The sequence below is a fragment of the Piezobacter thermophilus genome (genome assembly GCF_055386745.1).
The window spans coordinates 1,818,177-1,928,906 of the sequence record NZ_AP042380.1 but is presented as its reverse complement, the minus strand read 5'-3'; the positions used below and the strand labels follow the sequence as shown (position 1 = coordinate 1,928,906).

At 67.5% G+C, this 110,730-nt stretch carries 108 protein-coding genes, 3 tRNA genes and 1 pseudogene (2 of these 112 running past the window's edge); 69 read left to right on the top strand and 43 right to left on the bottom strand.

The genetic code is table 11. The features are described from left to right. A protein-coding gene (locus ACZ5CM_RS09415) for a 4Fe-4S binding protein (RefSeq protein ID WP_464637963.1) crosses the window boundary here: on the top strand, positions 1–1,648 show its 3' portion. The gene continues 317 nt to the left of window position 1, outside the view; the window shows 1,648 of its 1,965 coding nt (coding positions 318–1,965); the start codon falls outside the window, past its left edge; it ends in the stop codon at positions 1,646–1,648. On the opposite strand, the gene ACZ5CM_RS09410 is transcribed toward ACZ5CM_RS09415, so the two are convergent. Beyond that, complete coding sequence (locus ACZ5CM_RS09410; protein ID WP_464637961.1) at positions 1,642–2,370, bottom strand: c-type cytochrome; 729 nt, start codon at positions 2,368–2,370, stop codon at positions 1,642–1,644. The genes ACZ5CM_RS09415 and ACZ5CM_RS09410 overlap by 7 nt on opposite strands. A 72-nt stretch (positions 2,371–2,442) precedes the next feature. On the opposite strand from ACZ5CM_RS09410, the gene ACZ5CM_RS09405 reads away from it, so the two are divergent. Genes ACZ5CM_RS09405 through ACZ5CM_RS09390 form a run of 4 tightly spaced genes read left to right on the top strand, consistent with a single transcriptional unit; the run spans position 2,443 to position 4,944 of the window. Beyond that, the gene (locus tag ACZ5CM_RS09405; protein ID WP_464637959.1) at positions 2,443–2,640 is read left to right on the top strand and encodes a DUF6494 family protein; all 198 of its coding nucleotides are present in this window, start codon (positions 2,443–2,445) and stop codon (positions 2,638–2,640) included. Continuing rightward, positions 2,637–3,701: an Mrp/NBP35 family ATP-binding protein gene (locus ACZ5CM_RS09400; RefSeq protein WP_464637957.1), complete on the top strand. Its 1,065-nt coding sequence runs from the start codon at positions 2,637–2,639 to the stop codon at positions 3,699–3,701. The genes ACZ5CM_RS09405 and ACZ5CM_RS09400 overlap by 4 nt, the downstream gene beginning before the upstream one ends. Then, complete coding sequence (locus ACZ5CM_RS09395) at positions 3,698–4,456, top strand: biotin/lipoate--protein ligase family protein (protein ID WP_464637955.1); 759 nt, start codon at positions 3,698–3,700, stop codon at positions 4,454–4,456. Before ACZ5CM_RS09400 ends, ACZ5CM_RS09395 begins: the two co-directional genes overlap by 4 nt. Then, positions 4,453–4,944, top strand: coding sequence for a DUF6505 family protein (locus tag ACZ5CM_RS09390; protein WP_464637953.1), 492 nt, complete (start codon positions 4,453–4,455; stop codon positions 4,942–4,944). Before ACZ5CM_RS09395 ends, ACZ5CM_RS09390 begins: the two co-directional genes overlap by 4 nt. Positions 4,945–5,059: 115 nt before the next feature. Here ACZ5CM_RS09390 and ACZ5CM_RS09385 read toward each other — a convergent pair whose 3' ends face one another. From ACZ5CM_RS09385 to ACZ5CM_RS09350, 8 genes are all read right to left on the bottom strand, one after another. Beyond that, positions 5,060–6,145 (bottom strand): 2'-deoxycytidine 5'-triphosphate deaminase, encoded by a 1,086-nt coding sequence (locus ACZ5CM_RS09385; protein ID WP_464637951.1) that lies wholly within the window; start codon positions 6,143–6,145, stop codon positions 5,060–5,062. A 94-nt stretch (positions 6,146–6,239) separates the two neighbouring features. Further along, positions 6,240–6,316 (bottom strand) — tRNA-Pro (locus ACZ5CM_RS09380). A 62-nt stretch (positions 6,317–6,378) separates the two neighbouring features. After that, a complete protein-coding gene (locus tag ACZ5CM_RS09375; protein WP_464637949.1) occupies positions 6,379–7,002 on the bottom strand; it encodes a MerR family transcriptional regulator in 624 nt (207 codons plus the stop codon). A gap of 15 nt (positions 7,003–7,017) precedes the next feature. Next, positions 7,018–7,323 (bottom strand): integration host factor subunit alpha, encoded by a 306-nt coding sequence (gene ihfA, locus ACZ5CM_RS09370; RefSeq protein WP_464637947.1) that lies wholly within the window; start codon positions 7,321–7,323, stop codon positions 7,018–7,020. An 86-nt stretch (positions 7,324–7,409) separates the two neighbouring features. Further along, on the bottom strand, positions 7,410–8,381 hold the full coding sequence (locus ACZ5CM_RS09365) for a beta-ketoacyl-ACP synthase III (protein WP_464637945.1): 972 nt from the start codon (positions 8,379–8,381) through the stop codon (positions 7,410–7,412). Positions 8,382–8,384: 3 nt separating this feature from the next. Beyond that, positions 8,385–9,515 (bottom strand): phosphate acyltransferase PlsX, encoded by a 1,131-nt coding sequence (gene plsX / locus ACZ5CM_RS09360; RefSeq protein ID WP_464637943.1) that lies wholly within the window; start codon positions 9,513–9,515, stop codon positions 8,385–8,387. Positions 9,516–9,536: 21 nt separating this feature from the next. Beyond that, a complete protein-coding gene (gene rpmF / locus ACZ5CM_RS09355; protein ID WP_464637941.1) occupies positions 9,537–9,743 on the bottom strand; it encodes a 50S ribosomal protein L32 in 207 nt (68 codons plus the stop codon). 197 nt (positions 9,744–9,940) lie between these two features. Then, complete coding sequence (locus tag ACZ5CM_RS09350) at positions 9,941–10,489, bottom strand: YceD family protein (RefSeq protein WP_464637939.1); 549 nt, start codon at positions 10,487–10,489, stop codon at positions 9,941–9,943. An 87-nt stretch (positions 10,490–10,576) separates the two neighbouring features. On the opposite strand from ACZ5CM_RS09350, the gene ACZ5CM_RS09345 reads away from it, so the two are divergent. Both ACZ5CM_RS09345 and ACZ5CM_RS09340 read left to right on the top strand, forming a co-directional pair. Then, a complete protein-coding gene (locus ACZ5CM_RS09345) occupies positions 10,577–11,044 on the top strand; it encodes an outer membrane protein assembly factor BamE (protein ID WP_464637937.1) in 468 nt (155 codons plus the stop codon). A 19-nt stretch (positions 11,045–11,063) separates the two neighbouring features. Then, positions 11,064–11,840, top strand: coding sequence for a GNAT family N-acetyltransferase (locus ACZ5CM_RS09340; protein WP_464637935.1), 777 nt, complete (start codon positions 11,064–11,066; stop codon positions 11,838–11,840). Positions 11,841–11,853: 13 nt separating this feature from the next. Here the strand turns inward: ACZ5CM_RS09340 and gluQRS are convergent, their stop codons facing one another. From gluQRS to ACZ5CM_RS09325, 3 genes are read right to left on the bottom strand one after another with little or no spacing between them, the layout of a single operon-like run. Beyond that, entirely contained in the window at positions 11,854–12,717 is an 864-nt protein-coding gene (gene gluQRS, locus ACZ5CM_RS09335) for a tRNA glutamyl-Q(34) synthetase GluQRS (protein WP_464637933.1), read from the bottom strand. After that, entirely contained in the window at positions 12,714–14,075 is a 1,362-nt protein-coding gene (gene trmFO, locus ACZ5CM_RS09330) for a methylenetetrahydrofolate--tRNA-(uracil(54)-C(5))-methyltransferase (FADH(2)-oxidizing) TrmFO (protein WP_464637931.1), read from the bottom strand. Before trmFO ends, gluQRS begins: the two co-directional genes overlap by 4 nt. A gap of 60 nt (positions 14,076–14,135) precedes the next feature. Continuing rightward, positions 14,136–15,380, bottom strand: coding sequence for an MFS transporter (locus ACZ5CM_RS09325; RefSeq protein ID WP_464637929.1), 1,245 nt, complete (start codon positions 15,378–15,380; stop codon positions 14,136–14,138). A 123-nt stretch (positions 15,381–15,503) separates the two neighbouring features. On the opposite strand from ACZ5CM_RS09325, the gene ACZ5CM_RS09320 reads away from it, so the two are divergent. From ACZ5CM_RS09320 to ACZ5CM_RS09310, 3 genes are all read left to right on the top strand, one after another. Then, on the top strand, positions 15,504–16,136 hold the full coding sequence (locus ACZ5CM_RS09320; protein WP_464637927.1) for a DNA-3-methyladenine glycosylase family protein: 633 nt from the start codon (positions 15,504–15,506) through the stop codon (positions 16,134–16,136). Next, entirely contained in the window at positions 16,133–16,798 is a 666-nt protein-coding gene (locus ACZ5CM_RS09315; protein WP_464637925.1) for an alpha/beta hydrolase, read from the top strand. Before ACZ5CM_RS09320 ends, ACZ5CM_RS09315 begins: the two co-directional genes overlap by 4 nt. A 154-nt stretch (positions 16,799–16,952) precedes the next feature. Then, positions 16,953–17,177, top strand: a complete 225-nt coding sequence (locus ACZ5CM_RS09310) for a hypothetical protein (protein WP_464637923.1) — start codon at positions 16,953–16,955, stop codon at positions 17,175–17,177. A 529-nt stretch (positions 17,178–17,706) separates the two neighbouring features. On the opposite strand, the pseudogene ACZ5CM_RS09305 reads toward ACZ5CM_RS09310, so the two are convergent. After that, positions 17,707–18,501 (bottom strand): annotated as a pseudogene (locus ACZ5CM_RS09305) (enoyl-CoA hydratase); the annotation flags it as partial. Positions 18,502–18,550: 49 nt separating this feature from the next. On the opposite strand from ACZ5CM_RS09305, the gene ACZ5CM_RS09300 reads away from it, so the two are divergent. Next, a complete protein-coding gene (locus tag ACZ5CM_RS09300; protein WP_464637921.1) occupies positions 18,551–18,970 on the top strand; it encodes a PaaI family thioesterase in 420 nt (139 codons plus the stop codon). A gap of 96 nt (positions 18,971–19,066) precedes the next feature. Here the strand turns inward: ACZ5CM_RS09300 and speE are convergent, their stop codons facing one another. After that, entirely contained in the window at positions 19,067–19,930 is an 864-nt protein-coding gene (gene speE, locus ACZ5CM_RS09295; RefSeq protein ID WP_464637919.1) for a polyamine aminopropyltransferase, read from the bottom strand. Beyond that, positions 19,927–20,451, bottom strand: a complete 525-nt coding sequence (gene speD / locus ACZ5CM_RS09290) for an adenosylmethionine decarboxylase (RefSeq protein WP_464637916.1) — start codon at positions 20,449–20,451, stop codon at positions 19,927–19,929. Before speD ends, speE begins: the two co-directional genes overlap by 4 nt. Positions 20,452–20,755: 304 nt before the next feature. On the opposite strand from speD, the gene ACZ5CM_RS09285 reads away from it, so the two are divergent. The 7 genes from ACZ5CM_RS09285 to ACZ5CM_RS09255 all read left to right on the top strand — a co-directional run bounded on the left by ACZ5CM_RS09285 (position 20,756) and on the right by ACZ5CM_RS09255 (position 26,565). Continuing rightward, positions 20,756–21,469 (top strand): ferric reductase-like transmembrane domain-containing protein, encoded by a 714-nt coding sequence (locus ACZ5CM_RS09285; RefSeq protein ID WP_464637914.1) that lies wholly within the window; start codon positions 20,756–20,758, stop codon positions 21,467–21,469. A gap of 185 nt (positions 21,470–21,654) precedes the next feature. After that, positions 21,655–22,113, top strand: a complete 459-nt coding sequence (rplM, locus tag ACZ5CM_RS09280) for a 50S ribosomal protein L13 (RefSeq protein ID WP_464637912.1) — start codon at positions 21,655–21,657, stop codon at positions 22,111–22,113. 6 nt (positions 22,114–22,119) lie between these two features. Then, complete coding sequence (gene rpsI, locus ACZ5CM_RS09275; RefSeq protein ID WP_464637909.1) at positions 22,120–22,605, top strand: 30S ribosomal protein S9; 486 nt, start codon at positions 22,120–22,122, stop codon at positions 22,603–22,605. 122 nt (positions 22,606–22,727) lie between these two features. Next, positions 22,728–24,248 carry a class I adenylate-forming enzyme family protein gene (locus ACZ5CM_RS09270; RefSeq protein WP_464637906.1) on the top strand — a complete coding sequence of 507 codons (1,521 nt, stop codon included), beginning with the start codon at positions 22,728–22,730 and terminating at the stop codon, positions 24,246–24,248. Continuing rightward, positions 24,245–24,895, top strand: coding sequence for a DsbA family oxidoreductase (locus ACZ5CM_RS09265; RefSeq protein WP_464637904.1), 651 nt, complete (start codon positions 24,245–24,247; stop codon positions 24,893–24,895). Before ACZ5CM_RS09270 ends, ACZ5CM_RS09265 begins: the two co-directional genes overlap by 4 nt. Beyond that, on the top strand, positions 24,892–25,278 hold the full coding sequence (locus ACZ5CM_RS09260) for a potassium channel family protein (protein WP_464637902.1): 387 nt from the start codon (positions 24,892–24,894) through the stop codon (positions 25,276–25,278). The genes ACZ5CM_RS09265 and ACZ5CM_RS09260 overlap by 4 nt, the downstream gene beginning before the upstream one ends. 87 nt (positions 25,279–25,365) lie before the next feature. Further along, positions 25,366–26,565, top strand: coding sequence for a multidrug effflux MFS transporter (locus ACZ5CM_RS09255; protein WP_464637900.1), 1,200 nt, complete (start codon positions 25,366–25,368; stop codon positions 26,563–26,565). A 6-nt stretch (positions 26,566–26,571) separates the two neighbouring features. Here ACZ5CM_RS09255 and ACZ5CM_RS09250 read toward each other — a convergent pair whose 3' ends face one another. After that, positions 26,572–28,401, bottom strand: a complete 1,830-nt coding sequence (locus ACZ5CM_RS09250) for an extracellular solute-binding protein (RefSeq protein ID WP_464637898.1) — start codon at positions 28,399–28,401, stop codon at positions 26,572–26,574. A 311-nt stretch (positions 28,402–28,712) separates the two neighbouring features. Between ACZ5CM_RS09250 and ACZ5CM_RS09245 the strand changes: the two genes are divergently transcribed. The 6 genes from ACZ5CM_RS09245 to glmM all read left to right on the top strand — a co-directional run bounded on the left by ACZ5CM_RS09245 (position 28,713) and on the right by glmM (position 36,514). After that, a complete protein-coding gene (locus ACZ5CM_RS09245; protein WP_464637896.1) occupies positions 28,713–29,486 on the top strand; it encodes a 3-hydroxybutyrate dehydrogenase in 774 nt (257 codons plus the stop codon). 153 nt (positions 29,487–29,639) lie between these two features. Beyond that, positions 29,640–32,222 carry a putative PEP-binding protein gene (locus ACZ5CM_RS09240; RefSeq protein WP_464637894.1) on the top strand — a complete coding sequence of 861 codons (2,583 nt, stop codon included), beginning with the start codon at positions 29,640–29,642 and terminating at the stop codon, positions 32,220–32,222. A 186-nt stretch (positions 32,223–32,408) separates the two neighbouring features. Further along, positions 32,409–33,059, top strand: a complete 651-nt coding sequence (locus tag ACZ5CM_RS09235) for a cell wall hydrolase (protein ID WP_464637892.1) — start codon at positions 32,409–32,411, stop codon at positions 33,057–33,059. A 174-nt stretch (positions 33,060–33,233) separates the two neighbouring features. Further along, positions 33,234–34,154 (top strand): dihydroneopterin aldolase, encoded by a 921-nt coding sequence (locus ACZ5CM_RS09230; protein ID WP_464637890.1) that lies wholly within the window; start codon positions 33,234–33,236, stop codon positions 34,152–34,154. Further along, positions 34,151–35,158 carry a dihydropteroate synthase gene (gene folP, locus ACZ5CM_RS09225; RefSeq protein ID WP_464637888.1) on the top strand — a complete coding sequence of 336 codons (1,008 nt, stop codon included), beginning with the start codon at positions 34,151–34,153 and terminating at the stop codon, positions 35,156–35,158. The genes ACZ5CM_RS09230 and folP overlap by 4 nt, the downstream gene beginning before the upstream one ends. Before the next feature lie 12 nt (positions 35,159–35,170). After that, entirely contained in the window at positions 35,171–36,514 is a 1,344-nt protein-coding gene (glmM, locus tag ACZ5CM_RS09220; protein ID WP_464637886.1) for a phosphoglucosamine mutase, read from the top strand. Between the two features lie 13 nt (positions 36,515–36,527). Here the strand turns inward: glmM and ACZ5CM_RS09215 are convergent, their stop codons facing one another. Then, the gene (locus ACZ5CM_RS09215) at positions 36,528–37,373 is read right to left on the bottom strand and encodes an SDH family Clp fold serine proteinase (protein WP_464637884.1); all 846 of its coding nucleotides are present in this window, start codon (positions 37,371–37,373) and stop codon (positions 36,528–36,530) included. Between the two features lie 149 nt (positions 37,374–37,522). Next, the gene (ilvC, locus tag ACZ5CM_RS09210) at positions 37,523–38,545 is read right to left on the bottom strand and encodes a ketol-acid reductoisomerase (protein WP_464637882.1); all 1,023 of its coding nucleotides are present in this window, start codon (positions 38,543–38,545) and stop codon (positions 37,523–37,525) included. 138 nt (positions 38,546–38,683) lie between these two features. On the opposite strand from ilvC, the gene ACZ5CM_RS09205 reads away from it, so the two are divergent. The 3 genes from ACZ5CM_RS09205 (at position 38,684) to ACZ5CM_RS09195 (ending at position 40,894) form a co-directional block, all read left to right on the top strand. After that, positions 38,684–39,139: an Lrp/AsnC family transcriptional regulator gene (locus ACZ5CM_RS09205; RefSeq protein WP_464637880.1), complete on the top strand. Its 456-nt coding sequence runs from the start codon at positions 38,684–38,686 to the stop codon at positions 39,137–39,139. Beyond that, complete coding sequence (locus ACZ5CM_RS09200; RefSeq protein WP_464637878.1) at positions 39,136–39,594, top strand: Lrp/AsnC family transcriptional regulator; 459 nt, start codon at positions 39,136–39,138, stop codon at positions 39,592–39,594. Before ACZ5CM_RS09205 ends, ACZ5CM_RS09200 begins: the two co-directional genes overlap by 4 nt. Before the next feature lie 172 nt (positions 39,595–39,766). Beyond that, on the top strand, positions 39,767–40,894 hold the full coding sequence (locus ACZ5CM_RS09195; protein ID WP_464637876.1) for an aminotransferase class V-fold PLP-dependent enzyme: 1,128 nt from the start codon (positions 39,767–39,769) through the stop codon (positions 40,892–40,894). Here the strand turns inward: ACZ5CM_RS09195 and ACZ5CM_RS09190 are convergent. Beyond that, positions 40,882–41,370, bottom strand: a complete 489-nt coding sequence (locus ACZ5CM_RS09190; protein WP_464637874.1) for a MerR family transcriptional regulator — start codon at positions 41,368–41,370, stop codon at positions 40,882–40,884. The two genes, ACZ5CM_RS09195 and ACZ5CM_RS09190, sit on opposite strands and share 13 nt — an antisense overlap. Before the next feature lie 362 nt (positions 41,371–41,732). On the opposite strand from ACZ5CM_RS09190, the gene ACZ5CM_RS09185 reads away from it, so the two are divergent. The 22 genes from ACZ5CM_RS09185 (at position 41,733) to hypF (ending at position 63,594) form a co-directional block, all read left to right on the top strand. Further along, on the top strand, positions 41,733–42,809 hold the full coding sequence (locus ACZ5CM_RS09185) for a hydrogenase small subunit (protein WP_464637872.1): 1,077 nt from the start codon (positions 41,733–41,735) through the stop codon (positions 42,807–42,809). Beyond that, positions 42,809–44,608: a nickel-dependent hydrogenase large subunit gene (locus ACZ5CM_RS09180; protein WP_464637870.1), complete on the top strand. Its 1,800-nt coding sequence runs from the start codon at positions 42,809–42,811 to the stop codon at positions 44,606–44,608. The genes ACZ5CM_RS09185 and ACZ5CM_RS09180 overlap by 1 nt, the downstream gene beginning before the upstream one ends. A gap of 12 nt (positions 44,609–44,620) precedes the next feature. Next, positions 44,621–45,325: a Ni/Fe-hydrogenase, b-type cytochrome subunit gene (gene cybH, locus ACZ5CM_RS09175; protein WP_464637868.1), complete on the top strand. Its 705-nt coding sequence runs from the start codon at positions 44,621–44,623 to the stop codon at positions 45,323–45,325. 273 nt (positions 45,326–45,598) lie between these two features. Further along, complete coding sequence (locus ACZ5CM_RS09170) at positions 45,599–46,291, top strand: HyaD/HybD family hydrogenase maturation endopeptidase (RefSeq protein WP_464637866.1); 693 nt, start codon at positions 45,599–45,601, stop codon at positions 46,289–46,291. Then, positions 46,291–46,593: a HypC/HybG/HupF family hydrogenase formation chaperone gene (locus tag ACZ5CM_RS09165; protein WP_464637864.1), complete on the top strand. Its 303-nt coding sequence runs from the start codon at positions 46,291–46,293 to the stop codon at positions 46,591–46,593. The genes ACZ5CM_RS09170 and ACZ5CM_RS09165 overlap by 1 nt, the downstream gene beginning before the upstream one ends. A 1-nt stretch (position 46,594) precedes the next feature. Continuing rightward, positions 46,595–47,023 carry a thioredoxin domain-containing protein gene (locus tag ACZ5CM_RS09160; RefSeq protein ID WP_464637862.1) on the top strand — a complete coding sequence of 143 codons (429 nt, stop codon included), beginning with the start codon at positions 46,595–46,597 and terminating at the stop codon, positions 47,021–47,023. A 37-nt stretch (positions 47,024–47,060) separates the two neighbouring features. After that, entirely contained in the window at positions 47,061–47,924 is an 864-nt protein-coding gene (locus ACZ5CM_RS09155; RefSeq protein WP_464637860.1) for a hydrogenase expression/formation protein, read from the top strand. After that, the gene (locus ACZ5CM_RS09150; RefSeq protein WP_464637858.1) at positions 47,917–48,129 is read left to right on the top strand and encodes a rubredoxin; all 213 of its coding nucleotides are present in this window, start codon (positions 47,917–47,919) and stop codon (positions 48,127–48,129) included. The genes ACZ5CM_RS09155 and ACZ5CM_RS09150 overlap by 8 nt, the downstream gene beginning before the upstream one ends. Next, positions 48,129–48,791: a [NiFe]-hydrogenase assembly chaperone HybE gene (gene hybE, locus ACZ5CM_RS09145; RefSeq protein WP_464637856.1), complete on the top strand. Its 663-nt coding sequence runs from the start codon at positions 48,129–48,131 to the stop codon at positions 48,789–48,791. The genes ACZ5CM_RS09150 and hybE overlap by 1 nt, the downstream gene beginning before the upstream one ends. Continuing rightward, entirely contained in the window at positions 48,788–49,801 is a 1,014-nt protein-coding gene (locus ACZ5CM_RS09140; RefSeq protein WP_464637854.1) for a hypothetical protein, read from the top strand. The genes hybE and ACZ5CM_RS09140 overlap by 4 nt, the downstream gene beginning before the upstream one ends. After that, entirely contained in the window at positions 49,801–50,142 is a 342-nt protein-coding gene (hypA, locus tag ACZ5CM_RS09135) for a hydrogenase maturation nickel metallochaperone HypA (protein WP_464637852.1), read from the top strand. The genes ACZ5CM_RS09140 and hypA overlap by 1 nt, the downstream gene beginning before the upstream one ends. Continuing rightward, positions 50,142–50,960 carry a hydrogenase nickel incorporation protein HypB gene (hypB, locus tag ACZ5CM_RS09130; RefSeq protein ID WP_464637850.1) on the top strand — a complete coding sequence of 273 codons (819 nt, stop codon included), beginning with the start codon at positions 50,142–50,144 and terminating at the stop codon, positions 50,958–50,960. Before hypA ends, hypB begins: the two co-directional genes overlap by 1 nt. A 3-nt stretch (positions 50,961–50,963) precedes the next feature. Beyond that, a complete protein-coding gene (locus tag ACZ5CM_RS09125; protein ID WP_464637848.1) occupies positions 50,964–51,206 on the top strand; it encodes a HypC/HybG/HupF family hydrogenase formation chaperone in 243 nt (80 codons plus the stop codon). Then, positions 51,203–52,399 carry a hydrogenase formation protein HypD gene (hypD, locus tag ACZ5CM_RS09120; protein ID WP_464637846.1) on the top strand — a complete coding sequence of 399 codons (1,197 nt, stop codon included), beginning with the start codon at positions 51,203–51,205 and terminating at the stop codon, positions 52,397–52,399. The genes ACZ5CM_RS09125 and hypD overlap by 4 nt, the downstream gene beginning before the upstream one ends. Further along, positions 52,396–53,442, top strand: a complete 1,047-nt coding sequence (hypE, locus tag ACZ5CM_RS09115) for a hydrogenase expression/formation protein HypE (protein WP_464637844.1) — start codon at positions 52,396–52,398, stop codon at positions 53,440–53,442. Before hypD ends, hypE begins: the two co-directional genes overlap by 4 nt. A 13-nt stretch (positions 53,443–53,455) precedes the next feature. Beyond that, positions 53,456–54,178, top strand: a complete 723-nt coding sequence (locus tag ACZ5CM_RS09110) for a sulfite exporter TauE/SafE family protein (protein WP_464637842.1) — start codon at positions 53,456–53,458, stop codon at positions 54,176–54,178. Continuing rightward, positions 54,178–55,890 (top strand): enoyl-CoA hydratase-related protein, encoded by a 1,713-nt coding sequence (locus ACZ5CM_RS09105; protein ID WP_464637840.1) that lies wholly within the window; start codon positions 54,178–54,180, stop codon positions 55,888–55,890. Before ACZ5CM_RS09110 ends, ACZ5CM_RS09105 begins: the two co-directional genes overlap by 1 nt. After that, positions 55,887–57,365, top strand: coding sequence for a sigma-54-dependent transcriptional regulator (locus tag ACZ5CM_RS09100; protein WP_464637838.1), 1,479 nt, complete (start codon positions 55,887–55,889; stop codon positions 57,363–57,365). The genes ACZ5CM_RS09105 and ACZ5CM_RS09100 overlap by 4 nt, the downstream gene beginning before the upstream one ends. Before the next feature lie 11 nt (positions 57,366–57,376). Then, complete coding sequence (locus ACZ5CM_RS09095) at positions 57,377–58,753, top strand: PAS domain-containing sensor histidine kinase (protein ID WP_464637836.1); 1,377 nt, start codon at positions 57,377–57,379, stop codon at positions 58,751–58,753. Continuing rightward, positions 58,750–59,766: an NADH-quinone oxidoreductase subunit B family protein gene (locus ACZ5CM_RS09090; protein ID WP_464637834.1), complete on the top strand. Its 1,017-nt coding sequence runs from the start codon at positions 58,750–58,752 to the stop codon at positions 59,764–59,766. The genes ACZ5CM_RS09095 and ACZ5CM_RS09090 overlap by 4 nt, the downstream gene beginning before the upstream one ends. Continuing rightward, positions 59,763–61,205, top strand: coding sequence for a nickel-dependent hydrogenase large subunit (locus ACZ5CM_RS09085; RefSeq protein WP_464637832.1), 1,443 nt, complete (start codon positions 59,763–59,765; stop codon positions 61,203–61,205). Before ACZ5CM_RS09090 ends, ACZ5CM_RS09085 begins: the two co-directional genes overlap by 4 nt. Before the next feature lie 10 nt (positions 61,206–61,215). Continuing rightward, positions 61,216–63,594, top strand: a complete 2,379-nt coding sequence (gene hypF, locus ACZ5CM_RS09080; protein WP_464637830.1) for a carbamoyltransferase HypF — start codon at positions 61,216–61,218, stop codon at positions 63,592–63,594. A gap of 21 nt (positions 63,595–63,615) precedes the next feature. Here the strand turns inward: hypF and tpiA are convergent, their stop codons facing one another. The 5 genes from tpiA to ACZ5CM_RS09055 all read right to left on the bottom strand — a co-directional run bounded on the left by tpiA (position 63,616) and on the right by ACZ5CM_RS09055 (position 66,539). Beyond that, on the bottom strand, positions 63,616–64,365 hold the full coding sequence (gene tpiA, locus ACZ5CM_RS09075) for a triose-phosphate isomerase (RefSeq protein ID WP_464637828.1): 750 nt from the start codon (positions 64,363–64,365) through the stop codon (positions 63,616–63,618). A gap of 91 nt (positions 64,366–64,456) precedes the next feature. Next, positions 64,457–64,828: a HesB/IscA family protein gene (locus tag ACZ5CM_RS09070; RefSeq protein ID WP_464637826.1), complete on the bottom strand. Its 372-nt coding sequence runs from the start codon at positions 64,826–64,828 to the stop codon at positions 64,457–64,459. 18 nt (positions 64,829–64,846) lie between these two features. Beyond that, the gene (locus tag ACZ5CM_RS09065; RefSeq protein ID WP_464637824.1) at positions 64,847–65,209 is read right to left on the bottom strand and encodes an SUF system Fe-S cluster assembly protein; all 363 of its coding nucleotides are present in this window, start codon (positions 65,207–65,209) and stop codon (positions 64,847–64,849) included. 158 nt (positions 65,210–65,367) lie between these two features. Continuing rightward, a complete protein-coding gene (locus ACZ5CM_RS09060; RefSeq protein ID WP_464637822.1) occupies positions 65,368–65,652 on the bottom strand; it encodes an NfeD family protein in 285 nt (94 codons plus the stop codon). Beyond that, a complete protein-coding gene (locus tag ACZ5CM_RS09055; protein WP_464637820.1) occupies positions 65,649–66,539 on the bottom strand; it encodes an SPFH domain-containing protein in 891 nt (296 codons plus the stop codon). Before ACZ5CM_RS09055 ends, ACZ5CM_RS09060 begins: the two co-directional genes overlap by 4 nt. A gap of 234 nt (positions 66,540–66,773) precedes the next feature. On the opposite strand from ACZ5CM_RS09055, the gene tgt reads away from it, so the two are divergent. The 5 genes from tgt to ACZ5CM_RS09030 all read left to right on the top strand — a co-directional run bounded on the left by tgt (position 66,774) and on the right by ACZ5CM_RS09030 (position 71,991). After that, complete coding sequence (gene tgt, locus ACZ5CM_RS09050) at positions 66,774–67,904, top strand: tRNA guanosine(34) transglycosylase Tgt (RefSeq protein WP_464637818.1); 1,131 nt, start codon at positions 66,774–66,776, stop codon at positions 67,902–67,904. A 222-nt stretch (positions 67,905–68,126) separates the two neighbouring features. Then, entirely contained in the window at positions 68,127–70,535 is a 2,409-nt protein-coding gene (lon, locus tag ACZ5CM_RS09045; RefSeq protein WP_464637816.1) for an endopeptidase La, read from the top strand. Positions 70,536–70,720: 185 nt separating this feature from the next. Next, complete coding sequence (locus ACZ5CM_RS09040) at positions 70,721–71,134, top strand: HU family DNA-binding protein (RefSeq protein WP_464637814.1); 414 nt, start codon at positions 70,721–70,723, stop codon at positions 71,132–71,134. A gap of 19 nt (positions 71,135–71,153) precedes the next feature. Then, a tRNA-Val gene (locus ACZ5CM_RS09035) sits at positions 71,154–71,228 on the top strand. Positions 71,229–71,292: 64 nt separating this feature from the next. Then, the gene (locus tag ACZ5CM_RS09030) at positions 71,293–71,991 is read left to right on the top strand and encodes a hypothetical protein (RefSeq protein ID WP_464637812.1); all 699 of its coding nucleotides are present in this window, start codon (positions 71,293–71,295) and stop codon (positions 71,989–71,991) included. A gap of 7 nt (positions 71,992–71,998) precedes the next feature. Here ACZ5CM_RS09030 and ACZ5CM_RS09025 read toward each other — a convergent pair whose 3' ends face one another. Next, positions 71,999–72,418, bottom strand: coding sequence for a MerR family transcriptional regulator (locus ACZ5CM_RS09025; RefSeq protein WP_464637810.1), 420 nt, complete (start codon positions 72,416–72,418; stop codon positions 71,999–72,001). A 126-nt stretch (positions 72,419–72,544) separates the two neighbouring features. Here ACZ5CM_RS09025 and merA point away from each other — a divergent pair, with 126 nt between their 5' ends. After that, entirely contained in the window at positions 72,545–73,966 is a 1,422-nt protein-coding gene (gene merA, locus ACZ5CM_RS09020; RefSeq protein WP_464637808.1) for a mercury(II) reductase, read from the top strand. Between the two features lie 36 nt (positions 73,967–74,002). On the opposite strand, the gene ACZ5CM_RS09015 is transcribed toward merA, so the two are convergent. Both ACZ5CM_RS09015 and ACZ5CM_RS09010 read right to left on the bottom strand, forming a co-directional pair. Then, positions 74,003–74,686, bottom strand: a complete 684-nt coding sequence (locus ACZ5CM_RS09015) for a DUF1638 domain-containing protein (RefSeq protein WP_464642557.1) — start codon at positions 74,684–74,686, stop codon at positions 74,003–74,005. A 112-nt stretch (positions 74,687–74,798) separates the two neighbouring features. Beyond that, positions 74,799–75,500: a corrinoid protein gene (locus ACZ5CM_RS09010; protein WP_464637806.1), complete on the bottom strand. Its 702-nt coding sequence runs from the start codon at positions 75,498–75,500 to the stop codon at positions 74,799–74,801. 296 nt (positions 75,501–75,796) lie between these two features. On the opposite strand from ACZ5CM_RS09010, the gene ACZ5CM_RS09005 reads away from it, so the two are divergent. Continuing rightward, positions 75,797–76,402 (top strand): SAM-dependent methyltransferase, encoded by a 606-nt coding sequence (locus ACZ5CM_RS09005; RefSeq protein WP_464637804.1) that lies wholly within the window; start codon positions 75,797–75,799, stop codon positions 76,400–76,402. 86 nt (positions 76,403–76,488) lie between these two features. On the opposite strand, the gene gltA is transcribed toward ACZ5CM_RS09005, so the two are convergent. Together gltA and gltX are read right to left on the bottom strand one after the other, a co-directional pair. Next, complete coding sequence (gltA, locus tag ACZ5CM_RS09000; RefSeq protein ID WP_464637802.1) at positions 76,489–77,784, bottom strand: citrate synthase; 1,296 nt, start codon at positions 77,782–77,784, stop codon at positions 76,489–76,491. 113 nt (positions 77,785–77,897) lie between these two features. After that, the gene (gltX, locus tag ACZ5CM_RS08995; RefSeq protein ID WP_464637800.1) at positions 77,898–79,313 is read right to left on the bottom strand and encodes a glutamate--tRNA ligase; all 1,416 of its coding nucleotides are present in this window, start codon (positions 79,311–79,313) and stop codon (positions 77,898–77,900) included. A gap of 91 nt (positions 79,314–79,404) precedes the next feature. On the opposite strand from gltX, the gene ACZ5CM_RS08990 reads away from it, so the two are divergent. After that, on the top strand, positions 79,405–81,483 hold the full coding sequence (locus ACZ5CM_RS08990; protein ID WP_464637797.1) for a ComEC/Rec2 family competence protein: 2,079 nt from the start codon (positions 79,405–79,407) through the stop codon (positions 81,481–81,483). On the opposite strand, the gene lexA is transcribed toward ACZ5CM_RS08990, so the two are convergent. The 7 genes from lexA to ACZ5CM_RS08955 all read right to left on the bottom strand — a co-directional run bounded on the left by lexA (position 81,477) and on the right by ACZ5CM_RS08955 (position 87,026). After that, positions 81,477–82,169 carry a transcriptional repressor LexA gene (gene lexA / locus ACZ5CM_RS08985; protein ID WP_464637795.1) on the bottom strand — a complete coding sequence of 231 codons (693 nt, stop codon included), beginning with the start codon at positions 82,167–82,169 and terminating at the stop codon, positions 81,477–81,479. The two genes, ACZ5CM_RS08990 and lexA, sit on opposite strands and share 7 nt — an antisense overlap. 102 nt (positions 82,170–82,271) lie before the next feature. Continuing rightward, the gene (locus ACZ5CM_RS08980) at positions 82,272–83,444 is read right to left on the bottom strand and encodes a molybdopterin molybdotransferase MoeA (RefSeq protein WP_464637793.1); all 1,173 of its coding nucleotides are present in this window, start codon (positions 83,442–83,444) and stop codon (positions 82,272–82,274) included. After that, positions 83,441–83,914, bottom strand: a complete 474-nt coding sequence (moaC, locus tag ACZ5CM_RS08975; RefSeq protein ID WP_464637790.1) for a cyclic pyranopterin monophosphate synthase MoaC — start codon at positions 83,912–83,914, stop codon at positions 83,441–83,443. The genes ACZ5CM_RS08980 and moaC overlap by 4 nt, the downstream gene beginning before the upstream one ends. Then, positions 83,914–84,726: an indole-3-glycerol phosphate synthase TrpC gene (gene trpC / locus ACZ5CM_RS08970; RefSeq protein ID WP_464637788.1), complete on the bottom strand. Its 813-nt coding sequence runs from the start codon at positions 84,724–84,726 to the stop codon at positions 83,914–83,916. The genes moaC and trpC overlap by 1 nt, the downstream gene beginning before the upstream one ends. A gap of 16 nt (positions 84,727–84,742) precedes the next feature. Further along, positions 84,743–85,417, bottom strand: coding sequence for a uracil-DNA glycosylase (locus ACZ5CM_RS08965; protein WP_464637786.1), 675 nt, complete (start codon positions 85,415–85,417; stop codon positions 84,743–84,745). Between the two features lie 11 nt (positions 85,418–85,428). Beyond that, positions 85,429–86,448, bottom strand: a complete 1,020-nt coding sequence (trpD, locus tag ACZ5CM_RS08960) for an anthranilate phosphoribosyltransferase (RefSeq protein ID WP_464637784.1) — start codon at positions 86,446–86,448, stop codon at positions 85,429–85,431. Continuing rightward, positions 86,445–87,026, bottom strand: coding sequence for an anthranilate synthase component II (locus ACZ5CM_RS08955; protein WP_464637782.1), 582 nt, complete (start codon positions 87,024–87,026; stop codon positions 86,445–86,447). Before ACZ5CM_RS08955 ends, trpD begins: the two co-directional genes overlap by 4 nt. Before the next feature lie 181 nt (positions 87,027–87,207). Here ACZ5CM_RS08955 and ACZ5CM_RS08950 point away from each other — a divergent pair, with 181 nt between their 5' ends. Continuing rightward, entirely contained in the window at positions 87,208–88,923 is a 1,716-nt protein-coding gene (locus ACZ5CM_RS08950) for a divergent polysaccharide deacetylase family protein (RefSeq protein ID WP_464637780.1), read from the top strand. Between the two features lie 116 nt (positions 88,924–89,039). On the opposite strand, the gene trpE is transcribed toward ACZ5CM_RS08950, so the two are convergent. The 4 genes from trpE to fabI form a co-directional block, all read right to left on the bottom strand. After that, on the bottom strand, positions 89,040–90,551 hold the full coding sequence (trpE, locus tag ACZ5CM_RS08945; RefSeq protein ID WP_464637778.1) for an anthranilate synthase component I: 1,512 nt from the start codon (positions 90,549–90,551) through the stop codon (positions 89,040–89,042). Between the two features lie 5 nt (positions 90,552–90,556). Next, the gene (locus ACZ5CM_RS08940; RefSeq protein WP_464637776.1) at positions 90,557–92,401 is read right to left on the bottom strand and encodes a peptidyl-prolyl cis-trans isomerase; all 1,845 of its coding nucleotides are present in this window, start codon (positions 92,399–92,401) and stop codon (positions 90,557–90,559) included. Between the two features lie 125 nt (positions 92,402–92,526). Next, positions 92,527–93,054, bottom strand: a complete 528-nt coding sequence (gene gpt, locus ACZ5CM_RS08935; RefSeq protein WP_464637774.1) for a xanthine phosphoribosyltransferase — start codon at positions 93,052–93,054, stop codon at positions 92,527–92,529. A 5-nt stretch (positions 93,055–93,059) separates the two neighbouring features. Beyond that, positions 93,060–93,872 carry an enoyl-ACP reductase FabI gene (gene fabI / locus ACZ5CM_RS08930; protein ID WP_464637772.1) on the bottom strand — a complete coding sequence of 271 codons (813 nt, stop codon included), beginning with the start codon at positions 93,870–93,872 and terminating at the stop codon, positions 93,060–93,062. A 166-nt stretch (positions 93,873–94,038) separates the two neighbouring features. Between fabI and pdxH the strand changes: the two genes are divergently transcribed. From pdxH to ACZ5CM_RS08900, 6 genes are all read left to right on the top strand, one after another. Beyond that, complete coding sequence (gene pdxH, locus ACZ5CM_RS08925; protein WP_464637770.1) at positions 94,039–94,644, top strand: pyridoxamine 5'-phosphate oxidase; 606 nt, start codon at positions 94,039–94,041, stop codon at positions 94,642–94,644. A gap of 116 nt (positions 94,645–94,760) precedes the next feature. Beyond that, a complete protein-coding gene (locus ACZ5CM_RS08920) occupies positions 94,761–95,297 on the top strand; it encodes a cold-shock protein (protein WP_464637768.1) in 537 nt (178 codons plus the stop codon). Beyond that, a complete protein-coding gene (locus ACZ5CM_RS08915) occupies positions 95,287–95,793 on the top strand; it encodes a DUF192 domain-containing protein (protein ID WP_464642555.1) in 507 nt (168 codons plus the stop codon). Before ACZ5CM_RS08920 ends, ACZ5CM_RS08915 begins: the two co-directional genes overlap by 11 nt. Positions 95,794–95,836: 43 nt before the next feature. Next, positions 95,837–95,913: transfer RNA gene (locus tag ACZ5CM_RS08910), tRNA-Pro, on the top strand. Positions 95,914–96,504: 591 nt separating this feature from the next. Beyond that, positions 96,505–100,140 carry a vitamin B12-dependent ribonucleotide reductase gene (locus tag ACZ5CM_RS08905; protein WP_464637766.1) on the top strand — a complete coding sequence of 1,212 codons (3,636 nt, stop codon included), beginning with the start codon at positions 96,505–96,507 and terminating at the stop codon, positions 100,138–100,140. 400 nt (positions 100,141–100,540) lie between these two features. Next, a complete protein-coding gene (locus ACZ5CM_RS08900; RefSeq protein WP_464637764.1) occupies positions 100,541–101,224 on the top strand; it encodes a DsbA family oxidoreductase in 684 nt (227 codons plus the stop codon). Between the two features lie 151 nt (positions 101,225–101,375). Here the strand turns inward: ACZ5CM_RS08900 and ACZ5CM_RS08895 are convergent, their stop codons facing one another. After that, positions 101,376–102,920, bottom strand: coding sequence for a trimethylamine methyltransferase family protein (locus ACZ5CM_RS08895; RefSeq protein WP_464637762.1), 1,545 nt, complete (start codon positions 102,918–102,920; stop codon positions 101,376–101,378). A gap of 564 nt (positions 102,921–103,484) precedes the next feature. Here ACZ5CM_RS08895 and ACZ5CM_RS08890 point away from each other — a divergent pair. After that, entirely contained in the window at positions 103,485–103,793 is a 309-nt protein-coding gene (locus ACZ5CM_RS08890; protein ID WP_464637760.1) for a hypothetical protein, read from the top strand. A 26-nt stretch (positions 103,794–103,819) separates the two neighbouring features. Here ACZ5CM_RS08890 and ACZ5CM_RS08885 read toward each other — a convergent pair whose 3' ends face one another. Then, complete coding sequence (locus tag ACZ5CM_RS08885; RefSeq protein WP_464637758.1) at positions 103,820–105,013, bottom strand: pyridoxal phosphate-dependent aminotransferase; 1,194 nt, start codon at positions 105,011–105,013, stop codon at positions 103,820–103,822. Positions 105,014–105,304: 291 nt separating this feature from the next. Here ACZ5CM_RS08885 and cysS point away from each other — a divergent pair, with 291 nt between their 5' ends. The 3 genes from cysS (at position 105,305) to ACZ5CM_RS08870 (ending at position 109,306) form a co-directional block, all read left to right on the top strand. After that, positions 105,305–106,741: a cysteine--tRNA ligase gene (gene cysS / locus ACZ5CM_RS08880; protein ID WP_464642553.1), complete on the top strand. Its 1,437-nt coding sequence runs from the start codon at positions 105,305–105,307 to the stop codon at positions 106,739–106,741. Between the two features lie 133 nt (positions 106,742–106,874). Next, positions 106,875–108,503 (top strand): citramalate synthase, encoded by a 1,629-nt coding sequence (cimA, locus tag ACZ5CM_RS08875; protein ID WP_464637756.1) that lies wholly within the window; start codon positions 106,875–106,877, stop codon positions 108,501–108,503. A 20-nt stretch (positions 108,504–108,523) separates the two neighbouring features. Beyond that, positions 108,524–109,306 (top strand): squalene/phytoene synthase family protein, encoded by a 783-nt coding sequence (locus ACZ5CM_RS08870; protein WP_464637754.1) that lies wholly within the window; start codon positions 108,524–108,526, stop codon positions 109,304–109,306. Positions 109,307–109,313: 7 nt separating this feature from the next. Here ACZ5CM_RS08870 and ACZ5CM_RS08865 read toward each other — a convergent pair whose 3' ends face one another. Further along, entirely contained in the window at positions 109,314–110,261 is a 948-nt protein-coding gene (locus tag ACZ5CM_RS08865) for a radical SAM protein (RefSeq protein WP_464637752.1), read from the bottom strand. Between the two features lie 193 nt (positions 110,262–110,454). On the opposite strand from ACZ5CM_RS08865, the gene zwf reads away from it, so the two are divergent. Further along, a protein-coding gene (gene zwf, locus ACZ5CM_RS08860; protein WP_464637750.1) for a glucose-6-phosphate dehydrogenase crosses the window boundary here: on the top strand, positions 110,455–110,730 show its start. It continues 1,197 nt past the right edge of the window; only the first 276 of its 1,473 coding nucleotides appear in the window; its start codon is at positions 110,455–110,457; its stop codon lies beyond the right edge, outside the window.

Here is a 110,730-nt window from a genome sequence, read left to right as displayed (position 1 = left end):
CGAATCGCAACTGCCCGCCCCCGAGACCCCGGCCATGGACGTGACCAGCGCCGGTACCTGCCTGATCGCCGGACCGGGCGAGGTGGTCGAGCCGGTGGCCCGGCAGCTGGCGGGGGCGCTTGCCGTCACGGTGCTGATCACGGACGAGGCCGAGATGCCCCTGAGCCGGGATTTCGACGCCATTCGCGGCCGGCTGGTCCGCGTGACCGGCGCGCTTGGCGGGTTCGAGGTCCGCATCGACGCATTCCGGCAGATCGAACCGGGCGGGCGCGGTCCGTTCCGCCTGACACCGCCGCGGGACGGGGCGCGTTCGTCCTGCGACATCGTGCTGGACCTGACCGGTGAAGCACCGAAGGTGACCGCCCCGGAAAAGCGCGAGGGCTATCTGCGCGCCGACCCCCGCGACTCGCGCGCGGTGGGGGCGGCTGCACTCGAGGCGGTGCAGCTTGTCGGCACCTTCGAGAAACCGCTTTACGTGCGTCTGGAAGAGTCGCTTTGCGCCCATTCCCGGGCCGGGCAGACGGGGTGTTCGCGCTGCCTCGATGCCTGTCCCACCGGTGCCATCACCGTGGCCGGCGATCATGTGGCGATCGACCCGATGATCTGCGCCGGCTGCGGCAGCTGCACGGCGCTGTGCCCCTCAATGGCCGTCAGCTACGAGGCCCCGCCTCTTGCCGATCTGCTGCGCCGTATCGAGGTGCTGGCGCAGACCTTCCGCGCCGCCGGGGGCGCCTCACCGCAGCTGCTGGTGCACGACGCCCATGGGGCCGAGATGATCCGCCTTGCGGCGCGTTTCGGGCGCGGGCTGCCGGCGGCGGTCATTCCGCTGGAGCTGCCGGTGGTCTCGGGCTTCGGCCATGCCGAGATGCTGGCGGCGCTGGCCCATGGCTTTGCGTCCGTTCAGGTGCTTGTCTCGCCTTCGACCGAACGTCATGCGCTGACGCAGGAGCTGGCGCTGGCCGAGGCCATCGCCGGCCCGGGTCGGGTGGCGCTGATCGACGAATCCGACCCCGATGCCCTTGCCGAGCAGCTGTATCGGGCGGACCCGCCGCCCGCCCTTGCCCGCCCGGTCCTGCCCATGGGAGGGCGGCGCCAGGTCGCCCGGCTGGCCGCCGCCGCGCTCAATCCCGGTGCCGAGGCGCCGCTGCCGCTGCCCGCCGGTGCCCCCTATGGTGCGGTCGCGGTGGATGCGGGCGCCTGCACACTGTGCCTGTCCTGCGTGTCGCTCTGCCCGTCGGGGGCGCTTGTGGACAATCCCGAGAAGCCGCAGCTGCGCTTTCAGGAAGATGCCTGCCTGCAATGCGGGATCTGCGCCTCGGCCTGCCCCGAGAAGGCGATCACCCTGGTGCCGTGCCTCGATCTCGGCGACGCGGCGCTGGGACAGGTGGTACTGCACGAGGAAGAGCCCTTCGCCTGCATCGAATGCGGCAAGCCCTTCGGCGTGAAATCCACCGTCGAGCGGATCATGGACAAGCTGGCCGGCACGCATCCGATGTTCGCCACCTCCGAGCAGGCGAAGATGATCCAGATGTGCGATGATTGCCGCGTGGGCGCCCAGTTCCGGCGCGGCGACGATCCCTTTGCCCTGGGCGAACGCCCGCGCCCGCGCACCACCGAGGACTACTACTCGAAGCGCAAGGATCACTGAAATTGCAGCGGGGCGCCCAGATCGGCCGCGGGAACCGAATCGACGAAGGCCAGAAGCGCCTCGAGATCGGCGGGCGTGATCTCCAGCGGCACGATGGGGGGCGGGCGCTCGGGGCCGAAGGGGGTGGTGATCCCCTCGATCTGGATGATCGCCGGGTGGGGGTTGCGCAGATAGAAGGTCTGGAACCGCTCGGCCCAGTCGGACAGGGCCTTGAGCGCCGGGAAGGACGGGGTGGAGCTTATCCCGGCCATGGGGTTCTGCGGCCCGATCACATGGCAGCGGCCGCAGTTCCTGAGCGCCAGCCGCGCGCCGCGCGCCGCATCCCCGGTGAACACCGGGCCGGTTTCGACCCTTTCCGTGGCAATCTGCGCCGAATAGAGCGGCTTTCCGTCCGGTGCAAAGCTTTCGATGGTGCGCTTGCCGATATCCGAAACCATCCATTCGGCAAAGCGGAGCTGCCGCGGGTCGTCCCCGCTGCGCAGGTAGTAAAGGGTATCCGCATCGGCAAAGACCGGTTGTCCGGGCGGCTCGGTGGCCAGAACCATCGGCCCGGCATCGTCCGGCACCACGCGGATGCCGGTTTTCAGCGAGAACCGTGGCAGGATGTATTTCAGCAGGCCGCTGCGCGTCACTGTCTCGGGGGCGGCCAGGCCCAGCGTCTGCTGTCCCGCTGCGGGGCTGGCGATCAGCAGCAGGCTCAGGCAAAAGGACATCAAGCGCATGGCACCCAGCCTAGAAGCGGCGGGCGGCATGCGTCAACAATGACGAATGATGGCGAACGGGAGAGAACGGCCATGAGCGACGATTTCAACATGTCGATACGCAAGTTCCTGAAACAGGTGGGCGTGACCAGCCAGCAGGCCATCGAGGAGGCGTTGCGCAAGGCCGGCGACGCCGCGGGGCGTGAATATGAGGCGAAGATGGTCCTGACCGTCGACGGGCTGGATCTGGAACATGTGGTGACCGGCACGATCAGGAGCGGTGAGGAATGATCACGCGCGAGGCGGTTCTCGAGGAACTGAAGAAGGTCGCCGACCCGCGGGGCGGCGGCGACATCGTGTCCACCGGCCTGGTCCGGGGCATGTCGGTCGAGGACGGGGTGGTGCGCTTCGTGCTCGAAATCGATCCGAAGGATCGCGAGATCATGGAGCCCGCCCGGGCCGAGGCCGAGGCGCTGGTGGCGGCGATGGAGGGGGTGAGCAAGGCCACCGCCATGCTGACGGCGCATGTGGCCGCGCCGCCGGATCTGAAGGGGCAGGCGCGCGCGCAGGCGCAGCGGCAGGGACCGCAGCGGGTGCTGGGGGTGAAGCACATCATCGCCATCGCCTCGGGCAAGGGCGGGGTGGGCAAGTCCACCGTTGCCGCCAACCTCGCCTGTGCGCTGGCTGCCGAGGGTCGGCGCGTGGGACTTCTGGATGCGGATGTCTACGGCCCTTCCCAGCCGCGGATGCTGGGCGTCTCCGGCCGCCCCGCCAGCCCCGACGGCAAGACGGTGCTGCCGCTGCGCAATCATGGGGTCACGCTGATGTCCATGGGGCTGATGGCCAATGACGACCAGGCGGTGATCTGGCGCGGCCCGATGCTGATGGGGGCGCTGCAGCAGATGATGACCCAGGTGCAGTGGGGCGAGCTGGACGTGCTGCTGGTGGATCTGCCGCCGGGGACGGGCGACGTGCAGCTGACTCTGGGGCAGAAATTCGTGATCGACGGGTCGATCATCGTCTCGACCCCGCAGGACGTGGCGCTGATCGACGCGCGCAAGGGCGTGGACATGTTCCGGCGTCTGAACGTGCCGATCCTGGGCATGATCGAGAACATGTCCACCCATGTCTGTTCCAATTGCGGGCACGAGGAACACCTCTTCGGTCATGGCGGCGTGGCGGCCGAGGCCGAGAAGCTGGGCGTGCCGCTGCTGGCCGAGGTGCCGCTGCATCTGGATATCCGCATCGCGGCGGATTCGGGGGCGCCGGTGGTGGTCAGCCACCCCGACAGCCCGCAGGCGGCCGCGTTCCGCAAGGTGGCCCGGGCGCTGATCGAACAGGGGGTGGCATGAGCGGGGCCCAGCCCCCCTCCTTCCCGCCCCTTCTGTGCGGCGAGGCGGTGTCGGGGGCGATCGACCCGTTCGACCGCGCCCGGGCGCTGGCCGCGCTTGGCTGCGACGGCGGGACGGTGGTTCACAATGTCCAGGCCGACCGCCTGCGCGCGGCCTTCGTCTTTGCTCCCGAGGTGGCGCTTGAGGACGCCATGGCCATGCTGCCGGTCTGCGGGGTGGGGTTTCAGAACGCGCTTGGCGCGCTGGCCCCGCCCGAGGTGGCGGTGCATCTGATATGGGAGGGGGGCATCAAGGTGAACGGCGCCGGCTGCGGCCGGCTGCGCGCCTCGGCCTCGACCCGGGCGGCGGGCGAGGTTCCCGACTGGCTGGTGGTGGGGATCGAGATTCCGATCCTGCTGACCGGCGGCGCGGCGGGGCCGGGAAATGGGGCAGGATCGGGCGACGGGGCCGAGCCGGGGCTGACCCCCGAGGCGACCGCGCTGTGGGAAGAGGGATGCGCCGAGGTCGATCCGATGCAGTTGCTCGAGGCCTGGGCCCGGCATGTTCTGGTCTGGGTCAATCGCTGGAGCGAGGAGGGCAACGCCCCGCTGCATGCCGAGTGGATGGGGCTGGTCGAAGGGGTGGGCGAGGCAGTCGTGCGCGCGGGGCTGAGCGGAACCTTCGTCGGGGTGGACGAACGGTTCGGGATGCTCATCCGCGACCGGGAAACGACACATCTGGTGCCGCTGAGCACCCTGTTGGAGGAGGTGCCATGAATCTTGCTCGCGCGGTCCATCTGGATGAAAGCGACATGATGGTTTTCGACCGCCCAGCCCGCAGCGGCGAATGGTGCATCTCGGGCGGGTTCGCCTTTTCCGACTGGACCGAGGACGACCTGACCGGCAAGGCGCGGCAGGCCTTTGCCAATGGCTGGCTGGGGCTGGAGAGCTTCGGCCGGGTGACTTTCGTGGCGATCACGCGGATCGAGCCGGTCGAGATCGCCGCGCTGGAACGCGCGCTTGCGCGGCACTTTGTGGAGAGCTGGGGCGCGCCCTCGGAAGAGGCGGCGCTGCCGGTGGCGCGTGAGGAAATCGCCCATATGATCGATCTGTGCGACGGGCACGCGCCGAACACGCTGCTGAGCGTGGCGCGAGAGCTGGCGCCCGAGGGCGTGCGGGAAAGTTTCACCGTGATCGAGGCGCGCGAGGCCCGGATCGGGCAGTTCGCGGTGCACGGATCGCCCGATCCGGAGGCCGACCCGTAACCGCGGCGCGCCCAGCGGGCGCGGGCCTTGCGGCACTTCGTGCCGCCTCGGGGCTCTGCCCCGAACCCCGGGATATTTCCGGCCAGAAAAAGACCGGGTCGGTGGGTGATGCCCGTCAGGGCGCGCGGAAATGCTTGCTGAGCTTGAGGCCCTGGCCCTGGTAGTTCGAGGCGATGCCGGCGCCGTAAAGCCGGGTTGGCACTTCGCTCATGCGTTCATAGACCAGCCGGCCCACCACCTGCCCGTGCTCGAGGACGAAGGGAGCCTCGTGGCAGCGCACTTCCAGCACCCCGCGCGCGCCGGTGCCGCCGGCGGGGCCATGGCCGAAGCCGGGATCGAAGAAGCCTGCGTAATGGACGCGGAATTCGCCGACCATGGCGAGATAGGGGGCCATTTCGGCGGCGTATTGCGGGGGGATGTGCACCGCTTCGCGACTGACGAGGATGTAGAAGGCGCCCGGGTCGAGAATGATCCGGCCGTCGGTGGTGCGCAGCTCTTCCCAGTAGTCGGCGGGGTCGTAATGGCCAATGCGGTCCAGGTCGATGACCCCGGTATGGGGCTTGGCCCGATAGCCGACCAGGTCGGTATCGGCCGGGCGCAGATCGACCGAAAAGCCCAGGCCGTTCTCGATCACCGCAGGCCCGTCCACCAGCGGGGTGCGGGCGTGCAGGGCGGCCAGTTCCGCATCGCTCAGCACCGCCGATCCGCGGCGAAAGCGGACCTGGTTCAGCCGCATGCCGGGGCGGACGAGGACCGAGAAGCTGCGCGGGCATATCTCGGCGTAGAGCGGTCCGTGATAGCCCGCCGCGATGCGGTCGAACTCGGTCCCCTCATCAGTGATCGTCCGGGTCAGCAGGTCGAGCCGCCCGGTGGAGCTCTTGGCATTGGCCACGGCGGAAAGGTCCTCGGGCAGGGCCAGCCGCTCCATCAGCTCCACCAGATAGACGCAGCCCTTTTCCAGCACCGCGCCCTCGGAGATGTCGATGCGGTGCATCTCGAACTCCGCCAGCCGGTCGCGGACGCGGCTCCCCCGGCCGGCAAGGAACGAGGCGCGGATGCGCCAGGCCACGCGGCTCAGCCGCAGGTCGAGGCTGGCCGGCTGGACCTGCGCCGGCTCGATGGGCGGGTCGGCGGCGATCCGGCCGGTTTCGATCATGGCTTCGATCTGGTGGTCGGGGCATATGCCGGTGGTGCCGGTCACGGGCGTCTCTCCGGTTCGGTCTGTCGCGGAATCGGAGCCGGGGCAGGGGCCGGCGACGGGCGACCGCGGGATTGGAAACTGGGGAACTGGAAACTGGTCGGGCTAGCAGGACTTGAACCTGCGACCTTCCGTCCCCCAGACGGACGCGCTACCAGGCTGCGCCATAGCCCGACCATGAGCTTTTCATAGCGTTTTTCGGGGCGGGGGCAAGGGGAAATCCACGCAATTTCCGTTCAGATCCGGTCGGGTTCGCCCCGCCCGGCCAGGCGTTCCGTCCAGGCGCGCAATTCCCGGGCGACGGGGGCAAGCGCCGCCGCCTGCTTGGCGCTCAGCCGGCCGATCCGGGCAAGCCGCGCGAGCCGGCCTTCGGCGCAGGCGATATCCTCCTCGGCGGGGGGATCGGGCGGAAGCGGCGGCGCGGGGGTGTCGAACTCCATGCCGATCTGCGCCCCGGCGGCCGGCTTGTTCCGGGGGCGGGGCGAGGGGGGCTGCGATTCAGTGCGCGCCTTGAACGGGACAACGGTCGGGTCGGGGGCATCCCTGGGGGAGGGCGGCGAATTGGCGGCCTCGCCCTCGACGAAATCCAGCGGTTGAGACAGCGCCGCCACCTCGGCCACGCCCTTTTCCCGCAGCAGCTTCTGCACGCCCTTGATGGTCATGCCATCTTCGTGGAGCAGCTTGCGGATGCCGCCCAGAAGCAGCATGTCCGCCGGCCGGTAGTAGCGCCGCCCACCGGCGCGCTTGATCGGGCGAACCTGGCTGAACTTGCTTTCCCAGAACCGCAATACATGCGCCGGAACCCCGAGCCATTCGGCAACTTCGCTGATCGTGCGAAAGGCGTCGGGCGATTTGGCCATGTCCTTGCGCCCCGCCTATTTGCCGCGATTTCCGGCGGCGACACGCTCTTTCATGAGGTGCGAGGGGCGGAAGGTCAGCACGCGGCGCGGCTGGATCGGGACTTCTTCGCCGGTCTTGGGATTGCGCCCGATGCGGGCGGATTTCTCGCGCACGGTAAAGGTTCCGAACGAGGAGATCTTCACCTGTTCGCCCCGGACCAGCGCATCTGCCATGTGTTCCAGGACGCTCTCGACCAGCTGCGCGCTTTCGTTGCGCGACAACCCGACTTCGCGAAAAACCGCTTCGCTCAGGTCCATTCGCGTCAGAGTCTTTCGGCCCATACCATTCCCCGTTTTGTCCAAGACAATAGGGGCAGGGCATTTTCCCTGTCAATATCAGGCAATTGCGAAAAGCCGCGGCTTCCCGCCTACCAGCGCAGAACTACCGCGCCCCAGGTCAGGCCGCCGCCGATGGCCTCGGTCACCAGCAGGTCGCCGGGCCGGATCTGGCCGCGCGCCTTGCCCACCGAAAGGGCAAGCGGGATCGAGGCCGCCGAGGTGTTGCCGTGATCCTGCACGGTCACCACCACCTGGTCCATGCTGTGCTTCATCTTCTTGGCGGTGCCGCGGATGATGCGGATATTCGCCTGATGCGGCACGATCCAGTCCACGTCCTCGTCGCGCAGCCCGGCCTTGGCCAAGGCCGCCTCGGCGGTGGCGGCCAGCTTCTCGATGGCATGGCGGAATACCTGGTTGCCCTGCATCCGCACATGGCCGCTGCGGCCGGTGGAGACGCCGCCATCGGCATAGAGAATGTCGCGATACTGCCCGTCGGAGTTGAGATCGACCGCCAGGATGCCGCGATCGGTCTTTTCGCCCGCCTCTTCCGAGGCCTCGAGGATCAGCGCCCCCGCGCCGTCGCCGAACAGCACGCAGGTGGAGCGGTCGCTCCAGTCGAGGATGCGCGAGAAGGTCTCGGCGCCGATCACCATGATACGGCGGGCCTGGCCGGAAAGGATCATGGCATTGGCGGTGGCCAGCGAGTAGATGAAGCCCGCGCAGACCGCCTGAAGATCGAAGGCGAAACCGCGTTTCATACCCAGAGCGGCCTGGACCATGGTCGCGCATGAGGGGAAGGTCAGGTCGGGGGTGGAGGTCGCCAGGATCACCGCATCGAGGTCATCGGCGGTCATGCCCGCATCCTTCAGCGCGGCGCGCGCGGCATGGGTGGCCATGTCCGAGGTGGTCTCGTCAGGGGCCGCGAAATGGCGCCGTTCGATCCCCGACCGCGACCGGATCCATTCATCGCTGGTGTCGAGGGATTTCTCGAATTCGGCGTTCTCGACCACCCGTTCTGGCAGGTAATGGCCGACGCCCCTGACCACTGCGCGCGTAACCATGAATTATGCCTGCCCTCCGCCTTGTTCCGTCCGGTCTTTTTCTGCGTCAGTCCGCTCGCCGTTCCCGGTTCGCATCAGATCGGCGGTCGAAGCGATCCGGGCGCTCAGCCTCTCTCCGAATCCCGATCTTGCGAGGTTATAGGCCAGTTTCACCGCCGCCGCCACGCCGGTGGCATCGGCGCTGCCATGGGACTTGACCACGATCCCGTTGAGCCCCAGGAACACGCCGCCATTGACCCGCCGCGGATCGATCCGCCGCGACAGACGCCGCAGAGAGGTGATGGCCAGGATCGAGGCCAGCCGGGACAGCGGCGAATAGCGGAAGGCCTCGCGCAGCAACTCGCCGATCAGGCTGGCGGTGCCTTCGCCGGTCTTGATCGCCACGTTGCCGGTGAAGCCGTCGGTCACGATCACGTCGGCTCGGTCGCCGGGAATGTCGCTGCCCTCGACGAAGCCGACGAACTCGAAACTGGCCCGCTCGGCGAAATCCGCGATCAGCCCGTGCGCGGCCTTCAGCTCGGCCCGGCCCTTGTGTTCCTCGGTGCCCACGTTCAGCAGGCCGATGCGCGGGCAGGAGATCTTCAGCCCGTTGCGGGCATAGGACGCGCCCATCAGCGCGTATTGCAGCAGGTCGCGTTCGTCGGCGCGCACATCCGCGCCCACGTCCAGCATGACGTTGAAACCCTGGCGGCTGCGCGAGGGCCACAGCACCGCAATCGCCGGGCGATTCACCCCCGGCAGCTTGCGCAGGCGCAGCATCGACAGCGCCATCAGCGCGCCGGTATTGCCGCACGAGACCGCGCCGGCGGCTTCGCCGCTGCGCACCGACTCGAGCGCCGACCACATCGACGTGCCCTTGCCGTTACGCATCACCTGGCTGGGCTTGTCCTGCATGGTGACGACATCGGCCGCGTCGCGAAAGACGACGCGGCCGTCAAGGATGCGACGTTTTTCGACCAGCGGGCGCAGCTCGGCTTCGGGGCCGTGCAGGATGAACCCGGCATCGGGGCACTGGGTCGCGAAATGCGCAAGTCCGGCCACCACGGCGGCAGGGCCGGCATCTCCGCCCATGGCGTCAACCGAGATGGTGATTCGATCCGCAGCCGCGCGGGACTGGTCGGTTCGCGACGTCATTCAGGATGCGCCAGGCCCGGCTCAGGCCGCGTCTTCGTCCAGGTCGATGTCTTCCGTCAGGGCGATCACTTCCCGCTCGGCGTAATGACCGCAGGAGGGGCACACGTGATGCGGACGCTTGAGTTCGCCGCAGTTGGGACATTCGTTGGGATTTGCCGCGACCAGGGCATCATGCGACCGGCGATTGTTGCGGCGCGCTCTCGATACTTTGTTCTGTTGGACAGCCATGTCTCAACCTTTTTCCGATTTGGGGCCGGCGGGCGATCCCGGGCGGCCGGTGTTACGTTGCCGATGTTGCGTTGTCCGATTCAGGCGGCGTGACCGTGCGTTTAGGCCGCAGCCTGCCCGATGTCCAACCCTAATTCCGATGAGCGCGCGAAAATACTGCCTTTGCCCCCCTGTGCAAGCATTTTTTCCATTCGCGTTCAGCCTTCCCCCTTGTCCTTGTCGTTCAGCTTGTCGCGCAGCGAGGCCAGGGCGGCGAAGGGGCGCGCGTCCTCGTCGCGCAGCGGAGCCGTGCCGGGTGCGGCAAAGACCGCTTCGCCCAGCTCCGCCCCCTCCTTGCGGGGATAGAGCGGCAGCGCCAGCGCCAGCGCCTCGACCATGACCGTGGCCGGGTCGATTTCGGGGCCGAGCGGCTCGATCGCGTCATCCTCGGGAATTTCCGTCTCGGGGCCCTGGGCCTGGGGCATCTCGGCCAGGAACAGCCGGGTGACGTCGGTTTCGATCCGCGTCGTCACCGGCTCCAGCGTGACCACGCAGGGCTGGACCACGGTCGCGCCCAGATGCGCCACCAGCCGCCAGTCGCGCGCCCCGTGCGCCGCGATGCGCCCGGCAAAGCGCAGCTTGCGCAGACCCGACAGGCCCAGTTCGTCGGCCAGCTGGCGCATGGTTTCGGAGCCGGGGCGCAGGTCGAATTCCGTCGGGGCGTTCTGCGGCAGGTCCGCGACCCGGAAGGCGGTGGTTTCGGACATGGCGGAGAGACTTTCGTTTCTTGAAGCGGTGGCACAGTTTCGGTAAGCGGGATAGAAGGCGTGCAAGGCCAAGGCAAGAGGGCAGCCATGTTCACCAAGGCAAAGAAGCTGAAACCCGCGCTGCGCGCCGTGGTTGCGGGCACCGTGTTCTTGGTGCTGGCCGGGTGCGCGACGGTCTATCGCAATCACGGCTACGTTCCGACCGAGGACGAGCTGGCCGAGATCGTCGTCGGCGTGGATACCCGCGACAGCGTGGCCGAGACGCTGGGCTCGCCCTCGGCGACCGGTGCGCTCAAGGATGCGGCCTATTACTACGTCGCCTCCCGGATACGCTATTTCGGCGCGACCGAACCGAAGGAGGTGTCCCGCGAGGTGGTCCAGATCACTTTCGACGACAACGGGGTGGTGACGAATATCCGGCAACTGACGCTGGAGGACGGGCAGATCGTCCGCCTCAACCAGCGGGTCACCTCGTCGAACGTCAAGGACAAGACCTTCCTGCGGCAGCTTCTGGGCAATCTCGGCCGGTTCAACCCCAACGCCGTCCTCGAGTGATCTACGGGCCATGCCGCCGGTGCGACGCGAAGAAGCCGAAGGCGGGGGGGCAACAGCATCCACGCCCGATGCGTCGCTGCTTTGCAAGGGCAGATACCGCGCCGAGCTTGCCGCCGGCGGGGCCGCGATTGCCGAAGCCCAGGCGCTGCGGGCCCGCAGCTTCGGCATGCGGGGAAGCGACGGCGACGATTTCGACGACATCTGCACCCATGTTCTGGTGCGCGAGGCCGCCAGCGGCGATCTGGTCTGCTGTTTCCGGCTGTTGATGCTCGCCTCGGGGCGCGATTTGTGGCGCAGCTATTCGGCGCAGTTCTACGATCTTTCCGGGCTGGGCCGCTTTGCCGGGCGCATGGCCGAGATGGGCCGGTTCTGCGTGCGGCCGGGCCGGCGCGATCCCGACATCCTGCGCCTGGCCTGGGGGGCGGCGACCCGGTTGGTTGAGGAGGGCAGGGTCCGGCTTCTGTTCGGCTGCACCTCGTTCGCGGGCACCGATCCGGGGCGCTACCGCGATGCCTTCGCCCTGCTGGGGGCGCGGCACCTTGCGCCCGCGTGCTGGCGCCCGCGCCCCGCCGCCGCCGAGATCGTGCCCTTCACGGGCGGGCCGGCGCCCGAGCCGCGCCGGGCGTTTGCGGCCATGCCGCCGCTTCTGCGCAGCTATCTGGGTCTTGGCGGCTGGGTCAGCGATCACGCGGTGATCGACCGCCAGATGAACACCCTGCATGTCTTTACCGGGGTCGAGATCGCCCGCATCCCGCCTGCGCGCAAGCGCCTGCTGCGGGCCCTGGCCGGGGATTAGCGCGGCAGGGCCGCTACAGCCCGACCAGCGCGCGGATGTCGGCCGGGCTCAGCCCGTCGGCGCGATAGCGGGCGATGGCACGGGCGTCGTCGCGCTTGGCCAGGCGGCGCCCGGCATCGTCGCGGATCAGCCGGTGGTGGTGATACTGCGGCACCGGCAGGCCCAGCAGATGTTGCAGCAGCACATGCAGCGCCGTGGCCTCGAACAGGTCTTCGCCGCGGATCACATGGGTGATGTTCTGTTCGGCGTCATCCACCACCACCGCCAGGTGGTAGGATCCGCCCATGCCGCGCCGCTCCAGCACGATATCTCCGACCTCGCGGATCAGCCGGTCGGGATCCAGCCGGTGGGTGCCGGCATGCGCCGGGCCGGTTTCGGTGAAGGCGGCCCCGGCGGGCAGCAGCTGCACCGCGCGGGCCATGTCGAGGCGGATCACGTCGCCCGGGCCGCGCGCCGATATGGGCCGGTCGCGGCAAGTGCCGGGATAGATGCGCCCGTCGGGGCCGAAGGCGGGGACGCCTTCCTGGGGGGCGCCGGCGGCGGCCTCGATATCGGCGCGGCGGCAGCGGCAGGGATAGGTCAGCCCCATCGCCGTCAGCCGCCCCATCGCCTCGGCATAGGCGGGCAGGCGGGCGCTCTGGCGCATGACGGGGCGGGGCCAGTCAAGACCCAGCCAGGCGAGGTCGTCGAAGATCTGAGCCTCCCACTGCGGGCGGGCGCGGGCGCGGTCGATGTCCTCGATGCGCAGCAGGAACCGCCCCCCCGCCGCGCGCGCCATGTCATGGGCCAGCATCGCCGAATAGGCGTGGCCAAGGTGCAGCGGACCGGTGGGCGAGGGGGCAAAGCGGGTGGTGAAGGGCGCGCCGGATCCGGTCATTGCGCCGCCGCGCGGGGGTGGCCGGCCGCAAGCCAGGCGCGCCAGGCGGCCTTGGCGCGGTCGGTATAGGCCTTGTAGCGCTCGCGCCGCCCGCGCCGGCCGCCGCGCACCCCGTCCAGCGGGCGGAAGAGGCCGAAATTGACGTTCATCGGCTGAAAGGTCTTCGCATCCGCCCCGCCGGTGATGTGATGCACCAGCGCGCCCATGGCGCTGTCGGCGGGCACCTCGGGCAGGTCGTGGCCCAGCGCCTCGGCCGCCGCCAGCCGCCCGGCCAGAAGCCCCATCGCCGCGCTTTCCACGTAGCCCTCGACCCCGGTGATCTGCCCGGCGAAGCGGATGGTGGGGCGCGATTTCAGCCGCAGCCGCGTATCCAGCAGCCGCGGCGAGTTGATGAAGCTGTTGCGGTGGATGCCGCCAAGGCGGGCAAAGCGGGCCTCCTCAAGGCCGGGAATCATCCTGAAAACATCGACTTGCGCGCCATGCTTCATCTTGGTCTGGAAACCCACCATGTTGTAGAGCGTGCCCAGTGCATTGTCGCGGCGCAGCTGCACCACCGCCCAGGGCTTGCGATCCGGCGCATGGGGGTTGGTCAGGCCCACCGGCTTCATCGGCCCGTGGCGCAGCGTCTCGCGCCCGCGCTCGGCCATCACCTCGATGGGCAGGCAGCCGTCGAAATAGGGGGCATCCTCGCCTTCGTGAAACGCGGTCTTCTCGGCGGCGAGGATGGCGTCGATGAAGGCCTCGTATTGCTCCCGGTCCAGCGGGCAGTTGATGTAGGCGGTGCGCTCTTCCTCGGTTTCGCCCTTGTCATAGCGCGACTGGCGCCAGGCCACCGACATGTCGATGCTGTCGGCATGGACGATGGGGGCGATGGCATCGAAGAAGGCCAGCGCATCGGCCCCGGTTTCGCGCCGGATTGCCTCGCCCAGCGCCTGCGAGGTCAGCGGCCCGGTGGCGATGATCCATTGCCCCTCGGCCGGCAGCTCGGTGATTTCCTCGGTGGAGACCGACACGTTGGGATGCGCGCGCAGCCGTTCGGTCACCATCCGGGAAAAGCCCTCGCGGTCCACCGCCAGCGCGCCGCCCGCGGGCAGGCGGTGGGCGTCGGCGGCCGCCATGATCAGGCTGCCGGCGGCGCGCATCTCCCAGTGCAGAAGGCCCACCGCGTTCTGTTCGTCGTCGTCCGAGCGGAACGAGTTCGAACACACCATCTCGGCCAGCTTGTCGGTGCGATGGGCGAATGTGCCCACCCTGGGGCGCATCTCGTGGATCACCACCCGCAGCCCGGCATTGGCGGCCTGCCAGGCGGCTTCGGATCCGGCCATGCCGCCGCCGACGATATGCAAAGTCTCCGTCATGCGCTGCCAGATAGGGCAGGGCGGCGCCGGGCGCAACGCCCCCTGCGCGTCGGACATGCGTCAGAACTCGTCCCGGCGCGGGTGCAGCACCAGCCACAGCAGCGCGCCCCCGGCCAGCACCAGGAACGGCGCCATGGCCATGTTGACGGCGGTCCAGCCCTCCTGCGGCGAGCCGCCGAGGCAGTTCATCAGCCCGCCGGAGGCCAGCGAGGCAATGGTGACGCCGCCGAACACCAGCAGATCGTTCAGCCCCTGCATCCGGCCGCGCTCATGCGGTTCATGGGCGCCGGCCAGCATGGTGGTGGCGCCGATGAAGCCGAAGTTCCATCCCACCCCCAGCAGGATCAGGGCGATGAAGAAATTGGTCAGCTCGACCCCCTGCAGGGCGACCGCTCCGGCGGCGGCCAGGATCAGCAGGCCGATCCCCATGATCCGTTCCGCGCCGAAGCGCGCGATCAGGTGCCCGGTGAAGAACGAGGGCACATACATGGCCAGCACATGCCCCGTGACCACGCGGCTGGCATCGGGCACGCCGAAGCCGCAGCCGACCACCGCCAGCGGGGTCGAGGTCATCACCAGGTTCATCAGCGCGTATGACACCATCGCCACGATCACCGCCACCGCGATGCGCGGGGTGGTGATGAGCTCCCACCGCGACCGGCCCCGCGGCGCGCCTTCGGGCGCGGGGGGCAGCTTCGGGATGTCGAGCAGGGCAAACAAAAGGATGCCGCCCAGATTCAGCCCGATCGACACCAGATAGACCGGCAGGAACCGCATCACGGAGGCGTCGGGATTGTCGGTGGTGAGCCAGGCCACGATCTGCGGGCCGATGATCGCGGCCAGCAGCCCGCCGGCCATGACATAGGAGATCGCCTTGGGCCGGAAGGCCTCGGATGCGGTGTCGGCGGCGGCGAAGCGGTAGAAGCCGTGCGCGCTCATGTAGACGCCGGTCAGGTAGGCGCCGAAGACGAACAGCCAGAAGTTCTCGATGCTGATGGCCCAGGCCGAAACCGCCGCCCCCCCCATGCCGCCCAGCGCCCCCAGCATGAAGCCGGGCTTGCGCCCGATCTTCTGCATCACCGTGCTCAGCCAGGGCGCCGTGGTCATCGAGCCGAACACGATCAGCGAGATCGGCAGCGTGGCGAGGCAGGCATTGGGGGCCAGCTGCTGGCCGGCAAGCCCGCCGATGACGAAGATCATGGGCAGCTGCGCCCCCACCAGCGCCTGGGCGGCCACCAGCACGGCGACGTTTCGCTTCGCCCTGCGGTCGTCGGTCGGGGGGGCGGTATCGGAAAGGCTGGACATGACGCCTGCCTAGCCGTGAATGTGTTAACATACAAGAGCCCCGCCACGGCGCTGTTGCCCGATCCGCGCGCGCAGGGCAGCATGGCGCCGTTGATCCGGCCGGGACGGGAGGCCCGAGCGCGCATGAGTGTCGAGCGCATCATCGAAACGCCCGATTGCGTGGCCGAAGGCGCGCGCTGGCTGGCCGCGCGCGAGCCGCGCTTTGCGGCGGCGCTGCGCGAAACCGGGCCGCTGCCGCTGCGCCGCCGCCCGGACGGGTTCGCGGCGCTTCTCGGCGCCATCGTCAGCCAGCAGCTTTCGGTGGCCGCGGCCGAGGCGATCTGGGCGCGGATGCGGGCGGCGGGGCTGACGGCGCCGGGGGCGATCCTGCAGGCCGAGGACGAGGAGCTTCGCGGTCTCGGGCTGAGTCGTCAGAAGATCCGCTATGCGCGGGCTCTGGCCGCGGCGGGGATCGATTTCGCCGCGCTGCGAGAGGCCCCGACCGACGAGGTCGTGCGCCGCCTTGTCGCGGTCCCCGGCATCGGCAGCTGGACCGCCGAGATCTACGCCATGTTCAGCCTCGGCCGGGCCGACGTGTTCGCGCCGGGCGATCTGGCGCTGCAGGAATCGGTGCGGATGCTGTTCGAGCTGCCCGAACGCCCGCGGGAACGCACGCTGCGGCGCATGGCCGAAGACTGGTCGCCGTGGCGGTCGGTTGCGGCCCGGCTGCTGTGGTCCTATTACCGGGTTGCACGAGGCAGGGAAGGGATCAGATGACGCGCGTTCTGAAGGCCGGCCGCAAGGGGCCGCTCTCGGGCACGACCCGCTCGGTCGTGGTTTTCGTTCATGGCTATGGCGCCAACGGGGCCGATCTTCTGGGGCTGGCCGATCCGCTGGGCGAACACCTGCCCGATACGCTGTTCGTGGCTCCCGACGCCCCCGAATCGGTGCCCGGAATGCCCTTCGGCTACCAGTGGTTCCCGATCCCGTGGCTGGACGGCTCGTCGCCGGAAGAGGCCGAACGCGGGATGCAGGCGGCGGCCGAGGACCTCAACGCCTTTCTCGATGCGCTGATGGTGGACGAGGACGTGCTCCCCGAGCAGGTGGTCCTGTTCGGTTTCTCGCAGGGGTCGATGATGAGCCTGCATATCGCCCCGCGCCGCGACGATCCTGTGGCCGGCGTGGTGGCCTTCTCGGGCCGCCTGCTCAACCCCGAGGCGCTGGCGCAGGAGGTGAAGGTGCGCTTTCCGGTGCTGCTGGTGCATGGCGATCAGGACGACATGGTGCCGATCCAGTCCCTGCCCGAGGCGGCCGAGGCGCTTCAGAAGGCCGGGTTCAAGGATGTCTATGCCCATGTGATGAAGGGCACCGGGCATGGAATCGCCCCCGACGGACTCGGTGTCGCCCTGGCCTTCATGCGGGACAAGCTTGGGTTGTAAGGTGATTCGCGGACAATCGCTGTAAGGGCGCAGAATCGTTTCCCGTCAGCGGGCAAAATCCGGAAAATTTCCCGAAAATGCGCGCTTTCCTTGCGGGTGCAGAAAATGACGCGATATAGCGACAGCATCAATTCTTTTTCATGGGAAGATGGATATGCCCGTCATTATCGTTGGCATGGTTTCCATGTTTGTCAGCCCGCAGGTTGGTATTTTCGTGATTGTTCTGGGTGTCATGCTGTGGACCAGCGTCAAGAGCCGCAAGCGGATGCGCGGCGCGGACAACATGCGCGAACCTGATCCGGCCCGCCGGCCGCCTGCCGAAGGCCCCGCCGTTCGCAAGGAACCACTTACCGCACAGTCCACGCGAAATCCGGGGTAGGCCCGGTTCCGCCCCACAACATGCAGGGGCGGCGGCGTATCAGCCGTCCCGTCTCCGGCACCTGCCCCTGGGGCATTTGGCGAAGAACCGGACAGTCCCTTCCTCTTGCTCCAAATACTCCCGCCGGAGGCACGCGCCCGGTGACGGGCGCGTTCCCGCCCGGCGCGCGTCGCCACCGGGGCGGCGGGTGGTCCCGGCGTTGTAACGGGATAGTCGTGGCCGGGGTTAGGCGGGTTTTCGGGGTCGCCGCGCCGGTTCGATCATGCCGGTGAGAGAGATGAGGCCGGCCTGGAGGGACATCCCGGCTGCGGCGACCCGAATGCCTGCGGGGGGTCAATTGCCCTTGCCCGTTTTCTGCCACATTCCCGCCATGATTGGAACCATTCATGCCGGAAACAGTGGCGATGCAATCCGGAAACGATCGGCTGGAGCATGTCGCCTTCATTCACATTCACACGACATGCTCCACCCCCTTGTTTTCGCATGTCCGAGAAGCTCGAAACCGGTTCCCGCTTTTGAGCGGCATGCTCTATTGCCGCCAGTCCGGCTCGCGTTTTTCGAGGAAGGCGTTGATGCCTTCTTCGGTATCTCGGTAGAGCATGTTCTCGACCATCACCTCACCGGCATAGGCATAAGCCTGTTCGACGGGCAGTTCGACCTGCTGGTAGAAGGCGCGCTTGCCGATGCGCACCGCCGCGCCAAGCTTGGCCGCCAGCGTATCGGCCAGTTGGCGGGTTTCGCGCTCGAGATCCTCGGGGGGAACGACGCGGTTGACCAGGCCCAGCGCCTCGGCGCGGGTGGCGTCGATGAAACGGCCGGTGGTCAGCATCTCGAAGGCCTGCTTGCGCGGGATGTTGCGCGAGAGCGCCACCATCGGGGTGGAGCAGAACAAGCCGATATTGACCCCGTTGACGCCAAAGCGCGTACCCTCGGCCGCGACTGCCAGATCGCATGAGGCCACCAGCTGGCAGCCGGCGGCGGTGGCGATGCCGTGGACGCGGGCGATCACCGGCTGCGGCAGTTCGCGGATGGTCAGCATCATCCGCGCGCAGCGGTCGAACAGATCCTTGAAATAGGCCCTGCCGCCATCCTCGGCCTGCCGCCCGGCGGTCATCTCCTTCAGGTCATGGCCGGCGCAGAAGGCCTTGCCCGCGCCAGAGAGGATCACGGCGCGGATCGAATCATCCTTCTTGAGCGCATCGAACTGGGCCTGCAGGGCGGCCAGCATCTCGTCCGACAGGGCGTTCAGCCGCTCGGGCGCGTTCATGTGCAGATGCGCAACCGCGCCGGTGTCGTTACGTTCCAGAATTGCCATCTTGCTCTCCTCGCGTCTTGCGGTGCAACTCTAGGGGCGACGGGAGGAAAGGAAAAGCATGACTCTGGCGATGAATGCGGACGAGGTCATGGACTACATGGCCGAGGTGTTTCCGCAGGTGCGCGACGATTTCACCATCGAGCGGCTGGACGAAACCTCGCTGACCATGCGGCTTCTGGTCGATGAGCGCCATTTGCGCCCGGGGGGCACGGTTTCGGGGCCGTCCATGTTCGCGCTGGCCGATTGCGCGGTCTATGCGATGGTGCTGGCCCGGGTCGGACGCAAGGCGCTGGCGGTGACCACCAACTGCTCCATCGATTTCATGCGCAAGCCCGCGGCCGGGCGCGACATCCTTGCCGAGTGCCGCCTTCTGAAGCTGGGTCGGGTGCTGGCGGTGGGCGATGTCCTGCTGTTTTCGGACGGGCAGGCCGAGCCGGTCGCACGGGCCACGCTGACCTATTCGATTCCGCCGCGCTGAGCGGGCAGGCCCGCGGCCGGGGGCTCTGCCCCCGGACCCCCGGAGTATTTTCCGGCAAGAGGAAGGGGTGGTGGAGTTGTTTCGCGCCGGGTTCTGCTACGGGATCAGGCGCTGCACCCAGGGGGGCAGGGCGAAGGCTGCCTTGTGCACCTCGGGGGTATAGTAGTCCGTGTCGATGCCGGCGGCCGCGAAGCGGCGGGCGAGTTCTTCCAGCGGCGCGTGGCGCGCTTCGCCGTCCGTGCCCCAGCCGAAGGCCATCGGTCCGCCCGCGTAGGTCGGAACGGTGGCCAGGTAGCAGGTGGCATCCGCGAACAGCGCCTTGAAGGCCCGCATGGTGTTGGTCAGTTCCTCGCCCTGCAGGAAGGGCACGCCGTTCTGGGTGACGAGGATGCCGCCGGGGATCAGCGCGCGCCGGGCATGGCCATAGAAGCTGTCGGTGAACAGGACTTCTCCGGGGCCGATCGGATCGGTGCTGTCGATGATGATGATGTCGAAGCGCTCTTCGGTCGTCCTGATGTATTCGGCGCCGTCCGCGATCACCAGGTCGAGCCGCGAGTCGTCGAAGGCGCCCCGGGAGAGCATCGGCAGGTATTGCTTCGAGAACGCGATCACGCCGGCGTCGATCTCGACCATGGTGACCCGTTCGATCGAGGCATGGCGCAGCACCTCGCGGGCCATGCCGCCGTCGCCGCCGCCGATGATGCAGACCCGCCGCGCCGCCCCGTGGGCGATGATCGGCACATGGGTCAGCATCTCGTGATAGATGAAGTTGTCGGCCTCGGTGGTCTGCACCACGTCGTCGAGCGTCAGAATGCGTCCGAAGGTGGGGTTTTCGAACACCTTCAGGCGCTGATGGTCGGTGCGGCTGTCGTAAAGCAGGGTTTCGACCCTCAGCGATTGCGCGAAATCCTCGTGCAGCGGTTCGGTGACCCAGTCGCCGGGAAGTCCCTCGATCTTCATGCCGCGACCCCCCGTTCGCCGATCAGCCCGGCGCCGCGGCGCAGTTCCTGCACCCGCACGTCCTGGGTGGCGAAGGCGGCCTTGAGCACATCCACCGCGCGCCAGGGGTCAGCATCGCCGCACATGAACACGTCGAAGGCGCCATAGCCGATCTCGGGCCAAGTATGCACGCTGATGTGGCTTTCGGCCAGAACCGCCACGCCCGACACGCCCTGCGGCGTGAACTTGTGGGTGTGGATGTGCAGCAGCGTCGCCCGGCATTCGGCCACGCAGTCGCGGAAGGCCTGTTCGATGCGGGCCGGATCATCCAGCCCGTGGCCGTTCACCACCTCGATGATGAGATGGGTGCCGGCGAAGACCTCGCCGTCGCGGCAGATGAAATGATCGTCCCGATCTGTGGCGAACAGCTCGCCTTCGGTTGCAGACCCGGTATTCACGGCACAGGTGCCGCGGGTATCTTCTTCCGCTTGGGCGCCAGTCTCCAGACCGATCCCCAGTTGGAAGAGGTTGGCGTCCTTCATGGCGCTCCCCTTCGTTCCAGCAGATGACAATCCAGACGGTCCCTTAGCGCCCCCCCGATTTCTCCCGGGGTTGGGATCGGTCCCGCGATGTGGGGCGCACATAGGGCGGCGATGCGAGTCGCGCAAGGATTTTCTTGCAGCGAGGGGCGGATTTTTCGACCCGCACCGGGCGGAGGGAAATCGGCGGTCGGGCGCCGACCGGCGGGCGGAACGGACGCTCTGGTTGACCTTGCCGGCGGGCTTGGCTGTAACCCGTGAGAAGGCCCGCACAGGCGGGCGTGGGAAAAAGGGATGAGGCCGGATCATGACTGCACGCGCAACGACGATCGAGAAGATGTGGAAAAGCTGGAAGTTTCGTCATCTCGGGGCGCTGGCGCTGGCCGCGCTTCTGGTCTGGGGGTTTGCCGCATTGCGCCCGGAATGGTCGCCGATGCATCGCTGGAACCGGGCCTTCGGGGATGCTTCGCTGATACTTGTGGCGGTGGTGATGTCGCTGGGGCCGCTGTCGCGGCTGTGGCGACCGGCCACCGCGGCGCTGCCCTGGAGGCGCGAGCTGGGCATCTGGGGTTTCCTCGCCGGGCTGGTCCATGCCGGCTTCATCCTGTTCGGCTGGGTCGAGCTGGAATGGCAGCGCCTGTTCGGCTTCGAGTTCCACCCGCAGCTGATGCAGTATGTGATGTTCGACAAGGGCTTCGGCCTGGCCAATGTCATCGGGATTCTGGCGCTGATCTACGGGCTGGTGCTGTCGGTGACCTCGAACGATGCCTCGCAGCGCTGGCTGGGCATGTCGGTTTGGAAGTTCCTCCAGCAGGGGGCCTACATCCTGTGGGCGCTGATCCTCGCCCATACGGCCTATTTCCTCTACATGCATTTCCTCGATTTCCACCGCCGCACGCCCGAGCCGAACCTGCTGCAATGGCCCTTCGCGCTGCTGGTACTGGCGGTGTTCGTGCTGCAGAGCGCGGCCACCTGGCGGACCTGGCGGCAGGGCGCGCGGCGGCGGGTGGTCAGCGGATAGCGGGCTGGCGCGGTCGTTCGGATATGGGGTAAAATGATACCTATAACGCAAGCGCATGAAAACGCTTGATTAAATTCCTGTTGTGTCGCTTGACCCGGCGCGGCGCTGGGGTATAACGCTGCAATCGAATTCCGGCGGGTGCGGATCGTGCCCGCCTTTCACGACACACAGGACCGAGAGAGCCGATGAAAACCTATTCTGCAACGCCTGCAGACATCGACAAGAAGTGGATCCTGATCGACGCCGAGGGCGTCGTTCTGGGCCGTCTTGCCTCGATCGTCGCAAGCCGCCTGCGCGGCAAGCACAAGCCGACCTTCACCCCGCACATGGACATGGGTGACAACGTGATCGTCATCAATGCCGACAAGGTGCAGCTGACCGGCCGCAAGCGGGAGGAGAAATTCTACTGGCACACCGGCTATCCGGGCGGGATCAAGTCGCGCACCAAACAGCAGATCCTGGAGGGCGAGCACCCCGAGCGCGTGGTCATCAAGGCGGTGCAGCGGATGCTGCCCAAGAACCGCCTGAGCCGCACGCAGCTGGGCAATCTGCGCGTCTATGCCGGGGCCGAGCACCCGCACGAGGCCCAGAAGCCCGAAGTTCTGGACGTGAAGTCCATGAACCCCAAGAACACCCGGAGCTGATGAACGATGGCTGAACAGATCAATTCCCTCGAAGAGCTGGGCGCCGTCGCCGGCGTTGAAACGCAGGCCGAAGAGGCCCCCGCACGCGAACCCGTCCGGGACGAGCTTGGCCGCTCCTACGCCACCGGCAAGCGCAAGGACGCGGTGGCCCGCGTCTGGATCCGCCCCGGATCGGGCAAGGTGACCGTGAACGGCAAGGACATGAGCGAGTATTTCGCCCGCCCGGTGCTGCAGATGATCCTGCGCCAGCCGTTCCAGGTGGCCGGGGTCGAGGACCAGTTCGACGTGATGGCCACCGTCAAGGGCGGCGGGCTGTCGGGGCAGGCCGGCGCGGTCAAGCACGGCATCTCCAAGGCGCTGCAGCTTTACGATCCCGGCTTGCGCCCGGCGCTGAAGGCGGCCGGTTTCCTCACCCGCGACAGCCGCGTGGTGGAGCGGAAGAAATACGGCAAGCGCAAGGCGCGGCGGAGCTTCCAGTTCTCCAAGCGCTGATCGCGCGTCCTATTCGCGACAGGTGTTCACGCGGGGGCTGCGCACGGCGCGGCCCCTTTCGCATGCGGGGCCGCCTTCGCGGGCGGCTTGCAACGCCGGCGCCGGCGGGCTAGCCAGACGCCATGCTTTCGATTTTCGATCAGGGGCCGCCGTCGCCCTGTCCGTCGCCGTTCAACCTGGCGGCCCATGTGCTGGGACAGGCGGATGCGCTGGCCGACAAGGTGGCGCTGTCCATCCTTCGCCCCGACGGCACCGATGACTGGACCTATGCCCGGCTGCAGGAGGCGGTGCGCGGCACCGGCACCGGGCTGTTGCGGGCGGGGCTCGCGCCGGGGCAGACCGTGCTCTTGCGGTTGGGCAATACGGTGGATTTCCCGATCGCCTATCTGGGCTGCATTGCCGCCGGTCTGGTGCCGGTGCCAACCTCGTCGCAGCTGACCGCCGCCGAGACCGCCGACATCATCGCCGATCTGCGCCCGGCCGCGGTGCTGCGCGACGAAACGGTGGCCTGCGCCGCCCATCCGCGCCAGATCGGGCTGGAGGAGCTGGCCGCCATGCGCACATTTGCGCCCTGCGACTGGGAGATGGGCGACCCCGAAAGGCTGGCCTATGTGGTCTATACCTCGGGCACCTCGGGCAGCCCCCGCGCGGTGGCCCATGCCCACCGGGCGATCTGGGCACGACGGATGATGTTCGACGGCTGGTACGGGCTGGGGCGTGCGGACCGGCTGTGCCACGCCGGAGCCTTCAACTGGACCTATACGCTGGGCACCGGGCTGATGGATCCCTGGACCTTGGGCGCCACCGCGCTGATCCCCGCGCCGGGCACGGCGCTTGCCGATCTGCCGGCCCTTCTGCAACGACATGAGGCGACGATTTTTGCAGCCGCTCCCGGTGTTTACAGGAAGATATTGAAGTCGTCCGGCAAGATCGACCTGCCGCGCCTGCGCCATGGGCTGAGCGCCGGGGAGAAACTTTCCCCCCATCTGCGCGCCGCGTGGCGCCGCGCCACCGGCACCGAATTGTACGAGGCCTACGGCATGTCCGAATGTTCCACCTTCATTTCCTCCAGCCCCGACCGCCCGGCGCAGGGCGATGCGCTGGGCCGGCCGCAGCCGGGGCGCCGGGTGGCGATCATCGGGGCCGACGGGAACCCCGTGCCTCTGGGCGAGGAGGGCACCATCGCTGTGCACGGGCGCGATCCCGGGCTGATGCTGGGTTATCTCAACGCCCCGGAAGAGATGGCCGCGCGGATGTGCGGCGCGTGGTTCCTCACCGGCGACCAGGGGCGGATGGATGCCGAAGGCCGGATCTTCTTCCTCGGCCGCGATGACGACATGATGAATGCCGGCGGCTACCGGGTCTCGCCGCTCGAGGTCGAATCGGTGCTGTCCGCCCATCCGGGGATCGAACAGGTGGGCGTGGCCGAGGTGCGGGTGAAGCGCGACGTGACGATCATCGTCGCCTTCTATACCGGCCCCGCGCCACTGGACGAGGCCGAGCTGAACGCCTATGTGGGCGCAAGGCTGGCCCGCTACAAGCAGCCGCGCGCCTGGCGATACCTGCCGGCATTGCCCACCGGCGCCAACGGAAAACTCCTGCGCCGGGCCTTGCCCGCCCATTTCGAAAGCAAGCCCGCATGACAGCCAAGACCGTCAAGCTCGACATCCTGTCCGACCCGATCTGCCCGTGGTGCTATATCGGCAAGACCCAGCTGTTCCGCGCGCTGGAGGCGGTCCCCGACCACCCGTTCGAGATCGAATGGCATCCCTTTCAGCTCAATCCCGACATGCCGCCCGAGGGCATGGACCGCAGGGAATATCTCGAAGCCAAGTTCGGCGGCCGGGAAGGGGCGGTCAAGGCCTATCTGCCGGTGATGGAGCAGGCCGAAAGGCTGGGGCTGAAGATCGATTTCGAGGGCATGAAACGCACGCCGAACACGCTGGATGCGCACCGGCTGATCCACTGGGCCGGGATCGAGGGGCGGCAGACGGCGGCGGTGGATGCGCTGTTCCGCGCCTATTTCAACGAAGGCCGCGACATTGGCGATCGGGACGTGCTGGCCGACATCGCCGACGGCATCGGCATGGACGCATCCGTGGTGCGGCGCCTGCTGACGTCGGATGCAGACCGCGAGGAGATCCGCGCCCGCGATGCCCACAGCCGCAAGATGGGCGTGCGTGCGGTGCCCACCTTCATCGTCGCCGGCCGTCACGCGGTGCCGGGCGCGCAGCCGCAGGAGCTGTGGGAAAAGGTAATCGCCGAGATCAGGGAACAGCTTGAGGAATGAAACCGCTTCGGCCCAGAACGATTCTGCTGAGCATGATCGTCATCCTCGCCTCCGGCACCGTCTTCTTCCGCTATGTGGAAGGATGGGGCTGGGTCGATGCCTATTTCTTCACCGTGGTGACGGTTTCCACGGTGGGGTATGGCAACATCGTTCCGGCCACCGACCTGGGCAAGATCGGCGCCACCCTTTTCATCTTTTTCGGGCTGGGGGTGTTCGCCCTTTTCATCCACCAGTTCACCTATTTCAACATGCTGCGCCGCGAAAAGCAGACCGAGTGGCTGTTTGCCATGCTCAACCATCTCAACGGGCGCCGGGCCGAACCCGAGGTGGCCAACGAGGACGACGTGCCGCTGCCGGAGAAGACGCCTGACGACATGGGCTGACAGATTCTGCACAGAAGTCTGTGCGCGGATGCAGATGGCAGGGGCGGGCCTGTCGTGCTAGCGCAGGCACAGCAGACAGGAGCCTTCATGCAGAGCCGGATGTCGAAACCGGAATTCATCGCGCTGATCGCGATGATGTTCGCCACGATCGCGTTTTCGATCGACTCGATGCTGCCGGCGCTGCCCGAGATCGGGGCCGAGCTGAGCCCCGAAGACGTCAACCGCGCCCAGCTGATCCTGACCGCCTTCGTTCTGGGCATGGGGCTGGGCACCTTCTTCACCGGCCCCCTGTCGGACGCCTTCGGGCGCAAGCGGGTAATCGCGGCCGGTTCGGCCATCTACGTGGCGGCGGCGCTGCTGGCCTGGGCGAGTTCCTCGCTCGAGGTGGTGCTGGCGGCGCGCGTCCTTCAGGGGCTGGGGGCGTCGGCGCCGCGGGTGGTGGCGCTGGCCATCGTGCGCGACCTTTACAAGGGCCGCGAAATGGCGCGGCTGATGTCGATCGCCATGATGATCTTCACCATCTTCCCCGCCATCGCGCCGGCGCTGGGGGCGGGGATCATCGCCTTTGCCGGCTGGCGCGGGATCTTCATGGCCTTCGTGCTGTTTTCCGCCGTCACCATGCTGTGGATGGGGTTGCGGCTGGACGAATCCCTGCCGCCCGCACGGCGCCGACCTTTCCGCCTGCCGCTGCTGTGGGGGGCGGTGCGCGAGATGGTGGAGCACCCCACGGTGCGGTTGTCGATCATGGTGCAGACGCTGAGCATGGGCATGCTGTTCACGATGCTGGTGATGGTGCAGCCGGTCTATGACGTGATCTACGGGCGCGCCGACAGTTTCCCGTTCTGGTTCGGCGCGGTGGCGCTGGTGTCGGGCAGCGGGTCGGTGCTCAATGCCTGGCTGGTGGTCCGGCTGGGGATGCGGCGCATGGTGACCTGGTCGATGGCGGCGCAACTGCTGATCTCGGCCACGGTGCTGGGGATGTCGCTGGCCGGGCTGGGGGCGTTCTGGGTGTTCGTGGCGTGGCAGTGCAGCGTGTTCTTCATCGCCGGCACCACGCTGGGCAATCTCAATGCCATCGCCATGGAGCCGATGGGCCATATCGCCGGCATGGCGGCCTCGGTGATCGGGGCGATTGCTACGGTTTCGGCCGCCGCGATCGTGTCTCCGATCGGGTTGATGTTCGACGGCACGCTGCTGCCGCTGGCCGGTGCCATCCTGGGGATGAGCGCCATCGGCCTTGCCCTGATGCGGCAGATGGCGCGGGTCGAGGCGCGGCTTGAGCCCTGAGGCGGGTCAGTCCTCCTGATACCACCAGACCTCCGGCAGGAAGCCCAGCCGGTCGCCATAGACGGGGAGGCGCTCGGGATAGCGCAGCTGCCGGACATGGGCGATGCGTCCCACGTCCTGGCGCCAGATCGGAATGACGTAGCGCCCTGCCGTCAGCACCCGGTCCAGCGCGCGCACGGAGGCGACGAAATCCTCGCGCGTGGTCGCGGCCAGCATGGCGTCGATCATCGCCTCGGCGGCGGGTGAATCCATGCCCATCAGGTTGCGCGAACCCGGCTGCGTCACCCCCGCGCGCCCCCAGTAGAGGCGCTGTTCGTTGCCCGGGCTCAGCGACAGGTCGCGGCGAAAGCTGGTCATGTCGAAATCATAGGAGGCCTCGCGCGCCGCATACTGGGCGCCGTCCACCTTCTCCACCGTGACGGCGATGCCCAGACGCTTCAGCGCGCGGGCATAGATATCCACCACGCGCTGCATTTCGCCCGCGCCTTGCCGCAGCAGCACGGTGAAGGCGAAGGGCCGCCCCTGCGCATCGCGCAGCACCCCGTCGCGCACCTGCCAGCCGGCCTGTTTCAGCAACCGCATGGCGCGGCGCAGATTGGCGCGGTTGGCCCGGCTGCCGTCGCCGCGGGGCAGGGAATAGCCCTCCAGCGCGCCGGGGGGCAGGCTGTCGGCGAAGGGCTCCAGCAGCGCGCGCACCCGTCCCGTGGCCGGGCCCGGCCGCATGGCCAGCTCGGAGTTGGAGAAATACGAGGTGATGCGCGGCTGCACCCCTCCGGTGACCGTCTCGTTGATGTATTCGAAGTTGAAGGCAAGGATCATCGCCTCGCGCACACGCCAGTCGTCGAAGGGCGGGCGGCGGGTGTTCATCACCAGCCCGGTCATCCCCGAGGGGCGCCCGTGCGGGATCTCGGAGAGCACGATGTCGCCACGGCGGACGGCGGGGAAGTCATACTGGCTTTGCCAGCGTTCGGCGTTGAATTCGCGGATCACGCTCAGCTGGCCGGCCTTGAAGGCCTCGAACAGCGCCGTGCGGTCGCCGAAGAATTCGATCCGGATTTCATCGAAATTCCCGGTGCCCCGCCGCAGCGGCAGCTCGCGCCCCCAATAGTCCGGATTGCGCCGCAGGGTGACGAAGCGGCCCGGCTCGAAGTCGCTGACCACATAGGCGCCGGTTCCGATGGGGACGGGGTCGAAGCCCGACCGAGTGAAGTCGCGCCCCTGCCACTGGGCCTTTTTCAGGATCGGGCGCAGCCCGGCGATCAGCGCCAGTTCCCGGTTGTTGCCGCGAAAGCTGATCCGCAGGCTGCGCGGGCCGGTCGCCTCGATGCTTTCGATCTGCGTCCACAGGCTGCGATAGCGCAGGTGCCCTTTCGTGCCGAGGATCTCGTAGGACCAGATCACGTCCTCCACCGTGACCGGCGAGCCGTCCGAGAATCGGGCCTCGGGCCGCAGGGTGAATTCGACCCAGGAGCGGTCCGGCGCCGTGCGAATCGATTCGGCCAGAAGCCCGTAGAGGGTGAAGGGTTCGTCCCATGATCTACCCATGAGCGATTCGTAGGACCAGAAGCGCAGCTGCCAGGGCGGGTTGCCCTTCTGGACGAAGGGGTTGAGCGAATCGAATCCGCCGGTGTTGCCGAAAACGATCCGCCCGCCCTTGGGCGCGTCCGGGTTGACATAGGGCAGGGACACAAAATCCGGTGGCAGGGCAGGCTTGCCATACATAGCTATGCCATGGAGTGATCCCGCCCCTGATTCTGCGCGCGCGAATCCGGTGGTGCAGATCGACGCGCCTGCGAGGATCAGCGCCCCGATCATGTGGAAAAAAACGGTGCCCATCTTGGCAACAATCCCGCTCGGCCCTTGTTTTGTTGGGGCTCAGGCTAATGGTCGTTTCACGTCTTTTCAAACTTTTAGCTTGGAGAGTGGCGCGGAATTGCTTATAAAGGGGGCACTGCTCGATAGGTTTCTTGCCTGTATGAAACCTGCCTCAATAACTTGACGCCCGCCTCGCGCGGGCGTTTTTTTGTCCGGGTTTTCGTCCGGCTGCCACGGGTCTGCCCGGACCGGGCGCTTTCGGCATTTTCCGTTTTCTTTGCAGGTGCAGCATGGCAGGGTGCGCGCGGACAGGAACTGCTGGAGGTATCGCCATGTCGCTTGCGGGAAAGACCGCCGTCGTCACCGGCTCCAATTCGGGTATCGGCCTCGGGATCGCGCGCGCGCTTGCGCAGGCCGGCGCGGATGTGGTGCTCAATTCCTTCACCGATGGCGAGGAAGATCATGCGCTGGCCGCGTCGATTGCCGAGGAATTCGGCGTGAAGGCCCGCTATGTCCGGGCCGACATGTCCCGGGGCGAGGACTGCCGCGCCCTGATCGAGAAGGCCGGCGCCTGCGACATCCTGGTGAACAATGCCGGCATCCAGCATGTTGCTCCGATCGACGAATTTCCGGTGGAGAAATGGGATGCGATCATCGCCATCAACCTGACTTCGGCCTTTCACACCACCGCCGCCGCGCTGCCCCTGATGCGGGCCGCGGGCTGGGGACGGATCGTCAACATCGCTTCGGCCCACGGGCTGACTGCCTCGCCCTTCAAGGCGGCCTATGTGGCGGCCAAGCATGGCGTGGTCGGGTTGACCAGGACCGTGGCGCTGGAGACGGCGGAGGAGCCGATCACCTGCAATGCGATCTGCCCGGGATATGTGCTGACCCCGCTGGTGGAGGCGCAGATTCCCGACCAGATGCAGGCCCATGGCATGGACCGCGACCGGGTGGTGCGCGAGGTGATGCTGGCCCGTCAGCCATCAAAGCAGTTCGCCACCGTCGAGCAGATCGGCGGCACGACCGTCTTCCTGTGTTCGGACGCGGCCGAGCAGATCACCGGGACCACAATCAGCGTGGATGGCGGCTGGACGGCGTTGTGATCCGGCCTTTTGGGCGGGGCGCCTGAGCCGGCCCTTGCGTATCCTTTCGCGGGGGCGCTGCCCCCGCACCCCCGGAGTATTTGGGGCAAGAGGAAGGGAAGGGTGCGCCGAGCGGGCAGTGCGGTTTTCCTTGCGCCTTGCGGGTCGGGCTTTATGCTGCTGCGGCGAAGGAGGAATGCCGCAGTGCAGAACAATCCGCATGTCACGCTGATCACGCCGGGCGCGCCGATTGCCGCCGACACTCATGGCGGGCGGGCCAAGTGCCTGCAGCGGCTGATCCGGCTGGAATTGCCGGTGCCCCGCACGGTTGCCTTGTCCTTCGATGCGGTGCGCCGGATCGGCGAGGGGGAGCTGCCCGATATCGGGGCCATTCTCGAACAGTTCGAGCCGGGCACGCTACTGTGCGTGCGGCCCTCGTCGGAAGATCCCGACTGGGGCGGGCCGCGGGCGGTGCTCAATATCGGCATGAATGACGCGGTCTATGTGGAGGTGAGCGAAACGCTGGGGCAGGAGGCGGCAGCCACGATCTACATGCGCTTCGTTCAGTCCTATGCGGTTCACGTGGCGCGGCTGGACCCGGACGTGTTCGATCACGTGGTCGCCACCGGGCCGGTGGGGCTGTCGGAGACGCTGTTTGCCTACCAGGAGGAGACCGACGAGCCCTTCCCCCAGGATCCGGGGGTGCAGCTGGCCGGGGTGCTGCGGTCGATGGCGCGGGCGTGGCAGGGCACCACGGCGCGGCTTCTGCGCCAGGCCAAGGGGGCGCCGGCCGATGCCGGGCTGGGGCTGGTCATCCAGGAAATGGTGCCGGGCTACGGCCGGGGCGAGTGTGGGTCGGGCGTGCTGCAGCTGGTCGATCCGGTGACGGGGATGCCGCAGATCACCGGCCGTTATCTGAGCCAGAGCCAGGGCCGCGATGCGCTGGGGGTCGGCTCCGGGGCGCTGTATCTGGAACGCGACCCGCGCGGCCCGTCCCTGGAGGAGGTGGCGCCCGAGGCCTTCGCCCGTCTCAAGGCCGATGCGGCGCTGATGCGCGAACGGTTGCGCGAGGAAATGCAGGTGGAATTCGTGATCCGGGACGGCGAGGTACATATCCTCGACGGGGTTCGCGTGGCCCGCAGCGCCCGCGCCGCGTTGCGGATCGTGGTGCGTCTGGCCGAGGACGGGATCATCACCCGCCAGGAGGCGCTGATGCGGATCGACCCGCATTCGCTGACCGAGCTTCTGCACCGCCAGGTGGACCCCGAGGCCGAGCGCGACGTGATCGGCACCGGCATCGCTGCCAGTCCCGGCGCTGCCACCGGGCGGATCGTGTTTACCGCCGCCGACGCCCAGGCCGCCGCCGCCCGCGGCGAAGCCTGCATCCTGGTGCGTCGCGAGACCTCGCCCGAGGACGTGCGGGGGATGCATGCGGCCGCCGGGGTGCTGACCGAACGGGGCGGCATGACCAGCCATGCCGCCGTGATCGGGCGCGGGCTGGGGCTGCCCTGCATCGTCGGGGCCTCGTCCATGCGCTTCGACGTCAACGAACGCCGGCTGATCGCTGCTGACGGGCGGGTGTTCACCACCGGTGACGTCATCACCATCGACGGCAGCTCGGGCCAGGTGCTGGCGGGCCAGCCGGCGATGCTTGAGGCCGCGCTTGACGATGCCTTCCAGACCTTCATGGGTTGGGCCGATGCCGAGCGCGACATCGGCATCCGGGCCAATGCCGACACCCCGGCCGACGCCCGCACGGCGCGCAATTTCGATGCCCAGGGGATCGGGCTGTGCCGCACCGAGCACATGTTCTTCGAGCCCGGCCGCCTGACCGTGATGCGCGAGATGATCTTCGCCGAAACCAGCGCCGGGCGCGAGGCGGTGCTGGCCCGGCTGCTGCCCATGCAGCGCGCCGATTTCGTGCAGCTCTTTCGCATCATGGAAGGGATGCCGGTCTGCATCCGCCTGTTCGATCCGCCCCTGCACGAATTCCTGCCCACCACCCGCACCGGGCTGCGCGAGATGGCCGAGGCGCTGGACCTGCCGGTTTCGGACGTGATCCGCCGGGTCGAGGCGATGCGCGAATACAACCCCATGCTGGGCCTGCGCGGGGTGCGGCTGGGCGTAACCCTGCCCGAGATCTACGAAATGCAGGCGCGCGCCATTTTCGAGGCCGCGCTGGAAGCCAGCCGCGACAGCGCCCCGGTGGTGCCCGAGATCATGCTGCCGCTGGTGTCGGCGCGGCGCGAGGTGGAGCTGATGCAGGCGCGCATCGACGCCGTGGCCGCGGCTGTCCGGGCCGAGCAGGGGCGGGACTTCACCTATCGCCTCGGCGTCATGGTCGAAACTCCGCGCGCGGCGCTGCGGGCGGGCGAGATCGCGCCGCATACGGCCTTTCTCAGCTTCGGCACCAACGACCTCACCCAGATGACCTATGGTCTGTCGCGCGACGATGCCGGGCGGTTCATGTCCGCTTATGTCAGCAAGGGCGTCTTTGCCGAAGATCCGTTTCACGTGCTCGACATCGAGGGGGTCGGAGAGCTGTTGAAACTGGGCGCCGCGCGGGCGCGCGAGGCGCACCCCGGTCTGACCCTGTCGATCTGTGGCGAACATGGCGGCAATCCCGAATCGATCGCCTTCTGCCGCAGCGTCGGATTCGACTACGTGTCATGTTCTCCGTTCCGGGTTCCGGTGGCGCGACTTGCTGCCGCACAACTGGCGATCGCCCACAAGATCGGGGGTGAAGTATCTTCCTGATACCTCGATCTTGTGGGGGCAAGCCGTCGCATGCTTGCAAGGGCGCCCCGCCGGGCCCGGCGCAGGACCGCCGCGGCAGCGCGCTTGCGGCCGAAGCGCTGGACGCGAAGCCCCTCTTGCAGTACATCCGCCCCTGCGCTGACTGAACGAGGGGCCTGCGCGGGCCATTGTCCGTTGGGGGGCAAGATGAAAAGACTTCTGGCACTGACGGTCGTCCTGGCCGTCATCTCCCATTCGGGGGCGGCCGTTTCCGAACCCGAACGCACGGTTGCCGATGCCGGCGTGAAAGTGGCCTCGGCGGATGTCGGGGCCAGACGTCCGGGCGGCGGGCTCAAGGCGCTGCTGTCGCGTCTGATCGGGCGCAAGGCCGAACCGACGGTTCGCTTCACCCGCGAATGGATCGACGCCCAGCCCAAGGCCGAGGGCGGGCCGGAATGGGAATGCCTGACCCAGGCGCTCTATTTCGAGGCCCGCGGCGAATCCGTGAAGGGCCAGTTCGCGGTCGCCGAGGTGATCCGCAACCGCGTGAAAAGCAGCCGCTTTCCCGATACCTATTGCGGCGTGATCCGCCAGGGGACTGGCCGCAAGTACCAGTGCCAGTTCACCTTCCTGTGCGACGGCCGCAAGGAAGTGATCACCGAACCTGCGGCCTGGGAACGGGTGGGCAAGGTTGCGCGCGCGGTTCTGGATGGCGTTGACGAGGATCTGACCGACGGCGCGACCTATTATCACACCACTTCGGTGCGGCCGCGCTGGGCGCGCAAGTTCACCCGCACGGCGAAGATCGGCGTGCATGTCTTCTATCGCCCGAAGCTCCGCACGGCGAGCAACGGCTGACACCACCCGCGCGCGGTGACCGCCTGCACTCTCTTGCCGGCCATGACGCTTTCCGGCGCTGGTGCGGCGCACACGGGCCTGCTATAGCAGCGCTCCGCGCGCATTCTCGTGCCGGCATGCCGACGACATCACGCCTGTCAGCCCCGGAGGTCCCCGTTCAATGAGATCCCTTCCATGAGCAGCGAAATCCGCCTTGCCTTTTCTCACCCGTCCGAACGCGCCAGTGCCACGGCCGGGGACGGGCCGCTTGACCGCATTTCGCTGCGCGATCACGTGGTCGAGGTGGAAATCGGCGCCTTCCAGTCCGAGCGCGGCACTACCCAGCGGGTCTGCTTCAACGTGGTGGTCGAGGTGGAGCCCGTAGCGGTGCCCATCGACGACGACGTGGACCGCATCCTGTCCTATGACAAGGTGACCGAGGCGATTTCCCATGAACTGGCCGAAGAGCGGCTGAACCTGCTGGAGACGCTGGCCGAACGGATTGCCGAGCGCATCCTGGCCGAACCCCAGGCGGTGCGGGTGTTCGTGCGCATCGAAAAGCTTGACCGCGGCCCCGGCGCGCTGGGGGTCGAGATCGTCCGCGCGCGCGGCCAGGTCTGGCACCGGCCCGACGATGACGACCGCCCCCATCCCCGGCTGGTGTATCTGTCCAATGCCGCCATTGCCTCGCCCCATCTGCCGGGCTGGATCGACCGGCTTCAGGCGCAGGGCCGGCCGCTGATCCTGTGCGTGGGCGCGCCCGATGCGCCGGCGCCGCAATCGGGACACCCGATGACCCAGCGGCGGATCGACCTGCTGGCGATCGAGCAGAACGCCTGGGTTCTGGCCGCGCGCGATCCCCGCTGCGTGGTGGTCGCCACCCGGACGGAACTCGACTGGGCCATGAAGCACGGCCAGATCAGCGTCTGGGCTCCGTCCAAGATCGTGCTCGACGCGGTGGATGGCCCGTCGGCGCAGCCCTCTGACGCGGTGGCGCTGGCGGCTTGGTTCGCGGCGCATTTCCACGCCGAGGAAATGATGGTCTTCGGCGCCGATCTGCCCGACAATCCCGGCGTGCCGTTGCGCGCCGTATCGGTGGAGAGCCCGGAACTGTGAGCGACGAAGACCGTTACCGCCCGCTGGTTCAGCATGGCGCGTCCCGGCCCAAGGGCGCCGTGCCCCTGGCCGGAGGGCGTCTGTGGTTCACCCATGCCGAATGCCTTTCGCGCGCCCGCCCGGCGCGCATCGTTGCGGCCTCGGACATCCCCGGGGAGGTTCTGCACCGCCTGACCACGCCGCGCACGCCGCTTTGCGGACTAACGCTAGACCGGCCGCGGATCATGGGCATTCTCAACGTCACCCCGGACAGCTTTTCCGATGGCGGGCGGCACCAGACGCCAGCGGCCGCCCAGGCCGCCGTGCGGGCGATGGTCGCGGCAGGGGCGGATATCATCGACGTGGGGGGCGAATCCACCCGCCCCGGCGCGGCCACCGTCCCCGAGGCCGAGGAAGCCGCCCGCGTTGCCCCGGTCATCGCCGGGCTGGCGGGCGGGGACATCGCCCTGCCGATCTCGATCGACACCCGCAAGGCGGCGGTGGCGCGGGCGGCGCTGGAGGCCGGCGCCGATCTGGTCAATGACGTGTCGGGCTTCACCTTCGACCCCGCCCTGGCGCCGCTGTGCGCCGGGCGCGGCGTGCCGGTCTGCGTCATGCACAGCCGCGGCGATCCGGCCACCATGCAGGACGATCCGTCCTATGCGGATGTGGTGCTGGATGTCTACGATTTCCTTGCCGCAAGGGTTGAGGCGCTGGAGGGGCAGGGCATTCCGCGCAGCCGGATCGTGGTCGATCCGGGAATCGGGTTCGGCAAGACGCAGGCGCACAACCTTGCGCTGTTGCAAAATATCAGCCTGTTTCACGGGATTGGTTGTGCAATTCTGCTGGGGGTGTCGCGCAAGCGCTTCATCGGCGCCATCGGCAAGGAACCGCGCGCTGACGCGCGTGCGCCCGGTTCCATCGCCGTGGGGCTTGCGGCACTGGCGCAGGGCGTGCAAATCCTGCGGGTGCATGACGTGGCAGAAACCGCCCAGGCCCTGCGCCTGTGGCAGGCCGTTCGTTGAGAGATTTGAAAAATGCGCAAGCTTTTCGGAACCGATGGGGTGCGGGGCACCGCCAATGTTTACCCGATGACCGCCGACATGGCCCTGCGGATCGGGGCCGCGGTGGGACGTTATTTCCGCCGCGAGGCGGGGGGCGTTCACCGGGTGGTGATCGGCAAGGACACCCGGCTTTCCGGCTACATGTTCGAAAACGCCCTGACGGCGGGATTGACCTCGACCGGCATGAACGTGCTGCTGCTGGGACCGGTGCCGACGCCGGCGGTCGGGTTGATGACCCGTTCGATGCGGGCCGATCTGGGAGTGATGATCTCGGCCAGCCACAACCCGGCCTCGGACAACGGCCTCAAGTTCTTCGGCCCCGACGGGTTCAAGCTGTCCGACGAGATGGAGGCCGAGATCGAGGCGCTGGTGGAAAGCGGCGTGGAACTGGCGCGCCCGGCCCATATCGGCCGCGCCAGGCGGGTGGACGACGCGCGATTCCGCTATGGCGAGCGGGTGAAATCCTCGCTGCCGCGGGACCTGCGCCTTGACGGGCTGAAGGTGGTGATCGACTGTGCCAATGGCGGCGCGTACCGCTCTGCCCCCGAGGTTCTGTGGGAACTGGGCGCCGATGTCGTCCCCGTGGGGGTCTCGCCCGACGGGCACAACATCAACCGCGGTTGCGGTTCGACCAGGCCCCAGGTCGCGGCCGAAGCGGTGGCCGCGCACGGGGCCGATGTGGGCATCTGCCTTGACGGCGATGCCGACCGGGTGATCGTGATCGACGAACACGGGCAGATCGCCGATGGCGACCAGCTCATGGCCTTGCTGGCCTCGCGCTGGGCCGAAGAGGGCCGGCTGCGGGGTGGTGCCCTGGTGGCCACGGTCATGTCGAATCTGGGGCTGGAGCGGTTTCTCGCCGAACGGGGGATCGGGCTTGAGCGCACCGCCGTGGGCGACCGTTACGTGGTCGAGCGGATGCGCGCAGGCGGCTTCAATCTTGGCGGCGAACAGTCGGGACATGTGGTGATGACCGATTACGCCACCACCGGCGACGGGCTGATGGCCGGGCTGCACTTCCTGGCCGAGATGGTTCGCAGTGGGCGGCGCGCCTCGGAACTGTCCCGCCAGTTCGAGCCGGTCCCGCAGCTGCTGCGGAATGTTCGCTACGAGACGGGGCAGGCGCCGCTTGCCGCCGCGGCGGTGAAGCATGCGATTGCCGAGGCCGAGGCGGCGCTGAGCGGACGCGGGCGGCTTCTGATCCGCAAGTCGGGGACCGAGCCCCTGATCCGCGTCATGGCCGAATGCGAGGACGGGGCGCTGCTGACGCGCACGGTGGACAGCGTCGTGGCAGCGGTGAAGGCCGCCGTCGCCTGACAGCCGGGGCTCCTCAGTTCGGCTTTTGCGGGGGTTGCCGGTGGGGCAGATACTCCACGCTGGGCGTTCTTTGCGTGGGCTGGGGGTAGAGCGACATCATCGCCAGGATCTCGTCGGGGATGTCGGTGCTGACCGGCAGGCCCAGTTCGCGGGCATCGGCCGCGAAGATCGGATGGTCGTGGGTCCAGCGCCCCTCGGAGAGGGTGGTGGCCAGCCTGTCCGCCTGTTCGGGGTCCATCCTGCCCATCAGCAGGGATTTCGCCGTTGCCTGCACCTGCGAGATCGCCTTCGCCGCCTGATCCGCCATGACCAGCGTCTGGTCGTCGATGTCCTTGAGCGGCTTCTGTTCCACCACCTTGAGGATCGAGGCCGCCGGCTGCTGGCCCAGCTGCGGGTCGATGGGGCCCAGCGTGGCGTGGGGGCTCATGACGATTTCATCGGCGGCCAGCGCGATCAGCGTGCCCCCCGACATGGCGAAATGCGGCACGAAGACCGTGACCTTGCCGGGATGGGCCTTGACCGCGCGGGCGATCTGGGTGGCGGCGATCACCATCCCCCCCGGCGTGTGCAGCACGATGTCCAGCGGCGTGTCGGGGCCGGTGGCGTGAATGGCGCGCAGGAGCGCCTCGGAATCGTTGATGTCGATATAGCGCATGATCGGAAAGCCGAGGAAGCTCATGGTTTCCTGCCGATGCACCAGCAGGATCACCCGCGAGCCCCGCTTGCGTTCGATCTGGGCGATCTTGCGCTGGCGGAGATTGTCCAGCAGCTTGCGCGTGACCAGGGGCTGGAAGGCCGACAGCAGGAACAGAAGCCAGAAGATGTCCATCAGTCCCAGGCCGCCGCCGGTCGAATCCATGTCGTTGCCCCCCGTCTTTCTTGATACATGCCGATGATGCGGCGGGCGGGCGCCCATTGCAAGCCGTGCCGCGGGGGCGGGGTAAATGAAAACCCCCGGCCGCGGGGCCGGGGGCATCGGATCGCAGCCAGGGCCGGCGCGGTCCTTCCTCAGTTCTTTTCCCTGTCCACCATCTTGCCGGCGGTGATCCAGGGCATCATGTCACGCAGGCGCCGGCCCACCTCCTCGATCTGGTGGGCGTCGTTGTTGCGCCGGATGGCCTTGAAGCTGGGCTGGCCCACGGCGCATTCGGTCATCCAGTCGCGCACGAAGCGGCCCTGCTGGATGTCCTCCAGAACCGCCTTCATCCGCGCCTTGGTTTCCTCGCGCGGCAGGATGCGCGGCCCCGAGACGTATTCGCCGTATTCGGCGGTGTTCGAGATCGAGTAGTTCATGTTGGCGATGCCGCCTTCATAGATCAGATCGACGATCAGCTTCACCTCGTGCAGGCATTCGAAATAGGCCATCTCGGGCGCATAGCCCGCCTCGACCAGGGTTTCGAAGCCCATGCGGATCAGCTCCACCAGACCGCCGCACAGCACCGCCTGTTCGCCGAACAGATCCGTTTCGCATTCTTCCTTGAAGTCGGTCTCGATGATGCCCGAGCGTCCCCCGCCGATGGCCGCGCAGTAGGACAGTGCCAGCTCCAGCGCCTTTCCGCTGGCATCCTGGTGCACCGCCACCAGGCAGGGCACGCCGCCGCCCTTGAGATATTCGCCGCGCACGGTGTGGCCGGGGCCCTTTGGCGCCATCATGATGACATCGACGCCCGGTTTCGGCTCGATCAGGCCGAAATGCACGTTCAGCCCGTGGGCAAAGGCGATGGCAGCGCCGTCGCGCAGGTTGTCATGGACGTATTTGCGATAGGTCTCGGCCTGCAGCTCGTCGGGCATGGTGAACATGATCAGATCACACCAGGCGGCGGCTTCGGCAATGCCCATCACCTGCAGGCCCTCGGCCTCGGCCTTCTTCGCGCTGGGGCTGCCCTCGCGCAGGGCGACGACCACGTTCTTTGCCCCCGAATCGCGCAGGTTCAGCGCGTGCGCATGCCCCTGGCTGCCATAGCCCAGAATGGCCACCTTCCTGTCCTTGATGAGATTGATGTCGCAATCGCGATCGTAATAGACACGCATGTTCCGTTCCCTTTCTCGTGATATGCATGTTCCGATGCGGGTCTAGCGCGTTTTTTTCAGATTGCGATTCCAATCATTTTCAAGAATCCTTAATATTCTGAAACTTCATTCGCTAATAATCCTGTATGCGGAAAATCCATGCTGGACGATACCGACAGGCGCATCCTGCGCCATTACCAGGCCGCGCCGCAGCTGACCAACGGCGAGCTGGCCGCGCGCGCCGGCGTCACCCCGGCCACCTGCTGGCGGCGGCTGGAGCGGATGCAGGCGGCGGGCATCATCCGCGCGCAGGAGGCGGTGATCGACTGGGCCGCGCTCGGTTACGCGGTCGAGGTCTCCCTGCGCTTCACCCTCGACAAGACCCGGCCGCGCGCCTTCGACGAGTTCATCGCCGCCGCGCGCGAGATCCCCGAGGTACTCGAGATCCAGACCTTCCTGGGCCGGGTGGATGTGCGCCTTGCGGTGATCGCCCACGACATGAACCACTACCGCCAGATCTACCGCGACCGCATCCTGGCGCTGCCCCATATCGCCGATGTCGAGGCGCTGATGCACCTGTCGCGGGTCAAGAACGACGAGGCCCTGCCGGTATGATCGCGCTCGACGATACCGACCGGCAGATCCTGCGGCTGCTGATGCGGGACGCGACCCGCAGCGCCGGGGCGGTGGGCCGCCGGCTCGGCCTGTCGCAACCGGCCGCCTGGCGGCGCATCCGCCGCCTTGAACAGGCCGGCGTGATCCGCGGCCGGCGCCTGCGGCTGGATGCAGAGGCGCTTGGGTTCGGGGTGACGGTGTTTCTGGGCATCAAGCTTGCCCGCAAGCGACAGGTGAGCTTCGAGGACTTCGAACGCGCGGTCAGCGCCATCCCCGAGGTGCAGACGGTCGAGCACGTCCTGGGCATGTATGACTACCGCCTGCGCGTGGTGGCGCGCGACCTGTCCGATTTCGAACGCATCCTGCGCCGCCGGATCATGACCCTGCCGGGGGCCGGGGATGTCGAGGCCAACGTCATGCTCAGCGAAGAGCGCCTGGCCGGACCGATCGGCTGAAAACGCGGAAAACCGCGCCCCTCCTTTTCCTCTTGCCGGAAAATACTCCGGGGGTGAATGGCGCGCGCTCCGCGCGCCAGAGGGGGCAGCGCCCCCTGCAGGTCCCGAAAACCGTTTTGCCAACCCGATGGACGCACGCTATCACCGCACCACAGCATCAAGGAGAAACTCCATGCCCGCGCCGCTTTCCACCGTCGATCCCGACGGGCTCGAGGAATTTTCGGTTGTCTTCACCGACCGTTCGCTCAACCACATGTCGGCTGCCTTCCGCCAGGTGATGCGCGACATCTCCTCGATGCTGAAGGAGGTTTACGCCGCCGATGCGGTGGCCATCGTGCCCGGCGGCGGCACCTGCGGGATGGAGGCGGTGGCCCGCCAGTTCGCCCGCGGCGCCGAGGTGCTGGTGGTGCGCAACGGCTGGTTTTCCTACCGGTGGAGCCAGATCATCGAGACCGGCGGGATTGCGGCGGGTGCCACGGTGATGAAGGCCCGGCAGCTGGGCAATGCCGCCCCGCGCCCCTTCGCCCCTGCGCCCATCGGCGAGGTGGTGGCCGAGATCCGCCGCCGCCGACCCGGCATCGTCTTCGCCCCGCATGTGGAAACCGCCTCGGGGATGATCCTGCCCGACGACTATGTGGCCGCGCTGGCGCAGGCGGCGCACGAGGTGGGAGCGCTGATGGTGCTGGACTGCATCGCCAGCGGCGCGGTCTGGGTGGACATGCGCCGCTCCGGCGTGGACGTCCTGCTCAGCGCCCCGCAGAAGGGATGGAGCGCTTCGCCCTGCGCCGGGCTGGTGATGCTGTCGGAACGCGCCCTGGCGCGGCTCGAGCAGACCGAAAGCGACAGTTTCGTGCTGGACCTGAAGAAGTGGCGGCAGGTCATGGCCGCCTACGAGGCCGGCGGCCACGCCTACCACGCCACCCTGCCCACCGATGCGCTGCGCGTCTTTCGCGACCGGATGGCGGAAAGTGCCGACTACGGCTTCGAGGCCCTGCGCAAGGCGCAATGGGCGCTGGGCGAAGGCGTGCGCGCGATGCTGAAGCAGAAGGGGATCGTTTCGGTGGCGGCCGAAGGGTTCGGGGCGCCGGGCGTGGTGGTCGGCTATACCGATGATCCCGACATCCAGTCCGGGCGCAGATTTGCCGATCATGGCGTCCAGATTGCCGCCGGTGTGCCCCTGCAATGCGACGAGGGGGAAGATTTCCGCAGCTTCCGCATCGGCCTGTTCGGGCTGGACAAGCTGAAGGACGTGGACGGCACCATCGCGCGGCTCAAACGGGTGGTGGATCAGATTCTCTGATCCGGCCGCACGGCACCTGCCGGTTCGGGCGCCCGATCGCGACCATCGGCACCGCCGGGCCGGGAGAACTGCCCCGGATCTTCCAGCGCGGCGATGATCGAACAGCCCTCCAGCCCGCCCTGCGTGGGGCAGGCGGCGATCACCCGTCTCAGCGCCGCGCCGATCTTCTGCAACTCCTCGATCTTGCGTTCCACCTGCGCCAGCTTGTCCTGCGCCTGTTTCTGCACGGCCGAGCAGTTCGTTGCCGGATCGGCGCGCAGGCTCAGAAGGGTGCCGATTTCCCGCAGCGAAAATCCCAGCTCCTGCGCCTGCCGGATAAACCGGATGCGCCGGACGGTTTCGCCGGAATAGTCGCGCCAGCCGCCAAAGGCCGGCTTCGGCGGTCTCTCGATCAGCCCCTTGCGTTCGTAGAAGCGGACCGTCTCCACGCCGACTCCGGCCCTGCGGGCGGCCTGTCCGATCGTCAGTGCGGCCATGCGGGCCCCTCCTCTTCCTCCATGACCGTATCCTGATACGGGTTTGCGCAGGGGCAAAATCAGAACCGCGTGAGCGCACCCTGCACAGAGCGTCGATCCCTGCGCGGGCCCTGCGCGGGATGGAAAGCTTCTTGCCGGCATTTGACCGGATGGAAGCCATCCTCTCATGCGGTTCGGCCGGCACTGATCGCGACAATCCGGGCAACCGGCTGAAAATGCGGGGATTTCGGGCAGGCGCGGGGTTTTCCGCGCCGGCGAGGGTTTTGCTTCGGTGCGGTGTTTTCGCCTGCCTATGCTGGTTGCGGACAGCCGTGCGCCCGAACCGACAACCGCGCACCGACAGCCATGCGAAGGGAGATGAGATGGTCGAGACCTTCTATGACGTGATGCGCCGGCAGGGGATCACCCGGCGCAGTTTCCTTAAATATTGCAGCCTCGCGGCCGGGGCGCTGGGGCTCAGCCCGGCATTCGCGCCGAAGATCGCCGAGGCGATGGAGAACAAGCCGCGCATCCCGGTGCTGTGGCTGCACGGGCTGGAATGCACCTGCTGTTCGGAAAGCTTCATCCGCTCGGCGCATCCGCTGGCCAAGGACGTGATCCTGTCGATGATCTCGCTGGACTTCGACAATGTCATCATGGCGGCGGCCGGCGAGCAGGCGCTGGCGATCATCGACGAGACGCTGGAAAAATACGACGGCAACTTCCTGCTGGCGGTCGAGGGCAACGCGCCGCTGGGCGAAGAGGGCATGTATTGCATCTCGGGCGGCAAGCCCTTCAAGGACGAGCTGACCCGGGTCGCCAACCGGGCAAAGGCGATCATTTCCTGGGGCTCCTGCGCCAGCTGGGGCTGCGTGCAGGCGGCGCGCCCCAACCCCACCACCGCCACCCCCACCCACAAGGTGCCCGGCATCGGCGACAAGCCGATCATCAAGGTGCCCGGCTGCCCGCCGATTGCCGAGGTGATGACCGCGGTGATCACCTACATGGTGACCTTCGACAAGCTGCCCGAGCTGGACAACCAGGGCCGGCCCAAGATGTTCTATTCCCAGCGCATCCATGACAAGTGCTACCGGCGCGGCCATTTCGATGCCGGCCAGTTCGTCGAGAAGTTCGACGACGAGGGCGCGCGCAAGGGCTACTGCCTCTACAAGGTGGGCTGCAAGGGGCCGACCACCTACAACGCCTGCTCGACCATCAAGTGGAACGGCGGGCTGTCCTTCCCGATCGAGGCCGGCCACCCCTGCATCGGCTGCTCCGAGGACGGCTTCTGGGACAAGGGCGGCTTTTACGAGCGCCTCACCGACATCAAGGGCTTCGGCATTGACGCCGACGCCGACCAGATCGGCACGGCGGCGGCCGGCATCGTCGCGGGGGCGGCGGCAATCCATGCCGGCGCCAGCGTGATCAAGCGCATCGCGAGCAAGGGAGATGATGCATAATGGCTATCGTGACCACCCCCAACGGTTTCACCCTTGATGACAGCGGCCGGCGCGTGGTCGTCGATCCGGTGACCCGGATTGAGGGGCACATGCGCTGCGAGGTGAACCTCGACGAGAACAACGTGATCCGCAATGCGGTCTCCACCGGCACCATGTGGCGGGGGCTCGAGGTGATCCTCAAGGGCCGCGATCCGCGCGATGCCTGGGCCTTCGTGCAGCGCATCTGCGGGGTGTGCACCGGCACCCACGCGCTGACCTCGGTGCGGGCGGTCGAGGATGCGCTGGGCATCGACATCCCCGAAAACGCCAACTCGATCCGCAACATCATGCAGCTGGCGCTGCAGGTGCATGACCATCTGGTGCATTTCTATCACCTGCATGCGCTGGACTGGGTGAACCCGGTGAACGCGCTGAAGGCCGACCCCAAGGCCACGAGCGAGCTGCAGCAAGCGGTCAGCCCGCGGCATCCGAAATCGTCCCCCGGATATTTCCGCGACATCCAGACGCGGCTGCGCAACTTCGTGGAAAGCGGTCAGCTGGGGCCGTTCAAGAACGGCTACTGGACCAACCCCGCCTATCTTCTGCCGCCCGAGGCCGACCTGATGGCGGTCACGCATTACCTCGAGGCGCTGGATTTCCAGAAGGAAATCATGACCGTGCGCACCATCTTCGGCGGCAAGGACACCCACCCCAACTGGCTGGTTGGCGGGGTGCCCTGCGCCATCAACATGGACGGGGTGCAGGGCGCCGGCGCGCCGGTGAACATGGAGCGCCTGAACTACGTGCGCAGTGTCACCCAGCGCACAATCGAATTTGTCAACAACGTCTACATCCCGGACGTGATTGCCATCGGCGGGTTCTACAAGAGCTGGCTTTACGGCGGCGGGCTGTCGGGGCAGAACGTGCTGGCCTATGGCGATATCCCCGATCGGGCCAACGACTACAGCCCCGAAAACCTGATGATGCCGGTGGGCGCGATCATCAACGGCAAGCTTGACGAAGTGCACCCGGTCGATGTGCGCGACCCCGAGCAGATTCAGGAGTTCGTTCCGCATTCGTGGTACAAGTACCCCGACGAGGCCAGGGGCCTGCATCCCTGGGACGGCATCACCGAGGCCAATTACGAGCTGGGCCCCAACCTTGTCGGCACGAAAACCGACATCAAGCGCATCGATGAAGGCGGCAAGTATTCCTGGATCAAGGCGCCGCGCTGGCGCGGGCACGCGATGGAGGTGGGCCCTCTGGCGCGCTACATCGTCGGTTATGCCCAGGGCCACGAATATTTCACCGACCAGATCAACCGCACGCTGCGCGCGCTGGATCTGCCGGTTTCGGCGCTGTTCTCGACGCTGGGGCGCACCGCGGCCCGCGCGCTCGAGGCCCAGTGGGCGGCCGAAACCCAGCTCTACTTCGTGGACAAGCTGATCGCCAACATCAAGGCCGGCGACAGCGCCACCGCCAACACCGAGAAGTTCGACCCCTCAACCTGGCCGAGCGAGGTCAAGGGCGTGGGCTTCACCGAGGCGCCGCGCGGCGCTCTGGGGCACTGGATCCGCATCAAGGACACGAAGATCGACAACTACCAGTGCGTCGTGCCCACCACCTGGAACGGCAGCCCCCGCGACAACGAAGGCAATATCGGCGCCTTCGAGGCGGCGCTGATGAACACGAAGGTCGAGGTCGCCGAAGAGCCGGTCGAGATCCTGCGCACGCTGCACAGTTTCGACCCCTGTCTTGCCTGCTCGACCCATGTCATGAGCGAAGACGGCGAGGAACTGGCCAACGTCAAGGTCCGCTGAGGAGGGCGCGCTATGGTCGAGATCAGGGCACACAAGGAAGAGGCGATCTACGTCTATCAGGCACCGGTGCGCATCTGGCACTGGGTGCAGGCATTCGCCATCCTGGCGCTGGGGGTGAGCGGCTATCTCATCGGCTCTCCGCCGCCTTCGCTGGGCGGCGAGGCCTCCGACTGGTTCCTGTTCGGCTGGATCCGCTACATCCACTTCGTGGCCGCATGGATCGTGATCGTGGGCTTCGTGTTCCGCCTCTACTGGGTGGTGGTCGGTAACGCGCATGCGCGCGAAATCTTCCTGCCGCCGGTGTGGAGGTCCAGCTTCTGGGGCGGCGTGTGGCATGAAATCCTGTGGTATCTGATGCTGGTGAAGGAGCCGCGCAAATATGCCGGCCACAACCCGCTGGCGGTGATCACCATGCATGTGATGTATGTGTGGGGGATCGTCTTCATGATCGTCACCGGCCTTGCCCTTTACGGCGAAGGCGCCGGGATGGATTCATGGGAATACGAGTGGTTCTCGTCCTGGGTGATCCCGCTTTTCGGGCAGAGCCAGGATGTCCATACCTGGCACCATCTGGGCATGTGGGTGATCATCCTCTTCGTGATGATCCATGTCTATGTGGCGGTGCGCGAGGACATCATGTCGCGGCAGTCGATCATCAGCTCGATGATCTCGGGCTGGCGGATGTTCAAGGACGACCGTCCCGTGGATCGGGACTGAGCCGGCCCATCGGCAGCTTCGCTCGGGCGCCGCGTCCTCTTCCGGGGGCGCGGCGCCCTGTGCGTGACGATGGCGGATGCCGGTATGGAAAGTATCCTTTCATATGGTGGAATTCAAATATCCGGTTTTTGCGCTACGCATGAGTGTGTCCATTGAAAAGGCGTGAAATTTTCTTCGCAGCTTTGGAAGCCGAGCAACCGGATTTTCTGCCATACTGGAAGCCGTCGAACCGGTGCGACGATTCGCAGCGGGGTGCGGAAACAGGGAGAGGACATGCCGGACCGGCCGAAAGTTCTTGTTCTGGGGATCGGAAACCTGCTCTGGGCGGACGAGGGCTTCGGTGTGCGCGCGGTCGAGGAGATGCACCGCCGCTACGACATCCCCGACAACGTGACGCTGATGGATGGCGGCACCCAGGGCATCTATCTGGTGCAGCATGTGCGCGAGGCGGACGTGCTGATCGTGTTCGATGCGGTCGATTACGGCCTGCCGCCGGGCACGCTGAAGCGGGTCGAGGATGACGAGGTGCCCCGGTTCATGGGCTGCAAGAAGATCAGCCTGCACCAGACCGGTTTCCAGGAGGTTCTGGCCATGGCGGCGATGATGGGCGATGCGCCTTCGCGCCTGTTGCTGATCGGGGTGCAGCCCGAAGAGCTGGACGATTACGGCGGCGGCCTGCGCGATGTGGTCCGGGCCCGGATCGACCCGGCCATCGACATGGCCGTGCAAGAGCTAGCCCGCCACCGGATCGTGCTGCGCCGCCGGCCGGTGCCGCTGCCTCCTGACAGCACCATCGCCTGCCCGATCATGACCGCCGAGCGCTACGAGGGCGAACGCCCCTCGGCCGACGAGGCCTGCCGGATCGGCGACGCGCGGCTGCTGGCGGACGGCAATTTCGCCCCGCCCGCCGACCCCGATGCCGAGATCGAGGCCATTCTGGCCCGCGCCCCCGGAGGGCAGGGGTAATGTGCCTTGGCGTGCCCATGCAGGTGGTCGAATGCGGTCTCACCCATGCGATCTGCGCCGACCGGCAGGGGCGGCGGCGGCGCATCGACATGATGCTGGTGGGCCGCCAGCCGCCCGGCAGCTGGGTGCTGGTGTTCATCGATGCCGCGCGCGAGGTTCTGGACGCCCGGCAGGCGGCGCGGCTTTCGGACGCGCTGGCCGCGCTCGACGACGTGATCGCCGGCGGCGACGGCAATGTCGACGTTCTGTTTGCCGACATCATCGCCGCCGCCGAAGAACGCGACCGCAGGGAGGGACGCTGAGATGTTTTCGCCATTGATGCAATCGGTGATCGAACGGGAAAACCTGCCCGTCCTCGACGCCGATACGCTGGACGATTTCGCCCGCGACGCCGGCGACATGGTGCTGATGGTGGGCGGCGACTGGAAACGCCATGTGGAGGTCAACGATCTGGCCGTGATCCTGCCCGAGATCATCAAGGCCTCGAACGGCCACCTCACCGGCGCGGTGCTCGATCGGGGCAGCGAACGCAGGATCCAGACGCGGTTCCGGTTCAACCGCTACCCGGTGCTGATCTTCCTGCGCGATGGCGGTTATCTGGGGCGCATCCAGAAGGTGCTCGACTGGCAGGACTACATCACCGAGATCAACCGGATCCTGGCCGGCCAGCCGCATGATCCGCCGCCCTACCAATTCCCCGATGGCTGCGCCCCCGCGGGCGCTGCTCGGTGACATGACAGCGCGAACGGACGTGAAAGGATACGGGCCCATGACACAGGATTTTCAACTTCCTCCCGGACTCGGCCTCGGCCCCGGCAGCCAGCCCGAAAGCCCCGACGGGATCGAGCTGGCGCCCATGGAGATCCCGCGCGAGATGTTCACCTTCCAGCTTCCGGCGGCACCCGAGCCGGAAGAGACCGTGGGGATGGAGGCCGGCAAGGACCGGCTGCGGGCCATCCTGGCGGTGCTGAAGGGCTGGCAGCCGGGCGATCCGGCGCAGATGGTGGAGCTTGCCGATCTGTCGCCCGCCGATCTGGGACTTGTGAACCAGATCCTGGGCGAGGGAGAGGTCTCGATGGTGGCCGGGCCGCGCATCCAGGTGCAGGAATCGGTCTTTGCCGGGCTGTGGCGGGTGCTGCATTTCGACGACTCGGGCAGCCTTGCCCGCGATGCGGTCGAGGTGGGCGCATGGCCTGCGGCGGTGTCCGAACGGGTCTTTGCCGCGGCCGCCGACCTGCCCGAGCCGGCCTCGGACCCGCTGCCCGACGGGGTGTTCAACGCGCCGCCCCTGCTGACCGAGATTGCCGAAAAGGTGCCCCGGGCCGGCCCCGGCGCGCCGGTGCACAGCATCAACCTGTCGCTGCTGCCCCATTCCGAGGCCGATCTGGACTATCTGGCGCGCAAGCTGGGCGTGGGCGACACCATCGTGCTGTCGCGCGGCTACGGCAATTGCCGGGTGTCCTCGACCGGCACCCGCAATGTCTGGTGGGTGCAGTATTTCAACTCGCAGGATGCGCTGATCCTCAATTCGATCGAGATCACCCCCGTCCCCGAGGTGGTCCTTGCTGCCCCCGAGGACATTCGCGACAGCGCCAAGCGTCTGGCCGAGGTGATGAGGCTTTACGATGAGTGACTTCAACGGCTCCTTTGGCGGCGACCTGACGAAGCTGAAGGATGACGACATCCTCGAATGCAAGATCTGCTGGTGGCAGTATGATCCGAAAAAGGGCGACGACTACTGGCAGATCCCGCCGGGCACGCCGTTTTCGCAACTGCCCGAGCACTGGACCTGCCCCGAATGCGACGGACGGCGCGAAGATTTCATGGTGGTTGACTGATGCAGGACCCGGCCGAGATCCGCGTCCTTCTCGAAACCCGGTTCGAGCTGATCGCGCGCACCCGGATGGAGGGCATGCCGATCCTGAACCGGGCGCTTGGGGTTGCCGCGCTGGGTTTCGAGCCGCTTGCGGACAGCGGCGGCGACCGGCTGGGGGTGCTGATCACGCCGTGGTTCCTGAACCTGGTGATCGTGCCGGCGCAGGCCGAGGCGGGCTGGGCCACGGGCCACAAGCTGCGCCGCCCGCTGCCCGCGGGAGAGGTGGAATTCATCGTCACTCTCGACGAGGATCTGGGGCCGCTGCTGATGTGTTCGCTGTTTTCGCCGGTATTCGAATTTGCCGACATGCAGGCCGCACGCGATACGGCGGCGGCGGCTCTGGCCGAGGTGATGAACCCCGAATGCAGGGGCGAAGGCGACCGTGAACGCCGGGCGCTGGCGCAATGCCGTCCCGCCCCCTTCATGGAGGAGTTCGATCACGAGGCTGCCGTGGCCGAGGCAGAATCCGCAGCCGAGGCGCAGCCGGCGGCAGCCGCGCCGGAAGGGCAGGGGCCGCAGGGGCCGGTGCGCGACTCCCTTGATGACGGGCGCGACCGGGCGGCGATGCTCAGCCGGCGCGATCTGCTGCGCGGCCTGCCTCGCAAGGGGGAAGACGCGGCATGAGCATCGAGGGGCGCCTGCTGATCGATCTTGCCGCCCGCCCGGCGCGCATCACTTCGACCCGGCCGGCGGGACGGGTGGGCGGGCTGCTGCGCGGGCGCCGCCGCGAAGAGGTGGCGCCGCTGCTGCGGCAGATCTTCGTCCTGTGCGGCGAGGCCCATTCCGCCGCCGCAGGGCTGGCGCTGGCCGGGCGCATCGGGGCCGGGCCCGTGCGGGTGGTTCTGGCCGAAACCGCGCGCGAACACCTGTTGCGAATCCTCACCGGATGGCGGCCGGCCGATGCGCCGCCGCTGCCTGCCCCGCCGCTGCCTGCCCCGCCGGTGATGGCGCTGGTCGAGGCGGCGCGCAGCGGCAAGGATGCGGCCGGCGCGCTTGCCGCCTATCTGCGCAGACACGTGCTGGGAACGCCGCCCGAGGATTTCCTGGCGCTTGCCGACATGGCCGATCTGCACCGCTGGTTGGCAGATGCCGGCACCTTGCCGGCCGGCTGGCTGGCCGCGACCCTGCGGCAGGGACAGGCGGGGCTGGGTGCGGTAACGCCTGCCTATCTGCCCGACATGCCGCCCGGCGATCTGGCCCCGCGGCTGCGCGAGCCGGCCTTCGCGGCAATCCCCGACTGGGATGGTCCACGCGAAACCGGCCCGCTGGCGCGCCGTCACGCCCATCCGCTGGTGGATGCGGCGATCAACGCCCATGGGGCGGGGTTGCTGGCGCGGTTGCTGGCACGGCTGGTGGAACTGGCCGCGCTGCCTGGCGAAATCGCTGCCGCCCGCGCCCGGACGGCCCCCGCGCCGGGGCTGGGCGTGGTGGAAACCGCCCGTGGCCGTCTGATCCATCATGCCCGCCTCGACGGGGAAAGGGTGGCCGAATACGTGATCCTCGCCCCGACCGAGTGGAATTTTCACCCGCACGGGGTGGCGGCGCGGGCGCTGGCCGGGCTGGCCCCGGAGCCGGCGCGCGCGGTGATCGAGGCCATCGACCCCTGCGTGGACTACGAACTGAGGGCCGCCTGATGCATGAAATGTCGATCTGTGAAAGTATCGTCAACGTGATCGAGGAACAGGCGGCCGTGCAAGGCTTTGGCCGGGTGCGGCGCGTGCGGCTGGAAATCGGCCCGTTGGCGGGGGTTGAAACCGAGGCGTTGCGCTTCAGTTTCGACGTGGTGACGCGCGGCTCTCTCGCCGAGGGCGCGGCGCTGGAGATCATCGAGACGCCGGTGACCGGCTGGTGCATGCCCTGCGGCCAGCCGGTCGCGGTGCGCGCGCGTTTCGATCCCTGCCCGAAATGCGGTTCCTATCAGGTGCAGATCACCGGGGGCGAGGAACTGAGGATCAAGGACCTGGAGGTGGACTGATGTGCAATGTGTGCGGCTGCGCCAGCGGCGAAGTGACGGTGGAGGGGCATTCACATACTCATGCTCATGCCCATCATCATCACCCGAACGGGCAGACCCATGACTACGGGCAGGGGCCGGCGCGGGCCCATGCCCCGGGGCTGAGCCAGGCCCGGATGGTCGAGATCGAACAGGACATCCTGGCCAAGAACGACCAGTACGCCGCCGCCAACCGCGCCGCGCTGGCCGGCTCGGGCACGCTGGCGCTGAACCTTGTTTCCAGCCCCGGCTCGGGCAAGACCACGCTGCTGACGGCGACGCTTTCGCGGCTGAAGGGGCGGCTGCCGCTGGCGGTGATCGAGGGCGACCAGCAGACCGCCAACGATGCCGAGCGCATCCGCGCCACCGGCGTGCCGGCCATCCAGGTGAATACCGGCAAGGGCTGCCATCTGGATGCCCACATGGTGGGTCACGCGCTTGAGCATCTGGATGTGAAGAACGGCGTGTTGTTCATTGAAAACGTGGGAAATCTCGTCTGTCCGGCCGGGTTCGACCTGGGCGAGGCGCACAAGGTGGTGATTCTGTCGGTGACCGAGGGCGAGGACAAGCCGCTGAAATATCCCGACATGTTCCATGCCTCCGACCTGATGATCCTGACCAAGACCGACCTGCTGGAGCATCTGGATTTCGACGTTGCGGCCTGCATCGCCAATGCCCGTCGCATCAACCCGCGGCTGAAGGTGCTGAAGGTTTCGGCGAAAACGGGCGAAGGCTTGCAGGGGTGGCTGGACTGGATCGAGGCCGCCCGCACCATGCAGACGATCGGGCAGGAGGTCTGAATCATGTGCCTGGCAATACCGGCCGAGGTGGTCGAGATCACCGATGACGGCACCGCCGCCATCGTCTCGCTCGATGGTGTGCGCAAGGAGATCTCTCTGGCGCTGGTCGAGGGGGTGACGCCGGGCGACTATGTGCTGGTCCATGTGGGCTATGCGCTCAACGTTGTCAGCCGCGAGGAGGCCGCGCGCACCCTTGAACTGATGGCCGAGCTGGGCCAGCTGCCGCCGCAGGAGGCCGCCGAATGAAATATGTGGATGACTTCCGCCGCAAGGACATTGCGAAGACGCTTGCCGCGCGCATCGCCGAAGAAGCCGACCCGGTGCGCGACTATGCCTTCATGGAATTCTGCGGCGGCCATACGCACGCGATCTTCCGCTACGGGGTGCAGGATCTGATGCCCGGGAACGTGCGTTTCGTGCACGGCCCCGGCTGCCCGGTCTGCGTGCTGCCGATCCCGCGCATCGACAATGCCATCGAACTGGCCGAGCGCCACGGCGCGATCCTGTGTTCCTATGGCGACATGATGCGCGTGCCGGCCTCGAAGCGGCGCTCGCTCATCAGCGCTAAGGCGGACGGCGCCGACATCCGCATGGTCTATTCCACGCAGGACGCGCTGAAGATCGCCCGCGAGAACCCCGACCGCGAGGTGGTGTTCTTCGCCATCGGCTTCGAGACCACCACGCCGCCCACCGCGGTGGCGATCAAGCAGGCGGCGGCCGAGGGGCTCGCGAACTTCACCGTGTTCTGCAACCATGTGCTGACGCCCTCGGCGATCCAGCACATCCTGCAAAGCCCCGAGGTGCGCGAACTGGGGCAGGTGAAGATCGACGGCTTTCTGGGGCCCAGCCATGTCTCCTCGATCATCGGCAGCGCGCCTTACGAATATTTCGCCGAGGAATTCCAGAAGCCGGTGGTGATTGCCGGGTTCGAGCCGCTGGACGTGATGCAGTCCACCCTGATGCTGATCCGCCAGATCAACGAGGGCCGCTTCGAGGTGGAGAACGAATATATCCGCGTGGTCACCCCCGAGGGCAACCTCAAGGCCCAGGGGCTGGTGAGCGAGGTGTTCGAGCTGCGCCCCAGCTTCGAATGGCGGGGCCTGGGCGAGGTGCCCTGGTCGGCGCTGCGGATCCGCGACGAATTTTCCGCCTTCGATGCCGAGCGCCGCTTCGATCTGGGCGACAGCCGCGGGCAGGACGTGAAGGGCTGCGAATGCCCCGCCATCCTGCGCGGGGTGAAGAAACCCACTGACTGCAAGCTGTTCGGAACCGTCTGCACCCCCGACAACCCGCAGGGGTCGTGCATGGTGTCGTCCGAGGGCTCCTGCGCCGCCTACTGGAGCTATGGCCGGTTCCGCATCGACAAGGCGCGCGCCGATGCCGTCGCCGCCGATGCCCGCGCCCGCCGCCGCGAAGCCGCACGGGAGGCCGCCGAATGAACGCCCACAAACGTTTTCCCACCCGCATCAACATGCGCACCGGAAAGGTGGACATCACCCACGGCGCCGGCGGGCGGGCCATGGCCCAGCTGATCGAAGAGCTGTTCGTGAAGCATTTCGACAACGAGATGCTGCGCGAGATGAACGACCAGGCCGCCTTCGAGGTTCCGGCGGGGCGGATGGTGATGGCCACCGACGGCCATGTGGTCAGCCCGCTGTTCTTTCCCGGCGGCGACATCGGTGCGCTTAGCGTGCATGGCACGATCAACGACATCGCCATGTCGGGCGCGCGCCCCTTGCATCTGGCGGCAGGATTCATCCTGGAGGAGGGCTTCCCTCTGGCCGATCTGGAGCGGATCGTGAAATCCATGGCGGCTGCCGCCTCCGGGGCCGGGGTGGCCATCGTCACCGGCGACACCAAGGTGGTCGAGCGCGGCAAGGGCGACGGGGTGTTCATCACCACCACCGGGGTCGGCGTGGTGCCGGCGGGGCTCGACATCTCGGCGGCCAATGCCCGGCCCGGCGACAGGATCCTGGTCAGCGGGCATCTGGGCGACCACGGGGTGGCGATCATGTCGAGCCGCGAGAACCTGGAGTTCGAGACGGCGATCTTGTCCGACAGCGCCGCCCTGCACGATCTGGTGGCCGCGATGGTGGCCGAGGTGCCGGAAATCCGCACCCTGCGCGACCCCACCCGCGGCGGTCTGGCCGCGGCGCTCAACGAAATCGCTCAAGCCTCGGGCGTGGGCATGAGGCTTGACGAGGAGGCCATCCCGATCCGCCCGCAGGTGGATGCGGCCTGCGAGCTTCTGGGGCTCGACCCGCTTTACGTTGCCAACGAGGGCAAGCTTGTGGCGATCTGCCCGCCCGGGCACGCCGCGGCGCTGCTGGCGGCGATGCGCGCCCATCCGCTGGGCCGCGACGCGGCGATCATCGGCGAGGTGACCGGGGACGAGATGGGTTTCGTCACCATGGAGACGGGTTTCGGCGGCACCCGCATCGTCGACTGGCTGGCCGGCGAACAGCTGCCGCGGATCTGCTAGGGGAGGGGCGGAGATGGGACCGGAAAGCTTCCTGCTGCTGGGGTTTCTCGTCGGCATGGCCCATGCCTTCGAGGCCGATCACCTGGCCGCCGTGGGCGCGCTGGCCTCGAACGGCAGGGCGACGGGGCGCAGGCTGGCGGCGCTGGGGGCCAGCTGGGGGCTGGGGCATACCACGACGCTGTTTCTGATCTCGGCCCCGGTGGTAGCCTTCGGCTACGTGCTGACCGCGCGCATGGCAGCGGGCATGGAGTTTTTCGTCGGCATCATGCTGGTGGGGCTGGGTGGCTGGGTGCTGTGGAAGATGTGGCGCCAGAAGATCCATTTCCATCTGCACGATCACGGGGATGGCCCGCATTTTCACGCCCATTCCCATGCCGGCAGCCACCTGCCCCATGACCGCGACCCGCATGAGCACGAACATCCCGCCTTTTCCCTGCGGGCCTATCTGGTCGGGCTGGCGCACGGGGCGGCAGGGTCGGCGGGGCTGGTGGCGCTGGCGGCCGCGGCCACCGGCAATGCCTGGACGGCGATGGGATACATCCTGATCTTCGGCTTCGGTTCGATCCTCGGCATGGCCACCCTGACCTGGGTCGCCTCGTGGCCGCTGCGGCTGGCCGAATCCGCCGCCTCGCGGCTGTTGCTGGCGGTCCGGCTGGGCGTGGCGGGGCTGGCGATCTACCTTGGCGTCACGGTGATGGCCGAAACCGGGCCGCTGGCCCTGTTCGGGGCGGGCTGATGCGGATCCTGCTGCTGATCCATGCGTTCAACGCGCTGTCGCAGCGGGTCTTTGCCGATCTGCGCCGGGCCGGGCACGAGGTGAGCGTGGAATTCTTCACCAATGACGCGCTTGCGCGCGAGGCGGTGGCGCTGTGGCGGCCCGACCTGATCCTGTGCCCCTATCTGAAGCGCGCCGTGCCCGAGGACATCTGGCGCGCCACCCGCACGCTGATCCTCCACCCAGGCCCGCCGGGCGACCGGGGGCCGGCGGCGCTTGACTGGGCGATCCTGCGCGGGGCGCGGGAATGGGGGGTGACGGTGCTCGAGGCGCGCGCCGAGATGGATGCTGGCCCGATCTGGGCCTGGCGGCGCCTTGCCATGCGGGCGGCGACGAAATCCAGCCTCTACCGCAACGAGGTGACCGAAGAAGCGATGGCGGCAATTTTCGAGGCGCTGGAAAGGATTGCCGCCGGCGCGGCGCCGGTGCCGCTGGAAGAGGCCGATTTTGCCACCGGCCGCCTGAACGGGCCGGTGCGGCAGGCAGACCGGGCGATCGACTGGGCGACGGACGGGGTCGCGGACGTGCTGCGCAAGATCCGTGCCTCGGACGGGGTGCCGGGGGTGGCGGACGAAATTGCCGGGCGGCGGCTGCTGCTGCATGACGCGCACCCCGCGCCGGGGCTCGAGGGGAGGCCGGGCGCGCTTCTGGCGGTTTCGGGGCCGGCGGTGGCGCGGGCCTGCGCCGACGGTGCGGTGTGGATCGGGCACATGCGCGACCCTGCCGGGGCGCATCCGTTCAAGCTGCCCGCGCGCGCGGTTCTGGGCGGGCTTGCGGCGGATCTGCCGGAACGGCCGCGTGATGACCCGGCAGGCTATACCGAGATCACCTATCGCCAGGAGGGCGATGTGGGGTATCTGTCCTTCGCCTTCCTCAACGGCGCCATGTCCACCGGCCAGTGTGCGCGGCTGCTCGATGCCTTCCGCGCCGCCTGTGCGCGCCAGACGCGGGTGATCGTGCTCGAAGGCGGGCCGGATTTCTGGTCCAACGGCATTCACCTCAACCATATCGAGGCCGCCGCCAGCCCTGCCGATGAAAGCTGGGCCAATATCAACGCCATGGATGACCTGGCCGAGGCCATAGTCCGCTGCGAAAGCCATCTGACCGTGGCCGCGATTGCCGGCAATGCGGGGGCGGGGGGCGTGTTTCTCGCCCGCGCCTGCGATCGGGTCTGGATCCGCGAGGGCGTGATCCTCAACCCCCACTACAAGGACATGGGCAATCTCTATGGCTCCGAGTTCTGGACCTATCTGCTGCCGCGCTGCTGCGGCGCGGAAAACGCCCGCCGCATCACCGAGGCCCGCCTGCCCATGGGCGCGCTCGAGGCCGCCGCGCTGGGCCTTGCCGATGCCGTCCTGCCCGGGGCGCGGCCGGCCTTCGCCGCCGAGCTCGCCCGGCGCGCGCGCGGGCTGGCAGCGCAGGCTCCCGCGCTTCTGGCCGAAAAGGCCGCCCGGCGTGCTGCCGACGAGGCCGAAAAGCCCCTGGCCGAGTACCGCGCGGAAGAGCTTGCCCGCATGCGGCGCAATTTCTACGGTTTCGATCCCAGCTATCACGTGGCGCGCTCGAACTTCGTGCGCAAGGTGCCCAAATCGCGTACGCCTCCCACTCTGGCGCGCCATCGGGACAAACGGCACAATCGGGAATCGGGACCGGCAAGGAGGGCCGCGTCATGACCAAACCCACCATCCTGATCGTGGATGACGAGCCGCGCTCGCTCGAGGCGCTGGAACGAACGCTTTACGACGATTTCGATATCCTCACCGCCGAAACGACGTCCGAGGCCGAGCGCCTCCTGGCCGAGAACTGGGTGCAGGTGATCCTGTGCGACCAGCGCATGCCCGGGGAATCGGGGGTCGCCTTCCTGACCCGGGTGCGTGAGAAATGGCCGGACGTGATCCGCATCATCATCTCGGGCTACACGGAAGCCGACGACATCATCGCCGGGCTGAACGAGGCGGGGATCTACCACTACATCACCAAGCCCTGGCAGCCTGAAAAGCTGATCCTTACCCTGCAGGGCGCGCTGGCCATGTTCGAGCTGCAGCGCCAGAACGAATTGCTGGCGATCGAGCTGCGCCTGTCGGAGGACGGCGCCCAGCGCAAGGTGAACGACACCCGGCAACGGCTGAAACGGCAATATGATTTCGACGACGGGATCGTGCGGGCGCGCAATTCGCCCATGAACCGCATCTGCGACATGCTGGCGCGGGTGGCGCCCTATGATCTGTCGGTGCTGTTCCTGGGCGAAAGCGGCACCGGGAAAGAGCTGGCCGCGCGTGCCATCCACTACAATTCGCTGCGCTGGAACAAGCCCTTTGCCGTGCAGGCCTGTCAGGCGATGGACCACGACATGCTGGAACGCGAGCTGTTGGGCGACCGACGGGGAAACGGGCGCGGCGATCAGCCGGGGCTGTTCGAACGGGCCTTCGGCGGCACGCTGTTTCTGGACGAGGTGTCCGAGATGCCGCTGTCGTTTCAGGCCCGACTGCTGCGGGTGCTGCAGGAGGGCGAATACCGCCCCGTGGGGTCGAACCAGAACCGCAAGCTGGATCTGCGCATCATCGCCGCCAGCAGCTGCGACATCGAACAGGCGGTGCGCGAAGGGCGTTTCCGCAAGGACCTGTATTTCCGCCTGGCCGGCGTGACCATTACCATCCCGCCCCTGCGCGCGCGCCGCGAGGACGTTCCGATCCTGGCCAGTTACCTGCTCAAGCAGGCGGTTTCGGCCATCGGCAAGGATGCCGCCGGGCTGACGCCCGAGGCGCTGTCCTGCATGAAGCGCTATGACTGGCCCGGCAATGTGCGCGAGCTGCGCAACGAGATCGAGCGCATGCTGGTCATGGGTCCCGAAGGCGGACTGCTGGGGGCCGACCTGCTGTCGGCGAAGGTGCTGATGACGCTGCCGCCCGAGGGCGAGGGCGCGCTGTCGGCCATTGCCGCCTCGTCGGGCGGAGAGACGCTGAAGGAACGGGTGGAGGCGATCGAGGCGCGCATCCTGCGCGAATCGCTCATCCGCCATCGCTGGAACAAGAGCAAGGCGGCGCGCGAACTGGGGCTTTCGCGCGTGGGGCTGCGTTCCAAACTCGAACGATACGGCATTGAAAGAGATGACCAGATGCCGGAAGCTGCCGACATGGACGGTTCGTGATGGGGGGGACCATGCCGCGGGAGCCGGGACAGTCAGGGCCTGCAGGGGCGTTCGGCCCCGCGCGGATCGCCGAAATCGCGCGCGGGACGCAGGGCGAGGAAGTCTGGATCGATGTCATCCAGCAGATGGACCGGGTCTATGGCGAACTGGTCGAAAGCCAGGTCGCGCTGGAGGAAAAGAACGCCGAACTGGAAAGCGCGCAGGAGTTCATCGCCTCGGTGATGAGTGCCATGAGCGATCTGCTCATCGTCTGCGACACCAGGGGCGAGATCGTCCAGGTCAACGCGGCGCTGATGCGGCTGACCGGCCTCAAGCCCGGCGATCTCGTGGGGCGGCGGCTGGCGGATGTGCTCGAGGTTGCGGACCCGGACGGGGCCGAGGAATTCGCCCGCCACCTGCGCGCCAACCGCCCGTTTTCCGATTGCGAGGTGACGATCCGCGCCGCCGATGGCGAAACCGTGCCGCTTTCGGTGAACTGCTCGCCCCGGCATGATCGGCGCAACCGTCCGGCGGGTCTGGTGCTGATCGGGCGGCCGATGGGCGAATTGCAGCGCGCCTATCGGGAGCTGGACAACGCCCTGCGGCAGTTCGAACGTGCGCAGCAGCAGTTGATCGCGTCGGAAAAGATGGCCGCGCTGGGGCGGCTGGTGGCGGGCGTTGCCCATGAGCTCAACAACCCGATCAGCATCATCTATGGCAATATTCATGCCCTGAAAAAATACGGGGAAAGGGTTGCGCGCTACCTGGATGCGGTGGCGGCGGGCCGTCCGCCCGAGGCGCTGGCACAGATGCGCGGGCAGCTGGGCATCGACAGGATCGTCTCGGACATGCCGGCGCTGATCGAAGGCACGCTGGAGGGGGCGGAGCGGGTGTCATCCATCGTGCAGGACCTGCGCCGCTTCTCGGGCAATCAGCGCGAACCGAACGAGGAATTCGCCGTGGCCCAGGCATTGCGCACGGCCGCCAGCTGGGTCGGCCGGGGCGCGACCGACCTGCCGCCGATCACCCTGTCCTGTCCGGACGGGCTGCGCATTGTGACCCGGCGGGGGCATCTGCACCAGATCCTGGTGAACCTCATGCAGAACGCGGTGGATGCGCTGGGGGGGACCGGCCGGGCCCGTATCGATGTTTCTGCCGAGGCCGGCGACGATCGCATTCGCATCCATGTGCGCGACAACGGTCCCGGCATCCGCCCCGATCAGGCCGACCGCATTTTCGAACCCTTCTTCACCACCAAGCCGGTGGGGCAGGGGACGGGGCTGGGGCTCTACCTGTCCTATCGCATGGCCGAGGAGTTGGGCGCCGTGCTGTCCTTTGCCGACGCGCCCGGCGGCGGGGCGCAGTTCACGCTCGACCTGCCCCGCACGCCACCCGAGGCCAGCTCATGAGCGTGCAGTCGTCGAACCGCCGGACGCTTCTGTGGCTGCAGTCGGGGGGGTGCGGCGGCTGCACGCTGTCGCTGATCTGCGCCGAGGCGCCCGATTTCCTCACCGCTTTCGAGGCGGCGGGGATCGAGATCCTCTGGCACCCGGCGCTGAGCGTCGAAACCGGGGGCGAGGTGCGCCGCATCATCGACGACATTCTTGCCGGACGCAGGCGGCTGGACATCCTGTGCCTTGAAGGGTCGGTGATGACCGGGCCGGGCGGCACGGGGCGGTTCCACATGATGTCGGGCACGGGGCGGCCGATGATGGAGATCATCCGCGATCTCGGCCGGCGGGCCCGGCATGTGGTCGCGGTGGGCAGCTGCGCAGCCTTCGGGGGTATCACTGCCACCGGCGACAATGGGGCCGGCGCCGTGGGGCTGGGTTTTGACGGCGATCTGGCGGGCGGGCTGCTGGGCGCGGGCTGGCGCAGCGCGGGCGGTCTGCCGGTGATCAATATCCCCGGATGCCCGGTCCATCCCGACTGGGTGACCGAAACCCTGGCGCATCTGGCCAGCGACGGGATGAGCGCCGACGATCTGGACGATTTCGGCCGGCCCCATGCGATTTCGGGGACGCTGGTTCATCACGGCTGTTCGCGCAACGAGTATTACGAATACAAGGCAAGTGCCGAAAATCTTTGCGAAATCGGCTGCATGATGGAAAATCTGGGCTGCAAGGGCACGCAGGCCGCGGGCGACTGCAACCGGCGGGCCTGGAATGGCGGAGGCTCCTGCATTACCGGCGGCTATCCCTGCATCGCCTGCACCGAGCCGGGCTTCGAGGAACCCGGCCATCCCTTCGTGGAAACCCCCAAGATCGCCGGCATTCCGGTCGGCCTGCCCACCGACATGCCCAAGGCGTGGTTCGTGGCGCTGGCCTCGCTGTCCAAGGCCGCCACCCCCCGGCGCCTGCGCGAAAACGCCACCTCCGACCGGGTGAGGGTCTTCCCCGAGCACAAGGGCCGCAAGCCATGAGCCGCCTTGTGGTGGGGCCGTTCAACCGGGTCGAGGGCGACCTGGAGGTGCGGCTGGACATCTCCGAGGGCCAGGTACAGCGCGCCGAGGTGGTCTCGCCCCTCTATCGCGGGTTCGAGAACATGCTGCGCGGCAAGGATGTGCGCGACGCGCTGGTGATCGCGCCGCGCATCTGCGGCATATGCAGCGTCAGTCAGTCGGTGGCGGCGGCCCGCGCCATTGCCGACGCCCAGGGGCTGACACCGGCACCCAACGGGCAGCTGGTGACGAACATCGTGCATGCGGCCGAGAACCTGGCCGACCACCTGACCCATTTCTACATGTTCTTCATGCCCGATTTCGCCCGCGAAACCTATTCCGGGCGCCCCTGGCATTCCGAAATCGCCGCCCGCTTTGCGGCGATGCGCGGCACCGCGTCGGCAGACATGCTGGGCCCGCGCGCCGAATTCCTGCATGTGGTCGGACTGCTTGCGGGCAAGTGGCCGCACACCCTGACCCTTCAGCCCGGTGGCGCCGCCCGGGTCGCCGCCGCTCATGAGATCCGTCACCTTCTGGGCATTCTGGCGGGCTTTTGCCGGTTTCTCGAGCGGCACCTGTTCGGCGGCCCCCTGGAAGAATTCGCCGCGCTGGCTGATGCCGAATCACTTCTGGAATGGGCCGCGGCGCGCCCGCGCGCCGATCTGTCCCTGTTCCTGCGGGCCAGCCGCGATACGGGGCTGAACCGGGTCGGGCGCGGCAATGACAGGTATCTCGGCTTCGGCGCCTATCCCGTTGACGGGAAATTCACTTTTCCCGACGGGCTGCGCAACGGGACCCGCCCGCGTCCGCTGGACTGTGCCCGCATTGCCGAGGATTCCAGCCATGCCTGGCTGGACGACGACGCCCCCCCGCGCCACCCTCTGGACGGGCGCACCCGGCCCGATGGGGAAATGCGCGACGGCTATTCCTGGTGCAAGGCGCCGCGCCTCGACGGGGCTCCGGCCGAGGTGGGTGCGCTGGCGCGCCAGGTGGTGGCCGGGCATCCGCTGGCCCTTGATCTGGTGCGCGAGGGCGGCAATGCCGAGGCCCGCATCCTGGCGCGGATGATCGAGATCGCCCTGATCCTGCCCGAGATGGGCCGCTGGCTGCAGATGATCCGTCCGCCCGACCCGTTCATCGCCCATGGGCAGACGCCTGATCGGGCCTCCGGCGCCGGGCTGACCGAGGCCGCCCGGGGTGCGCTGGGCCACTGGCTGCGGGTCGAGGGCGGGCGCATTGCCAACTACCAGATCATCGCTCCGACCACCTGGAATTTTTCCCCGCGCGACAGCTCGGGCACGCCGGGGCCTCTGGAGCAGGCGCTGGTCGGGCTGCCCGCCACGCCGGCCGAGGACGCGCCGGTGATGGTGCAGCATGTGGTGCGCTCGTTCGATCCCTGCATGGTCTGCACGGTTCATTGACGGGGCATCGATGGGCAAGGCGGCGCCGGGCGGTGGAGCATCAGGGGGCAAGGCGGCGGGCCGGAGGGGCGGCGGCTGGCAGATCCGCGTGCGCGGGCTGGTGCAGGGGGTCGGGTTCCGGCCCATGGTCTGGCGGCTGGGGCAGGCGGCGGGGCTCAGCGGAGAGGTTCTGAACGATGCCGAAGGCGTGCTGATCCGCCTGGCCGGGCCGCGGCAACGGGCGCAGGAGCTGGCCGAGGCGATCCGGAGCGCGGCGCCTCCGCTGGCGCGGATCGACGCGGTGGAAATCACCCCTTGCGACCCGCCGCCGCGCGGCGCGGGCTTTGCCATCGTGCAGAGCGCAGGCGGCACGCGCCGCGCTGCCGTCACTCCCGATGCCGCCACCTGTCCAGACTGCCGGGCCGAGATTGCCGACCCCGCCGATCGCCGCTTTGGCTATGCCTTCACCAACTGCACCAATTGCGGCCCGCGCCTGAGCATCACCCGCGCCATTCCCTATGACCGGGCGAACACCTCGATGGCCGCCTTCCGCATGTGCCCGCCCTGTCGGGCGGAATATGAAAACCCCGCCGACCGCCGCTTTCACGCCCAGCCCAATGCCTGCCCCGATTGCGGCCCGCGCCTGTGGCTGGTGGATGCCGAGGGCAGGGCACTGCCGGGCGATCCCCTGGCCGGGGCGGCCCGCGTCCTGCAACGGGGCGGGATCGTGGCGATCAAGGGGGTGGGGGGCTGGCAGCTGGCGGTGGATGCGACCGAGGCCCGGGCGGTGGCGACCCTGCGCCGGCGCAAGCGCCGTCCGCACAAGCCGCTGGCACTGATGGCGGCGGATATCGAGGCGATCCGGCGCTACTGCCAGCTGTCCGAAGCCGAAGCGCGCGAGCTGCGCAGCCCCGCAGCGCCGATCGTCCTGCTGCGCCGGCGTGAGGATGGCGGCGACGGCCTGCCCGAATCCATCGCTCCGGGGATGAACCGGCTGGGCTTCATGCTGCCCAACACGCCTTTGCACCACCTGCTGATGGCGCGGCTGGAGGGGCCGGTGGTGCTGACCTCGGGCAATGCCACCGCCGAGCCCCAGATCACCGGGGACGACGCGGCGCTGGCGCGGCTTTCCGCCATTGCCGATGCCTTTCTCGGCCATGACCGCGAGGTGGTGCACCGGGTCGATGACAGCGTGGTGCAGTTCGGCGCGGGCGGGCGCCAGGTGCTGCGCCATGCCCGCGGTCTGGCCCCGGCGCCGCTCGCCCTTCATCCCGGTTTTGCAGGGCTGCCGCCGGTTCTGGCCATGGGCGGAGATCTGAAGAACGCCTTTTGCCTGCTGGCGCGCGGGCAGGCGGTGCTGTCGCCGCATGTTGGGGACATGTCCACCCCGCGGGCGCGGCGCGACCTGTCGCGGCGAATCGACTTCCTGCGCGAGTTGCTCGGCGCGGCGCCCGCGCGCGTGGCGGTGGATGCCCATCCCGGCTACTACCCGTCGCAGCTGGGGCGCGAGATTGCCGGGCGCGAAGGCGCGGCGGTGGCGCAGGTCCAGCATCACCATGCCCATGTGGCCGCGGTCATGGCCGGGGCCGGGCTGGCGCCGGATGCGGCCCCGGTTCTTGGGGTGGTGTTGGACGGGCTGGGTTGGGGTTCGGATGGCACGATCTGGGGCGGCGAGTTCCTGCGCGCCGATTTCCGCGACTTCCGCCGGCTTGCCCGTTTCGCCCCCGTGCCCATGCCCGGCGGCGATGCCGCCAGCCGCCAGCCCTGGCGCAACCTGCTGGCGCATCTGCACGCGGCCTTCGGGGGCGAGTGGCTTGAGGATGTTCTTGCGCGTCATGACCACCTGCCATCCTTCGCGGCATTGCGGAAAAAGCCCTGGGCCATGCTGGCGGCGATGATCGAGAAGGGCGTGAACGCGCCGCCGGCCTCTTCGGCCGGGCGGCTGTTCGATGCGGTGGCGGCGGCGCTGGGGCTGTGCTTCGACGAGCAGAGCTTTGAGGGGCAGGCGGCGATGTTGCTTCAGGCCCGGGCCGAACGGGGGCCGACCGATGCCGCAGCCTGGCCGGTGACCGGCGGAGCGGTTCTGAACTGGGCGCCGATGTGGAAGGCGTTGCTGGCCGATCTTGCCGACGGGCGCCCGGCCGAGCTGATTGCCGCGCGCTTTCACCACACGCTGGCCCGGGCGGTGGCCGACACCGCGGCCATGCTGCTGGCGCGCGAAGGGCTGGAGCGCGTGGTGCTGAGCGGGGGCGTGTTCCAGAACGCCCTTCTTGCCGGTCTGGTGCAAGAGGCATTGGCGCGCCGGGACATCCCGGTTCTGGCGGCGCCCGGGGTGCCGCTCAACGATGGCGGGTTGGCGCTGGGTCAGGCGGCGATCGCGGCGGCGGGCGGCGGCGTTCCGACCGGTTGACGCAGGGGTCCGCTCGGGGCTTCAGGCCGCCTCGAGCGCGGCGATGATCGGGGAAAAATCCGCGGCCTTCAGGCTTGCGCCGCCCACCAGCGCGCCGTCCACATCCGGCACAGCGAAGATCGCGGCCGCGTTGCCGGGCTTGACCGAGCCGCCATAAAGCAGCCGCACCGAGCGGCCCACCCCGGCGCCGAAGCGCCGCTCGAGCCGGGCGCGGATGAAGCCGTGCACCTCTCCGATCTGGTCGGTCGTGGGCATGCGACCGGTACCGATGGCCCAGATCGGTTCATAGGCGATGACCAGGTTTTCGCCGGTGGCCATGTCGGGCACCGAACCCGAAAGCTGGCCGCCGATGATGTCGAGCGTGTTGGCGGCCTCGCGTTCGGCCAGGCTTTCTCCCACGCAGATCACCGCGATCAGCCCCGATTCCATGGCGCGGCGGGCCTTTGCGCGCACGTCCTCGTCGCGTTCGCCATGATCGGCGCGGCGTTCGGAATGGCCCAGGATCACGTGGCTTGCCCCGGCATCCCTGAGCATTTCGGCGCTGATGTCGCCAGTATGGGCGCCCGAGGCCTCGGCATGGCAATCCTGCCCGCCGATGGCGACGGCCGAGCCCCCGGCAAGCTCAGCCGCGCGGTGGATCAGCGTGGCCGGCGGGCAGACGAGGATGTCGGCCGCAGGCGCGGGATGGGCGGCAATCAGCGCCTCGATCTCGGTCAACGCCGCCGCCGTGCCGTTCATCTTCCAGTTGCCCGCCGCCAGTTTCCGTCGCATCGCTTCCCTCCTGCTGTCGCGCCGACAGGTAGCATTCGTGCGCGGGGCGGGCAAATGCTGCCGGTTGTCGCGGCCGGTCGGTCAGTCCCGGTCAGCTCTTGGCAAGATCCTCGGGCATGTCGTTGAACTTGATGGATTCTCCGCAGCCGCAGGCCTCGGCCACATTGGGGTTGTTGAAGCGGAAACCCGATTCGAGCAGCGACACCTCGTAGTCGATCTCGGTGCCGAAAAGGAACATCTGCGCCATCGGGGCGATCATCACCCGGGCGCCGTCCTGTTCGACCACCTCGTCATTGGGATCGGGCTCGTCCACATAGTCCATGGTGTATTCCATGCCTGCGCAGCCGCCCTTCTTCACCCCGATGCGCAGCCCGGCATGGCCGCCCTGCTGCATCAGCCTTGCGATCTGCGCGGCCGCGCGCGGGGTGAGCGTGACCGGCGGCTTTCCGGGAATTCCGAACATGGGATGACCTCCTGTAACCTACATGAAACCCAGTTCGAGCCGGGCGGCATCCGACATCATCTCCATGCCCCAGGGCGGCTCCCAGGTCAGGGAAACATCGACCGAGCGCACGCCGGGCACGGCCGCGACCGCGTCCTGGACCCAGCCGGGCATGTCGCCGGCCACCGGGCAGCCCGGCGCGGTCAGGGTCATGATGATGCGTACGTCGTTGTCGTCGCTGATCTCGATCGTGTAGATCAGCCCGAGTTCGAAGATGTTGACCGGGATTTCCGGGTCATAGACGGTCCGGCAGGCTTCCGCCACCGCCTCGTAAAGCGGGTGGCCGGTGGTCGAGGGCGCAATCAGCGGCGCGCCTTCCAGCGGTTCTGGAGCTTTCGTCATCGGAGCCTCGGTTACGTTTCCTGAGCGATTATATAGGGAATAATGGATGTGAGGTCCAGTGCCCCGGCGGCGGAAAGAGGGGCTGCGCCATTTCGCCCCTTACTCTTGCCGCAAATACTCCGGGGGTGAGGCCCGCAGGGCCGAGGGGGCAGAGCCCCCTATTCTTCGTTGATGTCGCGTTCGATGATCTTCACCTGACCCTCGGGGCGGGCGAACACGCGCCGCAGGACCAGCCAGGCGACCAGCGACAGGCCGGCAAAAACCAGCAGCAGAAGCGGCAGCGAGCCGGTTCCGACAAGCCCGCTCAGCAGCCCCAGCGCCACGATCGCCGCCCCGGCCGCGAAGCCGAGGAAGATGAAGCCCGGCATCACCACCTCGGCGATGGCCAGCCCCAGCGCCGCCGCCATCCACACCCACCAAAGCGCCCAGAGCGGCGCGCTCATCGTCCTTCTCCCCGGAACATGCGGAAGGCATCGGCGAAGGCCTCGAGCGCCTGGGCGGGCAGGATGACGGTCTTGTTGCCCTCGCCCTTGCCCAGCGCGTCAAGCGCCTCGACCTGCTTGAGCGCGACCTGGTAGCGGGCGGCCTCGATTCCGTGTTCGCGGATGGCGCGGGCGACCACCTCGGTGGCGTAGGCCTCGGCCTCGGCCTGGATGCGGCGGGCCTTGGCGGTCTGCTCGGCGGCGTAGAGCTCGGCATCGGCGGCCAGCTCGACGGCGCGCTTCTGACCTTCGGCCTCGGTCACCTGGGCGCGGCGGGCGCGTTCGGCGTTGAGCTGCTGGAGCATCGCGTCGCGGGTGGCCTGGTCGAGGTTGACGTCGAGGATCTCGGCGCGGGTGACCTCGATCCCCCAGTCGTTCACCGCATCTTCGACCGCCGCCTTGATGGCATCGATCAGCCCGGCGCGGTTGGCCTGCACCTCGTCGAGGTCCATCTTGCCGATCTCGGCGCGCACGATACCGGCGACGGTGGTGGCGATGGCGGCGTCCACGTCGCGGATGCGATAGACGGTCTTTTCCGGCTCAAGGATGCGGTAGAACACGCTGGTGTCCACCTGCAGCAGCACGTTGTCGCGGGTGATCGCGTCCTGGCTGGCGGTGGGAAGCTGGCGTTCGAGAATCGACACCTTGTGGGCCACGCGGTCGAGAAAGGGCACGATGAAGTTGATCCCCGGCCCCAGCACCGCGCGCAGCCGGCCGAAGCGTTCGACCACGTATTTCTGCGACTGGGGCACGATGCGGATGCCCTTGAAGATGACGACGATCAGGAGCAGTGCACCGAGAAGGTAGATGACATTTGCCGACAGCATGTCGGCGGCCTGGGGGTCCATGGGTCTCTCCGTTGCGTATCGGCTGCGATGTCCGGCCCGGCGGGCGGAGTGCGACGAGTATGAGGGCAAGGCGAGGGCGGGGCAAGGCGCGCCCGGGGCGAGGGGCGCTGCCCCTCGCGCTCCCCGGAGTATTTGCGGCAAGAGGAAGGGGGCGGCTCTTGCAAAAGGGGAGCATCTGGGGCACAGCGCGGCGGGGGCGGGCGGATGCGGTGGACAGACCGGGAAGGCGGTGAAATGAGCGGGGAATTTTCCTTCGAGATTCTGGGTGTTGACGGCAGGGCGCGCCGGGGGGTGATCCGCACGCCCCGCGGCGAGATCCGCACGCCGGCCTTCATGCCCGTGGGCACGGCGGCCACGGTCAAGGCGATGCTGCCCGAAAGCGTGCGCGCCACCGGGGCCGACATCATCCTGGGCAACACCTATCATCTGATGCTGCGCCCCGGCGTCGAGCGCATCGCCCGCCTTGGCGGTCTGCACCGCTTCATGAACTGGGATCGCCCGATCCTGACCGATTCGGGCGGCTTCCAGGTGATGAGCCTGGCCGAGCTGCGCAGGCTGAGCGAACGCGGCGTGACCTTTCGCAGCCATATAGACGGCTCGCGCCACGAGCTGACGCCGGAACGCTCGATGGAGATCCAGCGCCTGCTGGGCTCCGACATCGTGATGGCCTTCGACGAATGCCCCGCGCTGCCCGCCCCGCGCGAGCGGATTGCCGAATCGATGCGCCTGTCGATGCGCTGGGCGGAACGCTCGCGCGCGGCCTTCGGCGATCGCCCCGGCCACGCGCTGTTCGGCATCCAGCAGGGCGGGCTGGAGCGCGATCTGCGCGAGGAATCGGCCGAGGCGCTGAAGCGGATCGGTTTCGACGGCTACGCCATTGGCGGGCTGGCGGTGGGCGAGGGGCAGCAGGCCATGTTCGCCACGCTCGATTTCGCCGTCCCCATGCTGCCCGAGGACCGGCCGCGCTATCTGATGGGGGTGGGCAAGCCCGAGGACATCGTCGGCGCGGTGGCGCGCGGCATCGACATGATGGATTGCGTGCTGCCGACGCGCTCGGGGCGCACGGGCCAGGTCTTTACCCGCCGCGGCGTGGTCAACATCAAGAATGCCCGCCATGCCGACGACCCCCGCCCGCTGGACGAGGAATGCAGCTGTCCGGCCTGTGCCCGCTACAGCCGGGCCTATCTGCACCATGTCTTCCGCGCCGGCGAGATCATCAGCGCCATGCTTCTGACATGGCATAACCTGCATTACTACCAGCAGCTGATGGAACAGATGCGCGCGGCCATCGCCGCCGGCCGCTTTGCCGCCTTCGAGGCGGACTTCCGGGCCTTGCGCGAAAGGGGCGACATCGAACCGCTCTGACGCGCCCGGGAGGTGGCGGTGCCGGCGTGCAACTGGGAAGGGGGGCGGGAAAACGACTCATTGCAACCCCCGCCCGCGCGGGTCATTGTGCGCGGTGCCGCACCGTCGGCCAGCCGTTGAAAGCAAGCGGTTCAGGTCCTATCTCAGGGTACCGAGAACCGGAGACGGACAAGCGTTGCCTGTGACAGGGACGGTTCCGTCTTGCCAAGACAAGGAAAGAGCATGCAAGAAGCCCTCAATTCCTCCTATCCTGTACTTCCGCTGCGCGACATCGTGGTCTTCCCCCACATGATCGTGCCGTTGTTCGTCGGACGCGACAAGTCCGTCCGAGCGCTGGAAGAGGTGATGGCGGACGACAAGCAGATCCTGCTGTCGAGCCAGATCGACCCCTCGGTGGACGATCCTGATGCGGACGGGATCTATCGCACCGGCGTTCTGGCCAATGTGCTGCAGCTGCTGAAGCTGCCCGACGGCACCGTGAAGGTGCTGGTCGAGGGGCAGACCCGCGTGCGCATCGTCGAGTTTCTCGACAATGACGATTTCTTCGAGGCGCGCGCCGAACGGATGAGCGAGATTCCGGGCGACGAGACGACCACGACGGCGCTGCTGCGCACGGTGGCCGAGGAATTCGCCCGCTATGCCAAGGTGCGCAAGAACATCCCCGAAGAGGCGCTTGCCGCGGTGAGCGATTCGACCGATCCGGCCAAGCTGGCCGATCTGGTGGCCGGTCATCTGGGTATCGACGTGGCCAAGAAGCAGGATCTTCTGGAGACGCTCTCGATCAGCGAGCGGCTGGAGAAGGTCTATGGCCTGATGCAGGGTGAGATGAGTGTCCTGCAGGTCGAGAAGAAGATCAAGACCCGGGTCAAGAGCCAGATGGAGAAGACCCAGCGCGAATACTATCTGAACGAGCAGATGAAGGCCATTCAGAAGGAGCTGGGCGAAGGCGACGATGGCGCCGGCGAGATTGCCGAGCTGGAAGAGAAGATCAAGAACACCAGGCTGAGCAAGGAGGCGCGCGAGAAGGCCGAGGCCGAGCTGAAGAAGCTCAAGTCCATGAGCCCGATGAGCGCCGAGGCCACGGTGGTGCGCAACTATCTCGACTGGCTGCTGGCGCTCCCGTGGGGGGTGAAGTCGCGGGTCAAGAAGGACCTTGGGCGCGCCCAGAAGATCCTCGACGAGGATCACTACGGGCTGGAGAAGGTCAAGGAACGGATCATCGAATACCTGGCCGTGCAGCAGCGGTCGAAGAAGATGAAAGGCCCGATCATGTGCCTGGTCGGCCCGCCGGGCGTGGGCAAGACCAGCCTCGGCAAGTCCGTGGCGCGGGCGACGGGTCGCGAGTTCATCCGCATCTCGCTTGGCGGGGTGCGCGACGAAAGCGAGATCCGCGGTCACCGGCGCACCTATATCGGCTCGATGCCCGGCAAGATCATCCAGGCGCTGAAGAAGGCGAAGACCACCAACCCGCTGATCCTGCTCGACGAGATCGACAAGATGGGCCAGGATTTCCGCGGCGATCCGGCCTCGGCCATGCTGGAGGTGCTCGACCCCGAGCAGAACTCGACCTTCACCGACCACTATCTGGAGGTGGAGTATGACCTCTCGAACGTGATGTTCCTGACCACGGCCAACAGCTACAACATGCCGGGGCCGCTGCTGGACCGGATGGAGATCATTCCTCTGGCCGGCTACACCGAGGACGAGAAACGCGAGATCGCCAAGCGCCACCTGATTCCCAAGCAGGTGAAGAACCACGGCCTGAAGAAGGGCGAATTCGCGGTCACCGACGAGGCGCTGACCGACATCATCCGCTATTACACCCGCGAGGCGGGGGTGCGGAACCTCGAGCGCGAGATCGCCAAGCTGTGCCGCAAGGTGCTGACGAAGATCGTGCGCGGCGAGGCCGAGCGCATGACAATCACGCCTGAAAACCTGGGCGATTTCTTGGGCGTGCGCAAATACCGCTATGGTCTGGCCGAGGAAGAGGATCAGATCGGCGTGGTCACCGGGCTTGCCTATACTTCCGTGGGGGGCGAGTTGCTGAGCATCGAGGCGCTGCGCCTGCCCGGCAAGGGCCGGATGAAGACCACCGGCAAGCTGGGCGACGTGATGAAGGAATCGATCGAGGCGGCGGCATCCTATGTGCGCTCGATCGGGCCGCAGATCGGCATCAAGCCGCCGCAGTTCGAGAAGTGGGACATCCACGTTCACGTCCCCGAAGGCGCCACGCCCAAGGATGGCCCCTCGGCCGGGCTGGCGATGGTCACTTCCATCGTGTCGGTGCTGACGCAGATCCCGGTGCGCAAGGACATCGCCATGACCGGCGAGGTCACGTTGCGCGGAAATGCGCTGGGCATCGGCGGGCTGAAGGAGAAGCTGCTGGCCGCGCTGCGCGGTGGCATCAAGACGGTGATCATCCCGCAGGAAAACGAAAAGGACCTGCCCGAGATCCCCGACAACGTGAAGGAAGGGCTGGAAATCATCCCTGTCAGCCACGTGTCCGAGGTTCTGAAACTGGCGCTGGTGCGTCAGCCCGAGCCGATCGAATGGGACGAGGCCGCCGAAGAGGCTGCTGCCGCGCAGGCGGCCAAGGCGGCGGAAGAGGCGGCGGCCAGCCGCGCCCACTGACCGCGGCCACCGACCTGTCCGGAAGGCCCCCTTCGGGGGGGCCTTTCGCTTTTGCGGACAGCAAACAGGCTCCACCAGATCTGGAATTTGATTCTGGTCGCCGTCCAGATATGGACGAAATTCTGGATTTTCGGGTCTGGCGGGGATAAAAGAACGCGACCGCCACAGCAGGGATGGGGAACGACATGGCGACGAGCAGAAAGAAAACCACCACCGCATCGCGCAGGAGCACGACCACGCGCCGGCGCACAACCACCGGCCGGGGCAGCAGCGTGGCCAAGGCCCCGCTGCCCAAGGTGGTCAAGCTGTCCGCCGCCACCCATGCCGAGGACATGCTGCGCAAGAAGGAACTGATCGAGCGGGTGGTCGCGCGCTCGGGCGTGAAGAAACGCGACGCCCGGCCGGCGGTCGAGGCGGCTCTTGCCCTGCTGGGCGAGGCCCTGGCCGAGGGCCGGGACGTCAACCTGCCGCCGCTGGGAAAGCTGCGCGTTCACCGGACGGAAGAGAAGGAAAACGCGCGTATCATCGTGTGCAAGCTGCGGCGGAACCTGGATGCGAAAACAGCCGTGAAAGACCCTCTTGCAGAGACCGCGGACTAGCTGTAATAGGCGGCCTTGCGGGTGATTAGCTCAGTGGTAGAGCGCTTCGTTCACATCGAAGATGTCGGGAGTTCGAATCTCTCATCACCCACCATCCCCTTCCGTTCAGGGCAAGTTGGCGGCCTCGCGTTCCGGACGGGTTTCGGAAGGTCGGGGGGATGACGGAAAAGCGGTTGATCCTTCACGTGGGGACCCACAAGACCGGGACATCTTCGTTCCAGATGGCGCTGCGGCGCAATGCCGGAGCCCTGCGGGAAAGAGGCATCAGACCGATCCCTGCCCCTCGATTCGAGAATGGAGAGCGGGTCCGGGGCAAGCGTTTCAACAATTCGTTCATTGCGCATCTTCTCATTCGCCCCGAACTTCGCACCGGCGCGCGGTACAGGGGCATCTATCCCGAATGGACCGGACCCCAGCGGCAGCGCCGGCTGATGCGGCTGGCCGAACGCCTTGCCGGGATGGAGGAGGATACGCTGATCGTTTCCGCCGAAGGGTTGTGCTTTCTGCGTACCGAGGCGGAACGGAAACGGCTGTCGGAATTTCTCGGGCAGGTCGGGCGCCGGGTGGAAAGCTTCGTGGTGTTCCGCAACGATGCGGCGTGGCGGGAAAGCTGGCTTGCGCAACTGTCTGATCACGAAGATCTTCTGGACAAGGTCCGGGCCGAGCCCGAGGACCGCACCATTCTTGGCGACTGGTATTTCGACAAGGAGGCGATCCGGCAGTTCTGGTCGCCATTCAACCTTGCCGAACTGCGTTACGAGGACCACCCGAACATCATACCGGCCTTGCTGGAGCGCATGGGGATAGGGCAGGAGGGCCTGGACCTAGACCTGCGCCGGAATGTTCGCTCGGGCTGAGACCGGTTCAGGTGGTCTCGTTCAGGGCGTCGATTACCGCGCATTCGGGAACGTCCTCGCCGGAACAGCGGGACACGGTTTCCGAAAGCACCCGTTCGATACGCTGGAGGTCGGCGATCTTGGCGCGAACCGAATCGATATGGCGCGAGGCGATGCTCTGAACCTCGGCGCAGGTCTGTATCCCGCCATCGACCAGCGCCAGAAGGTCGCGGATTTCTTCGAGCGAAAACCCCAGATCCCGTGCCCGCATCACGAACCGCAGCCGCGCCACGTGGCTGTCGTCATAGCGGCGGTAGTTGTTCCGGTCGCGTGGCGGGTCCGGCATGATTCCGACATTTTCGTAATAGCGGATGGTCTCCATGTTGCAGCCCGTCATCCGCGCCAGATCGGCACGCCGGATCGCGCGGTGGCTGTGATGTGGAGTCATGAAAAATCCCCTTGAGCCTGTATTCACTACAGAGGTTAGGTTCCCTTCAGGACAGGCGCAAGGGGTGAGTCGCCGCTTGCAGGCTCCGGGCGGCCGGGCGCGCGCCACGCATGGAAAGGATCTTGGATGAAGGATTGTTGTGACGGCAAGGGTGGTTACGACCTGATCGTTGTCGGCGCCGGCTCGGCCGGGTTTTCGGCGGCGATCACGGCGGCCGAGGCGGGCCGGCGGGTGGCGCTGGTCGGCCACGGCACCATTGGCGGAACCTGCGTCAACGTGGGCTGCGTTCCCTCCAAGGCGATGATCCGCGCCGCTGAGGCGGTCCATGGCGGGACGGCGGCGGCGCGTTTCCCCGGCATTGGCCCCTGCGCCCATGCGCACGACTGGGGCGCTCTGGTGCGGGGGACGGGTGATCTGGTGGCCGGGATGCGGCGACGGAAATATTCCGACCTTCTGCCGCAATATGAGGGCATCGACTATGTCGAGGAGGGCCCCGCCCGCCTGGTGGAAGACGGCGTGCAGGTCGGTGGGCGGGTGCTTTGTGCCGATCGGGTCATCATTGCCACCGGCTCGCGCCCGCAGATGCCGGAGATTGCCGGCATCGAAACCGTGCCGGTGCTCGATTCGACGGCGCTTCTGACGCTGCCGGACAGGCCGCAAAGCCTGATCTTTCTGGGGGGCGGCTATATCGGCGTGGAGCTGGCGCAGATGGCCGCGCGGCTGGGGGTCGAGGTGACGCTGGTGGCGCGCTCGCGTCTGTTGCCGAGGGCCGAGCCGGAAGCTGCCGAGGCGCTCGCCCGGGCCCTGCGGGCCGAGGGGATCGGGCTGGAGACGGGGCTGAGCTATCGCCGGGTCGAGGCGCGCGCGGGCGGCGTGGCGCTGACCTTCGCGCGCGATGGCAAGGAGGTGACCCTGAGTGCCGAGCGGCTGGTCGCCACCACCGGCCGCGTGGCCAACAGCGAAGGGCTGGGGCTGGCCGATCTGGGAATCGAAACCGATCCTGACGGGGCGATCCGGGTGGGGCCGGACATGGCCACCACGCGCGCGGGCGTCTACGCCGCCGGCGATGTCACCGACCGCGACCGCTTTGTCTACATGGCGGCCTACGGCGCCAAGGTCGCGGTCGGCAATGCGCTGGGGCTGGGGGAGATGCGCTATGACAACACGGCCATGCCCTGGGTGGTGTTCACCGATCCGCAGGTTGCAGGTGTGGGGTTGACCGAGGCGCAGGCGCGGGATGCGGGTTTCGAGGTGAAGACCAGCGTTCTGACGCTGGACAACCTGCCGCGGGCGCAGGCGGCGCGCGATCTGCGCGGGCTGATCAAGCTGGTGGCGGATGCGAAGAACGACCGCCTTCTGGGGGGCGTGGTCGTGGCGCCCGAGGGGGCCGATTCGATCCAGACTCTGGCCATGGCGCTGAAGGCCGGAATGACGGCGAAGGCGCTGGGCGAGACGATCTTTCCCTATCTGACCACGGTGGAGGGGCTGAAGCTTGCGGCCCAGACCTTCGAGCGGGACGTGGCCACGCTGAGCTGCTGCGCGGGGTAGGGGAAGAATCCGGCCGGGGGGCATGGACGATCGGGTTCAGTCACCCCCGCCTTCGGCCCCGTCCGCGCCCCTGGCCACCGCCCAGCGCGCCAGCGTCGTTTTCAGATCGCCATATCCGGTCAGGCGGCGCTCGAAGCTCAGGCCAAGCCGGGCGGCGCATTCCCTCGCGCGCGCGGTCAGCTGTGGATCGTCGGTCTGGGCCTGATAGACCAGCCGGTCGTAATGGCCGAAATAGGTATCGCGCAGCTGTGGGTGACGGTCGAGGCCAAGGGGTTTCCAGACGAAGGCATCGAACTGACGGACGAGGAAATCGGTCAGGTAGAAGGCGCCGAAGTCCTCCTCTCCATGCCGGTTGAAACGGTCGAGGCCCTCGTAGAAGGCATAGCAATGGGGGCCCTGGACCATCTCGATCCCCAGCCGGTCGCACAGCGCCTGCAGCTGGCCGCCGGTGCCGCAATCGGCATAGACGACGAAAATCGCCTCATAGACGTGGCGGTGGCGCTGCACCGCCTCTTCCACGGCGGCGGGAATGCGATCCGGGTGGTTGTGCAGGATTGCCGGAAGGCAGGTCAGGTCGATGTGATCCCAACCGTTTTGCGCCCTCAGATCAAGGATTTCCCGCGCCAGTGCGCCGCAGGCGATCAGAAGGATCCGGCCCGATTTCCGGTCGGGCGCGGGAAGGCCCCGTTCGGTCAGGCTGCGATCATCGAGCGGCCGCAGACGCAGGGCGGATGATGCTGCCGCCCGCCGGCTTGAGGGAGGGGTCGCCTTGCTGTCCGTTCTCGTGCCCCCCGTCATGCTCCGGTCATGCCCTGTGTCATGTGGCGCAGGGTCAGGCGCTGATCTGGTTGTGCTTGCGGGCGACGAATTCCTTGGCGGTCTCCACCGCCACCGCGGCGTCGCGGCAATAGGCATCGGCACCGATGGCGCGGCCGAATTCCTCGTTCAGCGGCGCGCCGCCCACCAGAACGATGTAGTCGTCGCGCAGGCCCTTTTCCTTCATCGTGTCGATGACCACCTTCATGTAGGGCATGGTGGTGGTCAGCAGCGCCGACATGCCGAGGATGTCGGGTTTCTCGTTCTCCAGCGCCTCGAGGTAGTTCTCGACCGGGTTGTTGATGCCCAGATCGATCACCTCGAAACCGGCGCCTTCCATCATCATGCTGACCAGGTTCTTGCCGATGTCGTGGATATCGCCCTTGACGGTGCCGATCACCATCTTGCCCATCTTCGGAGCGCCGGTTTCCACCAGCAGCGGCTTGAGAATGGTCATGCCGCCCTTCATGGCGTTGGCGGCCAGAAGAACCTCGGGGACGAAGAGGATGCCGTCGCGGAAGTCGTTGCCCACGATGGTCATGCCGCCGACCAGCGCTTCGGTGAGGATCCGGTAGGGCTCCCAGCCGCGTTCGAGCAGGATGTTCACGGCCTCTTCGATCTCTTCCTTCAGACCGTCATAGAGGTCGTCGAACATCTGCTGGACCAGTTCCTCGTCGTCGAGTTCCGACAGGATGATCTCGTCTTCTTCTTCCGACATGCGCGTTTCCCTGGACTGTCCGGCTGTAGCCGGGAAGGTTGGCCGAATACGCCCTTATTGCCATCTGCGGCACGAGGGACTGCGATATTTGCGACATCGGTGACGTCGCAACCGACCTATACGCGGGAATTGTCCGGGTTGGTAATGAAGAATGCGCAGGAAGATCATGGATTTCCTGCATGGATTCCCGGTTCGTTCCGGCCATTCCCGCCCATTTGCCGCCGGTTGTGCCCTTGCCCTGCCGGGGCGGCGTGATACCGTCGGGCCCGAAGCGGAGGCAGAGAGAGGCGCACCCCATGTGGGACGAAAGATATGCGAAGCCGGGCTATCTGTTCGGGACCGAACCGGCGGCGTTCCTGCGCGCGCAGGCGGGGCGCATCGCGCCCGGCTCGCGCATACTGTGCGTGGCCGACGGAGAGGGGCGCAACTCGGTCTGGCTGGCCGGGCAGGGGCACGAGGTCACTGCCTTCGATGCCTCGCCCGTGGCGCTCGAAAAGGCCCGCAAGCTGGCGCGCGAACGGGGCGTGGAGGTGGCGTTTCACCATTCCGGCGTCGAGGACTGGGACTGGTCGAAGCGCTTTGACGTGGTCGCGGCGATCTTCATCCAGTTCCTGCCGCCGGATGCGCGCGACGCGATCTTTCGCGACATGAAACGCGCGCTGCTGCCCGGCGGCCTGCTGCTTCTGCATGGCTATGCGCCGCGCCAGGTGGATTACGGCACCGGCGGGCCGCCCTGCCGCGAGAACATGTATACCACCGACATGCTGCGCGAGTCCTTTGCGGATTTCGAGATCCTGCGCCTTGCCGATTACGATGCCGAGATCAGAGAAGGCACGGGGCACTCGGGCATGTCGGGGCTGGTCGATCTGGTGGCGCGCAAGCCGTCTCGGGACGACTGGTAAGGGGCGCCGGTTCTTCGAAAACCCCGCCTTTGCGACGAAGAACGCCCCGGAATTTCCGGGGCGTTTTCCTGACGATCGCGTGCCGATCAGCGGTTTTCGATGTCCACGTAGTCGCGCCGGGTTTCGCCGAGATACAGCTGCCGCGGGCGGCCGATCTTGTGCGCGGGATCGGAAAGCTGCTCTTTCCACTGGCTGATCCAGCCCACGGTGCGCGAGAGCGCGAAGATGGGCGTGAACATGGAGGTGGGGAACCCCATCGCCTCGAGGATGATGCCCGAGTAGAAATCGACGTTCGGGAACAGCTTCTTCTCAATGAAATAGGGGTCGGAGAGCGCCTGCTTTTCCAGCTCCTTGGCCACCTGCAGGGTCGGGTTGTCCTCGATCCCCAGCAGTTCCAGCACCTCGTCAGCGGACTGCTTCATCACCTTGGCGCGCGGGTCGAAGTTCTTGTAGACCCGGTGGCCGAAGCCCATCAGGCGGAACGGGTCGTTCTTGTCCTTGGCGCGTTCGATATATTCGGGGATGCGGTCCACGGTGCCGATCTCGCGCAGCATCTCCAGGCAGGCCTGGTTGGCGCCGCCATGAGCCGGCCCCCACAGGCAGGCGATGCCGGCGGCGATGCAGGCGAACGGGTTGGCACCGGAAGAAGAGGCCAGCCGCACCGTCGAGGTCGAGGCATTCTGTTCGTGATCGGCGTGCAGCGTGAAGATGCGGTCCATGGCGCGGGCGAGGATCGGGTTGACCTCGTATTCCTCGGCCGGCACGGCAAAGCACATGCGCAGGAAGTTCGAGGCATAGTCCAGATCGTTGCGCGGATAGACGAAGGGCTGACCGATCGAATATTTGTAGGCCCAGGCGCAGATGGTGGGCATCTTGGCGATCATGCGGATCGAGGCCACCTCGCGCTGCCAGGGATCGTTGATGTCGGTGCTGTCGTGATAGAAGGCCGACATGGCGCCTACGACGCCGACGATGATCGCCATCGGGTGGGCGTCGCGCCGGAAGCCGCGGAAGAAGTTCTGCATCTGCTCGTGAACCATCGTGTGACGGGTCACGCGGGTTTCGAAATCCTCCAGTTCGGAGGCGGTGGGCAACTCGCCGTAGAGCAGCAGGTAGCAGACCTCGAGGTAATGGGACTTCTCGGCCAGCTGGTCGATGGGATAGCCCCGATGCAGCAGCTCGCCCTTGTCGCCGTCGATGAAGGTGATGGTCGAATCGCAGGACGCGGTCGAGGTGAATCCGGGATCGTAGGTGAACACGCCGGCCTGGGCATAAAGCTTGCGAATGTCGATCACGTCCGGGCCGGCGGTGGGCGAGAGGACCGGAAGTTCGTAGGTCTGACCGTTCAGGGTCAGCGTGGCGGTCTTTTGCGTGTCCTTCATATGTGTCCCTTTCATTGTCCGGGCACGGGGACCGCGGCGCACTGCCCGACCCGTGCGGCAGAGCCGGCACAATCCCTGCGCCGGCCGTGTCGTAATCCAGCGGTGTTACCCGGTCATGAACGCCGGATCAGGTCCGCTGCGTCGCTCAGCCGCGCAAGCGTTTCGTCGCGGCCCAGCAGAAGCATCATGTCGAAGACCGAGGGTGTCACGGCCCGCCCTGCAAGAGCGGCACGCAGGGGGCCGGCCAGTTTGCCGAACTTCATCCCGTGCGCCTGTGCAAAGGCACCCAGTTCGGCCTCAAGGTCTTCGCGTGTCCAGCTAGCATTTTGCAACTGCGGCGTCAATTCAAGCAGTATACTTTCGGATACTGACAACAGCGCCTTCAGCGCCTTCGCATCCGGTTCCACGGGGCGAGAGGTGAGGATGAAATGCGCCTTTTCAAGGAGTTCCGGGTAGGTTCGCGCGCGGTCCTTGAGGCAATACATGGCCCTCTCCAGATCGTCGCCCTGCCGCTTCGTCAGGGGGGGGCGGCCGGCGGCGTGCAGATAGCCTTCGATCTCTTTCCGCAATGCGGCATCATCCATGGCTGCGATGTGACGCCCGCACAGGCTTTCCAGCTTCCTGATGTCGAACCGCGCGGGGCTGCGGCCGATCCCGTCGAGATCGAACCACGCCTTCGCCTGTTCGTCGGTGAAGAACTCGTCGTCGCCATGGCTCCAGCCCAGCCGGGCCAGGTAGTTGCGCATCCCCGCCGCGGGATAGCCCATGGCCTGGTATTCCTGTGCCGCCAGCGCGCCGTGGCGCTTGGACAGTTTCTTGCCGTCGGGGCCGTGGATCAGGGGGATATGGGCCCAGACCGGCTCTGCCCAGCCCATCGCCGCGTAGATCATCATCTGCCGTGCGGCGTTGTTGAGGTGGTCGTCGCCGCGGATCACGTGGGTCACGCCCATGTCGTGATCGTCCACCACCACCGCCAGCATGTAGACCGGCGTGCCGTCGGAACGCAGCAGCACCATGTCGTCAAGCTGGTCGTTGCGGATGGTCACGTCGCCCTGCACCCGGTCGCGGATCACGCTCACGCCTTCGCGCGGGGCCTTGATGCGGATCACGAAGGGCGCGTCGGGATGGGTGGAGGGATCGGCGTCGCGCCAGGGGCTGCGGAACAGGGTGGATCTTCCCTCGGCCCGGGCGGCCTCGCGGAAGGCGGCGATTTCCTCCTGGGTGGCAAAGCACTTGTAGGCCTTGCCCTCGGCCAGAAGCTGGCGGGCCACCTGCGTGTGGCGTTCGGCGCGGGCGAACTGGCTGACCGGCTCGCCGTCCCAGTCGATTCCCAGCCAGTTCAGCCCGTCCAGGATCGCCTGCGTCGCCTCGGGGGTGGAGCGCGCCCGGTCGGTATCCTCGATCCGCAGCAGGAACCTCCCCCCCCGCCCGCGGGCGTAAAGCCAGTTGAACAGCGCCGTGCGCGCGCCGCCGATATGCAGATATCCGGTGGGAGAAGGGGCAAAACGGGTGACGACCTGTTCGGACATGCGGCCTGATCCTTTGTTGGCGTTTACCTTTCGGAAACCATCCGGGGCGTAGCGTCGGTCTGTCTAACGAGCCGTGCGGCGGGGGGCAAGCATGCGGATTGCGGCCTGGGGCGAGGCGGTTCTGCTGGGCCAGCGGGGGCATCTGTTCCCGTGGTCGCCGGTATTTCTGGCGCTGGGGATCGGCGCCTATTTCGCCCTGCGGGACGAGCCGGGGCCGATCGCCTATGCGTTCGTGACGGGGGCGGGTCTGGCGGCGGCGCTGGCGGCATGGCGGCGCCCCGGGGGCTGGGCGTCGCTCGGCTGGGCGCTGGCGCTGGTGGCGGGGGGGGTCGCGCTGGCGGGGCTGCGCGCGCATCTGGCGGCGGCGCCGGTGCTGGGCTGGCGGTATTACGGCCCGGTCGAGGGGCGGGTGGTGGCGCTGGATCGGTCGGCCTCGGACAAGCTGCGGGTTACGCTCGACCGGGTGCGCCTGGAGGATGTCCCGCCATGGCGCACGCCGGGCCGGGTGCGGCTGTCGTTGCACGGGCCGGCGGCCGGGATTCGCCCCGGCGCGCGCATCCGCACCACCGGTTTTCTCGCCCCGCCGCAAGGACCGGTGGAGCCGGGCGGCTTCGACTTCCGCCGTTACGCCTGGTTCCGAGGTCTTGGCGCTGTGGGCTACACCCGCAAGGTGGTGGACGAGATCGCGCCGCCCGAGGCAGGGCTGGCGGGCACGCGGATCCTGGCGCTGCGGATGGCAATCTCGGATCGGATTCGGGCGGTCCTGCCGGGTGAGGTGGGCGGGTTTGCGGCCGCGGTCACCACCGGAGACCGCAGCGGGGTCGGGCAGGACAGCCTGCGCGTGCTGCGTGCCAGCAACCTTGCCCATCTGCTGGCGATTTCGGGGCTGCATATGGGGCTGCTGGCCGGATTCGTGTTCGGGATGCTGCGATTTCTGCTTTCGACAATACCGCTGCTGGCATTGCGCCTTCCGGTGCGCAAGATCGCTGCCGCCGGGGCGCTGGTTGCGGCGGCCGGTTATCTCGTCCTGTCGGGAGGCAACGTGGCCACCGAGCGGGCCTTCGTGATGACGGCGGTGATGCTGGGGGCGGTGATGGTCGACCGGCGGGCGATTTCCCTGCGCGCGGTGGCGGTGGCGGCGCTGATCGTCTTGACCCTGCGGCCCGAATCGCTGACCAGCCCCGGATTCCAGATGTCCTTTTCCGCCACCACGGCGCTGGTGGCGGTGTTCGGATGGCTGCGCGATTTCGGCCATGCGGTGCCCCGCTGGCTGCGGCCGGCCGGGGCGGTGCTGCTGTCCTCGCTGGTGGCAGGCGCTGCCACGGCCCCTTATGGCGCGGCCTCTTTCAATACCCTGTCGCATTACGGTCTGGCGGCAAACCTGCTTTCGGTGCCGGTAATGGGGGCGCTGGTCATACCTGCCGCGGTTCTGGCGTTGTGCCTCGCCCCCGTCGGCCTTGAGGCGGTGGGCCTCAAGTTGATGGGGCTGGGACTTGAGTGGATTCTTGCCGTTGCCCGAACGGTTGCGGGGCTGGAGGGCGCGCAGGGCCATGTGGTCAGCCCCGGCCCGCTGGTGCTGCCGTTGATCTCGCTTGGGGCGCTGTGGTTGATTCTCTGGCAGGGGGCGGCGCGTTGGGCCGGAGCGGCCCCGGTGGCTGCCGCCTTCGTGCTGTGGTCGCTGACTGAAAGGCCGCCGGTACTGGTGGCGGAAAACGGGGGGCTTGTGGGCGTGATGACGCCGGGCGGGCGGGCCCTGAGCAAGCCGCGCGGCGCGGGGTTTGCAGCCGGAATATGGCTGGAAAACGACGGAGATCCGGCCGATCAGGCCGAGGCCGCCGCCCGCTGGGCCGCGGATGGGGCGAGGCCGGGCGATGGCAAGCGCACCCGGAGAATGCTCCTTGGCCGGATCGAGATCGTGCACCTGATCGGAAAGCGCGCCGTGGCCGGTTTCGGCCCCTGCCGTAAAGAGCAGATCGTGATCGCCTCGGTGCCGGCCCGCATCGAGGGGCCATGTGCGCTATATGACAGCCGGCGCCTGCGCCGCACCGGCAGCCTGGCAATCGACGACAGCGGCGCCGTCACCACGGCACGCAAGAGGGCCGGCTACCGGGTGTGGAATTTTTCCCCTTCCCGCAACCGGCGCGCGCGCATGGACCGGTCCGGTCAGTAGCTGCGGATCAGTCCGACCAGCCGTCCCTGTACCTGTACCCGGTCTTCCGGCAGGACGCGGGTTTCATAGGCCGGGTTGGCCGCTTCCAGAGCGATGGCGCCCCCGCGCCGGGTAAAGCGCTTCAGCGTCGCTTCGTGCCCGTCGACCAGCGCCACCACGATATCGCCGTTGTCGGCGGTGTCGGTTTCGCGAATCACCACCACGTCGCCGTCGTTGATCCCGACACCGATCATCGAATCCCCGTTGACTTCGAGCGCGTAGTGATGCCCGCCGCGGGCCAGCATCGCCTCGGGCACGGTCACGTTACGCGAGGCGTGGCTGATCGCCTCGATCGGAACCCCGGCGGCGATGCGGCCCATCAGGGGCAATTCCAGCGCGCTGGCCGTCACCTCGGAGGCCTCTGCCGGGCGGGAGCCGGCAGCCCCCTCGACCATGCGGGGTGAAAACTCCGTCCCGGACCGGGAGGCCAGGCTTTCGGGCAGGCGGATGACCTCGATCGCACGGGCGCGGTGGGCCAGGCGACGGATGAAGCCGCGTTCTTCGAGCGCGGTGATGAGCCGGTGAATGCCCGACTTGCTGCGCAGGTCGAGCGCATCCTTCATCTCTTCGAAACTGGGGGGGACGCCGTCACGCTGAACCCGCTTGTGAATGAGTTCCAGCAATTCCAGTTGCTTCCTTGTAAGCATCGATCAAACCTCTTTGGCCCGTGCGTTACCGTTTGTTCTAGGCATGTTCCCGTTTTGTGTCAACGAAATAGGTCAAACTTGAACAATCGGACCGACGGGGGATCAGATCGGCAGGTAGCGAACGCTGTCTCCGGCCCTTCGCGCGGGATCGTTGGGCGGCCGGACCACAAGTGCATTCGAATGGGCAAGAACGCCGAGCAACGCACTGTCCTGATTGGGAAAGATGGTGATCCTGCGCTGATCGACTCGGGCGCGCATATAATGTTCGCGCGGGCCGTTGGCGGCAATGTCTTCGGCCAGCACCGCATCGCGCAATTGCGGCGCCATGGCGCCTAGCCCCTGCATCGCGCGCAGCATCGGGATCAGGAACACCCAGCCGCAGACCATGGCCGAGACCGGATTGCCCGGCAGTCCCAGCATCGCGGCCTCGCCCATGCGCCCGGCCATCAGGGGTTTTCCGGGCCGCATCAATACCTTGTAGAAGCTTCTTTCCATGCCGAGATCGCCCGCGACCTTGCCCACGAGGTCATGATCGCCCACCGAGGCCCCGCCGATGGTGACCACGAGGTCCGCGCCCTCGGCCATCGCGAAGGCCATGCGAATCGATTCTTCGCTGTCGCGGGCGATGGGCAGCATGCGGGCCTCGGCGCCGGCACCCCCGATCAGCGCCTTGAGGCCGAAGCTGTTGGAGGCGATGATCTGGTCGGGGCCCGGCTCTTCGCCCGGCATCACCAACTCGTCCCCCGTCGAGATCAGCGCCACCACGGGACGGCGCACCACCGGCACGGCGGCAATGTTCATGGCCGCCAGCAGCGCAATATCCGCCGCCGACAGAACCCGCGGCGCGGCGAATGTGGAGCCTTCGCGGAAATCCCCCCCCTGCGGCCGGACATTGGCGCTGGACGAGGGATCCCCGGTGATGGTGATCAGATCGTCCTTGCGTGCGACATCTTCCTGGAGCACCACGAAATCCGCCCCCTCGGGCAGCGGCGCGCCGGTGAAGATGCGCACCGCCTGTCCCGGTCCCACCGTGCCGTGAAACCGGTGCCCGGCGGCGGATTCGCCGATCACCTTGAACATGGCGTGAAGCTGGACCTCGTCCGCCTTGACCGCATAGCCATCCATGGCCGAGGCGGCAAAGGGCGGCTGGTCGCGCCGGGCCGTCACATCCCGCGCCAGCACCCGGCCGGCGGCGCGCTCCAGCGGCACCTCTTCCGCCGGCAGCGGCGAGACCAGTTCGAAAAGACGCGCGCGGGCTTCATCTACGGTAATCATTCTGCCTCGTATCGTCCTGATTTTCCGCCATCTTTTAGCAACACGCGAATGCCGCCGATCTGCATCGCCTTGTCCACCGCCTTGGCCATGTCATAGACTGTCAGCGCCGCCGTGCTGACGGCGGTCAGCGCCTCCATCTCGACCCCGGTCTGCCCGGTGGTCCTGACCGTGGCCTCGATCCTCACGCCGGGCAGAGAGTCGTCCAGCGCAAGCTCCACCGCCACCTTCGTGACCGGCAGCGGGTGGCACAGCGGGATAAGCTCGGGGGTGCGTTTTGCCCCCATGATGCCGGCCAGCCGTGCAACGCCCAGCACATCGCCCTTTTTCGCGCGACCATTCCTTATGATTTCAAAGGTTTCCGGGGCCATCTTCACGTATCCCTCGGCCACCGCGATGCGCGCGGTCAGCGGCTTGTCGGAAACATCCACCATGTGGGCATCGCCCTTGGCATCGAAATGGGTCAGCGGCATCACGATCCTCCCGCGGTCAGGGGGTTGGCAAGCAGGGCGCGGGTTGCGGCCTCGACATCGCTCTGGCGCATCAGGCTTTCGCCGATCAGGAAGCAGCGGGCGCCAAAGCGGGCCATCTCGGCCAGGTCCCCGGGCGTGGACAGGCCGCTTTCGCAGACCATGATCCGATCGGCGGGCACCAGTTTCGACAGCCGCCGGGTGGTGTCCAGAGAGGTCTCGAAGGTCTTGAGATTGCGGTTGTTGATGCCCAGAAGCGGACTTTGCAGCGCGCAGGCGCGCTCCAGCTCGGCCGCGTCATGCACTTCGACCAGTACGTCCATCCCCCATTCCCGCGCCGCCTGTTCAAGCTCGGCCGCCTGTGCGTCGCTCACCGCGGCCATGATGATCAGGATGCAGTCGGCCCCCAGTGCGCGGGACTCGACGACTTGCCAGGGGTCGTAAAGGAAATCCTTGCGCAGAACCGGAAGGTCACAGGCGGCGCGGGCGGTGACCAGATATTCCTTCGCCCCCTGAAAGCTGGGCGCATCGGTCAGCACCGACAGGCAGCTGGCCCCCCCGGCCGCATAGGCGCGGGCCAGTGCCGGCGGGTCGAAATCGGCGCGGATCAGGCCCTTGGAGGGGCTGGCCTTCTTGATCTCGGCGATCAGGCCATAGCCTTCGCGGGCGGCCTCGCGCAGTGCGCGGGAAAAGGGGCGTGGGGGCGGGGCGGCACGGGCCTCGGCCTCGATGTCAGAGAGCGGACGCGCAGCCTTGCCGGCTGCGATCTCTTCCAGCTTGTAGGCCTTGATGCGGTCAAGGACGGTTTCGGTCATGGGCGGCGGACTCCGGTCATGCGCTCCAGTCGATTTCGGCCTCGCCCCGCGCCGCCAGCCAGCGGTTGACGGCCGAGAAGGGGCGCGCGCCGAAGAAGCCGCGCCGCGCCGAAAGCGGCGAAGGGTGGGCGGCCTTCAGGATCAGGTGATCGCCCGGGCAGAGGTGATTTGCAAGGGCCTGCGCCTTTCTGCCCCACAGCAAAAAGGCGGTGGGCCGCTTCGAGACGCGGGTCAGGACCTGGCGGGCCAGCCTGTCCCAGCCCAGATGTGCGTGTCCGTCGGGGCAGCCGGCCGGAACCGTGAGCGCCGTGTTCAGCAGCAGCACGCCCTGGCGTGCCCAGCCGCCGAGGTCGCCGTCTTTCCGCCTCTGCCCGAGGTCGGATTCGAGCTCGCGCAGGATGTTGGCCAGCGACCGGGGCAGGGGGCGCACATGCGCCCCGACCGAAAAGGCCAGCCCATGCGCGTGACCCGGCGTCGGGTAGGGATCCTGGCCGAGGATGACCACCCGGACGGCCTCGGGCGGGGTCAGGTCGAGGGCGGCAAGGCGAAGCGGTGCGGGCGGGAGCACCGGGCGCGTCTCGGTCGCCAGCGCGGCGCGGATGCGCGGCCAGTCCTCGGCGAAGAAGGGCAGATCCGCCCAGGCGGCGGGGATCGGAGGTTCAGTGATCGGGGCAGTCGTCGGGCCGGTCAAGGCGGGCGGCCCTATCCGGCCTCGGAGGTGATCCGCGCCAGTGCCGCGACCTTTCCCCTGGCGGCGCCGCTGTCGATGCTTTCGGCGGCCATCTCGACCCCTTCGCGCAGATCGGCCGCCGCCCCGGCCACCACCAGCGCGGCGGCCGCGTTCAGCAGCACCGCGTCACGATAGGCCGAGGGCGCGCCCGCCAGCAGCGCCCGCAGCGCCGCGGCATTTTCCGCCGGTGTGCCGCCGAGGATGTCCTCGAAGCGGTGCACCGGCAGGCCCGCATCCTCGGGGTGCAGCTCGGCCTCGCGTACCTCGCCCCCTTCCAGCGCCGCGACCCAGCTGATGCCGGTGATGGTCAGCTCGTCGGTGCCGTCCGAGCCATGCACCAGCCAGGCGCGGGTGCTGCCCAGCTGCGCCAGCGTCTCGGCCATGGGCCGGATCAGGTCGCGTGAAAACGCCCCGGTCAGCTGGCGTCGGACGCCGGCGGGGTTGGTGAGCGGGCCGAGGATGTTGAAGATGGTGCGGGTGCCCAGCTCGGCCCGGACCGGGCCCACATGGGCCATGGCCGGGTGGTGCATGGGTGCCATCATGAAGCCGATCCCGACCTCGCGCAGGGCCTTTTCCACCACCTGCGGGCCGACCATGACGTTCACGCCCATCTGGGTCAGCGCGTCCGCGGCCCCGGATTTCGAGGACAGGTTGCGGTTGCCGTGCTTGGCCACCGGCACCCCGGCCCCGGCCACCACGAAGGCGGTGGCGGTCGAGATGTTGAGCGTGCCCTTGCCGTCGCCCCCGGTTCCGACGATGTCCATCGCGCCCTCGGGCGCGCGCACCGCGTGGCACTTGGCGCGCATCACGGCGGCGGCGGCGGTGTATTCCTCCACCGTCTCGCCGCGGGTGCGCAGGGCCATCAGCAACCCCCCGATCTGGCTGGGCGTGGCCTCGCCCTCGAACAGCAGTTCGAAGGCCACCTGGGCCTCTTCACGGGTCAGCGGACGATCGGCAGCGGCGCCGATCAGCGGCTTGAGAGCGTCGCTCATGCGGGAACCTTCATGTCGTTGAGGAAATTCTGCAGCAGCGCGTGGCCATGCTGCGAGGCGATCGATTCGGGATGGAACTGGACCCCGTGAACGGGCAGGTCGCGATGGGCAAGCGCCATGATCGTGCCGTCCTCCAGCCAGCCGGTCACCCGCAGGCAGTCGGGCAGGGTTTCGCGCTCGACGATCAGCGAGTGATAGCGCGTGGCCTCGAAGGGCGTGGGCAGGCCGGCAAGGACGCCGGTGCCGTCGTGGTGGATGGTGCCCGCCTTTCCATGCACGATCTCGCCCGCCCGCACCACCCGGCCGCCGAAGGCCTGGCCGATGGTCTGGTGGCCCAGGCACACCCCCAGAAGCGGCGTGCGGGTTTCGGCCGCCGCTGCTGTCAGGGCAAGGCAGATGCCGGCCCGGTCCGGGTCGCAGGGGCCGGGGCTGAGCAGGATGCCCGCGGGGTTCATGGCCATGGCCTCTTGCACGTCGATGGCGTCGTTGCGGCGCACGGTGATCTCGGCGCCGAGTTCGCCCAGGTAGTGCACCAGGTTCCAGGTGAAACTGTCGTAATTGTCGATCAGGAGCAGCATCTTGCCTTCGCGCGATAGGGGCTGGTTGCGGGGCGACCGGCCAAGCTATAGTGGTCGGTGAATACATGCTCAGGGAAGCATCGCAGCGTCAAGGGCGCATGGCGATGGCGTCCGGCCTGCGGGTGGATGCAGCCGGGGCGCAGGCGGGCAACGGGACAGAAGCGAACAGGGGCAAGGCGGAATGCGCGGATTTCTGGGCGGTTTCATCCTGGGGGCGGTGACGGCGGTCGTGATCGCGGCGATGGCCCTGCTCGTGCAGCCGGCCCGGCAACCGGACGTGGCAAGCAGTGCGCCGCCGGAAGTGAGCACCCCGACCGGGGAGAAGGAGTCTTCGGTGCCGCGCGATGCCGGGCGCGATGCCGACCTTGTCGAAGCCATGCCCACGGCACCGGATACGGCCGAAAGCGCCGCCGACGACGCGCCGCCCGCGGTTGACGAGATCGACCGCCAGCAGGCCGGTCGTCCTTCTGCCGCCATTCGCACGGGCGATCTGCCGGAACCGGGCGAGGGCGGGGGCGGGCAGGTCGGCGCCGGACTGGCCGGTGCCACTGGTGCCACGACCGGGCCGGAGCCTGCGCCGGCGCCGGGTGGCGTGGTGCCGCCGAAGCCGCCCGAAGCCGAATCTGCTCCTGATCTTTCGGGCATTTCGAACCTGCCGGCCCGGCCTGCCGTTCCGGGCGTGGTGGAAATGCCCGGGCCGCCGCCCGCCGCGCCACCCGAACCCGACGCCGCGCCGGGCGTATCGGTGGATTCGAGGGTGGAGAAGGCCGGAGAAGGGCCGGATCTGTCCGCCCCCGCGCAGAGGATTGCCGGGCCGGGGGCGGAACCCGCCGCGGCACCGTCCGTCGATACCGAGGCTTCCTCGCAACCCGCGCCCGTACCCGCGCCGATGGCATCGGTGGCGGTGACCGAGGACAGCGGCCCGGTTGCGCCGACGGCACCGGCCGGGGGGACGGCCCGGCTGCCGAGTGCGCCTCCGGCGGCGCCCGTGGCCGGGGCCGGGGAAGAGCCGGCAGCGCCGGACGTGGAGCCTGCCGAGACGCCGGAGGAAAGCGGTCCGGCGGAGCAGGCCGGGCAGGGAGGCCCGCGTATTGCGGTGCTGCCGCGGGCGGGTGCTGGGACGCCAGCCAACGGCCGGCCCCGCGTCGGGGAACGGGTCGTGCCGCTGACCGAGCGCGACGACGAAGCTGCACAGCCCGAGGCCGAGCCGGAGAAGTCGCGCGTGCCGCCGATCGAGGCCTTTGCCGAACCGTATGACAATCCGCGCAACTTGCCGCTCATGTCGATCGTGCTGATCGACGATGCCGAGTCCTTCGGAGCCGAGGCGCTGGCCGAGTTTCCCTATCCGCTGACATTCGCGATCGATCCCACCGCGCCGCAGGCGGCGGAAAAGATGGCGCGGCATCGGGCGGCCGGGTTCGAGGTGGTTCTGCTGGCCGATCTGCCGAAGGGAGCTGCGCCCGAAGAGGCTGCGGCGCGGGTGGAATCGTGGCTGGCGCAGGTGCCCGAGGCGGTGGCGGTTCTGGAGGGAACGGTCACCGGCATTCAGGGAGATCGCGCGGTGGCCGAGCGGGTGACCGGACTGGTCCGGCGCAGCGGGCATGGGCTTATCCTGCAAAATCGCGGGCTCAACACGGTGCAGAAGCTGGCGGCGCGCGAGGGCGTGCCCTCGGCGGTGGTGTTTCGCGATTTCGACGGTGCGGGACAGAGCCCGGTGGTGATGCGGCGGTTCCTCGATCAGGCGGCCTTTCGCGCCCGCCAGGAGGGGGCGGTGATCATGCTGGGGCGGGTGCGGCCGGACACGATTTCGGCCCTGCTTCTGTGGGGGCTTCAGGACCGGGCGAGCCGGGTGGCGCTGGTGCCGGTGTCGGCGGTGCTGACCCGGAACGCGAAGTAGCGCCGGGCACGGGAGAGGGCGATATCGCGGCGGTCTTTCGCCCGCCGCGATGCCTCCGGCGGGAGTATTTTTTGCAAGAGGAAGAAGCCGGGCACGGTTCCGGCGTGTCGGGCAGGTCAGCCGTTGCCGCGCCCGGAAAAGCGCGCCGCGTCCGCCGCGGCCCGGCGGATGGCGTTCGACTTGTGGACGGTTTCCTGATACTCGGCCTCGGGGTCGGAATCGTGGACGATGCCGCCGCCGGCCTGGATGTAGAGCTTGCCGTTCATGGTGATGGCGGTGCGCAGGGCGATGCACATGTCCATGTCGCCGCCCGAGCTGAAATAGCCCACGCCGCCGCCATAGATGCCGCGCTTTTCCGGTTCCAGCTCGTCGATGATTTCCATCGCCCGCACCTTCGGCGCGCCCGAGACGGTGCCCGCCGGCATGCCCGCGAAGAAGGCGTCGAGCGCGTCCTTGCCGGGGGCCAGCTCGCCCACCACGTTCGACACGATGTGCATGACGTGGCTGTAGCGTTCGATGATGAATTTCTCGGTCGGACGCACGGTGCCGATCTTCGCCACCCGGCCCACGTCGTTGCGCCCCAGATCGAGCAGCATCAGGTGCTCGGCCAGCTCCTTGGGATCGGCGAGCAGATCGGCCTCGAGCGCGCGGTCCTCCTCGGGGGTGGCGCCGCGGGGGCGGGTGCCGGCGATGGGACGGATGGTGACTTCGCGCCCGAACACCCGGACGAGGATTTCGGGGCTTGCCCCGATCACCTGGAAGTCGCCGAAATTGAAGTAGAACATGAAGGGCGACGGGTTGGTGCGCCGCAGGCTGCGGTAGAGCGCGAAGGGCGGAAGCGGGAAATCCTGGGTCCAGCGCTGGGCCGGCACCACCTGGAAGATGTCGCCGGCGCGGATGTAGTCCCGCGCCTTTTCGACCGCCGCCATGTAGTCTTCTTTGGTGAAATTGCTGACCGGCGGGGAAACCTCGTGGGCGTCGCCCAGGTCGCGGCTTGTTCCCGGCAGGCCGCGGTCGAGGTCGCGCACCGCGTCCATCACCCGCTCGGCCGCTTGGGCGTAGGCTGCGCGCGCGCTCAGCCCGTCGCGCACCCAGGCGGGAGAGACCACCGTGACCTCGCCCCGCACCCCGTCCAGAACCGCCACCACCGAAGGCCGCAGCAGCAGCGCATCGGGCAGGCCGAGGGGATCGGGATTGACGTCCGGCAGCTGTTCCACCAGCCGCACCATGTCATAGCCCAAATAGCCGAACAGCCCGGCCGCCGCCTGCGGAAGATCGGGGGGCAGGTCGATCCGGCTCTCGGCCAGCAGCGCGCGCAGGTTGTCGAGGGGGTTGCCCTCCTGCATCTCGAACGCGTCCGGGTCGAAACGGGCCGAGCGGTTGAGCGACGAGCGCGCGCCCTCGCAGCGCCAGATCAGGTCCGGCTTCATGCCGATGATCGAATAGCGCCCGCGCACTTCACCCCCGGTGACCGATTCCAGCATGAAGGCGTCCTTCTGGGCGCCGGTCAGTTTCAGCATCAGCGAAACCGGCGTGTCGAGATCGGCCGCAAGGCGGGTATGGACGACCTGGTTCTGCCCCGCCTCCCAGGCGCGGGCGAAGGTTTCGAAATCGGGGATCAGGGTCATCGGCGTCAGCGGAAGTTGGCTTGGACGGCGTTGATGGCCTGGCTGTCCACGGTGGGGCGGGCCCGGATCTGCGCGTCGCGGACGAAGGCTTCGAACAGGGCCTGGCCGAGCTGCTGGTCGGCCTGTTGCGCCAAGGCGGTTTTCAGCGCGTTGAAATCCTCGGTCTCTTCGGGCGGCAGGGTCTCGTCGAGGCGGATGATGAAGAAGCGCTCCCCCGAGCCGATGGCGGCATATTCGCCCTTTTCCAGCTCGAACACCCGGTTCATGAAGTCCGGCGGCGTGCCCTCGATGAAGGCGGTCCGCGTCAGGCCGGTTTCGGCGATGGCGTCAAGACCCGCGGCGGCGAAGTTGCCGTTCTCGCGCAGTGTCGCGATCAGCTCTTCGGCGCGGGCGCGCAGGGCCTTTTCGGTTTCGGCCCGTTTCCACGCGGCGGCGATGCGCTCGCGCGCGGCGTCGAAGGGTTCGGGCCGGGTCGGCAGCACCTCGTCCACGCGCAGGGCGAACAGGCCGCCGTCGTCGAGGAAGGCGGCCTCGGGGTAGTCGTCGGGGCCAGCCTTCTCGGCCGCCTGGCGGAAGGCGTCATAGGCGGCGATGCCTTCGTCCGATTGCGCGGTCCAGTCGATCCGGCCCAGCTCCATCCCTTCCTCGTTGGCCAGATCCTCGAGCGTGGCGCCGCCGGCAAGAAGGTCGTTGATGGCCTCGGCGCGGGATTCGATCAGCCGCCGGGCGCGTTCGCCGGCCAGCTCGTCGCGCAGCTGGGCGGCAACCGATTCGAACGGGGTGGAGCGCGCCTCGAGCCGGCCGTTGATGCGGAACAGGGCCGGGCCAAGATCGGTGGCGATCGGGCCGACCACGGATCCGGTCTCGGCTGCGAATATCTCCTCGGCCCCCCGGTCGAGGTCGGATTTCTCGATATCGCCCATGTCCACGTCGCCCATGGCCAGGCCGCGTTCGGCGACCAGCGCCTCGAAGGTGGCCTCCCCCGCATCCAGCGCCGCCCGGGCCTGCGTGGCGGAATCCTCGTCGGGAAAGATCAGCCGTTCCACCAGGCGCCGTTCGGGCATGTTGTATTCGTCGGCGCGCGCCTCATACAGCTTGCGCACGGCTTCATCGTCGATCTGGACCTCGTCCATGACCATTTCCGGCGTCAGCACCGCATAGGTGATGCGTTTCGTCTCGGGCAGGGTGAACTGGTCGGGATTGGCATCATAGTAGGCGCGCAGATCGTCCTCGGTCGGGTCGGGGATCGGGCTTTCCAGCGCGGTGGCGGGCAGCGGCGCCCAGGTGAAGCTGCGCCGGGCCGAGATGTAGTCGGCCAGCGTGTCGGTCGCCACCGCCGGCATCTTCGCCCCGGAAACGATCGCGCTCTGGACCAGGGTGCGGGCGGCTTCGGCGCGCAGGTCGGCCTCGAACTCGGCTTCGGTCAGGCGCGCCTGTTCGAGCTGGAACTTGTAGGTTTCGCGGTTGAACCTGCCGTCCGGTCCCTGGAAGGCGGGCACGGCAAGGATTTCCTTCTGCAGGTTCTCGTCGCCGATGGACAGGCCGATGCGGTCGATTTCGTTGTCGATGGCGGCCAGTGTCACCAGCCGGCCCAGAACCGTCTGGTCGATGCCCAGTTCGCGGGCCCGGGTCATCGGCAGGGGCTGGCCGGTCTGGGCCTCGATAGTGCGGATTTCGCGCTGCAACTCGCGCGCGTACTGGTCGGTGGTCACGGTCCGCTCCCCGACCTTGGCGACGGTGCGTACCCCGCCCGACAGGTTCAGCGCGCCATAGCCGCCAAGCCCGGCGACCACCAGCACCAGCAGGATCCAGACGAAGGTTTTGGACAAGCTCTTGATTCTCGCGGCCATGATGCCCCCTTTGCGGCGGTCCCGCCCGCCGGTCTTTCCGCCGCCCTGCATACGACGCGGAAGAATGGGGGGCAAGGTCGGAAGGGCCGCGATCTCGTGCCGCCGGATGCGCCGGCGCGCCCCGCTCAGTCGGTGCCGCGATAGGGCTCCACGTATTGCAGCGCCATGTCCCAGGGGAAGAAGATCCAGGTATCCTGGCTAACCTCGGTAATGTAGGTATCCACCTGTGGCTTGCCCTTGGGCTTGGCATAGACGGTGGCGAAATGGGCCTTGGGGTAGAGCTTGTGGATCACCTCGAGCGTCTTGCCGCTGTCCACCAGGTCGTCGATGATCAGGATCCCCTCGCCATCGCCCATCAGCTTTTCGTCGGGCATCTTCAGCAGCACTGCGTCGGACTGCTTCTGGTGATCGTAGGACTTGATCGAGATGGTATCGACGGTGCGGATGTCCAGTTCGCGCGAGACGATCATCGCCGGCGCCATGCCGCCGCGGGTCACGGCGACGATGGCCCGCCACGCGCCGTTGTCGGGCCCTTGCCCGTCCAGACGCCAGGCCAGCGCCCGGGCGTCGCGGTGGATCTGGTCCCAGCTTATGTGAAAGCCCTTCTCGTGGGGCAGGCGGCCGGGGTCGCGGGGGGTGGTATCCCGGGTCATGGTTTTCAGTCCTGCACCTTGGTGATGTCCGGGGCGTCCACCGCCTTCATGCCGATGGCGTGATAGCCGGCGTCCACATGGACCACTTCTCCGGTGACGCCGGCGCCCAGATCCGACAGCAGGAACAGCGCCGCCCCGCCCACGTCGTCGATGGTCACGGTCCGCCGCAGCGGCGAGTTGTACTGGTTCCATTTCATGATGTAGCGGAAATCGCCGATGCCGCTGGCCGCCAGGGTCTTGATCGGCCCGGCGCTGATGGCGTTGACGCGGATGCCGTCCTTGCCCAGATCCTCGGCCAGGTAGCGCACCGAGGCCTCCAGCGCCGCCTTGGCCAGGCCCATGACGTTGTAATGCGGCATGACCTTTTCGGCGCCGTAATAGGTCATGGTCAGCGCCGCGCCGCCCCCCTTCATCATCTTTTCGGCCCGCTGCATGATGGCGGTGAAGGAATAGGCAGAAATGTCCATGCTCATGCGGAAATTTTCCCGCGTGGTGTCCACATAGCGGCCGCGCAGCTCGTTCTTGTCGGAGAACCCGATGGCGTGGACCACGAAATCGAGGCCGTCCCAGCGCGCCCTGAGCGCATCGAACAGATCGTCGATCGAGGCGTCCTCGGCCACGTCGCAGGGCAGCACGATGTCGCTGCCCAGCTGGCCGGCCAGCGGCACGACCCGCTTCTTCAGCGCCTCGCCCTGGTACGAGAAGGCCAGTTCCGCCCCGGCATCGGCAAGGGCCCTGGCAATACCCCAGGCGATGGACTTGTTGTTGGCAAGCCCCATGATCAGGCCCCGTTTTCCGGCCATGAGCTGACTGGACATGCGCTTCCTCCGATCGGTGATCCGTGATCTGTGCTGGGCCCGACCATTAGGCGAAAGGCATTTGCCCTTCAAGGGCGCACGGCACTTGCCCGCGCATTGCGCCCGGCCTAGGGTCGGGCCAGCCACCGCCGGTGGCAGGCGACGGGGAACGGCACGGGGAACAGGCATGAGCGACCGAAGCGGGATATTCGCCGGCAGCGATCCGTTCGCGATCGCCCGGCGCTGGCTGGCCGAGGCCGAGGCGAGCGAGCCCAACGATCCCAACGCCATTGCGCTTGCCACGGTGGATGCCGAGGGCATGCCGAATGTGCGCATGGTGCTGCTCAAGGAGATCGAGGCCGACGCCTTCCTCTTCTACACCAATTACGAAAGCGCCAAGGCGCGCGAGCTGGACGGGGCCGGCAAGGCGGCCTTCGTGATGCACTGGAAATCGCTGCGCCGGCAGGTTCGGGTGCGGGGGCTGGTCAGCCGCGAAGACGGCCCCAAGGCCGATGCCTATTTCGCTTCGCGGTCGCTGAAAAGCCGGCTTGGCGCCTGGGCTTCGCACCAGTCGCAGCCACTGGCCAGCCGGTCGGCCCTGATGGCCGAGGTGGCGCGGATGACTGCACGATTCGGCACCAACCCGCCGCGTCCGCCCTTCTGGGGCGGCTACCGGCTGCGGCCGGTGGAAATCGAGTTCTGGGCCGACGGGGCGTTCAGGCTGCATGACCGGTTCGCGTGGCACAGGAGCGATCCGGACTCGGCCTGGGACGTGACGCGGCTCAGTCCGTGACGCCGCCGCGGGGCGCCCGGAACTGACGGGACGAAAATCGAATTTCCTCTTGAAATGCCATCCGTTTTAGGCGCAAGAGGGTTTCTTGGGGGATGGCATTGGGCAAGTGATCGGAAGTGGCTGAAGATCTCAATTCGTTGCACCATGTGCGTGGCGTGGTGAAGTGGTTCGATCCCGGCAAGGGATTCGGGTTCGTCGTGGCCGACACGGGTGGGCCGGATATCCTTTTGCACGTCAATGTCTTGCGGAATTTCGGGCAGAGCTCGGTCGCCGATGGCTCGATCATCGAGATCGTGACTGCGCGGACCAGCCGCGGCGTCCAGGCGGTGGAAGTCCTCAGCATCATGCCGCCCGATCGCGGCGAGGGCATGCCACTGGCCGATCTTGCCGGGCTGGATCCCGAGGATATCCGGGCCCAGCCGTTGCTGCCGGCGCGGGTGAAATGGTTCGACAAGGGCAAGGGATTCGGATTCGCCAACCTGTTCGGACGCCCGGAGGATATCTTCCTGCATATCGAGGTGCTGCGGCAGTCGGGCCTGTCCGACCTGCTGCCGGGCGAGGCGGTGGCGCTTCGCGTTCTGGAAGGCCGTCGGGGGCTGCTGGCGGCCGAGATACTGGCCTGGGAAGCGGCGGTGCCCCGTGATGCGGATTGAGCGCAGCCCCGCATTGCCGGGGCGCGTGGCCCTGGCCTTCGTCCTGGCGCTGGCAGGGGTGCTGTTTGCGGGCATGGCTCTGGCGGCGACGCCTTGCCGCGAGGACCGGGTGGAGTTGTCGGGGGCGTGGGGGCAGCTGGCCTTCACCGTCGAGATCGCCGATACGCCGCAGGCGCGGGCGCGCGGGCTGATGTTCCGCGAGAGCCTGCCGCGCGCGGCGGGGATGCTGTTCGTCTATGAAAAGCCGGGGCGGGCGTCGTTCTGGATGAAGAACACGCTCATTCCGCTGGATATGCTGTTCATCGACCGCACCGGGCGGGTGACGCGCATCTCCCACATGGCGCAGCCGGGCGACCTGCGGCCGATCGACGGGGGCGACAACGTCTTCGCGGTGCTCGAAATCAACGGCGGGCTGGCCCGGCGCTACGGAATTACCGAAGGCACGCTGGTCCGGCATCCGGTTTTCGCCGAAGGCCCGGCGGCCTGGCCCTGTTAGGGGTTTTCAAACGATTGCCGCCCGGCTAGACAGGCGCACGGTCCGGGACGTGGCGCAGTCTGGTAGCGCACCTGTTTTGGGTACAGGGGGTCGTGAGTTCGAATCTCGCCGTCCCGACCACTTTCCCGCCGTGAATCCCTGAGCCGCGAACCCCTGATTCGTCCGCGCCCATGCAGCGGGTACGTGTCATGGCTTTGCCCGTCCGAATCACGAATCGCCCGCCCCGCCTGCCGGCGCCGGGGTCGCGACGCGTGCCGGGGCGTTTGCGGTATCACCTCCGGTAAATCCCGCAGAATCCGCAAAACAGGGCATTTTCCATTGCCCGGCCGCCCGGCGCACCACCCCCCGGCGGCCTGTGGATGAATCGCCGCCCGCCGATCGCCCCTGTGGCCGCTGTGCCAGTCAACAGAAAAGAGTCTGCCGACAGGGTAAAAAATCCGTTGCCAACTATGGGATCATACGCCAGATTGTGTCTGCCGGTGACGTCGCCACTACATCTGGTGTTGAGGCCCAGGGTGCGGCGGGACATGGCGGGAAACACATCACGCTGAATTCAAGGCGCGCACGCCGTCAGGGCGACCCGCGGTCGGGTCGTTGCGGGGATGTCTTTTCCGCCGTTGAGGCCGGTTGCCGGGCGACGAGGGCGCCCGGAATGCGGGGGCAAGAGCCCCGGACACGGGGGACAAGACATGCTGGGACAGAGGCAGTGACATGAAGATTGAAAGAAAGTTCACCGAGGCAGGGAAGGACGCATATGCGGGGCTGGAGTTCGTCACCACCTCGTCCGAGATCCGCAACCCGGACGGCACGGTGGTGTTCAGGCTGGATGAAATCGAGGTTCCCGCCGGCTGGAGCCAGGTCGCCAGCGACGTGATCGCGCAGAAGTATTTCCGCAAGGCCGGCGTTCCGGCCCGGCTGAAGAGGGTGCGGGAAAAGGGCGTGCCCGAATTCCTGTGGCGCTCGGTCCCGGCCGACAAGGATGTCGCGACCGGCGGCGAAACTTCGGCCAGGCAGGTGTTCGACCGGCTTGCCGGCGCCTGGGCCTACTGGGGCTGGAAGGGGGGCTATTTCTCCTCCGAGGAGGACGCGCGCGCCTATTACGACGAGATGCGCCACATGCTGGCCACCCAGCGCGCCGCGCCCAACAGTCCGCAATGGTTCAATACCGGCCTGCACTGGGCCTATGGCATCGATGGCCCGGCCCAGGGGCATTCCTATGTCGATCATCGCTCCGGCAAGCTGGTGAAGTCGAAATCGGCCTATGAGCATCCCCAGCCCCATGCCTGCTTCATCCAGTCGGTGAAGGACGATCTGGTCAATGACGGCGGCATCATGGATCTGTGGGTGCGAGAGGCGCGCCTGTTCAAGTATGGCAGCGGCACCGGCACCAACTTTTCCAGCCTGCGGGCCGAGGGCGAGCGCCTCTCGGGCGGCGGCAAGTCGTCGGGGCTGATGGGCTTTCTGAAGATCGGGGACCGCGCGGCAGGCGCCATCAAGTCCGGCGGCACCACCCGGCGCGCGGCCAAGATGGTGATCGTCGATGCCGACCACCCCGATATCGAGGAGTTCATCAACTGGAAGGTGCTCGAAGAGCAGAAGGTGGCCAGCCTGGTCGCCGGCTCGAAGATGCACGAGAAGAAGCTCAACGCCATCTTCAAGGCCATCGGCCAGTGGGACGGGGCCGAAGAGGATGCGTATGACCCGGCGAAGAACGCGGCGCTGAAGGCGGCGATCCGGGATGCCAAGCGCAACATGATCCCGGAAACCTACATCAAGCGCATCCTCGACTATGCCCGCCAGGGACACACGGGGATCGAGTTTCCCACCTATGACACCGACTGGGATTCGGAGGCCTACAACACCGTTTCGGGGCAGAATTCCAACAACTCGATTCGGGTCACCAATGCCTTTCTCGAAGCGGTGAAAAAGGATGCCGACTGGCCGCTGATCAACCGCGTTGACGGCAAGGTGGCCAAGGTGGTGCGCGCCCGCGCGCTGTGGGACCAGATCGGCCATGCCGCCTGGGCCTGCGCCGATCCCGGCATCCAGTTCCACGACACCATCAACGAATGGCACACCTGCCCCGAGGACGGGCCGATCCGGGCCTCGAATCCGTGCTCGGAATACATGTTCCTCGACGATACCGCCTGCAACCTGGCCTCGATGAACCTGCTGGCGTTCCTCAAGGGCGGCCGCTTTGATGTCGAAGCCTACATGCATGCCACGCGGTTGTGGACGCTGACGCTGGAAATCAGCGTGATGATGGCGCAGTTCCCCTCGAAGGAGATCGCCCGGCGCTCCTACGACTACCGCACGCTGGGGCTGGGATATGCCAATATCGGCGGGCTGCTGATGAACCTCGGGATCCCCTATGACAGCCCGCAGGGCCGGGCCATGTGCGGGGCGCTGAGCGCGATCATGACCGGCGTGGCCTATGCCACCAGCGCCGAGATCGCCTCGGAACTGGGGCCGTTTGCCCGCTTCGAGGCCAATCGCGAACACATGCTGCGGGTCATCCGCAACCATCGCAACGCCGCCCACGGCGCATCCGACGGCTATGAAGGCCTGTCGGTGAAGCCGGTGCCGCTGGATCACGCCAACTGCCCCGATCCGCGCCTGGTCGATCTGGCCATGTCGGCCTGGGACGAGGCGCTGGCCCTGGGCGAGGCGCACGGCTTCCGCAACGCCCAGGCCACGGTGATCGCGCCCACCGGCACCATCGGGCTGGTGATGGACTGTGACACCACCGGGATCGAGCCCGATTTCGCGCTTGTGAAGTTCAAGAAGCTCGCAGGCGGCGGCTATTTCAAGATCATCAACCGCAGCGTGCCGGCGGCGCTTGAAAAGCTGGGCTATTCCAGTGCCCAGATTGAAGAGATCGTTTCCTACGCGGTGGGGCACGGCACCATCGGCAACGCGCCGGGGATCAACCACACCACGCTGGCAGCAAAGGGCTTCGGCCCGGCCGAGCTGGAAAAGATCGACGCGGCGCTGGGGCAGGCCTTCGATATCCGCTTCGTCTTCAACCAGTGGACGCTGGGCGAGGAATTCTGCCGCGACGTGCTGAAGATCCCGGCCGAAAAGCTGAACGATCCCACTTTCGACATGCTGCGGCATCTGGGCTTTTCCCGCGCCGAGATCGATGCCGCCAACGACCATGTCTGCGGGACCATGACGCTGGAAGGCGCGCCGCATCTGCGGGTGGAACATTACCCCGTGTTCGACTGCGCCAACCCCTGCGGCAAGAAGGGCCGGCGCTTCCTGTCGGTGGAAAGCCACATCACCATGATGGCGGCGGCGCAGAGCTTCATCTCGGGCGCCATTTCCAAGACCATCAACATGCCCAACGATGCCACCATCGAGGACTGCCAGAAGGCCTATGAGCTCAGCTGGTCTCTGGGCACCAAGGCCAATGCGCTCTACCGGGACGGCTCCAAGCTTAGCCAGCCGCTGGCGGCGGCCCTGGTCGAGGATGATGACGAGGCGGCCGAGGTTCTGGAAAGCGGCACGCCCGCCGAAAAGGCGACCACCCTGGCCGAGAAGGTGGTCGAGAAAGTCGTCATCAAGGAAATCATCCGCGGCCACCGGGTGAAGATGCCGCATCGCCGCAAGGGCTATACCCAGAAGGCGATCGTGGGCGGCCACAAGGTCTATCTGCGCACCGGCGAATACGAGGATGGTTCCCTTGGCGAGATCTTCATCGACATGCACAAGGAGGGCGCCGGTTTCCGGGCGATGATGAACAACTTCGCCATCGCCGTCAGCGTCGGGCTGCAATACGGCGTGCCGCTCGAGGAATTCGTCGATGCCTTCACCTTCACCAAGTTCGAACCCGCGGGCATGGTGCAGGGCAATGACAGCATCAAGAACGCCACCTCGATCCTCGACTACGTGTTCCGCGAACTGGCGGTGTCCTATCTGGACCGCACCGATCTGGCCCATGTGAAGCCGCAGGGCGCGACCTTCGACGATCTCGGCCGCGGCGAAGAGGACGGCGTGTCCAACATCCGGGAATTGTCCGAAAGCGCCGCCTCGCGGTCGCTGGAGGTGCTCAAGCAGATCAGCTCTTCGGGCTATCTGCGCAAGCGCCTGCCGCAGGAGCTGGTGGTGCTTCAGGGCGGGCAGGGGGCGACTTCGGCGGCGCTGGAGGGCACTGCCGCCAGCCCCGAACCGGAACTGGTGGCGGTGGGCGCGGGCGGCGGCGCGACCGCGATCGATGCCCGCGTTCAGGCCCGCATACAGGGCTACGAGGGCGACCCCTGCGGCGAATGCGGCAACTACACGCTGGTGCGCAACGGCACCTGCATGAAGTGCAACACCTGCGGCGCCACCTCGGGCTGCAGTTGACGCAACCGCGCCAGAAATGGCGCGCTGATGTCCGGAACAGTTCGGCTTTCCGGGCCCGTCGAAACGGGGAGGGACGGAAATGCCCGGCCCTTCCCGCGCTGACCCCGGGGCGGGTGCGCTCGCCCCTCACGCCGGCCCGGCCGCAGGCAATGAACCTCCGGGCGGTAACCAACCGAGCCGGGACGGCGAAACTTCCACGGGGGGCACGATGCCCCCCGTTTTTTCCGTGGCGCCGGCCAGAGCATGTCGCGTTCATTCACATTCACACGACATGCTCCAACCCCTTGTTTTCGCATGTCCGAGAAGCTCGCAACCGGGTCCCGCTCTTGAGCGACATGCTATATGGCATTTTTCCCCGCGCCGGGGCAGTCTCGCCCCACATATGCAACCGGAGTCGCCCATGTCCGCCATCCGCATCCAGTATTTTTCCGACATCCTGTGCATCTGGGCCTATGTGGCCGAACGCCGCGTGGCGGAGCTTGCCACCACCTTCGGTGTCCGGGTCCAGATCGAGGCGCATTTCTGCAGCGTCTTTCCCGATACCCGGACCAAGATCGGGGTGAACTGGGCCGATCGCGGCGGTTACGAGGGCTTCAACCGGCACCTTTGCGAGGTCGCCGAAAAATTCCCCCATATCCAGCTGCATGACCGGGTCTGGCTCGAGGCCCGGCCGCCCACTTCGGCCGGTGCGCATCTCTTCGTCAAGGCGGTGGAAACGTTCGAAACACCCGAAGCCGGAACGCCTTATCTGGAACGGCTGTCCACCAGGGCCGCTTCGGCGCTGCGCCATGCCTTCTTTGCCGAAGCGCGCGACATTTCCGACTGGCGGGTGCAAGGCGCAATCGCAACCTCGCTGGGACTGAACCCCGAGGCCCTGCGCGAGCGCCTCGTCTCCTCCGCGGCCATCGGGGCGCTGGCGGCGGACCTGCATCTGGCCCAGCAGCAGAACGTGACCGGCAGCCCCACCTTCATCATGAACGAAGGCCGCCAGCGCCTGTTCGGAAATGTGGGCTACCGCCTGCTCGAAGCGAACGTACACGAACTTCTCCGCAACCCTGCGCGCGACGAAGCAAGCTGGTGCTGAACCGCCTTCCGCGGTTTGCGCATGCGCCCCCGATCTTTTTCTGGCTTCAAATATCCCGGGGGTGTGGGGGCAGAGCCCCAACGAAATACCCTACGAAATACCCGCACGGGTCACAACTTCACCCTGGCGCTCCGGAAGATCCGGTGCCCGCTCAGGCCGGCAGGTGAATTCGAAACCGCTCCCGGATGGCAGCATCGGTCCGGGCATCGAACCGGGCGGCGGGGCGTTCGGCAAGGATCGCCTCCTTTCTCGCCACTGCCCGGCCGATCGGGTCGGGACGGCCCTTTTCAACCCATTCCTTCGGCGAGCTGCGATCGGCGCAGACCGGATAGACATGGTCGGTCTGCATGCGCGCCAGCGTCTGCGCGGTGCCCAGGTAGTGCCCGCTGCCGGCAAGGCAGACCTCGGCAATCTGGTCGAGCGCCAGCGTCTCCTCGCTGACCTCGATTCCCCGCACGCAGCGCAGCGCCTGCCCGATCAGATCGTCGCCAAGGATCAGCGATTCATGGCAGAAGCCCAGAAGCGAAGCATGCATCCCTGCTGCCTCGTAGACCATGTTCAACCCGGCCAGCCCGGCCAGCACGTTGGAACACATCTGCTCCCACCCCGCCTGCATGTCGGGCAGCTTGGCATCGGCAATCCCCGCCGCCGCCCCACCGGGCAGACCGTAGAAATGATGCATTTGCGCGCAGCCGGCGGTCAGCAGCGCCTGTTCTCCCGATCCCCCGGTCATGGCGCCGCTGCGCAGGTCCAGCCCGAAAGGCCAGGTACCGAACACCACCGGATGCCCGGGCCGGACCGCATTCACATAGACCAGCCCGGCAAGACATTCGGCCACCGCCTGCACGATGGCCCCGGCAATGGTCGAAGGGGCGGTCGCTCCGGCCATGCCCGCAGAAAGCAGCAGCACCGGCATTCCGCCTTCGATGCAGCGTTCCATCACCAGGCAGGATTCGGTCGCGAATTTCATCGGTGGAACGACGAAGCAGTTGGAATTGCTCACGAAGGGCCGGGCGCGCCATTCCTCTTCGCCGCCTGCGATCATGTGCAGCATCTCCAGCCCGTCGGCCACGAAATCGGGGTCGCAGAACGAGGTGCCCACGTGCTTGGTTGTGCCGGCGCAGCATGCGTAGATGGTGTTGAGGTCCATCTCGCGGTTGTCGGCGATGTCGCGGGCCACCATGGGGCGCTGCACGAAGTGGATGTTGTCCAGCCGATCGGCGATGCGGGCGGCGTCGAACAGGTCGGCCAGCGTGCTGTCGCGGTAGTCGCCGGTCAACGCATCCACCAGGTGCACCGCGGCTCCGGCGGTGCCGAAATGCACCCGCGTGCCCGAAAGGTCGAGATCGTGCCGGCCGTCACGGCTGTACAGAACAACCTCGCGATTCGCCCGGGCTAGGGCGTCCTCGACCACAGCCCGCGGAAACCGGATGCGCCCGTCCTCGCCCTGCACGCATCCCCGGGCGACAAGGCGCGCAACACCGCATTCGGGGGCGTCGGCCAGCCCGATTCGTTCCAGCGCGTCGAGCGCGGCGTGATGTATGCGTTCCATGTCCCGCTCCGACAGCGGGCGGTATTGTCCGCCGCTCAGGCCGGGGCGAACGGGGCGCAGATGGTCGGGCAGGGCGCCTGCGCGCGCGGCCCGGCGGGCGGCGCGGCCGCCGCAGCGCGAGCGGGTGCGGGTCCGGTCTGTCATGTCTGGTTCCGATAAGATGTTCCGTCATTGGCGATTGGCCGGCGCCTGCGGGCCGGTGGGTTCTCAGACGGATGGCGGACGGCCCCGGGCGGCCCTGCCACGGGCGGCGCCGATGGTTCGGTCCACAAGAGTGATTCTCCACAGATCGCCCGGCATGTTCCGTTCCCGCGTCTTTCCGCGATCTCGCCAGCAATCGGCGCCCCGGTCTGTCCCGTTTGCGACGCGACGTCGGAAACCGGCATTGCCGCCGATCCCGGCCGGCTCCGCACCTGCCTGACAGAGATCAAGGACAGCCCTGCGGGGCGCGTGGCGAGTTTGCGTGACGGAGGGGAAAGCGGGGGATGCCCCAGAAACGAGAGGCGTGCCTCGCCAGCGGAGGGGAGATCATTGAAGCGATGGCTGTCGCTTTTGGCATCGGTGGCGTTCGCGGCGAGTCTAACGAGCGCCGGCGCCGAGGCGGGGCCGCAGTCGCCGCAAACGGGGGCTGCCATGCAACGACCGCTGCCGGCGGGGGCGGGGCCGTACCGATTTCCCTCGGGGTCCGGCCTTGCCCCCGCCAGTGGTATGTCCGCAGCGGGTCTTGCCGGTTTCATGCCGTGGCGGGCGCCGGACGGGCCGAAGGGCGATCTGTTCCGGCGCGACTCGGGCGCGATCCGGGCCGGTGACGGCCGGCAGGGCGGCGCGGCCTCGCGGATGGGCGGAGCGCGGCCCGGCCGGGCAGGGATGTTCGAAGGGCTGGGCGTGTCCCTCGGGCTGCTCGGCAGGCTGACTTTCGGGCAGGGCGGAATGCGGTACGAGTTCGGCGGGGGCGAGGGTTTGGGCCTGAACATTCACCGAAACCGCCTCGACCTTGGCGCCGCGCTGAAGTTCTGACGGCGCCAGCGGGCGGTGGCGGTGGTTCAGGTCCCTGTGCGCGCGGCGGCGAGCGATGCGGCAAATTCGCAGATTCTACCCAGCGCCTCGGCGAAGGCCTCATCGGCGATGGTCATGGCGACCCGGACATGCCCGGCTGCCGCGCGGCCGAAGCTCTCGCCGGGCATGACGGCGATCCGGTGCCGCTCCAGCAACTGGATGGCGAAGTCCTCGCCGCTCAGCCCGGTCGCGCGGATGTCGAGCATCAGATACATCGCCCCCTGGGACGGAATCGGGCGGACCGCGTTCTGGCGCGCGAGAATCTCCTGCGCCAGGCGGCGGCGGCGGCGGAAGGGGGCGGCGACCTCCTCTTCCAGCTCGCGTCCCGCATTCAGCGCGAAGACGGCTGCATCCTGGATGTAGCCCGGAACGCCGTAGGTGGTGTGCGTGGCCAGGTTGATCAGATGGGAAATCGCCTCTTCCGGACCGACGATCCAGCCGCAGCGCGACCCGGTCATGGCGTGGGACTTGGACATCGACCCCACCACCAGCGTGCGTTCGGCCATGCCCGGCAGGGCGCGGGGCGACAGATGGCGGCCCTCCCAGATCTGGGTGTCATACACCTCGTCGGAGATCAGCCACATCCCGCAGGCGCGGCAGACCGAGGCGATGGCTTCGAGGGTTTCGCGCCCATAGACCACTCCGGTGGGGTTGTTGGGGCTGTTGACCAGCAGCGATACCGCCCCATGCGCGGCAGCGGCCCGGTCGATTTCCGCCGCGTCGGGCTGAAAGCCGTTTTCCGGCCGGGCCGGCACCGCCACCGGGCGGGCGCCGACGCCGCGGATGGTGCCGGGATAGGTGGCATAGTAGGGGTCGATGAAAAGCGCCGCATCGCCTTCGTCGCAGGCCGCGTGATGGGCCGCGAACAGGCCTGCCTGGCCGCCGGGCGTGACCAGCACGTTGTCGCGGCTGGTGGGCACGCCGGTGCGCGCCTGCACCCGCTCTGCCACCGCGTCGCGCAGCTCGGGCGTGCCGGGCACCGAGGCATAGCCGGTATGCCCCCCCATGGCCGCCTCGTGCATCGCCTTCAGGATCGACGGGTGGGTGCGGATGTCGTGCTCTCCGATGGTGAGTTCGGTCACCGGCACGCCGTTTTCGATCATTTTTCGCGCGCGGTAGAAGACGCCCCATCCGTCGGACCCGCCGCCGGTCAGATGGGTGATGCGATGCGAAAGCCTCATGGTCGTCCTCGCGCACGGGGGTTGTCTGCCGGTCGAGAGGGGCAGAGCGGCCTTGATTCGTCAACATGCCCGCGCGGGGGCGCCATATCGCACTTGGCCCGGCCGCGCGCCCGTGCTAACAGCGGGGCATGACGAACCGCGCCTGCCACATTGTCGGCTGCATCATTACCTGCTGACCTTCTCGGGCCGGGCCGGTTTCCTTCGTTTTCTTCCCCGATCGAAACTGCCAGGCCCCGGCCGGTGCACGCGGGCGTGACGATGGGCGAAGATGGAAGACTGGACGAAGACCGGATGACGACGATCAGCCTTTATAACACCCGCAGCCGCTGCAAGGAGGCGTTCGTGCCGCTGGATCCGTGCAATGTGCGGATGTATGTCTGTGGACCCACGGTCTATGACCGGGCGCATCTGGGCAATGCGCGCCCGGTGGTGGTGTTCGACGTGCTCTACCGGCTGCTGCGCCACGTCTACGGGGCCGGTCGCGTTCGCTATGTGCGCAATTTCACCGATGTGGACGACAAGATCATAGCCCGGGCCGATGAGACCGGCCGCCCCATCGACCAGATCACGGCCGAGACCACCCGGTGGTTTCTTGAGGACATGGCCGCGCTGGGGGCGCTGGAGCCCGACGAGATGCCGCGCGCCACGCAATACATCCCCCAGATGATCGCCATGATCGAGGCGCTGATCCGGGGCGGGCACGCCTATGCGGCCGAGGGCCATGTGCTGTTCGCGGTGGGCAGCTACCCCGATTACGGTCGGCTTTCGGGGCGCGCGGTCGAGGACATGATCGCCGGTGCCCGCGTCGAGGTCGCGCCCTACAAGCGCAATCCGATGGATTTCGTGCTGTGGAAGCCTTCGACGCCGGACCAGCCGGGCTGGGAGAGCCCTTGGGGCCGGGGGCGGCCGGGCTGGCATATCGAGTGCTCGGCCATGTCCTACGAACTGCTCGGCGCGCGGTTCGACATTCACGGGGGGGGCAACGACCTGATGTTTCCCCACCACGAGAACGAGATTGCGCAAAGCTGCTGCGCGCATCCGGCGCCGGCGGGCGAGGTCTGCTTTGCGCAGGTCTGGATGCACAACGAGATGCTGCAGGTCGAGGGGAAGAAGATGTCCAAGAGCCTAGGCAATTTCTTCACCGTGCGGGATCTGCTGGATCGCGGCGTGCCCGGCGAGGTGATCCGTTTCGTGTTCCTGTCCACCCATTACCGCAAGCCGATGGACTGGACGGATGCCAAGGCTTTGCAGGCTGAAGCGAAGTTGAGAAAATGGTATGGGGAAATCAAACGGCTTGTCGCGCCGGAAGACATCGATCCGGCAAAGGTCAGCCCGGAAATTGTTGAAGCTCTTGCCGATGACCTGAATACCCATCTGGCACTCGGTCATCTTGCTGCTCTGAAGGACAAGATTGCCGACAAGCATGATCGCCATCTGCAGCTTGCCTGTGATCTGAAATTCCTCGGGCTGCTGTCAGTGGAGAATCTGTTTCATTCCGGTTCTGCATGGATCGACAGATCTTCTGATATCGAGCCGTCAGTTCAGTTGAAAATCTCGTTTCTGGTAGATCAGAGAACGGCTGCAAAGAAAATGCGGGAATATGCTCGTGCGGATGAGATACGCGACAAGTTGGCGAATGCGGGCGTAATTCTGAAAGACACGCCGACGGGGACACAGTGGGAATGCAGCCCGAACTTCGATCCAGCCAAACTGAAGGATCTCGCATGAGTTGGACCGCAAGAAACGGTGGCGCCCGTCCTGCACGGGGTGGGCGGGAAGCGCCCGCCCCGTGGGGGGGCGGGACGGGCACTGGTCGTGATGCATGCATCACGACCTTCAGGCCGAATGGTGGAGTGCTCGCATGACCCGCGAACGCCTTTACATCTACGACACCACGTTGCGCGACGGGCAGCAGACCCAGGGGGTGCAGTTTTCCACCGCCGAGAAGGCGCAGATCGCGCAGGCGCTGGACGAGCTGGGCGTGGATTACATCGAGGGCGGCTGGCCCGGCGCCAACCCCACCGACAGCGCCTTCTTCGAGGCCGCCCCGAAGACCCGGGCGCGGCTGGTGGCCTTCGGCATGACCAAGCGCGCGGGGCGCTCGGCCGCCAATGACGAGGTGCTGGCGGCGGTGATGAATGCGGGCACCGCGGCGGTGTGCCTTGTGGGCAAGGCGCATGATTTCCATGTGCGGGACGCGCTGGGGATCACGCTCGAGGAGAACACCGCCAATATCGGCGCCTCGGTCGCGCATGTGGCGGCGCAGGGGCGCGAGGCGCTGTTCGATGCCGAACATTTCTTCGACGGCTACAAGGACAACGCGACTTATGCGCTGGAAACCTGCCGGGCGGCATTCGAGGCCGGCGCCCGCTGGGTGGTGCTGTGCGACACCAATGGCGGCACCCTGCCCGAAGAGGTGCACCGGATCGTGGGCGAGGTGATCGCCGCCGGCATTCCCGGCGATCGTCTGGGCATTCACTGCCACAACGATACCGAAATGGCGGTGGCCTGCACGCTGGCGGCGGTTGATGCCGGGGTGCGGCAGGTGCAGGGCACGCTCAACGGGCTGGGAGAGCGCTGCGGCAATGCCAATCTGACCGCGATCATTCCGACCCTGCTGCTGAAGGAGCCCTATGCCAGCCGCTATGAGACCGGCGTCACGCGCGAGGCCTTGGCCGGGATCACCCGGATCAGCCGGATGCTGGATGACATTCTCAACCGGGTGCCGATGAAACAGGCGGCCTATGTGGGCGCCTCGGCGTTTGCGCACAAGGCGGGGCTGCATGCCAGCGCCATTCTCAAGAACCCTTCGACCTATGAGCACGTCGCGCCGGAACTGGTCGGCAATGCCCGGATCGTGCCCATGTCCAACCAGGCCGGGCAGTCCAACCTGCGCCGGCGGCTGGCCGAGGCGGGGCTCGAGGTGGCCCGCGGCGACCCGGCGCTGGCGCGGATCCTCGAACGGGTCAAGGCGCGCGAGGATGCGGGCTATTCCTATGACACGGCGCAGGCCAGCTTCGAGCTGCTGGCGCGCGAAGAGCTGGGGCTGATGCCGGATTTCTTCGATGTCGAACGCTACCGCGTGATATCCGAGCGCCGCCGCAACGCCCGCGGCAAGGTGGTGGTGGAGTCGGAGGCGGTGGTGACGGTGACGCTTCGCGATGGGTCCAAGCGGACCGGCTACTACAAGAACGAACACCCCCAGGACATGCATGACGACGGGCCGGTGAACGCGCTGTGGCAGGCGCTCAAGACCGATCTGGGCCCCTATCAGGCGGCCATCGACGACATCCGGCTGACCGATTTCAAGGTGCGCATCACCAATGGCGGCACCGAAGCCGTAACCCGCGTCATCATCGACTTCGAGGATGGGGCCGGGCGCAGCTGGGCCACGGTGGGGGTGAGCCCCAATATCGTCGATGCCTCGTTCGAGGCGCTCTCCGATGCGATCCGCTGGAAGCTGGTCCGGGACATGGGGGCGGCGGCGTGACCGCGCGGCGGTGACGGGCCATGGCGCCGGTTTCCGACTCCGACCTGACCGCCTGCGCCGAGCTGGTCCGGCGCGCCGACCCGGAACGCTTCATGGCGGCCATGGCCGCGCCGGTTGCCGCGCGCGGCGTCCTGTTCGCGCTTTACGCCTTCAACATCGAGGTCGCCCGCGCCCCCTGGGCCAGCCCCGAACCGATGATTGCCGAGATGCGCCTGCAGTGGTGGCGGAACCTGGCCGGGGACATCGCCGAGGGGCGGCCGGTGGCCGGTCATCCGGTGGCCTCGGCCCTGGCGGCGGCGGTGACGCCCGATCTGGCTGCCCGGCTTGACGCTCTGGTCGCCGCGCGGCGCTGGGACATCTACCGAGATCCCTTTGCCGACGAGGCCGAATTCGACCGCTATATCGCGGATACGGCCGGAACGCTGATGGGGGTGGCGGCGCATGCCCTGGGCGAAGCCGCGCCGGATGTGGTGGGTGATTTCGCCTGGGCCTCGGGGGTGGCCAACATGCTGCGGGCGGTGCCCGAGTTGCGGGCGCTGGGGCGCGCGCCACTGCCGGACGCGTCGCAAGAGGGGATCCGGGCGCTGGCCGATCGGGCGCTGGGGCGGCTGGCACGGGCCCGCAGGAACCGGCGCGCGGTGTCGGGCGCGGCGGCGCCGGCGCTGCTGGCCGGCTGGCAGGCGGGGCCGGTGCTGCACCAGGCGCGGCGCAATCCCGCGCGCGTGACCCAGGGCCGGCTGGGCCAGAGCGAGGCCGGAAAGCGGCTGTCGCTGATGGCGCGGGCGGCAACGGGGCTGTGGTAGAAGGCCGTCAGGCCGAGCAGCTGGCCCCGCCCAGCACGCAGAAGCGCGCGCAATGGGGGTGGTTGAGCCAGACCTCGCCCTCGGCCTCGGCCAGGGTTTCGCCCATCTCGAATTCCGGCGAATAGGGCAGCAGCGTGCAGGACAGGACCACCGGATGGGCCGCCCCCTTGCGCCGCACCACCATGCGGGACGAGGCGCACATGACCTCGTCGGGGGATTTCGAGAGGATCCCCCAGCAGGCGGTGGTGATCTCGGGCACGTCGGCGTTTTCGTCCATTTCCGGGAACAGGACCGTCTGCCCGGGGTGATGGGCGTCGATGGCAAAGCCGTGGGCGGCATAGAGCGCGGCAAAACCGGCGCGCATCGCGGCTTCCTCTTCTCCCCACAGGGTGCGCCCGGCCACGGTCATGCGGATGCCCGCATCGCGCAGCCAGTGCATGCCCTTCAGCGTTTCCGCGAAACTGCCTTGCCCGCGTTCCTCGTCATGGCGCTCGGGGCTGTAGTGGTCCAGCGACACGCGCAGGGTAAGCCGCGCGCCGTGCTCGCGCTGCAGTGCCACAAGCCCCTGCTGCATCTTCGGCCGCATCATCGGACGCATGGCATTGGTAAGGATCAGCACCTCGTAGCCGCGCTCCAGCGCCGCGCGGGCCATGGCGATGATGTCGGGATTCATGAAGGGCTCGCCCCCGGTGAAGCCGATTTCGCGCACCGGCCAGCGACGCTCCTCCAGCTGGTCGAGATAGGACACGACTTCGGCCTCGGTCAGATAGACCAGCGCGTCATTGGTAGGGCTGCTGTCGATATAGCAGTGAACGCAGGTGACATTGCACAATGTGCCGGTGTTGAACCACAGTGTTTCGGGATGGGTCAGCGTCACATGGGCGCGGGGCTGGCCGTCTGCCGTCAGCTGCCTGTCCTGGAATTTCGCGCGGCCGGTGCGGGCGACGTCTTTCATGCGGCGATTTCCCGTCCTGTCGATATTTTCGGGCACGTGTGCGGTTGATCTAGCCTCGGTGGGTCACGAAGTTAAAGCTGGCACTTGGCGGCTGACACCAATGTGATGCCACGTTATCACAAGGGGCCGGCCGGGCGGAAAAACTGCGCGACCCGCCTTCTGTCGGGGTTGGGCGCATGCGGAGAGTTGCACCATGTTTTCAAGGGATCATGTCGTCGAGCCGTTCGACCTGGTGATCTTCGGCGGTACCGGAGACCTGGCCCGGCACAAGATCCTTCCCGCGCTGTGCCGGCGCTTTGCCGCGGGGCAGTTCCCCGAAGGGGCGCGGATCATCGGTGCCGCGCGCACCGATCTTTCGCCCGAGGCCTACCGCAATTTCGCCCGCGAGGCGCTGCGCGAATCGGCCGGTGACGATGTCTGCGACGAGGCGGCGCTGCGGGCGTTCTTCTCGGCCCTGGACTATGTGCCG

Coding starts and splice junctions, on each gene's coding strand:
- ACZ5CM_RS09410 (WP_464637961.1), bottom strand. CDS start 2,370: ATGCGCTTGATGTCCTTTTGCCTGAGCCTGCTGCTGATCGCCAGCCCC.
- ACZ5CM_RS09405 (WP_464637959.1), top strand. CDS start 2,443: ATGAGCGACGATTTCAACATGTCGATACGCAAGTTCCTGAAACAGGTG.
- ACZ5CM_RS09400 (WP_464637957.1), top strand. CDS start 2,637: ATGATCACGCGCGAGGCGGTTCTCGAGGAACTGAAGAAGGTCGCCGAC.
- ACZ5CM_RS09395 (WP_464637955.1), top strand. CDS start 3,698: ATGAGCGGGGCCCAGCCCCCCTCCTTCCCGCCCCTTCTGTGCGGCGAG.
- ACZ5CM_RS09390 (WP_464637953.1), top strand. CDS start 4,453: ATGAATCTTGCTCGCGCGGTCCATCTGGATGAAAGCGACATGATGGTT.
- ACZ5CM_RS09375 (WP_464637949.1), bottom strand. CDS start 7,002: ATGGCCAAATCGCCCGACGCCTTTCGCACGATCAGCGAAGTTGCCGAA.
- ihfA (WP_464637947.1), bottom strand. CDS start 7,323: ATGGGCCGAAAGACTCTGACGCGAATGGACCTGAGCGAAGCGGTTTTT.
- ACZ5CM_RS09365 (WP_464637945.1), bottom strand. CDS start 8,381: ATGGTTACGCGCGCAGTGGTCAGGGGCGTCGGCCATTACCTGCCAGAA.
- plsX (WP_464637943.1), bottom strand. CDS start 9,515: ATGACGTCGCGAACCGACCAGTCCCGCGCGGCTGCGGATCGAATCACC.
- rpmF (WP_464637941.1), bottom strand. CDS start 9,743: ATGGCTGTCCAACAGAACAAAGTATCGAGAGCGCGCCGCAACAATCGC.
- ACZ5CM_RS09350 (WP_464637939.1), bottom strand. CDS start 10,489: ATGTCCGAAACCACCGCCTTCCGGGTCGCGGACCTGCCGCAGAACGCC.
- ACZ5CM_RS09345 (WP_464637937.1), top strand. CDS start 10,577: ATGTTCACCAAGGCAAAGAAGCTGAAACCCGCGCTGCGCGCCGTGGTT.
- gluQRS (WP_464637933.1), bottom strand. CDS start 12,717: ATGACCGGATCCGGCGCGCCCTTCACCACCCGCTTTGCCCCCTCGCCC.
- trmFO (WP_464637931.1), bottom strand. CDS start 14,075: ATGACGGAGACTTTGCATATCGTCGGCGGCGGCATGGCCGGATCCGAA.
- ACZ5CM_RS09325 (WP_464637929.1), bottom strand. CDS start 15,380: ATGTCCAGCCTTTCCGATACCGCCCCCCCGACCGACGACCGCAGGGCG.
- ACZ5CM_RS09320 (WP_464637927.1), top strand. CDS start 15,504: ATGAGTGTCGAGCGCATCATCGAAACGCCCGATTGCGTGGCCGAAGGC.
- ACZ5CM_RS09315 (WP_464637925.1), top strand. CDS start 16,133: ATGACGCGCGTTCTGAAGGCCGGCCGCAAGGGGCCGCTCTCGGGCACG.
- ACZ5CM_RS09310 (WP_464637923.1), top strand. CDS start 16,953: ATGCCCGTCATTATCGTTGGCATGGTTTCCATGTTTGTCAGCCCGCAG.
- ACZ5CM_RS09300 (WP_464637921.1), top strand. CDS start 18,551: ATGACTCTGGCGATGAATGCGGACGAGGTCATGGACTACATGGCCGAG.
- speE (WP_464637919.1), bottom strand. CDS start 19,930: ATGAAGATCGAGGGACTTCCCGGCGACTGGGTCACCGAACCGCTGCAC.
- speD (WP_464637916.1), bottom strand. CDS start 20,451: ATGAAGGACGCCAACCTCTTCCAACTGGGGATCGGTCTGGAGACTGGC.
- ACZ5CM_RS09285 (WP_464637914.1), top strand. CDS start 20,756: ATGACTGCACGCGCAACGACGATCGAGAAGATGTGGAAAAGCTGGAAG.
- rplM (WP_464637912.1), top strand. CDS start 21,655: ATGAAAACCTATTCTGCAACGCCTGCAGACATCGACAAGAAGTGGATC.
- rpsI (WP_464637909.1), top strand. CDS start 22,120: ATGGCTGAACAGATCAATTCCCTCGAAGAGCTGGGCGCCGTCGCCGGC.
- ACZ5CM_RS09270 (WP_464637906.1), top strand. CDS start 22,728: ATGCTTTCGATTTTCGATCAGGGGCCGCCGTCGCCCTGTCCGTCGCCG.
- ACZ5CM_RS09265 (WP_464637904.1), top strand. CDS start 24,245: ATGACAGCCAAGACCGTCAAGCTCGACATCCTGTCCGACCCGATCTGC.
- ACZ5CM_RS09260 (WP_464637902.1), top strand. CDS start 24,892: ATGAAACCGCTTCGGCCCAGAACGATTCTGCTGAGCATGATCGTCATC.
- ACZ5CM_RS09255 (WP_464637900.1), top strand. CDS start 25,366: ATGCAGAGCCGGATGTCGAAACCGGAATTCATCGCGCTGATCGCGATG.
- ACZ5CM_RS09250 (WP_464637898.1), bottom strand. CDS start 28,401: ATGGGCACCGTTTTTTTCCACATGATCGGGGCGCTGATCCTCGCAGGC.
- ACZ5CM_RS09245 (WP_464637896.1), top strand. CDS start 28,713: ATGTCGCTTGCGGGAAAGACCGCCGTCGTCACCGGCTCCAATTCGGGT.
- ACZ5CM_RS09240 (WP_464637894.1), top strand. CDS start 29,640: ATGCTGCTGCGGCGAAGGAGGAATGCCGCAGTGCAGAACAATCCGCAT.
- ACZ5CM_RS09235 (WP_464637892.1), top strand. CDS start 32,409: ATGAAAAGACTTCTGGCACTGACGGTCGTCCTGGCCGTCATCTCCCAT.
- ACZ5CM_RS09230 (WP_464637890.1), top strand. CDS start 33,234: ATGAGCAGCGAAATCCGCCTTGCCTTTTCTCACCCGTCCGAACGCGCC.
- glmM (WP_464637886.1), top strand. CDS start 35,171: ATGCGCAAGCTTTTCGGAACCGATGGGGTGCGGGGCACCGCCAATGTT.
- ACZ5CM_RS09215 (WP_464637884.1), bottom strand. CDS start 37,373: ATGGATTCGACCGGCGGCGGCCTGGGACTGATGGACATCTTCTGGCTT.
- ilvC (WP_464637882.1), bottom strand. CDS start 38,545: ATGCGTGTCTATTACGATCGCGATTGCGACATCAATCTCATCAAGGAC.
- ACZ5CM_RS09205 (WP_464637880.1), top strand. CDS start 38,684: ATGCTGGACGATACCGACAGGCGCATCCTGCGCCATTACCAGGCCGCG.
- ACZ5CM_RS09200 (WP_464637878.1), top strand. CDS start 39,136: ATGATCGCGCTCGACGATACCGACCGGCAGATCCTGCGGCTGCTGATG.
- ACZ5CM_RS09195 (WP_464637876.1), top strand. CDS start 39,767: ATGCCCGCGCCGCTTTCCACCGTCGATCCCGACGGGCTCGAGGAATTT.
- ACZ5CM_RS09190 (WP_464637874.1), bottom strand. CDS start 41,370: ATGGCCGCACTGACGATCGGACAGGCCGCCCGCAGGGCCGGAGTCGGC.
- ACZ5CM_RS09185 (WP_464637872.1), top strand. CDS start 41,733: ATGGTCGAGACCTTCTATGACGTGATGCGCCGGCAGGGGATCACCCGG.
- ACZ5CM_RS09180 (WP_464637870.1), top strand. CDS start 42,809: ATGGCTATCGTGACCACCCCCAACGGTTTCACCCTTGATGACAGCGGC.
- cybH (WP_464637868.1), top strand. CDS start 44,621: ATGGTCGAGATCAGGGCACACAAGGAAGAGGCGATCTACGTCTATCAG.
- ACZ5CM_RS09170 (WP_464637866.1), top strand. CDS start 45,599: ATGCCGGACCGGCCGAAAGTTCTTGTTCTGGGGATCGGAAACCTGCTC.
- ACZ5CM_RS09165 (WP_464637864.1), top strand. CDS start 46,291: ATGTGCCTTGGCGTGCCCATGCAGGTGGTCGAATGCGGTCTCACCCAT.
- ACZ5CM_RS09160 (WP_464637862.1), top strand. CDS start 46,595: ATGTTTTCGCCATTGATGCAATCGGTGATCGAACGGGAAAACCTGCCC.
- ACZ5CM_RS09155 (WP_464637860.1), top strand. CDS start 47,061: ATGACACAGGATTTTCAACTTCCTCCCGGACTCGGCCTCGGCCCCGGC.
- ACZ5CM_RS09150 (WP_464637858.1), top strand. CDS start 47,917: ATGAGTGACTTCAACGGCTCCTTTGGCGGCGACCTGACGAAGCTGAAG.
- hybE (WP_464637856.1), top strand. CDS start 48,129: ATGCAGGACCCGGCCGAGATCCGCGTCCTTCTCGAAACCCGGTTCGAG.
- ACZ5CM_RS09140 (WP_464637854.1), top strand. CDS start 48,788: ATGAGCATCGAGGGGCGCCTGCTGATCGATCTTGCCGCCCGCCCGGCG.
- hypA (WP_464637852.1), top strand. CDS start 49,801: ATGCATGAAATGTCGATCTGTGAAAGTATCGTCAACGTGATCGAGGAA.
- hypB (WP_464637850.1), top strand. CDS start 50,142: ATGTGCAATGTGTGCGGCTGCGCCAGCGGCGAAGTGACGGTGGAGGGG.
- ACZ5CM_RS09125 (WP_464637848.1), top strand. CDS start 50,964: ATGTGCCTGGCAATACCGGCCGAGGTGGTCGAGATCACCGATGACGGC.
- hypD (WP_464637846.1), top strand. CDS start 51,203: ATGAAATATGTGGATGACTTCCGCCGCAAGGACATTGCGAAGACGCTT.
- hypE (WP_464637844.1), top strand. CDS start 52,396: ATGAACGCCCACAAACGTTTTCCCACCCGCATCAACATGCGCACCGGA.
- ACZ5CM_RS09110 (WP_464637842.1), top strand. CDS start 53,456: ATGGGACCGGAAAGCTTCCTGCTGCTGGGGTTTCTCGTCGGCATGGCC.
- ACZ5CM_RS09105 (WP_464637840.1), top strand. CDS start 54,178: ATGCGGATCCTGCTGCTGATCCATGCGTTCAACGCGCTGTCGCAGCGG.
- ACZ5CM_RS09100 (WP_464637838.1), top strand. CDS start 55,887: ATGACCAAACCCACCATCCTGATCGTGGATGACGAGCCGCGCTCGCTC.
- ACZ5CM_RS09095 (WP_464637836.1), top strand. CDS start 57,377: ATGCCGCGGGAGCCGGGACAGTCAGGGCCTGCAGGGGCGTTCGGCCCC.
- ACZ5CM_RS09090 (WP_464637834.1), top strand. CDS start 58,750: ATGAGCGTGCAGTCGTCGAACCGCCGGACGCTTCTGTGGCTGCAGTCG.
- ACZ5CM_RS09085 (WP_464637832.1), top strand. CDS start 59,763: ATGAGCCGCCTTGTGGTGGGGCCGTTCAACCGGGTCGAGGGCGACCTG.
- hypF (WP_464637830.1), top strand. CDS start 61,216: ATGGGCAAGGCGGCGCCGGGCGGTGGAGCATCAGGGGGCAAGGCGGCG.
- tpiA (WP_464637828.1), bottom strand. CDS start 64,365: ATGCGACGGAAACTGGCGGCGGGCAACTGGAAGATGAACGGCACGGCG.
- ACZ5CM_RS09070 (WP_464637826.1), bottom strand. CDS start 64,828: ATGTTCGGAATTCCCGGAAAGCCGCCGGTCACGCTCACCCCGCGCGCG.
- ACZ5CM_RS09065 (WP_464637824.1), bottom strand. CDS start 65,209: ATGACGAAAGCTCCAGAACCGCTGGAAGGCGCGCCGCTGATTGCGCCC.
- ACZ5CM_RS09060 (WP_464637822.1), bottom strand. CDS start 65,652: ATGAGCGCGCCGCTCTGGGCGCTTTGGTGGGTGTGGATGGCGGCGGCG.
- ACZ5CM_RS09055 (WP_464637820.1), bottom strand. CDS start 66,539: ATGGACCCCCAGGCCGCCGACATGCTGTCGGCAAATGTCATCTACCTT.
- tgt (WP_464637818.1), top strand. CDS start 66,774: ATGAGCGGGGAATTTTCCTTCGAGATTCTGGGTGTTGACGGCAGGGCG.
- lon (WP_464637816.1), top strand. CDS start 68,127: ATGCAAGAAGCCCTCAATTCCTCCTATCCTGTACTTCCGCTGCGCGAC.
- ACZ5CM_RS09040 (WP_464637814.1), top strand. CDS start 70,721: ATGGCGACGAGCAGAAAGAAAACCACCACCGCATCGCGCAGGAGCACG.
- ACZ5CM_RS09030 (WP_464637812.1), top strand. CDS start 71,293: ATGACGGAAAAGCGGTTGATCCTTCACGTGGGGACCCACAAGACCGGG.
- ACZ5CM_RS09025 (WP_464637810.1), bottom strand. CDS start 72,418: ATGACTCCACATCACAGCCACCGCGCGATCCGGCGTGCCGATCTGGCG.
- merA (WP_464637808.1), top strand. CDS start 72,545: ATGAAGGATTGTTGTGACGGCAAGGGTGGTTACGACCTGATCGTTGTC.
- ACZ5CM_RS09010 (WP_464637806.1), bottom strand. CDS start 75,500: ATGTCGGAAGAAGAAGACGAGATCATCCTGTCGGAACTCGACGACGAG.
- ACZ5CM_RS09005 (WP_464637804.1), top strand. CDS start 75,797: ATGTGGGACGAAAGATATGCGAAGCCGGGCTATCTGTTCGGGACCGAA.
- gltA (WP_464637802.1), bottom strand. CDS start 77,784: ATGAAGGACACGCAAAAGACCGCCACGCTGACCCTGAACGGTCAGACC.
- gltX (WP_464637800.1), bottom strand. CDS start 79,313: ATGTCCGAACAGGTCGTCACCCGTTTTGCCCCTTCTCCCACCGGATAT.
- ACZ5CM_RS08990 (WP_464637797.1), top strand. CDS start 79,405: ATGCGGATTGCGGCCTGGGGCGAGGCGGTTCTGCTGGGCCAGCGGGGG.
- lexA (WP_464637795.1), bottom strand. CDS start 82,169: ATGCTTACAAGGAAGCAACTGGAATTGCTGGAACTCATTCACAAGCGG.
- ACZ5CM_RS08980 (WP_464637793.1), bottom strand. CDS start 83,444: ATGATTACCGTAGATGAAGCCCGCGCGCGTCTTTTCGAACTGGTCTCG.
- moaC (WP_464637790.1), bottom strand. CDS start 83,914: ATGCCGCTGACCCATTTCGATGCCAAGGGCGATGCCCACATGGTGGAT.
- trpC (WP_464637788.1), bottom strand. CDS start 84,726: ATGACCGAAACCGTCCTTGACCGCATCAAGGCCTACAAGCTGGAAGAG.
- trpD (WP_464637784.1), bottom strand. CDS start 86,448: ATGAGCGACGCTCTCAAGCCGCTGATCGGCGCCGCTGCCGATCGTCCG.
- ACZ5CM_RS08955 (WP_464637782.1), bottom strand. CDS start 87,026: ATGCTGCTCCTGATCGACAATTACGACAGTTTCACCTGGAACCTGGTG.
- ACZ5CM_RS08950 (WP_464637780.1), top strand. CDS start 87,208: ATGCGCGGATTTCTGGGCGGTTTCATCCTGGGGGCGGTGACGGCGGTC.
- trpE (WP_464637778.1), bottom strand. CDS start 90,551: ATGACCCTGATCCCCGATTTCGAAACCTTCGCCCGCGCCTGGGAGGCG.
- ACZ5CM_RS08940 (WP_464637776.1), bottom strand. CDS start 92,401: ATGGCCGCGAGAATCAAGAGCTTGTCCAAAACCTTCGTCTGGATCCTG.
- gpt (WP_464637774.1), bottom strand. CDS start 93,054: ATGACCCGGGATACCACCCCCCGCGACCCCGGCCGCCTGCCCCACGAG.
- fabI (WP_464637772.1), bottom strand. CDS start 93,872: ATGTCCAGTCAGCTCATGGCCGGAAAACGGGGCCTGATCATGGGGCTT.
- pdxH (WP_464637770.1), top strand. CDS start 94,039: ATGAGCGACCGAAGCGGGATATTCGCCGGCAGCGATCCGTTCGCGATC.
- ACZ5CM_RS08915 (WP_464642555.1), top strand. CDS start 95,287: ATGCGGATTGAGCGCAGCCCCGCATTGCCGGGGCGCGTGGCCCTGGCC.
- ACZ5CM_RS08905 (WP_464637766.1), top strand. CDS start 96,505: ATGAAGATTGAAAGAAAGTTCACCGAGGCAGGGAAGGACGCATATGCG.
- ACZ5CM_RS08900 (WP_464637764.1), top strand. CDS start 100,541: ATGTCCGCCATCCGCATCCAGTATTTTTCCGACATCCTGTGCATCTGG.
- ACZ5CM_RS08895 (WP_464637762.1), bottom strand. CDS start 102,920: ATGACAGACCGGACCCGCACCCGCTCGCGCTGCGGCGGCCGCGCCGCC.
- ACZ5CM_RS08890 (WP_464637760.1), top strand. CDS start 103,485: ATGTCCGCAGCGGGTCTTGCCGGTTTCATGCCGTGGCGGGCGCCGGAC.
- ACZ5CM_RS08885 (WP_464637758.1), bottom strand. CDS start 105,013: ATGAGGCTTTCGCATCGCATCACCCATCTGACCGGCGGCGGGTCCGAC.
- cysS (WP_464642553.1), top strand. CDS start 105,305: ATGACGACGATCAGCCTTTATAACACCCGCAGCCGCTGCAAGGAGGCG.
- cimA (WP_464637756.1), top strand. CDS start 106,875: ATGACCCGCGAACGCCTTTACATCTACGACACCACGTTGCGCGACGGG.
- ACZ5CM_RS08870 (WP_464637754.1), top strand. CDS start 108,524: ATGGCGCCGGTTTCCGACTCCGACCTGACCGCCTGCGCCGAGCTGGTC.
- ACZ5CM_RS08865 (WP_464637752.1), bottom strand. CDS start 110,261: ATGAAAGACGTCGCCCGCACCGGCCGCGCGAAATTCCAGGACAGGCAG.